A 112,813-nucleotide genomic window follows, 5' to 3' on the forward strand; every position below is an offset into this window, starting at 1 on the left:
GACCCCGCTGTCCCCTGCGCCGAACAGCCGTCCCGGCCTCAGCCGGCGGGCGCTGCTGTCGCGGGGCCTGACGCTCGCCGGCTCGGTCTCCGCCGCCTCCCTGCTCGCCGCCTGCGCGGGTGGCGATGCGCCGCTCTCCGCCAATGGCCCGCAGGGCGCGCCCACCACTGCCGTCACCAGCCAGCCCATGGCCGCCGCCTCCGGCCCGGTGGTGGCGCTGATCCTGCCGCTGGGCGCGCAGGGCAATGCCGCCCTTGCCGGGCAGGCACTGAAGAATGCCGCTGAACTCGCCATGGCCGAGATGGGCCAGGCGCCGTTCCAGCTCGTGATCAAGGATGACGGGGGCACCTCGCAGGGCGCCCGCCAGGCCGCCGAGCAGGCCATCAACGAAGGCGCCCGCATCATCCTCGGCCCGCTGTTCGCCACCTCCGTGGGTGCGGCGGCGCAGGCGGCCCGGCCGCGCGGCGTGCCCGTCGTCGCCTTTTCCACCGACACCAACGTCGCCGGCAACGGCGTCTTCCTGCTGAGCTTCCTGCCGCAGTCGGATGTGGACCGCATCATTCGCTACACGGCGGGGGAGGGCAAAAAGTCCTTCGCCGGCCTGCTGCCGGAAAATGCCTATGGCACGGTGGTGCAGGGCGCCTTCCAGCAGACGGTGAGCGCCGTCGGCGGCCGGGTGATGGCGCTGGAGCGCTACACCCCCGCGCGTCTCGCCGACGCCGTGCGCCGGATCGCCGACGTGCAGAGCCAGACCGACGCCATCCTGATCCCCGACAGCGCCGAGAGCGTGATCAGCGTGGTGCCGCAGCTGGTCAGCGCGGGCATCGATCTCAAGCGCGTGCGCCTGCTGGGCACCGGCCTGTGGGACGAGCCGCGCCTGTTCAGCGTGCCGCAGATGGAAGGCGCGCAGTTCGCCGCCCCCGAGGCCACCGGCTGGCGCTCCTTCTCCGAGCGCTACCGCGCCCGCTATGGCAACGAGCCGGTGCGCACGGCGACGCTGGCCTATGACGCGGTGTCGCTGGTGGGCGCCATCGTGCGCACGCAGGGCGCGGACGGGCTGAACACCACTACGCTCACCAATCCCTCGGGCTTCGCGGGCGTCGATGGCCCGTTCCGCCTGCGCCTCGACGGCACCAACGAGCGCTCTCTGGCGGTGATGGAAATCCGGGGCGGCCAGATCACCATGGTCAGCCCGCCGCCGCGCACGTTTGCCAGCGCGCAGCTTTGATCAACCTTGTCCGCGTCTGACCAACGGTATGTCCTTGCGGCACCGCTTGGTTTGAGCGGAAAATCCGCCTAGTTTCGCGCGCCCGCAGCCGGTCGGGCCACGGTCAATAAGGAAGACGGGTTCATGAAAGTGATTGCTCCTCTGGCGGGTCTGCTGCTCGCCATGTCCAGCGCCGCCGCCTTCGCCCAGACCGCCGCGCCGGCACCTGCCCCGAGCGCGCCCGCTGTGGCCGCGCCCGCCACCCCGGCGCCCGCCGCCGATGCCGCCGCCAAGCCGCGCGAATTCCCGATCCTGCGCCCCATCGAGATGATGCTGACGCTGCAGGCCGGCGCGCTCACCTTCGACGGCAAGATCCTCACCCTCACGGATGTGGCGCCCACCAGCGCCTTCAGCATCGACCGCCCCGAGCGCATCGGCGGCACCATGACGCTGGAGCAGTACGGCAAGCTGTGGAACGCCACGGTGTCCCAGCTGAAGAACGACCCGCCGAACGTCTCGCTGACCACGCTCGGCCCGGTGCCGACGCAGGCCATCGTCGAAGTGGGCACCGTCAACGTCGAGGGCAACAAGCTCACCGCAAATGCGGTGGTGCTCGACGGCGTGCTGCCGCCCAGCGGCCAGCTGGTGAGCGTGACCACCGCCCCCACCATCTTCCGTCCGCTGGCCGAGGTCCGCGAGTTCCTGAAGTGCTGGTGGAGCCCCTACTGGATGCAGCGCGTGTGCCGCGCCGCGTGGTGATCAAGCGGTTCTGACGACCAAAAAAAAACGGCGCCGAAAGGCGCCGTTTCCACAAGAAGCAGGTCTACCCCTCGCAATCCAGCGCGCACGGTGCCATTTTGTTCTCATCCGAGACTCCTGTGCCCGAGAACGAGACGGCGATTGTCCAAGCCCTTTGAGAAGAATGACGGCAACCACCCCGGAAGCGATTCCTGGGACGGGGACAGCCGCGACCTCGCTCCGCGCGAAAACGTTGCGCGCCCGGCCCTGAAGCCCGGCGGCATCGCCGAGCGGGCGCGCGCCGCCATGGGCATCGCGCCGCCGCCCGCGCAGAAATCCTATCTCGATGGCCTCAATCCCGAGCAGCGCGACGCGGTCGAAACCATCGACGGCCCGCTGCTGGTGCTGGCCGGTGCCGGCACCGGCAAGACCCGCGTGCTCACCGCCCGCGTGGCGCACATTCTCTCGCAGGGCCGCGCCTATCCCTCGCAGATCCTCGTCGTGACCTTCACCAACAAGGCCGCGCGCGAGATGAAGGAGCGCATCCACGGCATGGTCGGGGATGCGGTGGAGGGCATGCCGTGGCTCGGCACCTTCCACTCCATCGGCGTGCGCATCCTGCGCCGGCATTACGAGCTGGTGGGGCTGAAAGCCGGCTTCACCATCCTCGACACCGACGACCAGATTCGCCTGCTGAAGCAGTTGCTCACGGCGGAGCAGATCGACGAGAAGCGCTGGCCCGCCCGCATGCTGGCCTCCGCCATCGACGGCTGGAAGAATCGCGGCCTCAGCCCCGAGCATGTGCCCGCAGGGGAGGGCGCCGCCTTCGCCCATGGTCGCGGCCAGCCGCTCTATGCCGCCTATCAGGCCCGCCTGAAGGCGCTCAACGCGGTGGACTTCGGCGACCTGCTGCTGGAAGGCATCCGCCTGTTCCGCGAGAATCCCGATGTGCTCGCCGAATACCACAAGCGGTTCAAATACCTGCTGGTGGACGAGTATCAGGACACCAACGTCGCCCAGTATCTCTGGCTGCGGCTCCTCGCGCAGGGTTCGCGCAACGTCTGCTGCGTGGGTGATGACGACCAGTCGATCTATGGCTGGCGCGGCGCGGAAGTGGACAACATCCTGCGCTTCGAGAGCGACTTTCCCGGCGCCAAGGTGATCCGGCTGGAGCGCAACTACCGCTCCACCGGGCATATTCTGGGCGCCGCCGCCCATCTCATCGCCTTCAACGAGGGCCGGCTCGGCAAGACCCTGTTCTCGGAAGGCGACGCGGGCGAGAAGGTTTCCGTCACCGGCGCCTGGGATTCGGGCGAGGAAGCCCGCGCCATCGGCGATGAGATCGAGGCGCTCCAGCGCGCCAGCCATCCCTTGTCGCAGATCGCCATTCTGGTGCGCGCCTCGTTCCAGATGCGCGAGTTCGAAGACCGCTTCGTCACGCTGGGCCTCAATTATCGCGTCATCGGCGGTCCGCGCTTCTATGAGCGCGCCGAAATCCGCGATGCGCTGGCCTATCTGCGCTGCGTCATCTCTCCGGCCGACGATCTGGCCTTCGAGCGCATCATCAACGTGCCCAAGCGCGGCATTGGCGATGCCAGCATCAAGCAGCTCCGCGACGTGGCCCGCCTCGACGGCGTGCCACTGATGGAAGCCGCCCGCCGGCTCACCGAGAGCGAGGAGCTCAAGCCCAAGCTGCGCAGCACCCTGCGCGGCCTGCTGGAGTCGTTCGACCGCTGGCGCGTGCAGGGCGAGACCACCAAGCACAACGAGCTGGCCGAAATCGTGCTCGACGAGAGCGGCTATACCGACATGTGGCAGAAGGACCGCTCGGCGGAAGCCGCCGGCCGGCTGGAGAACCTGAAGGAACTCGTGCGCTCCATGGAGCCGTTCGAGAGCCTCTCCGGCTTCCTGGAGCACATCTCGCTGGTCATGGACGTGGCCGAGGGCGCCTCCGAGGACGCGGTGCAGATCATGACCCTGCATTCGGCCAAGGGGCTGGAGTTCGACACCGTCTTCCTGCCCGGCTGGGAGGAGGGGCTCTTCCCCCACCAGCGCGCGCTGGACGAGCAGGGCAAGGCCGGCCTCGAAGAGGAACGCCGCCTCGCTTATGTGGGCATCACCCGGGCACGGGCGAGCGCGCGGGTCTATTTCGCCTCCAACCGCCGCATCCACGGCATGTGGAACTCCACCGTGCCGAGCCGCTTCCTCGACGAGCTGCCGGACGGCCATGTGGAAGTGCAGGAGAGCAAGGGCGGTTATGGCTGGGGCGGCTCCACCGGCGGCTATGGCGGCAACAGCTATGGCAACAGCCGGTTCGACAAGGCCGAACCTTTCTCGTCCAGCTACGCCACCCCCGGCTGGCAGCGGGCGCAGAACAACCGCACTGAAAGCCAGAGCCCGCGCGGCGGCTATGGCAGCGCCCGCAAGGGCGGCGCACCCATGATCGAGGGCACGCTGATCGCCTCCTCCACCGGCGGGGCGTCCGCTTATTCAAGGGGCGAGCGCGTGTTCCACATCAAGTTCGGCTATGGCGAGATCACCGGCATCGACGGCAACAAGCTCACCGTCCTGTTCGACAAGGCCGGCGAGAAGCGGGTGGTGGACAGCTTCGTGGAGAAGGTTTGAGCCGGCACTGCGGGACTGGCGCGGGATCGGACATGCGCCGGCAACCCGTCACCCCGCATTGCGGCAAAGGCGAGCGCGCCTGCCACGCACAAGCTTCAGCTTGCATAATTGCCGGGAGACATCTGTCGTAACGCCAACGGGCGAGCTATCATGTTTGTGATCTTGCAGCTGCCTTCGGGCATTCGCGGGCTCTGAAACCGACATCCCGCCCATGTATTTCATCAATTTCCTGACGATCGCCGCTTTCATCGCGGTCTATTTCGGCGCCATGCTGGCGCTCTTCCGTGCCCGCCGGCTGCTCGGCATCGGCGCGTTTTTCTGCGTGCTCAGCGCTACGCAGTTCGTCGAGGCGTATCTCGCCATCGGCTATTATCTGCAATTGCCCTTCGGCCTCGCCATCTCGCCGGGGCCGGCGGCGCTGTTCACCGGCAAGCTCGCCATGCTGCTCGTCACCTATATCAAGGAAGACGCGCCCATGGCCCGGCAGCCGCTCTACGGCATGCTGCTGGGCAACATGCTGGTGTTCCTGCTGGTGGCGGCGCTGGGCTTCGATCTGCCCCGGCTGCCGCTGCCCTATGCCCCTGATCTCGGCATGATGACCAAGGTGACGATGCTCACCTTGTGGGCCAATCTGGCGCTGTTCCTGGAATGCCTCGTCATGTTCGTGGTCTACGAGCGGCTGCGGGCGCGCGGCCTCGGCCTGTGGCCGGTGCTGTTCATCCCGCTGGCGCTGGCGGTGCTGGTGGAGCAGGTGGCCACCTTCGGCGCCCTGCATTTCACCTTCGGCCTGCCGCTCGGCCTCGGCACCGGCAGCTTCCTGGGCAAGCTGGTGGCTGTGGCGCTCTTTGCGCTGGTGCTCACCTGGTACCTGACGAAGGTGGAGCCGCTGCCGCCCGCCCGCCGCCGGCGCATCCGCCGCGGCCCGCGCGAGATCTGGGACGCCATCCGCCCCGGCGAGGCGACCGTGCATCCCGAATCGCGCCGCTATGATCCGCTCACCGGCACCTTCCACGCCTCCCAGTTCGCGCCCATCTGCGGCCATCTGCTGGCCGTCACCACGCTCACCGGACGGCCCATGAGCGTGCTGCTCATGAGCATCGACGCCGAGGACGCCACCGCCACCGATCTCGAAGCCCGCGACGCCGTGGTGCGCCGGGTGGGCGAGGCGCTGGGGGAGGGCATCCGCACCGGCGATTATGTGGTGCGCTACAAGGAGGGCATGTTCGCCGTGCTCACCCCCGGTGCCGCCCATCAGGCGGCGCTGCAGGTGGCCTCGCTGCTGCGGCGGGAGATCGAGAACGTGCTGACCGCCGAGGACGAGCCGCCGCACACCCTGAGCATCGGGGTCGCCACCACGCCGCAGGACGGCACCAGCGTGCCGCAGCTGCTGGAGGCGGCCGAACGCCGCGTGGGCGATGCACGCCGCATGGGACCGAACCAGGTGGCCGGGATGTTCAGCGCCTGACTTTTTCGCGCGCGGGCGCAAGTCGCCGTTTGTGTCCCAGCCGCGTTGCAGAACACCGTCATGGCCGCCGCCTTATGGGCGCAAGTGAGGAAGACACTGGATATTCCCCGCCCGCTCTGGCACTCAGCGGGGATGTCCGGCGCGCCCTGAGGGCGTGCCAGCCGCTTGGCGCGTCTGCGCCTCGCCGCGAAACATCTTGAGGATCCGATGCTGGAAGGCCTGCCGCCCAACGACGCCACCCATGTGATGCGCCTCAGCGCGCCGGAGCGCGAGGCGCGCCGGGTGGCCGACTTCCTGGCCGAGCATTTCGACCCGGCCGAAGTGGCGGTGGCCAATTTCGAGCAGCCCGATGGCAACTGGGCCATCGAGCTTTATGCGGGGGAAGCCTTCGACCCCGACCTGCTGCGTGAACTGGTGACGATCGCCGCCGGCCCGGAGATGGCCGCGCAGGTGTCCTTCCACGAGATCGACAAGACCGACTGGGTGGCCGCCAGCCTCGAGGGCCTCGCCCCGGTGCGGGTCGGCCCCTTCATCGTCCATGGCAGCCATGACCGCGACCGCGTGCCGGTGAACGCCATCGGCATCGAGATCGAGGCGGCGCTGGCCTTCGGCACCGGCCATCACGGCACAACGCAGGGCTGCCTCGCGGCCATCGCCGACATGGCGAAGCTGGGCACGCCGCGGCGCATTCTGGATGTGGGGACGGGGACGGGCGTGCTGGCCATCGCGGCGGCGCGGCAGTTCCGGCGCACGGTGGTGGCGAGCGATCTGGATGCGGTGGCGGTGAAGACGGCGCGGGAGAATGCCCGCTTCAATCACGCCGGGACGCTGACCGAGCTGCATCTGGCCGCGGGCGTGGATTCCATGAGCCTGCGCGCGGGCGGGCCCTATGACCTGATCCTGGCCAATATCCTGCTGCCGCCGCTGAAGCGGCTGGCGAAGCCGGTGCGGCCGCTGTTGGCGCCGGGCGGCTGGCTGGTGCTGTCCGGCCTGCTGCCGAGCCATGCCAATGCGGCGCTGGCGGCCTATCGGGCGCAGGGGCTGAAGCTGGTGCGCCGCCGCGATATCGACGGCTGGACCAGCCTGATCCTCTCGGCCAACGGAGCAGCGCCCCGCAAGCAGTCCTGGTGGTGAGGGCGGGGGCCTCAGTCAGCGGCCCCCCGTCATCACATGAGCGGGTAACGGCCCGGACGCTGGACGTACTTCAGGACTTCACGCTCGGCCTGCTCGGTGCGGGCGGCGATGATGGCGTCCAGCACGCGGGCCCAGAAGCCCTTCTTGGACTCGGCCTTGGCGGCGGGAACGAACTTCGGGGTGGAGTAGCTTACGGCGCTCATGACGGAGCTTCCTTGCAATGCAACCTTCGATGCAGTGCAAGATATGCCGTGTTGCGGCGCAGCGGAATTGATAGGTCAGCATGCCTGTCCTGCACAGCACGCAGACATGCCTCCATAGCATGCAGTCCACATGGTGGACCTTTGATTTGCAAAGGCTTGCGGCGCCTTGCCCGGCGCCATCGGGGCGGTTTGGAACGGCCGGAAATGCCCCCTGGAATCGGGGCGAAATGGCCGTCGAAATGGCAGGAAATGACCGCAAAGCCGGGGTCACGCCGCCCCACGCCTGCAACCTGCGCAGGAATAAGGTATACGAGAAGTTAAGATTTCAGGGTGCCCGGTTGCAGGGCAGTGCAACACGATGCACTGCCGCTGCCGCCGGGAATGCCCCTCAGCAGCGCCCGCCCATGACGACGGAGCGGCCGATGCCCTCGGCGGGGGGCAGGGTGGCGTGGACCTGCCGCATGTCCGAGATGCGCTCCAGAACGCTGTCCGGGATCGCCGCCGCGCGGCGGCTGGCGAGGTCCACATGCAGCGCCACCTGCTCGCAGGTGGCCGCGACCCAGCCCTCGCTGCCGTGATGCAGGGTCTCGAAAATGTGCAGGCGCTTGTCGTCATAGTCTTCAAGGCGCAGCGTCACGCGCACCGGCACGCCGCTGGACAGTTCCCGCAGATAGCGCGTGTGCGTCTCGGCGGTGAAGAATGCCGTCGTCCGGCGCTTGATCGCATGCGGGCCGAAGCCGATCAGGGCCAGCGCCTCATTGAAGGCATTGTCGAAGATCAGGCTATAATAAGCAGCGTTCAAATGCCCGTTGGCATCGGTCCAGTCCCGCTCGACCGCCATGGCGGACGATACAAAGGGCGCAAAGAAGACCGGTTCGAAGTCGGTGACGTCCAGCATGGCAGTGACCTCCTCTCTTCGGCTTCCCCCCGGAAGATGCTCGTTGAACACTCAGTGTGCCGTTCCGTACGGCAACGGTCACTAGGGGAAATGGCGCAAGAGTGGCCGTCCTGCGGCATTGCGATGCACCGCTGCCGCTTGTGGCCCTGCAACGCAGGAATTGTTTTCAGGAGACGGCCAGCCCGATACACTCCGGCCGAAACCGCGTCTGCCACATATCTTAAGGAATTCTAAATGCTTGGTGCGGCTGCGAAGAAGGACTTCGCAAACGGGGAAACGCTCAGCACGGCGCTCGGGGAGCTCAGCGCCAAACTGGGTCAAAAAGTCGTGATGTCCCGCGCGGTTCGCGAGCAGCACGCGAACATTACCACCTTCCTGCCCAATGAACCGGCAGATGCGGTGATCATGGCGACCTGCGTGGAAGATGTGCAGACCACCGTGCGCATCTGCGCGGCCCATAATGTGCCCATCATCCCCTGGGGCGCCGGTACCTCGCTGGAGGGCCATGTGAACGCGCCCTATGGCGGCGTCTGCATCGACCTGTCCGGCATGAACCGCATCCTCAAGATCAACACCGAGGATCTGGACTGCGTGATCGAACCCGGCGTCACCCGCAAGCGCCTCAATGAGGAGCTGCGCGACCAGGGCCTGTTCTTCCCCATCGATCCCGGCGCCGACGCCTCGCTGGGCGGCATGGCCTCCACCCGCGCCTCGGGCACCAATGCGGTGCGCTACGGCACCATGAAGGACAATGTCATCGCCCTGAAGGTGGTGATGCCGAACGGCGAGCTGATCACCACCTCCCGCCGCGCCCGGAAATCCTCCGCCGGCTATGACCTCACCCGCCTGTTCATCGGCGCGGAGGGCACGCTGGGCATCATCGTGGAGATCACGCTCAAGCTCTACGGCATCCCGGAGAGCATCGTCGCCGGCGTCTGCTCCTTCCCCACCATCGCGGATGCCTGCAACACGGTGATCCAGACCATCCAGTGCGGCATTCCGGTGGCCCGCATCGAGCTGCTGGACGAGGTGCAGGTCCGCGCCTCCAACGCCTATGCCAAGCTCACCCTGCCCGAGACGCCGCATCTCTTCCTGGAGTTCCACGGCTCGGAGACGGGCGCGGCGGAGCAGGCGGAAATGTTCGCGGCGCTCGCCGCCGACAATGGCGGCGGCCCCTTCGCCTCCGCCGAGAAGCCGGAAGACCGCACCAAGCTGTGGCAGGCGCGGCATGACGCCTATTGGTCCGTGCTGCCGCTGCGCCCCGGCGCGAAGGCGGTCGCCACCGACGTGTGCGTGCCGATCTCGCGCCTTGCCGAATGCGTGGAGGCCACCAAGACCGACATCATCGAGATGGGCCTCATCGCGCCCATCGTCGGCCATGTGGGCGACGGCAATTTCCACACCACGCTGATGGTGGATGTGACCGACCATTCCGACGTGGCCAAGGCGGAAATCTTCATGAAGCGGCTCGTGGAGCGGGCGCTGGCCATGGAAGGCACCTGCACCGGCGAGCACGGCGTGGGCGAGGGCAAGAAGAAGTATCTTTATGCCGAGCACGGCGCCGGCACGCTGGACGCCATGCACGCCATCAAGACCGCCTTCGACCCGCAGAACATCATGAACCCGGGCAAGATCCTGCCGGGCTGATCCTGCCGGGGCCAAGCCCCCTCCCCCGCCCGGCGCCTCGCGTGCCGGGCGGGCCACGATGACGCTTTGTCGAGTGGCAAAAGTTACAGAGGACCGTCATCCCCGGACTTGATCCCGAAGTCGGATGTTTCCGACTTCGGCTCCAAAGTGCGGAAGTCGGCAAAGGCCGACTTCCGGGGATCCACGTCAGGCCGACGGTTCAGACCTCCACGGACTGTTCGGAGCGGTGCCACGTGGATGACCGGATCAGGTCCGGCCATGACGAATGGTGGGAGGTGCAATCAAATTGATGTATCTCGCAGGATAGAGGCCACCCGGATTTCACCCCGGCCTTCATCATTTTTGACAGACCTGCGGCCTAGTCTGCGCGATATGGTCGGAAACCGGCTTTGTTCCGGTTCCGCACAGGCCCGCCAACGCAGGGGAGACAAAGGCGCGTGCAAGCCATCCTGATCGGCCTCGCCTCGGCCGTCATCCTCGTGATCGGTGCCGCCTTCTCGGCGCCCTTCGTGGTGGACTGGACGCAGTGGCGCAGCACTTTCGAGGCGGAGGCAAGCCGCATCCTCGGGCTGCCGGTGGAGATCCGCGGCACTATCGAGGCCGACATCCTCCCCTCCCCCCATCTGGTGCTGCGCAACGTCGCCATCGGCACGGACGAGGCCCAGAGCGGCGCCACCATGCGCGAGCTGCGCGCCGACCTCTCGCTGGGCGCCCTGCTGCGCGGCGACGTGGAGGCCAGCAATGTCACGCTGGTACGCCCGGCCCTGCGGGTGGTGCTGGACGCCTCCGGCCGCGTCACGCCCCCCAAGGGCACCCGCCCCGCCGCCGGCCTCAGCATCGCCCAGTTCACCATCGATCAGGGCACGCTGGACCTGCGCGACCGCGGCGCCGGCCGCACGGTGCGCCTCACCGATCTGTCGCTGAAGGGCGAGGCCCGCTCCACGCTGGGCCCCTTCCGTCTTGAGGGCGACGGCACCGCCAGCGGCGAGCGCTATGCCCTGCGCGTCACCCTCGGCAAGATCGGCGAGGAGGGCGGCCGCCTGCGCTTCATCGCCGATGGCCGCAGCCGCCCCTTCTCGCTCGATCTCGACGGCACCCTGCGCACCGCCTCCGGCATGCCCCAGTTCGAGGGCAAGGGCACCCTGCTGCGCCGGGGCGAAGGCGCCGGCACCGATGCCTGGCGCCTGTCCGCCACGGTCCGCATGTCGCCCGAGGCGGTGGTCGCCGATACGCTCGACCTCGTCATGGGCGATGACGCCCGCCCGGTGCAGCTCTCCGGCTCGGCGCGGCTCTCGCTCGGCCGCGCCGTCGGCCTTGATGCGGTGCTCAATGCCCGCAGCCTCGATCTCGACGCTTTGCGCGCCCTCCCCGTCGGCACCCAGCAGACGCCGGGCGAGGCGCTGGCCGGCCTTGCCGGCGCGTTCGCCGAACTGCCCGCGCCCGAAGTCACCTCGCGCATCGGCGTGGCGGTGGACCAGCTGACCGTGGGCGGCACCGTCGTGCGCGATGCACGCGCCGACCTCACCGGCAGCAGCGCCGGCTGGCACATGGACACCGCCGAGGCGAAGCTGCCCGGCCAGACTGCTTTGCGCCTCTCCGGCGTGCCCGCCCGCACGGGCGCCGCGAGCGCCGGTCTTGGTGGTGATCTCCTGCTCACTTCGGAAGATCCCGCCGCCTTCCTGCGCTGGGCAGCGCCCCGCGCGGCGCCCGAATATGCGGCCGCCGTGAAGGGCCCGGTGCGCATCGCCGGCCGCATCAATGCGGAGGCCGCGCGCTATGCCGTCACCGGCCTCGATGCCCGTTTCGGCCCGGCCCGTCTCTCCGGCGACGGCACGCTGGACCTGAAGGACATCACCGCCCCCCGGCTCGACCTGAAGCTGGCGCTGGACGGCGCCGATCTCGATCCGCTCATCGCCCTGGGGCGCAAGGGCCTCGGCGACGCAAGCCTGCCGCTGAGCGGCGCCATCGCGCTTGATGGTCAATCGCTCACTCTGTCCGGCCTGCCGCTGCGCCGCCTCGCGCTGGCCGCCGAAGGCCGCGACCGCAACTGGACGCTGACCCGCTTCACGCTGGATGACCTGGTGGGCCTGAAGCTCGCCGGCACCGGCCAGATGCGCACCGGCTCAGCACCCACCGGCCAGCTCGCGCTGACCCTCTCCGGCACCAAGGCGGACGGCCTCGTGCCGGTATCGCGCCTCGTGGCCGGATCGGAAACGGCGGATGTGATCCACCGCCTGCTGCCCGTCGCGGCGCCCGTCGAGCTTACCGCGCAGGCCACATGGGGCGAGAAGGGTGCGCACAGCCTCACCGCCACCGGTACGCTCGGCCAGCTGGAAGGCCGCGCCGCCTTCGCCCGTACCGATGGCGCGGCGCCGAGCAAGGTCAGCCTCGCCGTCACCGCTGCCGATGGCGCCAAGGCGCTGGAGGCTGCCGGCCTGCCCGGCCTGCGCCAGGGGCTAGGGCCGGCCCGCATCGATCTGGCCATCGATCCGCGCAGCGACGGCACCGCCGGCTTCGACGGCCGGGTGGCCCTGGGCGGCGCCACGGCGTCCGGCACTGGCACCGTGCGCCTCAACCCCGAAGGCGCGCTGCTGCCCACCCTCGACATGAGACTGGACGGACCGGACCTCGCCCGCCTGCTGGCCGCCGATCTCTCCACCGATGGCCCGGTGCCCGGCAGCCTCACCTTCGCGCTCAGCCGCGCCGGGGCGCTGTGGCGCTTCGACACGCTCACCGGCACGCTCGGTGGCGCCCCGCTCTCCGGCCAGTTCACGCTGGAAGCCGCCGCCGTGCCGCGCATCGACGGCCGGCTGGAGACGGAAAGCCTCTCGGTGCCCCGGCTCATGGGCCTGTGGAGCGCCCGCAGCGTTGGGCCAGACGTGGGCACGGGCGCATGGTCCAATGCCCGCTTCTCGCCGGCCATCCCCGCCCCCGCCGCCTTTGCCCTGGACCTGAACGCCAAGCGCATCGAGCTTTCCGGCCCCTATCGGCTGACCGACGGCCATCTGCGCATCGTCGCCGACAGCAATGCCTTCGAGCTGCGCGATGTCTCCGGCGGGCTCGGCTCGGGCCATGTGGCGGGCGCCATCACCCTGCGCCGGCGGGGAGATGCCCTGCAGGCGGACGGGCGCATCTCGGTGGACAGCGTGGAGAGCGGCGTGCTGCTCGGGCCGCTGGGCCTGCGCACCCCGCCGCGCGGGCGCGTGTCCTTCTCCCTCGATGCGGTGGGCATGGGCCGCACGCCGCAGGCCATCGTGCAGGCGCTCTCGGGACAGGGCACCGTCTCGGTGCAGGAGCTGGAGATCCCCGGCGTCGATCCCAAAGCCATCGACAGCGTGATGGCCGAGACCGCCATCGGCCAGCCGCCGGATGAGCGGCGCATCACGGCCATGTATGATCGCGCCCTTCAGCGCGGCCCCCTGAAGCTGGAGCAGCTGGAGGGCACATTCGGGCTGGTGAATGGCGTTGCCCGCCTCTCCCCTGCCCGCGCCATCACCGGCAACACCAACATTGCCGTCTCGGGCACGCTGGATCTCGCGCGCCTCCTCATGGATGTGACGCTGGAGCAGGAAGGACGCGAATCCCCCGGCACCCTGCCCGGCGGCACCATCGCATGGCGCGGGCCGCTTGCTGCGCCCGAGCGGCGCGTAACCTCCACCGCGCTGACCGGCGTCATTTCCATGCGCGCCATCGAGCGCGAGACCAGACGGCTGGAAGAGCGCCAGAACGCGCCCTTGCCAGCGGTCGCCCCGCCCCCGCCCGCACAGCCGCAGGCCGCGCCGATGGCGCCCGCACCGGCGACCCCTGCCCCCGCCCCCATCAGCGCCCCGCCGGTTCCCCCAGCGCCGAGCCCCGCGCCCGCCGTACCTGCGCCCACCGTACCCGCGCCGACGACCGCCAGCCCGGTGCCCCCGCCAAATCCCGCGCCGGCAGCGACACCACCCGCCCCGACGCCCCGAGCCGCGACCCCGACGCCCCCGCCCCGCACCGAGCCGCGCGCAGCGGAGATCCAGCCGTCTGCCCCGTTGGGTCCGCAGGCCGCCCCCGCTTTGCCCCCGCCCGTAGACATCGGCCCGGCCATGCGCCCGCGCATGGAGCCGGCCGAGCCCGAGGCGATCCAGCCGCCCATGCCCATCCAGCCCTTCGGCGGCTTCGGCATATTGATGCGCCCGCCGGCCTCCATGCCGGAGTGACCGCGCGGGGCTGTTGCTCTATGCCAAGGGACGGTGGATGACCGCGCGGGTCATGAGCCAAAGTGCCCGCAGGGGACAATCGGCGCGTCCTTTCCCCCTCCCCCCGCAGGCGGGGGAAGTCCGGTGTGGGGGCAGGCGCGGCCGGGTCCTCAGGGACCAGCGGACAATGACCCACTGCGCGCCTGCTGAACTGTTCGAACAGGTTCCGAGATGATCGAGATTTCGCGGCTCATCCGCATTCCGGAAGAGGACATCGAACTGTCCTTCGTGCGCGCCTCCGGGCCGGGCGGGCAGAATGTGAACAAGGTGTCGAGCGCAGTGCAGCTGCGCTTTGATCTGATGGGCTCGCCCTATCTGCCGGAGGGCGTGAAGATGCGCGCCGCCACCGCCGCCGGCAGCCGCCTCACCAAGGAGGGCGTGCTGGTGCTGCATGCCCAGCGCTTCCGCACCCAGGAGCGCAATCGCGAGGATGCCATCGAGCGATTGGTGGAGCTGCTGCGCGCGGCGACCATCGTGGCACCGAAGCGCCGCCCGACCCGCCCCACGCTCGCCTCCAAGGAGCGGCGTCTGTCGGCCAAGGAGCGGCGGGGCTCGGTGAAGAACCTGCGGCGCGGAAAGCCCGATCTCGACTGAGCGGCCGCACCTATCACGCGTCCGTGAAGCCGAATTGTTTCACGTGAAACAGGTGGGGCCGAAAGTCCGTAGCCGGCTTCAGGCCGGGGCACGCACGGCCTTGACCGGGTCCACCTTGACGAGCGGGATGACCACGGCGTCCGTGCGCGCGGTCTCCGGCGGCGGCGGCTCGATACGGTTCCGGCCGCTGCTCTTGGCGCGATAGAGCATGCCATCGGCGGCACGCATCAACGCATCCAGCTCGCCCTCCCCGCCCTCCGACTGCACCAGCCCGGCACTGGCGGTGATCGAGATGGCCGCCTCGCCGAACGGCGTGGTGGTCTCGGCCAGCGTGAGGCGCAGCCGCTCCAGCGGGCCGCGCGCCTCCTCCAGCGAGGTGTGTGTCATCAGCACTGCGAACTCCTCGCCCCCCATGCGGCCGATGATGTCGCTCTCGCGGAGCACCGTGTGGGCCAGAAGGGCGAAATGCTTCAGCACCGCATCGCCGGCCGCATGGCCGTAGGTGTCGTTGACCCGCTTGAAGTGATCGAGGTCGATGAGCGCCAGCGTCAGGACATGTCCGCGCCGCCGGGCCAGCGCCAGCTCGCGCCGGGCCAGCGCCTCGAACTGGCGGCGATTGTGCAGGCCGGTCAGGTCATCGGTGGTGGCGCGGGCCTCCAGCTCGCGCTGCATCTTCTGCCGCTCCACATCCATGTCGAGGGCATGGATGAGCGCGCCCAGCGTCGTCACCAGCGGCTCCAGCAGATCCACCAGATCCTGCTGATAGCCCTCGGTGGCATTGGCGAGGCCGATCATGCCCACCACCTTGCCGCCGAAGCGGATGGGCAGGCCCAGGAAATTGTCCAGATGCGGATGGCCGGCCGGCGTGCCCCGCGCCGCGCCATGCAGGGCCGGTCGATTGGTCAGCACCACCTCGTTGCGCGTCACTACATGGCCGAACAGATTGTCCAGCTTGTGGAACTCAAGCCCGCCCTTCTTCATCTTCTCGCCATGGGCGGCCCGCGCCTCGGCGCTCCAGGAGAGATCCGAAATGGCCGGGATGAGCAGATAGGGATTGCCCTCTGCCGTGTGGCGCATGACGCCGATGAAGCCGAACTGGCTCTCCGCCACCCGCAGCAGCGGCTCGAACAGGCCGTTGCAGGCGGCCTGGATGTCATGGCTGAACATGAAGCTGGCCTGCGCGCTGTTCAGCACCTCCAGCAACTGGCGCTGCTTGGTGCGCTGGAGTTCGTCGCGCTTGTGCTCGGAAATGTCGATCATGGTGCCGACGATGCGCAGCGGCGCCCCATCGGCGAACCGCTCCACCACCTTGCCGAAGGACTGCATCCAGACGAAATGCCGGTCCTTGTGGCGCATGCGGTATTCGAGCTTCACAAAGTCCGGCGCCGGCACCACGCCCCTGATCTTGCGCTCCACGCGGGGGCGGTCGAACGGGTGGATCATGGACAGCCAGGTGTCCACATGCGTGTCGATCTCCACCGCCCGAAAGCCCAGGGTCGCTGCCGTGCGGTCGTCGATGATGCGTTCGTCGGTGGCCAGATTGAGATCGAACACACCGATATTGGCCGCCTCCACCGCCATGGACAGGCGCTCGCGCACCAGCGCATTGGCCTGCTCCAGCCGCTTCTGGTGGGTCTCGTCCAGCAGATAGGCGAAGATCAGCCGCTCGCTGGTGTGGGCGAGCGCGGGGGTCTGGCTGGTCTGGCGGATCCAGCGCATGCCGTGCTGAGTGGGAACGCGGAAGGTGAGATCGATGTTCAGCAGCGAGGCCTCGATATGCCCGTGCATGGCGAGGCGGAAATCCTCCTGATCATCGGGATGGATGATGCGCTCGAACGAGCCGCCCTCCTTCAGCGCCTGCAACTGCTCGGTGCCAATGACCCGGCCGAGATTGTCCGAGGCATAGACCAGCGGCAGACCCCGCTCGGCCTTCCAGATGACGGCGCCGGTGGGCCCGTTGGCCAGCATGGCGCGCTCGTTCAGCACATCCTGCGCCTGCCCGCGCTGCTGGAACAGCTCGCCCAACAGCCGGGCGAAGGTCTCCAGCAGGGCGGTGTCCTTCGGCCGCCAGTCCGGCCGGGGCGCGGGATCGGTGAGGGCAAGGGTGCCGAAGGGAATGGCGCCGCCGGCCCGCAGGGGGGCTGCCGCATAGAAACCGGTGTCGCCCGCCTCGAAGCCGGCAAAGCCCGCCGTATCCGGCAGGATGCGCACCTGCGCCGGATTGGCGGCGCGCTGGCGCAGCCGGTCCTCGCCAAGGGAGACATCCTCCGCATCGCTGGCCGCCAGCACATGGGGGCGTGCCTCGCCGAGGATCGCGATGTGCGCGGCCTTTACCTCGAAGGCATCCGCAACGCGGACGACAAAGTCACGCAAAGCGGTGAGGAAGTCCTCGCCGAGGGCTTCCTCTAGATGCATTCCACGCAGATAGGCGATGCGGCTGGAGACGGAATCCATTGCTTACAATCTTGATTGTATAATTCGTCTTTACACCTATAAATTTTACGTGAGGGCACACGGCAGGCAATGCGCCCATCGTCTGAGTCAGGTCCAAAGCGGCGGGATTCGGCCGAATCCGGCGGTAGCCGGTGGGGAATAGATGCCGTTTGGGATGTTTCACGTGAAACAGGTCGATTTTCGCCATTGGAGGGGTCCGCACCTGTTTCACGTGAAACAGGTCGCCCGCCCGTCCAGCTCCAGCCTGTTGTCCCGCAACGCTTACTTGCCGATGCAGAAGGTACGGAACAGCGCGTCGAGCACGTCCTCCACATCCACCCGCCCCACCACCTGATCGAGCGCCCGCGCCGCGAGGCGCAGATGCTCCGCCAGCAGATCCTCGTCGCCGGAAGCGATGGACAGCGCCAGATCCAGTTCGGCCAGCGCCTCGGCCAGCGCATGCCGCTGCCGCGCCCGCGTCACCAGTGCCGGCTCGCCGCCACCAAGGGAGGCCGCCCGCCGCTCGATCTCCGCGATCAGCTCCTCCAGCCCCTCGCCGGTGATGGCCGAGATGGCGAAGCCGTCGCCCTCCCCCGCCCCGTCTTGTGTCCCGGCATCCACCTTGGTGCGCACCACAAGCGCGCCGGGAAGATCGTCCGGCGGCGGTGCGCCGGTGTCGGAGAGCCAGAGCACCAGATCGGCGGCGGCGGCGCGGGCGCGGGCGCGGCGCACGCCTTCCGCCTCCACCACGTCGTCGGTCTCGCGCAGGCCGGCGGTGTCGATCAGCGTCACAGCTTGGCCGGCCAGCTGGAGATGCACCTCCAGCACGTCGCGCGTGGTGCCGGGGATGGCCGAGACGATCGCCGCTTCGCGCCCCGCCAGCCGGTTCAGCAAGGTGGACTTGCCCGCATTGGGCGGGCCGGCAATGGCGATGGCGAGCCCGTCGCGCACCCGCTCGCCGCGCGCCGCATCGGCGATGGCGGCGGCAAGTTCCGCCCGCAGCAGACGTGTCTCATTAAGTGCCGGGCCGGTGAGGTCTTCCGGCACGTCGGCCTCGTCGGAAAAGTCGATGGTGGCTTCCACCAGCGCCAGAGCCCGGATCAACCGCTCGCGCCAGCCGGCCACGGCGCGGGACAGGGCACCGGCGGATTGGGCCAGCGCCTGCCGGCGCTGTGCCTCACTCTCGGCGGCGATGAGGTCGGCAAGGCCCTCCACTTCGGCCAGATCCATCTTGCCGTTGGCATGGGCGCGCCGGGTGTATTCGCCCGGCAGCGCGGGCCGGAAGCCCGGCAGTTCCCCGAGCGCACCCAGCACAGCCGCCACCACGGCGGGACCGCCATGCAGATGCAGCTCCACCAGATCCTCCCCCGTGGCGCTGCGCGGTCCGGGGAAGAACAGCACCAGCGCCCGATCCAGCAGATCTCCGCTTTCCGGATGCCGGAGCGCCGCATAGCGCGCCACCCGCGCCGGGGGCACCACGCCGGCAAGACTGAGCGCCGCCTGCCTGGCATCGCGGCCAGACACCCGCACCAGCGCCACGCCGGACGGGAGGCGGCCACTGGAAAGGGCGAAAATGGTGTCGGAAGAGCGCGGCATCCCTATATAGCCTTGAACCTGATTTGACGGGCCGACTGGCCCCGCAGCAACGGAGCCGGATGATGAGCGAAAACCGCCTCGCCGCCGAGACGAGCCCCTATCTCATCCAGCATAAGGACAATCCCGTCCACTGGTGGCCGTGGGGTCCGGAGGCTTTCGCGCAGGCGAAGGCGAGCGGAAAGCCCATCCTGCTCTCGGTCGGCTATGCCGCCTGCCACTGGTGCCACGTGATGGCGCACGAGAGCTTCGAGGATCGCGACGTGGCCGCCGTGATGAACGAGCTGTTCGTGAACATCAAGGTGGACCGCGAGGAGCGGCCCGACGTGGACCAGATCTATATGGGCGCCCTCCAGCAGCTGGGCGAACAGGGTGGCTGGCCGCTGACCATGTTCCTCACCCCCGAGGGTGCGCCCTTCTGGGGCGGCACCTATTTCCCCAAGACCGCCAAATATGGTCGCCCCGGCTTCACCGATGTGCTGTTTCAGGTGTCCCGCGCCTATGGCGAGAGCCCGGACAAGGTGGCCCACAATACGGATGCCATCCTCACCCGGCTTCAGGCGGCGGCGCGGCCGGCCGGCAAGACGGTGCTGGCACTGGCCGATCTCGACAAGGCCGCCGGCCAGATCGCCGGCCTGTTCGATCGTGCCCATGGCGGCCTGCGCGGCGCACCGAAATTCCCCCAGAGCGGTCTTCTGGAACTGCTGTGGCGGGCGGGCACGCGCACCGGCGACGAACATCTGAAAGCCGTCACCGCCTTCACGCTGAACCGCATGTGCGAGGGCGGCATCTATGACCATCTGGGCGGTGGTTTCTCCCGCTACAGCGTGGACGAGATGTGGCTCGTCCCCCACTTCGAGAAGATGCTCTACGACAATGCCCAGCTCCTCGAGCTGCTGGCATTGGCCTATGCCGAGACCGGCGACGAGCTGTTCCTCACCCGCGCCCGCGAGACCGTGGGCTGGCTGAAGCGCGAGATGCTCACCCCGGAAGGCGCCTTCGCCGCGAGTCTCGATGCGGACAGCGAGGGCCATGAGGGCAAGTTTTACGTCTGGACGGCGGAGGAGATCGTCTCCGTTCTCGGCCGCGCGGATGCGGAAGAGTTTGCCGCTTTCTACGACGTGTCGGATGAGGGCAATTGGGAAGGCTCCATCATCCTCAACCGCACGAAGTTCGGCGATGTGAGCATGGTGGAGGAAGCCCGCCTCGGCGCCCTGAAGGCGAAGCTGCAGGCGGCCCGTGAAAAGCGGGTGCGGCCCGGCCTCGACGACAAGGTTCTGGCGGACTGGAACGGCCTGATGATCGCGGCCCTCGCCCGCGCCGGTGCCCTGCTGGATGAGCCCGAATGGGTGGAGCTGGCCGCCCGCGCCTTCCGCGCCGTGACGCATCTGATGGTGAAGGACGGCGTGCTCGGGCATTCCTACCGGGCCGGCAAGCTGCTGCTGCCGGGGCTCGCCTCCGACCTTGCCGCCATGGCCCGTGCCGGCATCGCCTTGCATGAAGCGACCGGCGATGCGGACGCGCTGGAGGCCGCGACCGCCTTCGTGGAGACGCTGGAGCGCGACCATCTCGACCCGGAAACGGGCGCCTATTTCCTCACCTCGGCAGCAGCGGATGCGCTGGTGGTGCGGCCCTTCTCCACCCTGGACGAGGCCCTGCCCAACTATAATGCGGTGGCCGCCGACGCCCTGATCCGCCTCGCCGTGCTGACCGGCCGGGACGATCTGCGCAGCCGTGGGGATCGCATCATCGCAGCGCTCTCCGGCGATGCGGCACAGAATCCCCTCGCCCATGCCAGCCTGCTGAATGTGCTCGACACCCGCCTGCGACTGGCCGAGATCGTGGCCGTGGGGCCGGCGCGCGCGACCTTCGCCGACGCGGCGCTGCGCCTGCCCTTCCTCGACCGGGTGGTGGTGCGGGCGGGCGATGCCGCCGCCCTCCCCGCCGGCAGTCTCGCCCGCGCCCGTGCCGAAAGCGCCCCGCCGGAGGGCGCCGCCTTCGTCTGCGTGGCGGAGCGCTGCTCGCTGCCCGTGACCGATCCGGAGGATCTGGCGGGTGTCATCCGGGATATGCGGGGGTGACGGGCGCCGGATGAGGTATTTGCCCGACGAAAAGCGGAGAGCGGCCGGAAACGGCCCTCTCCCACTTTGATAGCTGGCAATTCAGAAGTGATAGCCCCTCAGATCGCTTCAGAGCGTCACTGGCGGGCGTTTTCCTTTTTATGAAGAATGGATCGGACAACACCCTGAAACGCCACCAGAACGCATCTGGCGAGGTCGATTTTTCAGTGGTGTTTTAGAAAATTTCGCAATTTCTGGTTGATTTTCAATACCGGAACGATCGCGTGGTTACGCACCCGCTCCCGCACCGTGCGTTAATCAATCATTAACCACACTGATTTTTCGCTTAAATATACGCTCCCACATTCCGGGGCAGACCTGCTCGTCATGGCCCGTCTTGATCCGGCCATCCACGTCCATCCGTCGGAAGGGTCGGATCGACGAAAAGGCGAACGGCAATTGCGGAGCTGGATATCCTGTCGGCCGCTATCGGCCCGACGTGGATGGCCGGATCAAGTCCGGCCATGACGATGCTCTGTGAGATCGGCGTCAGCGAGCGTCTCGGGAACCTCCGCTGATCACGCCGGGTCCCGCAGCTCCCCATTCTGACCCTCCCCCCTCCCCGTCTCGCTGCCCCCTTCCTCCCCACCCCCCGAAACGAAAAACGCGCCCCCGGTTTCCCGGGAGCGCGTCTGATCATCCGATCATCAACAGCGGAGGCGTGAAGCCCCCGGCGGATCAGGTGTTCATGCTGTCGAAGAAGTCCTGATTGGTCTTCGTCTGGCGCAGCTTGTCCATGAGGAACTCGATGGCATCCACCGTGCCCATCGGGTTGAGGATGCGGCGCAGCACATACATCTTCTTGAGCACATCCGCCGGAACCAGGAGTTCCTCCTTGCGGGTGCCCGAGCGGGTGATGTCGATGGCCGGGAACACGCGCTTGTCGGAGACCTTGCGGTCGAGGATGACTTCCGAGTTACCCGTGCCCTTGAACTCTTCGAAGATCACTTCGTCCATGCGCGAACCGGTGTCGATCAGCGCGGTGGCGATGATGGTGAGCGAGCCACCCTCTTCGATGTTGCGGGCGGCGCCGAAGAAGCGCTTCGGGCGCTGGAGCGCGTTGGCGTCCACACCGCCGGTCAGCACCTTGCCGGAGGACGGAACCACCGTGTTGTAGGCGCGACCGAGGCGGGTGATGCTATCCAGCAGGATGACCACGTCGCGGCCATGCTCGACCAGGCGCTTGGCCTTCTCGATCACCATCTCGGCCACCTGCACATGGCGGGAGGCGGGCTCGTCGAAGGTGGAGGAGACCACCTCACCCTTCACCGAGCGCTGCATGTCGGTGACTTCCTCGGGCCGCTCGTCGATGAGCAGCACGATGAGGAAGCATTCCGGATGGTTGGCGGTGATGGACTTGGCGATGTTCTGGAGCAGAACCGTCTTGCCGGTACGCGGCGGGGCGACGATGAGGCCGCGCTGGCCTTTGCCGATGGGGGAGACGGTATCGATGATGCGGGCCGAGAAGTCCTTCTTCGTGCCCGTGGCGTCCTCGACTTCCAGCTTCAGGCGCTCATCGGGATAGAGCGGCGTCAGGTTGTCGAAATTGATCTTGTGCTTGGTCTTCTCGGGGTCTTCGAAATTGATCGTGTTGACCTTGAGAAGAGCGAAATATCGCTCACCCTCTTTCGGGGAGCGGATCTGGCCTTCGACGGTATCGCCGGTGCGCAGGCCGAAGCGGCGGATCTGCGAGGGCGACACATAGATGTCGTCGGGACCGGGCAGATAATTGGCGTCGGGAGAGCGCAGGAAGCCGAAGCCGTCCTGCAGCACCTCGACCACGCCGGTGCCGATGATGTCGGTCTCGGTCGCCGCCAGCTGCTTGAGAATGGCGAACATCAGCTCCTGCTTGCGCAGCGTGCTGGCGTTCTCAACCTCGTTCTCCTCGGCGAAGGCGAGCAGTTCGACGGGAGTCTTGGACTTGAGGTCCTGGAGTTTCACTTCCCGCATTGGGGAAAGCCTCGAAATATTGGGTGTGCCCTAGGGGATTCCGCGCCGGGAAAAGTCCGAAAAGGCAGAGATGGGAGGGGATCGCAGGTCTTCAGGCAGAAACAGCAGGTTTCAACCTGACGCGCTCAGCCGATCTCATGACGTGATCGGCAATCGGCAGCGCCGCCTGCGTTGTAGGAAGCGATAGCACAATACCGGAACAGGCCAGCCCCGCGCAAGTCCCCCCGCTGGATCGGTTCCAAATGGCGAAACCTGAACGCTCAGAAGGGTTTCACGATCACCAGTATGACGATGCCCACCATCAGCAGCGCCGGCACCTCGTTCATGATGCGATAGTATCGCTCGCTATGCCGGTTCTTGTCGGCCGCGAAGTCCTTCACCCAGCGCACGATCATGCCATGCACGCCGGACAGGATGAAGACCAGCAATAGCTTGCCATGCAACCAGCCGGATTTGATCCAGCCGCCCTCATAGATGAGATAAACGCCCGCCAGCCAGGCCACGATCATGGCCGGATTGCAGATGCCCTTGAGCAGCCGGCGTTCCATGATCTTGAACGTCTCGGACTGCACGGAGCCGACCTCGGCCTTGCAGTGATAGACCATGAGCCGCGGCAGATAGAGCATGGCCGCCATCCAGGAGATGACCGCCATCACATGCAGGGCCTTGATCCACTCGTACATGCCAGCTCCCGTCGCCTCCGCCACCTGCGGATGCGGTCAATCATTGTTCGGCGCAAAGCCGGATCGGCTCGGATTGAGCCAATCCGAACCGTATATGCGCGCCTGAAACGTGCTCCAGCCGCCGGGCCTGCCCATCCGAGGCCGAAACCGAAGCTCGGAACTTAAGGGCAGTGGTCCGCCACCCGGCGGGCCATCAGTCAGCGCAGAAGACCGTCGGCGGCGATAGGGGACTCCGACGCGTCGTCCCCATCGTCCCCGTTATACCCGTTCCAGCCTGTGCGTGCCGTCACCGTGCGACGGCTAAGAGTCACAGCTTTTCCCGCGCCTTTTCCACAAGCTTTTCCACATGCGCGATGGGGGTCTCCGGCTTGATGCCGTGACCCAGATTCATGATGTGGGGAATGCCCTCAAAATCCCTGCGGATATTGAGAATCTGCTCTTCCAGCTGGGGGCCGCCGGCGATCAGCCGCAGGGGGTCCAGATTGCCCTGGATGGCGACCTTATCCCCAAGGCGGGCTTTTGCGGCCTTCCGGTCGACCGTCCAGTCGATGCCGATGCCGTTCAGCTTCAGATCGGCGATCTGTTCGAGGGCTTCCAGCGTGGCGCCGCGCGGAAAAGCGATGATCCGGGCGTTGCGATGGGTCTGGCGCAGACCGTTGACGATCTGGCGCAGCGGCCGGATGCACCAGCGCTCGAACATCTCCGGGTCCAGCACGCCGGCCCAGGTGTCGAAAATCTGCACCGCATCGGCGCCCGCATCGATCTGCGCGCCCAGATGCCGGATGGAGGCTTCCACCAGCCGGTCCATCAGCGCGTCGAACAGATCGGGATCCTTCAGCGCCATCATGCGCGCCGGCCCCTGATCGTCCGTGCCCCGACCGGCCACCATGTAGGTCGCCACCGTCCAGGGCGCGCCGCAGAAGCCGATCAGCGCGGTCTCATCCGGCAATTCGCCGGCCACGCGGGTGATGGCCTCGTAGACCGGCTGCACCTTCGCCGGGTCCAGCAGCTGGCGCAGATTGTCGATGCGATCGCGGGTGGTGATGGTCTCCAACCGAGGCCCTTCGCCGGCTTCGAAGCGCACGTCCACGCCGAGCGCGTGGGGAACCACGAGGATGTCCGAAAAGATGATGGCCGCATCAAAGCCGAAGCGGCGGATCGGCTGGAGCGTTACCTCGGCAGCCATTTCGGGATTGTAGCAGAGGGTGAGGAAATCGCCGGCCTTCGCTCGGACCTCGCGATATTCCGGCAGGTAGCGGCCAGCCTGCCGCATCATCCAGAGCGGGGGCGTCGGCTGTGCGAAGCCATCCAGCGTGTTCAGGAAGGGAGAGGCCTTCGCCCGCGGTTCGCTCATGCCCACACACACCCTTCTTAAAACCAGATTCTTTTAGAAATGAGAGTCTTTAGTGTCTTAAGCGTTGATTAACTATTCGCGCGGCGATCGACAACCGATCCACAGGCAGACACGAAAGCGCACCCCCATTCCAGACGCCGCGAACAGGGCTCTGGAGCCGGTTAACAAAAGGTTAACCATGCGCGTCCGGGCGCTATCCCCACTCGCCCACAGTGGACGGCGGATTCGTGTCCACACGAGTCTCTTTGTGGATGAGAATGCCCGTGATTCACCGGGTCAGCTTGCATGGGGGGTGAGGGCGTGTCTTCCTGCACATGCCGTCCACAGACCGGTGGAGAAGTCGTGACCGCCCCAGGCGCACCCCATCAGAACTACTTTCACCTGCATCTGGTTTCCGACTCGACCGGCGAAACGCTGATCAATGTCGGACGCGCCGCCTGCGCGCAGTATGTGAATGTGCTGCCCATCGAGCATGTCTATCCGCTGGTGCGCTCGCCCAAGCAGCTCGAACGGGTGCTGACCGAGATCGAGGCCTCACCCGGCATCGTGCTCTATACGCTGGTGGACAAGGATATCCGCGACCAGCTCAAGCGCCGCTGCACGGAACTGTCGGTGCCCTTCATGTCGGTGCTGGCGCCCGTGGTGCAGCTGTTCCAGTCCTATCTGGGCGGTGAGCCGCAGCCGCGCGTCGGCGGCCAGCACGCGCTGGATGCCACCTATTTCAAGCGCATCGATGCGCTGAACTACACGGTGGCCCATGACGACGGGCAGCTCTCCGACGATCTGGAAGAGGCGGATGTGATCCTGCTCGGCGTCTCCCGCACGTCGAAGACGCCGACCTCCATCTATCTCGCCAATCGCGGCATCAAGACCGCAAACATCCCGCTGGTGCCCAATGTGCCGGTGCCGCAGGCCATCGAGCGGCTGAGGAAGCCGCTGGTGGTGGGGCTGATCGCTTCTGCCGAGCGCATCGTCGAGATCCGCCAGAACCGGCTTCTGGGGCTGAACGCGCCGACCACCAATTCCTCTTATGTGGACCGCGAGGCGGTGTCGGAGGAACTGGCCAATTCCCGCCGCCTGTTCGCCCGCCACGGCTGGCCGCTGATCGACGTCACCCGCCGCTCCATCGAGGAAACGGCCGCCGCCATCATCGGCCATCTCTCCGAGCGGCGGCGGCAGAAGATCGTCGAGACGTGAGGCGGGCCACGGGGAGGGTTTGCGTATGAGCCTCTGGCGCGCGTCGGATCCGCTCCTGCTCGCCTCGCGCAGCGCTGCCCGGCTGGACATGCTGCGCAATGCCGGCCTCAGGGTGGAGGCGCGTCCGGTGGAGCTGGATGAGCGGGCCGTGGAAGACGAGGCCGTGCGGTCCGGCGCTGCGCCGGACGATGTGGCCCGCGTGCTGGCGCGCGAGAAGGCGCTGGCCGCCTCCCGCCTTGTGCCCGGCCGCGTGGTTTTGGGTGCGGACCAGACGCTGGCGGTGGCCGGCGGTGTTCTGCACAAGCCCGCGGACCTCGATGCCGCCCGCGATCAGCTGCGGAAACTCTCCGGCCGCGCCCATGTGCTGCATTCCGGCGTGGCGGTGGTGCGCGACGAGGAGGTGCTGTTCGAGGATGTGGATAGCGCCCGCCTGGTCATGCGCGATCTGTCCGAGGACTTTCTGGACAGCTACCTCGCCGAGGCCGGCCCACAGGTGATCTCGAGCGTCGGCGCGTACCAGATCGAAGGCCACGGCGTGCAGCTGTTCGAGGCTGTCGAGGGCAGTCATTTCACCATTCTTGGCCTGCCCCTGCTGAAGGTGCTGGCCTATTTCCGCAGCGAGGGCTGGGTAACGTGAAGCGCGTCGTCATCACCGGCCATCCGGTCGTCCATTCCCGTTCGCCCCTCGTGCATGGCTACTGGCTGAAGCAGCACGGCATAGAAGGCGAATACGGGTATCGCGATGTGCCCCCGGAGGAAGCGGCCGATTTCTATGCCCGCTTCGCCGAGCATGGCTTTGCGGGCTGCAACGTCACCATTCCCCACAAGGAGACCGCCTTCGCCGCGCTCGACGAGGCGGACGAGGTGGCCCGCGCGCTGGGCGTCGCCAATACGCTCTGGCTGGAAGACGGCAAGCTCTGCGGCGCGAACACCGACGCTCCCGGCTTCATCGACAATCTGGATGCTTCCGCTCCCGGCTGGGATGTCGACACCTCCACCGCTCTGGTGCTGGGTGCCGGCGGGGCATCGCGCGCGGTGATCTATGGCCTGCTGAAGCGCGGCTTCGACAAGGTGGTGCTGGCCAATCGCACCCTCGCGCGGGCCGAGGCGGTGGCGGCGCATTTCGGGCCGAAGGTGCTGCCCGTGGGCTGGGACCGGGTGCCCGGTTTCCTGCGCGATGCAAATGTGCTGGTGAACACCACCTCGCTCGGCATGAAGGGCCAGCCGCCGCTGGATCTCGACCTCTCCGCGCTGCGCGCCTCGGCGGTTGTGTCGGATGTGGTCTATGTTCCGCTGGAGACGCCGCTCCTGAAGGCCGCGAAGGCACAGGGGCTGCGCACGGTGGATGGGCTCGGCATGCTGCTGCATCAGGCGGTGCCCGGCTTCGAGCGCTGGTTCGGCGTGCGGCCGACCGTTGACGCGGGCCTGCGTGCGCTCATTGTGGAAGACCTGCGCGCCAAGGGCCAACTGGAGGCTTAAGCCATGTGGATCATCGGTCTCACCGGCTCCATCGGCATGGGCAAGTCCGCGACGGCGGGCCTGTTCCGGGAGGCGGGCGTACCGGTGCATGATGCGGACGCCGCCGTCCACGCCATGTATCGCGCCGAGGCCGTGGCCCCCGTGGAAGAGGCCTTTCCCGGCGTGACGCAGGATGGCGTCATCGACCGCGCCGAACTCTCAAAGCGCGTGCTGGATGATCCCGTGGCCATGCACAGGCTGGAGGCCATCGTGCATCCGCTGGTGCGGGCGCGCGAGACTGCCTTTCTGGAGAAGGCCCGTAAGGCCAATGCCCGCCTGGTGGTGCTGGACATCCCCCTGCTGTTCGAGGCGGGACGGGCGGAGGGCATGGATGCGATCTGTGTTGTCTCCGCGCCCGAAGCGGTGCAGAGGGAGCGGGTGCTCGCCCGCCCCGGCATGACCCCGGAGCGGTTCGAGGCCATCCTCAAGCGGCAGATGCCGGATGCGGAGAAGCGCCGCCGGGCGCATTTCATCATCGATACGGGACGGGGTTTTCCGGCCGCGCGGCATCAGGTGGACAGCCTGCTGCGAGGGCTCTCCGGGCCCGGACGCGGGAACAAAGGGTAGGTTTAAAAATGCGCGAGATCGTTCTCGATACCGAAACCACGGGCCTCGAAGCCAGCAAGGGCGACCGGGTGGTGGAAATCGGCTGCGTGGAGATGGTCAACCGCATCCTCACCGGCAACACCTACCACGTCTACATCAACCCCGAGCGCAACATGCCGGCGGAAGCCTTCGCGGTGCATGGGCTCTCGGAGGAGTTTCTCTCCGACAAGCCGAAGTTCGCGGAGGTCGCCGACGGCTTCCTCGACTTCATCGGCGAGGACACGCTGGTCATCCATAATGCGGCGTTCGACATCGGCTTCCTGAATGCCGAACTCGCCCGCATGGAGCGCACGCCCATCGCCCGTGACCGGGTGGTGGATACGGTGGCGCTCGCCCGCCGCAAGCATCCCGGCGCCTCCGCCAAGCTCGACGACCTCATGAAGCGCTACGGCATCGACGCCTCGCGCCGCGTGAAGCACGGCGCGTTGCTGGATTCCGAGCTGCTGGCCGAGGTCTATAGCGAACTGCTCGGCGGCCGGCAGGCCATGCTGGTGGGGCTCGCGGATGATGAGGACGGCGCGCCGCGTCTGGTGGTGGATGTGGTGGCTGCCCGCCAGCGCCCCGTCCCCCTGCCCCCGCGCCTGACGGCGGAAGAGATCGCCGTCAATCGCGAGTTCGTCTCGGGCATGGGCGACAAGGCGATCTGGAACCAGTATCTGGTGGACGAAGTCCGCGCCGCCGAGGCCGAAGCCGCCGGCGGCTGAGCGGGCTCTGGATACTGAGCACCCGATGTATTCCGGCCCGGAAACGCGATAGGCAAAGCCGTCCCGCTGCCGGGCCGTCGAGAGGTGCCTGATGTCCGCGATCCCTGCCGCCAGCCGTCCCGGCTTCTGGATCGTCCCCGGCCTCCTGCTCCTCGCCTCCGGTGCGCTCTATGCCCTCGGCCCCATGCTGGGCCTTGCGCCGCGCACTGCGCTCGGCGCCGCCATGGGCCTTTTGTGCATGGGCCTGTGGGCCAGCGCGGCGCTGCCGGAGATCGTCACCAGCTTCCTGTTCTTCGCGCTCGCAACCCTCACCGCCGTGGTGCCGCCGCCGGTGGTGTTCTCGGGCTTCGCGGCGTCTGCCTTCTGGCTGGTGTTGTCCGGCATGGTGGTGGGTCTTGCCATCGCGCGCACCGGCCTTGCCGCGCGCATCGCCTCCGCGCTGGCGGTGCCGCTCTCGCGCTCCTATCCGCGCCTGATCGCCGGCATCATCGCCATCGCTTATGGCCTGTCCTTCGTGATGCCCTCCAACATGGGCCGCATCGCCCTGCTGGTGCCGATCATGCTGGCCCTGTGCGACCGCATCGGCCTCGGGCCCGGCCGGCCGGGGCGCACGGGCGTCATCCTCGCGGTGGGCTTCGGCACCTTCCTGCTATCGGCGTCCATCCTGCCCGCCAATGTGCCGAACCTGGTCATGACCGGCGCCGCCGAGCAGCTCTACGGCCTGCATTTCGGCTATCTGCCCTATCTCGCTTTGCATGCGCCGGTGGTGGGGCTCGCGAAGGGCCTGCTGCTGATCGTCCTGATCGTGCGCCTGTTTCCCGATCGGCTCGACGGCACGCCGCCGGACGTCGTGGCCTCCAACCCGTGGAGCGCGGCGGAGAAGCGGCTCGCCGGCCTGCTGCTGCTGACGCTGGCGCTGTGGATGAGCGACAGCCTGCACCACATCTCCCCGGCCTGGGTGGGCGTGGCGGGGGCGGCGCTCTGCCTGATGCCTGGCCTCGGCGTGCTGCCGCCCGAGGCGTTCAACCAGATCAACATGCGCACCATCTTCTATGTGGCGGCGCTGCTGGGTCTCGTGGCGACCGTGAATGTCACCGGCGTCGGCGATGTGCTGGGCCATCGGCTGGCGGCGCTCATGCCGTTCGCGCCCGATGCACCGGCGGGCAATTTCGGGTTGCTGGTGGCGCTGGCGAGCGTCGTGTCGCTGGCGGCCACCGCCAATGGCGTGCCCGCTCTGCTCACCCCCATGGCGAAGGAATTATCCGCCGCCACCGGCTTCTCGCTGGAAGCCGTGGTGCTGACGCAGGTGATCGCCTTCTCCACCGTCGTGCTGCCCTATCAGGCGCCGCCGATCATCGTGGCGATGGAACTGGGCAAGGTCCGCCTCGCCGATGCCACCCGGCTCTCACTGGCGAGCGCCGGGCTGACATTTCTGGTGCTGGTGCCGCTGGATTATGGCTGGTGGCGGCTGCTGGGCGTGATCTGACGGGCGTGTGGGGGGAAGTCGCCCCCTCACCCCACCTTCAGCCCGAGCCCGCTCAACAGGTCCGCTGCCTGCGCCTTGGAGATGAGCGCGCCGCGGAAGCGGCCGGCGTCGGCCAGCTTCAGGCCGCCGAGATCGGCGCCGCGCAGGTCCGCCCCCTCGAAGCGGGCGCGGGTGACATTGGCCTCGCGCAGATTGCACCCGGTGAGCACCGCCAGCCGGAAGTCCGCCTCGGACAGATCGGCATCCTGAAAGTCCAGCCCGTCGAGATCCATCTTGCGGAAGGACAGGCCGCGCAATTGCGCATTCACCAGCAGGCAGCGGGCAAAGGTCAGCCCAAGCGTGGAGGCGGCGACGATCTGGATGCCGGTGAGCTTGCTCTCGGTGAAGCTGGCCGAGGCGAGTTTCGCCCGGTGGAAGGACGCATTGTTGAAATCGCAGCCGCGAAACGCCGTCTCGGTGAGATCGCAGGACGAAAAGTCGGCGCCCGGTCCACGGCAGCGCTCGAAGACGCAGCCCGAAAGATCGAGGGCGGACAGGTCCGCGCCGTGCAGCATCCAGCCGGAGAAGGCGACCGGGCCACCGGCGGCTTTGAGCGCCGCTTCCACGGCCTCGCGGTCGGCCCCGCCCGCTGGGGCGGCGGGGGTGGGCAATTGGGCGGATGTCACGATCAGCGCGGCGCGCGCTTGGCGAGGATACGCTGCAGGGTGCGGCGATGCATGGAGAGGCGGCGGGCGGTCTCGGAGACGTTGCGGCCGCAGAGTTCATACACGCGCTGGATATGCTCCCACCGCACGCGGTCGGCGGACATGGGGTTTTCCGGCGGGGTGGGCTTGTGGTCGCCATTGGCCATCAGCGCGGCCATCACGTCGTCCGCGTCGGCCGGCTTGGCCAGATAGTCCACGGCGCCCATCTTCACGGCGGTCACGGCGGTGGCGATGTTGCCATAGCCGGTCAGCACGATGGCGCGGGCATCGGCGCGGTGGCGATGCAGGGCTTCGATCACGTCGAGGCCAGTGCCGTCGCCGAGCCGCATGTCCACCACCGCATAGGCCGGGGCGGCCTGTTCCACCTGGGTCAGGCCCTCGGCCACGCTCTCGGCGGTGCTCACCTGAAAGCCGCGGGTTTCCATGGCGCGGGCGAGGCGCTGGAGGAAGGCGCGGTCGTCGTCGACGATGAGGACGGACCGCTCCACGGCGGCTTCGGGGATCTGCATGTCGGACATGTCACGGGTTCCTGTGGGCTTTTTTCCTGCCGGTCGGGCAGTTTCGAAATGGCTCAGTTCGTTTTTGCGCCTGTAGCAGGCGCCATGCGTTGATGTGACGCAAGGGTTGTATCGATCACCTCCGCGGCAGGGGCCTTGCGGTTCCATGAAATCCGCACTTCCGCCCCATGTTCGGGGGCCGGGCGGTTCTCCACCTGGAGGGTGGCGCCGGTGCGCTCAAGCAGGGTCTTGGCGATGAAGAAGCCGAGGCCGAGCCCGCTTTCACCGTCGCCATCGCCATCGGTCTTGGTGCGGGCTCTGCTGGTCACATAGGGCAGGCCGATGCGGTCGGAGACTTCCGGGGCGAAGCCCGGCCCGTCGTCGCGCACCAGCAGCTCCATGCGGTCCGGCGTCCAGCTGGCGCGGATCTCCACGCGCCCCTGCGCGAAGTCCACCGCATTCTCCACCAGATTGCCGAGGCCGTAGATGACGCCGGGGTTGCGGTCGAGCACCGGCTCGCCGGTGCGGTCCACGGGCAGTTCCACCGCCAGCTCCACGCCGAAATTGCGATGCGGCTCCACCACCTCCTCGATGAGCAGCGACAGCGGCATGCGGTCGAACGGGGCGTCCCCGGAGCCGAGCGAGGTGAGCTTGAGCAGGATATCGCGGCAGCGCCGCACCTGATCGCGCAGCAGCAGGATGTCTTCCGCCTGCGGGTCGTCGGGCTTGGTGGCCAGTTCCAGCTCCTTGACCACCAGGGCGATGGTGGCGAGCGGCGTGCCCAGCTCATGGGCGCAGGCGGCGGCGAGGCCGTCGAGCTGGGAGAGATGCTGCTCGCGGGCCAGCACCAGTTCGGTGGCGGCGAGCGCATCGGCCAGTTCGCGCGCTTCCTCCGCCACCCGCCACGAGTGCATGCCGATGAAGGCCACGGACACCGTCACCGCCACCCAGACGCCGGCCAGATACAGGTCCGGCATGGTGGGGGTGAGCACGCCGGCCCAGGGCAAGGGCAGATGCCAGAGGCCCACGAGGCCCGCGCAGGCCACCACGAAACAGCCGAGCGTCACCGTGGTGCGCCAGGTCAGGCCGGTGGCCGAGATCATCACCGGGGCGAGGTAGAGCAGTGAAAACGGGTTGGAAAGGCCGCCCGTGAGATAAAGCAAGGCGGTGAGCTGGAGCACGTCATAGGCGAGCAGCGGCCCGGCCGCATGGTCGGCCAGCCGGCGGGCGCCGGGAAATCTCAGCCGCAGCACTACGTTAACCAGCACCGACAATCCCACCACTGCGAGGCACCACAGCATGGGAACCGGAAAGCGAAGCAGAACGTAGACAACTACAAGAGCCGCCAACTGACCGGCAACCGCCAGCCAGCGCAGGCGGATGAGGGTGTCCAGCCGAAGTCCCAGTGAACGGGTGGGCGGCGTGAAAGGATGCTGCATGGATGTAATTCTCTCGCCTTATTCACCGCGCCGCCAGCCTTGGGCAAGCCATGACTGTTCACCTTCCTGCTGATACGCGGCCCCGTCTTTGGTCGTAATTGACCTCCCGCAACGCCGGGCTAGTCTTCGGCCCAGGGGGGAGCCATTGCTGGCCATGAAGGCACGCCGCTGCTACCAGCGCATTTGATGATTGCGCATTTGATGGCTGCGCACATGGCCGTGAACGATCGGCACCGCGGACCGGCCCGTGCGTACAGGACAGTGACACGAGACTGAACAGAACAAAGGCAAGGCGCCCCTTTCCGCAATCGCGCGTCCTGCATCCCGTGGGGTCCCCCAATCCGCACGGGGCGCAATTGCGTATCGCGGAAGAGACAAGGAAACCCCATGGCTGTCATTGGTGAATTCGTCGGCTCCGTCCGCCAGGAGGAAGACGACATCGCGCTCCAGTCCTCGCCGCTGTACTGGATGTACGAGATGAGCCATGCGGCGCTGAACCCGTCGCGCGCCATGGCCGGCATGAGCCGCCTGATGTTCCAGAACCCCATGAATCCGGTGGCCCACACCACCATGGGCAAGTCCATGGCCGCCGCGCTGGAGCTGTTCGAGCGCACCACCCGCCGTTACGGCAAGCCGGAATGGGGTCTCGACACCACGCTGGTGGGCGGCACCCGCGTGCCCGTGCACATCAATGAGGTGTGGTCGCGCCCCTTCTGCCGGCTGCTGCATTTCGAGCGCGAATTCACCCATCCGCCGCGCCGGCCGCAGCCGCGCCTGCTGGTGGTGGCGCCCATGTCCGGCCATTACGCCACCCTGCTGCGCGGCACGGTGGAAGCCTTCCTGCCCAATCACGACGTCTATGTCACCGACTGGTCCGACGCCAAGACCGTGCCCCTGAGCGCCGGCAGCTTCGGCCTCGATGATTACGTGGACACCCTCATCTCCATCTTCCACCACCTCGGCGGCGACTGCCACGTGCTGGCGGTGTGCCAGCCGGCGGTTCCGGTGATGATGGCCATGGCGCGCATGGAGATGGAGCAGGATCCCTATACGCCCAAGTCCATGATCCTCATGGGCGGCCCCATCGACACGCGCGAGCATCCCACCGCCGTGAACCAGCTGGCCATGGACAAGGGCATCGACTTCTTCCGCCGCAACGTCATCACCCAGGTGCCGTGGCCGCACGAGGGGGCGATGCGCAATGTCTATCCGGGCTTCCTGCAGCTGACCGGCTTCATGTCCATGAATCTGGATCGGCACCTGAAGGCCCATTACGACCTGTTCCGCCATCTGGTGCAGGGCGATGGCGACAGCGCCGAGAAGCATCGCGAGTTCTATGACGAATATCTCGCGGTCATGGATCTCGACGCGAAATTCTATCTGGAGACGGTGGAGAGCGTCTTCATCACCCATGCCCTGCCCAAGGGCGAGATGCTGCACCATGGCGAGAAGCTGCGCACCGATGCGATCTCGCGCGTGGCGCTGATGACGGTGGAAGGCGAGAAGGACGACATTTCCGGCGTCGGCCAGACGCAGGCGGCCCATCGCCTGTGCCCGCACATCCCGGAGGAGAAACGGGCGCATTATCTCCAGCCGGGCGTGGGCCATTACGGCGTGTTCAACGGCTCGCGCTTCCGCTCCGAGATCCAGCCGCGCATCCAGGATTTCATCCTCTCGCAGGAGCGCCCCCGCAAGGGCTGAGCTGGTGGGGTGTTCCCTGCCACTCTTTAAACAGAACAACCGTCATGGCCGGGCTTGTCCCGGCCATCCACGCCGTGCCGACGGTGCAGACCTCCGAGAACTGATCACAGCGGAACCGCGTGGATACCCGGGACAAGCCCGGGTATGACGTTGCTTTGTGAGGAAGATGTCGTCCTGCTCGAAACAGGCACCGGCCTCCCCCTACGTCATCCTTCGCACCCCTCCCCATCCCCGCATTTCCCCCGCCGGGGCAACAATTGTGAGTGGCGGGGCGGCCGGAAACCGACCAAGATTGCAAGCGAATCTGCGAGGCTCCACCGCCCGGCCTTTTCAACCGGGTGCGTGGAGTTCGTTGCTCTCTTGATGGGCCGGGCGCCATGAGGGCGTCCGAGGGGTTGCCGGACATGCTGTTCCGCCGACGTGACACGCCGCCCCCGCCTCCACCCCGTCCGCCCCGTGGCGGCGAATGGGTGGAACTGGCGCTGGACGCCGAAACGCTGAAAGTCGAAATCCGCCGCCATCCCACAGCGCAGCGCCTGACGCTGCGCGTGCGCGCCGCCTCGCGCGACGTGACGCTCACCGCCCCGCCGCACGTCTCCTATGCCGCCGCCGCCACCTTCGTGCAGCGCCACCGCGAATGGGTGCGCGTGCGCCTCGGGCGGCTGCCGGAGGGCGTGCCCTTCGTGGATGGCGCCATCATTCCGCTACGCGGCGAACCGCACCGCATCTGCCACGTGCCCGAGGCGCGCGGCACGGTTTGGGAAGCCGAGAGCGATGACGGCGAGAAGCTGCTGTGCGTGGCCGGCGACGAGCCGCATGTGGCGCGGCGGGTGGCGGATTATCTCAAGCGCCTCGCCAAGGCGGACTTCACCGAGGCCAGCCGGCGCCATGCCGCCGCGCTGAAGGTGGAGATCGGCCGCATCACGTTGCGCGACACGTCGAGCCGCTGGGGCTCCTGCTCGTCGGACGGCGACCTGTCCTATTCGTGGCGGCTGATCCTCGCGCCCGGCTGGGTGCTGGATTATCTGGCCGCCCATGAATGCTGCCACCGGCTGGAGATGAACCACTCACCGCGCTACTGGCGCCTCGTGGAGAGCATCTATCCCGAGCGCCGTGCGGCGGAGGCGTGGCTGCGGGCCAACGGTGCGGGTCTGCATCGCTACGGGGCGGAATAGGCTCCGGCGGATTCCAACTCATTGATGGAGCCTGTTCGGCTCTGAAACAGAACGGCCCGCCGTGAGGCGGGCCGTTTTCGTATGGGGGCGTCAGTATTTGCCGTTGCCCAGCGAGAAGCGGCCGGAGCCGGAGACGAAGTAGAACATCATGCCACCGGTGATGGCCGCGTTCTTCAGGAACTGCGTGCGCTGGGCGAGCTGGGCCGCCTCATCGGTGAAGGTCCAGAAGTTGTGCGAGATCAGCGCCGCCACGAGGCAGAAGCCACCCACGACCACGGCGGTGATGCGCGGCGCAAGGCCGAGGATCAGCAGGATGGGGCCGACGATCTCGGCGGCGGCGCCCAGGATGGCCAGGATTTCCGGGAAGGGCACGCCCTTGCCGGCCAGCATGCCGGTGAAGCCAGCCAGATTCATCGCCTTGCCGACGCCCGAGGGCAGGAACAGGGCGGCTACCAACAGCCGGCCCACGAGGCGCGCCAGATCGTCCAGAGCTTGCATGATCTTCAACCTTTTCGTTCGAGGCCCCAAGCACCGCTTGGTATGGGTCGCTTGTTGCGGGCCGCATGTTGTTGGGTTTCACGCGATGAGTGGGTCACTGACGGCAGGGCCGGCCTTGAATTGAGCCCATCGGATGTCCGCAACGTCAACTGCCCGGAAAGAGGGAAGCTTCCCCGGCGTCGTGCTGCGGCGCGGCATGTGCCGTGCGTCGCCCCTCCGTGGCAAGCGGTCTTCCCTACACAAAGCGTTGATGCACAAGGACGTGTGGACGCAACCGAGGCTGCCGCTACGTCACTCCCCCGGCTGCTTGATCTCGTCCGTCCGTTCCCGCTCGCCCCGCGTCAGCGAGAACAGCAGGTGCGCGGAGAGCGGCAGGGCGATGGACAGGCCGGTGAATCGGAACAGGTGGTGCGCGCTCATGAAGGCGGGGTCATAGCCCAGCGCGAAGCCGAGCGCGGTCATGGTCTCCAGCGCGCCGGGGGCGAAGGCCGTCACCATCTTGCCGGTGTCCTCGCCGGTCACGGCCGCCGCCGCCACCGCGAAGGCGACCGAGATCGCCATGCCCACGGCGAAGCCGCCCAGAGAGGCGATGACGCTCTCGCGCAGGGTGGCAAACCGCGTGCCCTCGAAGCGGATGCCCACCGTGGTGCCCAGCACCACGAAGGCGGGAATGAGCATCAGCGCCGGAATATGCGCCGTGCTGAGGCCGGTGAGATGGAGCGCCGCGCTGCCGCCCATGGCGCCCAGCAGCAGCCCGCCCGGCACCTTCAGCCACTCGAACACGAGGCCCGCCGCCCCGCTCGCCAGCAGCAGCAAGGCGATGCCGAGCCACGGCCCGTCTTCCGGCGGCACGGGGGTGACGCCGGGCTCAAGGCCCGCCGCATGCAGCAGGTTGGGCAGCGCCGCCACCAGCAGGAACAGCCGCACCCCCTGGGCAAAGGCCACCTTGCGCATGTCGGCGGTGGTGGTCTCGGCCATGGCGATCACGGCGGAGAGCGCGCCGGGGGCGGAGGCATAGAGGGCGGTCGCCATGTCCCAGCCGGCCATGCGGCGGAAATAGAGCGTGCAGCCAGCCACCACCGCCGCCACGCTGAGCGCAAGGAAGGCCATGCTGATGGGCCATGCGGCCGCCTGCTTGAGTGCATCCGGGGTAAGCGCGCCGCCCATGGAGGCACCGAGCACCACGAAGGTAAGACCCCGCAGCGGGTCCGGCACGGCGAGCGGCTTTCCCGCCACCGCCCAGATGGAGGTCGCCACCAGCGCGCCGGACATCCAGGGCGCCGGCAGATCGAGCCAGGCGAACAGCGCCCCGCCCGCTCCACCGAGCACGACGGTGAGGACGGCGGCCTGAAGCCGCCGCAGGTCCAGCCCGGCCGCCATCCCGTCAGTTCTGGCGTTCGAGCCAGGTGACGAGGCGTTTCGTGGCCTCGGTGAGCTGGGCTTCGCCGCGGGCGTAGCACAGGCGCAGGAAGCGCTCGCCGCCGGGGCCGAAGGCGGTGCCGGGCGCAAGGCCGATATTGGCCTCGTCGACAAGCCGCAGCGCCAGCGCCCTCACGTCGTCATAGCCGGGCACGGACATGAACAGATAGAAGGCGCCCTTCGGCTTCACGAGGTCCACCTTGCCGGTGGCGATCAGCGGGTCGGCCACCAGATCGCAGCCCTTGCGGGCGCGGGCGATCTGCTCGGCGACGAAGGGCTCGCCCTGCTCCAGCGCCGCGATGGCGCCGCGCTGCATGAAGGGGGCGACGCCGGAGGTGGAGAACTGCACGAGGTTCTCGATGATCTGGCCCAGCGCGGGCGGGGCCTCGATCCAGCCGATGCGCCAGCCGGTCATGGCCCAGTTCTTCGAGAAGGTCTGCACGAACAGGATGTGGTCGTCCGGCTCCATGATGTCGTGGAAGGACGGCGCCCGGCCCTCCTCGCCATAATAGAAGCGGCCGTAGATCTCGTCGGCCACGATCCACAGCCCCTTGGCGCGGGCGAGGTCCAGCATGGTCTGGAGATCCTCGCGGCTGGCCACGAAGCCGGTGGGATTGGCCGGGGTGTTGAGGAAGATGGCGCGGGTACGCGGGGTGATCGCATCGGCGATGCGGTCGAAATCCAGCGAGAAGCCGGTCTGCTCATCATAGCCGAAGGGCACGAACACCGGCTTGGCGCCGCGCGTCATGGCGGCGGCGGCCGCGTTCGGCCATGCGGGCGTGGGGATGATCACCTCGTCGCCGGCGGCCAGCGCGATGTTGAAGGCGATGTTGATGGCCTGCATGCCCGAGCCGCAGACGAAGAAGCGCTCCGGCGTTTCCGGAATGCCGTAGAGCTTCGACATGTAGCGGGCGATGGACTGGCGCAGCTCCGGGATGCCGCGCTGCCAGGTGTAGAAGGTCTGCCCACCGTGCAGCGCCTCGGCGGCCGCATCGCAGATGAAGGACGGGGTCGGCAGGTCGCCCTCGCCCACCCACATGGGGATCATGCCCTCGCGGGTGCGGCCATAATTGACCACCTCGACGATGCCGCTCTGCGGCAAGGCGGCCACATGGGCGGCCACCTGCCGCAGCATGCGGTCGCTGGAAGCGGCGAGGGCGGGATCGGCGGACGCGGGCGCAAGGCGCGAAACGGCTGTCATGGTCACTCTTCGGCACGGCGACAAATCAGTGCGGGAACCATAGACCGCTTCGCCCCGCAGCGCTCATCAATTGGCGTGGGGAATGATCGCTTCCGGTGATGGAAAGGCGCCTGTTCCGCAAGTTACTTGCAGGAAACCTCTTGTCTCTTTGCATTGATGCATACGAATTTTGCACCGCAGCGGCTTGCCCCAGCCGCCCACGGGTCTACATCCATTGCCCAAGCGGTGTCCTCCCCGGCACCCTTCCCTAAAGTCAATTCCAGAAGGCTTTCCCATGACTTACAAGATCGATCAGGCAGCGCTCGACACGCTGTTCCTGAAGGCGCGCTCGCAGAATGGCTGGACCTCGGAGCCGGTGACGGACGCCGAGCTGAAGGCGCTGTACGACCTCTATGTCTACGGCCCCACCTCGGCCAACACCCAGCCTGCCCGCCTCGTCTTCGTGAAGTCCGAGGAAGCCAAGGCCCGCCTGCAGCCGCTGCTGTCCGAAGGCAACCAGAAGGCCATGGCGGCGCCGGTGATCGCGCTCATCGGCTATGACCTGGAATTCTACGAGAAGATCCCGCAGCTGTTCCCGCACAATCCCGGCTTCAAGGATCTGTTCCTGAAGAACCCCGGCATGGTGGAGCCGCACGCCTTCCGCAATTCCTCGCTTCAGGGCGCCTATCTGATCCTTGCCGCCCGCGCGGTGGGCCTGGATGTGGGCCCCATGTCCGGCTTCAACGCGCCGGCCGTGGACGAGGCATTCTTCGCCGGCACCAAGATCAAGACCAACTTCATCTGCGCGCTCGGCCATGGCGAGCCGTCCAAGGTGTTCGACCGCCTGCCGCGCCTGCCCTTCGAAGAGGGCGCGAAGATCGTCTGATCTTCCCCGCTGCCGAAAGACAAAGCCGTCGCCGGGCACCCCCGGCGGCGGCTTTTTATTGGCGTATGAGGCGACTATCGAGCCAAGAAATAGCTTGTTGGTGATCCAAGCGTCTGAAATCACCTACTCCAGTGATTTCCAAAACGACTATTCCATCATTGTCATCAATCGCACCAACTCCAAGCAGGGCATTGATGACACCCCGAGGGCTCAGGGGTGTCTGGATGATCCAGAATGAGAGCAGCGGCCAGCAGAAATCGACGCCCGATCTAAGCGCATTGTGAATCCGCTGATAGTCAGCCGATGTTTCCGCCGTGCGGAGATCATAACTAACCACGTACCAAGCCATGGCATTTACCTCGGGTTGAAGGATAATCTTACTACTACCCGATTCTCGGCTGCCTCTCAAAGGTTTGTTCACTTTTCGTTCGGTGTGCGATCGCTTGTTGATTGGGCCTCGGCCTATCAGCCCTTTGGCAGTGGGCGCATCCGAACGGTTGATCTTGAGCTTGTCCCCGCCTCGGGCATGATGGCTGATCTGGACTAGGGGGCGAGAGGCGGATGAACGGGTCAGATTGAAATCTGCCCCGATCCGGCTCTCGGGGGAGAAATCGCCGTGACCGATGTTGCCGTTCTCGTGGTGGGCGCAGGCCCCACCGGTCTGCTGCTGGCTGCTGAGCTGAAGCGCCGCAATGTGGATGTCCTGCTCATCGACGCCCATGACGCGCCGCTCGCCTGGGACCGCGCCACCGTGGTGCATCCCCGCTCCATCGAGCTGTTCGATGCCCTCGGCATTTCCGAACCCCTGCTCGCGGCAGGCGTGCCGCAGCGGCTTGCCCGCATCCATTCCCACGGCGCGCTGCTGGGCGACATCGATCTCTCGCTCTCCGGCAGCCGCTATCCGTTCAATCTCGGCCTCTCCGAGGAAGTCACCGAGCGCATTCTCAACGATCATCTGGAAGCGCTCGGTGGCAGCGTCACCCGCGCCACCCGGCTGGTGGATCTGGCCGAGGATGCCGATGGCGTCACCGCCACGCTGGAAAGCGGCGGCGTGCAGCGGCAGGTGCGGGCGCGCTGGGTGGTGGGGTGCGACGGCTTCCGCAGCACCGTGCGCACATTGGCCGGCATCGGGCAGGAGGGCGAGGCCATCGAGGAGCCGTGGGCGGTGTTCGACGCCACTATCCCCGACTGGCCGCACACCCATGAGGCCAACTTCGCCTTCCTTGATGAGCCGCCGGTCATCCTCACCAGCCTGCCCGACAGGCGCTGGCGCGCCTATCTGCGCCCCTCGGCGCAGGATAGCGACCTCGTGGCCGACGTCCTCGCGACGCTCGCCCCCTATCTGCCGGGCATCCGCTTCGCGGACGTCACCAATCCCACCCGCTTCCGCTGCCATTCCAAAGTGGCGCAGGCCTATCGCGCCGGCCGCCTGCTGCTGGCGGGGGATGCCGCCCACACCTGCAGCCCGGTGCAGGGCCACGGCATGAACAGCGGCCTGCAGGATGCCTGGAATCTGGGCTGGAAGCTGGCGCTGGTGGCGAACGGCCTGTGCGCCGACAGCCTGCTGGACAGCTATGAAGCCGAGCGCCGGCCGGTGGCGCAGAAGATCGTCGCCTCCGGCAGCGAAGCCGACAGCGCCATGCTGATGAACGAGGCCGGCCGCCTCGCCCGCAACGCTGCCATCCGCGATGCCTTTTCCGATCCCGCCACGCGCCATCAGGAGGCGGTGGCCGAGGCCGAACTGGACATCGACTATGGCGCCTCACCCATCGTGGTGCCGGGCGGCATCCTGCTGCCCACCGCCGGGCAGGCGCTGCCGGCGCCGCTGGAAATCCGCCCCGCCGACGGCATGCGCGCCGTGCTGCGCGGGCTGTATCATCGCCCCGGACATACAGTGCTGCTGGTGGGCAGCACGACGGTCGCCGTGGCGGACCTCACCACCCTCCAGCAGGCCCTCTCCGCGCAGATGGACGGAACCCTGTTCGAAGCCAGCTTCGCGCTCACCGCCCATGGGCCGGGGGCGCACGGGCATGCGGGCATCGACCCCTCCACCGCCGACCGGCTGGGGATCGGCGGCATCACCCTGTTCGTGGTGCGCCCGGATGGCTATCTGGGGCTGCGGACCGAGGATGACCACGCGGCGGCGCTTCTCGCCTATGCCGCCCGGCTCGGGGCGGGTGCGCCTGCGGCTGCCGCCGTCGAGCTATCCGCCGGGACCGCCGCATGAGCGGTTTCCAGACGAGCGGTTTTGAGATCAGGGATCCGCGCGGGGGCAGGGTCGTCATCGGCCATGCCCAGCTGGAACAGCTGTGGACGGGCGGGCGCTGGCTGGAAGGCCCGGCCTATTTTCCGGCCGGCCGCTATCTCGTTTTCTCCGACATTCCCAACGACCGGATGATGCGCTTCGACGAGACCTCCGGCGCGGTGTCGGAGTTTCGTGCGCCCGCGCTCAACAGCAACGGCAATACGGTGGATCGCGAGGGCCGGCTCGTCACCTGCGAGCATCGCGGCCGGCGCGTCAGCCGCACCGGCTTCGACGGGCGGGTGGTGACGCTGGCCAGCCACTTTCAGGGCCGGCGGCTCAACTCGCCCAATGATGTGGTGGTGCGCTCGGACGGCTCGCTCTGGTTCAGTGATCCCACCTATGGCATCGACAGCGAATATTGGGGCGATGCCGCCTCCTCCGAGATCGGCCGCCAGTGCGTCTATCGCCTCGACCCCCTGACCGGGACGCTGGCGGCGGTCGTCACCGACTGCGTGCAGCCCAACGGGCTCGCCTTCTCGCCGGACGAGAGCATCCTCTATGTGAGCGATACCGGGGCCAGCCACGTGCCCGCCCATCCGCGCGCCATCCACGCCTATGACGTGGGGCCGGACGGCAGCCTCACCAACGGCCGCGTCTTCGCCACCCAGACGGACGGTTTCTACGACGGCGTGCGCTGCGACACCGCCGGCAACGTCTGGTCCACGGCGCTCAGGGCGATCCATTGCTACGCGCCGGACGGGCGCCTGATCGCGGTGCTGCCCCTGCCGGAGCGGGTGGCGAACCTGTGCTTCGGCGGCCTGAAGCGGAACCGCCTGTTCATCACCGCGCAGGCCTCGCTCTTCGCCATCTATGTGAATGTGCAGGGCGCGCTCCGGCCCACGGCCTGAAAGCGCGCCCCGCGCGGAAGAGGCTCAGTCCTGGCCGGGATCGGAGGTGAGGCCGGCGGCGGCGATGCCGGCCACCGCGCAGGCCTCGTCATTGTCCGAGGTGTCGCCGGAGATGCCGACCACGCCCATCACCTTGCCGTCCTTGTCGCGGATCAGCACGCCGCCGGGCACCGGCACGAGGCTGCCGCCGGTGGCGGCGGTGGCGGCGGCGATGAAGAAGGGCTGGTCCTTGGCGCGGCGGAACAGCGAGCGCGAGCCGGTGCCCAGCGCCAGCGCGCCATTGGCCTTGCCGAGCGCGATCTCGCCGCGCTTCAGGCTGGTGCCGTCCTGCGAGGCGAACGCCTTCAGCGCGCCGCGTCCGTCGAGCACGGCGACCGCCAGCGGGCTGAGCTGAAGGGCGGTGGCCTTCTCCAGCGCGGCGGCGAGGATGGTCTGGGCCTGGGCAAGGGAAAGATCGGACATGGGGCCTCCAAGGAGATGAATGCGCGGAGCCGATGGCACGGGCGCCCCGCAAGGCCGATGTAGACCATCGCGCGGCCGGGCGCGACCTTGGGCGTGACTTTCGCGGTCGCGGCGGCTGCCCTCGCGCTTCCCACAGCGAAGACCGCGCCGAAAACGCCGGGGTGCTGTAAAAGGAGCGACTCGGATCGCGCCTGAACAGAGCGGCCGGGCAGATCAGGCACCGCGGAAACCGGCGCCAAGGGTGTTCGAGGGGAAGCGCCGTGAATCACACCAGCAACGTCATGCTTTATGTGCGCGACATGGCAGCGAGCCGGCGCTTCTACTCCGCCTTGCTGGGGCGTGAGCCGGTGGAGGATGCCGGCCACTTCGTGCTGTTCGTGCTGACCTCGGGCCTGCGCCTCGGCCTGTGGAGCCGGGACGTGGTGGAGCCGACGCCGGTGGTGGAGGGTGGCGCCAGCGAGATCGGCTTCCGGTTGCAGGACACGGCCCTCGTGGACGAGACCCATGCCAGCTGGGTGCGCAAGGGCGCGCGGATCGCCTTGCCGCCCACCGACCTTCATTTCGGCCGCAGCTTCGTCGCCCTCGACCCCGACGGCCACCGCCTGCGCGTCTACGCCATGAGCGAGACGCTGGGGGCGTGAGCGAAGCGCGGGGGGCGTGAGGGCCGTCAGTCCTGCGTCCTGCTCCGTCCGCGCACGGCATGGCCGGATGCCACCGCCTTCAGCAGCGCGTCCCAGCTGTCGGGCGGATTGCCGGTGTCGAGCATGCCTTTGAAGACCGCATAAGCGTCGGTCTTCGATCCATAGGTGCGCAGGGAATTCTCGTCGTTCACCCAGGCGAAGATGATGACCTTGGCCCTGCTGTCATAGCGGAAGAACAGCCGGAACCGACCATTGCCGAACTTGACCCGGAACCAGTGCTTTCGCGACGGGCCGAGGGTCGTACCCTGCCGATAGTCCGCTCTGGCGGGATCCTGCGGCACCGTCACGAACATGGCGGTGTGGATGGCCTTGAGCGTCTTTGCGTTTGCCTTTCGCCCGTAGCCTTCGGGATCCTTCGCCTTGTCCGCTTCCACGGCGGCGGTCAGCCTCTCGATCTGCGCGAGAAGCAGCGGATGGGCATAGAGGGCCCAGCCGTTGACGGTCATCATGGTCAAAGGTCGACCGGACCGTCGATGGCCTCATCGAAATCCACGTCGGTGCCCGCAGTCAGCTCCGCCATGCGTTGCGCCAGCGCGGGTGGGAATGCCGCGATGATCTGCGGATTGCGAGCCATGTCCTCGGCGAGCAGGCCGAGGAAGCCGGCCACGACGGGATCGTCCTCCGCCGTCTCCACGCGGCGCACGGTGACGGTGCCCCGAGGAGAGACGACGAAAGCGATCTCGTCGCCCGCATCGACGCCAAGCGCCTGACGCACGGCCTTGGGCACGGTCGTCTGCCCCTTGGCGGTGATCTTGCTGCGTTCCTCGACAAGCGTGCCCATGGCATCCTCCATCCGAGGCTCATGCCGAAAATCTAGGGTGTATCTGGGTCTAAATGTAAGGAATTATCCTTACCCTCGCAAGGGAGATGGATGACTGGTGCGGGCCGGCTGTCCCTGCCGGCCCGCCCGTGCCACCATCGCGCAGCTGACTTGAACCTGTCCCGAGCCCATGCCCATTCAGAAGCGCCTTAGCCACGAGCCGGGCCACCGCCGCAAATTCCTGGTGATGGTGGACGACACGCCGGAATGCGACCGCGCCGTCTATTACGCCGCCCGCCGGGCCGCCCGTACCCGTGGCGGGCTGGTGCTCCTCGCGGTGCTGGAGATGGAGGACGCCCACCAGCAATGGCTCGGCGTCGCCGATCTCATGCGCGCGGAGGCCACCGACGAGGCCCAGCGACGCATCGACGATTACACCGCCCGCGCCCGGCAGGTGGCGGGCATCACGGCGGAGGGCGTCATCCGCGAGGGCGGCCGGGTGCAGGTGCTGCAGCAGATCATCGCCGAGGATCGCGACATCGCCATTCTGGTTCTGGCCGCCGGGCTCCATCGCGAGGGGCCGGGGCCGCTGGTGGCGGCGCTGGGCGGCATGCAATCGGCGGCTTTCCCCATTCCCATCACCATCGTGCCCGGCGCCCTCTCCGATGAGGAACTCGACGCCATGGCGTGACGGCTGGCGCGGCGCAGGGCCATGCGCCAGACTGCCACTGACGTAAAACGCGTGCGGGGAGGCGTTCGGTGAAGCTGTTCGAGGCGGTGCGGCCTGCCACGCTGGAAGAGGTGTCCTGGCTGCGCAAGGCGTTGCGCCGGCAGCTCGCCCAATTGCGCATCGGCACCGACATCGTGGACGAGGTGGTGCTGGCGCTGGTGGAGCTGGCCACCAATGTGGTGCGCCACAGCGACCCCGCCCCCACCGAAATCGGCCTCGAGGTGCGGCTCGACGGCGTCGTCATCACCCTCGTGCTGACCGATGATGGCGGCGCCTTTCCCGCCTTCGAGGACCGCTGGCGCAAGGTGCGCCTCGCCGCCTCCGATCCCGACAGCGCGGGGGGGCGGGGCATCGCCATCGCCCGCATCGCGCTGGATGAGGCCCGCTACGAGGCCGGCCCCCCCAATCGCCTGACCCTGCGCCGCCAGCTCGCCCGCCGCCGCCCCCAGTTGCTGGTGGTGGAAGACGAGCCGGTGCTGCTGGAGGCCTATCTCACGCTGCTGGAGCCCGATTATCGCGTGCTGCCGGCGCAGACCCTGCGCAATGCGCTGGATATCGCCCGCAAGACCAAGGTCGATCTCATCCTCACCGACTTCCACCTCGGCTCGGAGCCCGGCACGGCGCTGCTGGAAGCGCTGGAGAATGACGCGGACCGCCCACCCATTCCCATCGTCATGATCACGGGCGATCCCTCCGTGCGCCTGCGGGTGCTGGAGCTGGGGGTGGACACCTTTCTCACCAAGCCGGTGGTGCCCGAGCGCCTGCTGGAGACGGTGAAGCTGGCGCTGGTTCGCTCGGCCCGCCAGCGCGCCCGACTGTTCCAGTATTTCGCCTCCTCGCTGGACCGGCTGGTGCACCCCGAGCTGCCGCCGCGCCTCGGCGCCTTCGCCACCGCTCTGTGCTGGGAAACGGCGGATATCGGGGGCGGCGATCTCGTCATCCACCTGCGGCGGCCGGAATGCGACCGCATCGTGCTGGTGGACGTGATGGGCCACGGCATCAATGCCAAGGCGGGCGCGGTGGCCCATGCGGCCATGGTGCGGGCGCTGGATGTGGACGGGCGCTTCGACCCCGGCGCCTTCATGGCCCGCTGGTCGCGGCTCGTGTTCAGCGAGGCGGGGCTCGACGGGGTGGTGGCGACCGCGCTGGTGGTGGACCTGTTCCCGGACGGGCGCATCGCCATCGCCTCCGCCGGCCATCCCCGGCCCATGGTGGTCACACGGGATGGCGCGCGGGCGCTGGAGGTGGACGGCCCGCTGCTGGGCTTCACGGATACAGCCGATTACGACACTCTGGAGGTGATGCTCAACCCTGGCGAGCGTCTGCTGCTGGCCACCGACGGGCTCGACCCCACGGAACTGGCCAGCGGCGGCCCCTGCCCGGCTTGGCTCACGGCGGAACTCTCCAGCCGCCAGTCGGCGCCGCTGGAGACCGCCGCCGCCCGCGCCGCCACGCGGGTCGCCGCCCGCCTCGGGCCGGATCCGGAGGACGACTGGATGATGGTGCTGCTGGAACGGGCCGATGCCCGCACCGATGCCGAAGCCCCGGCCCCGCACGAGGGTCTGCCGGCCATGGCCGGACCGCGCGCGGCACCCTCTCCCCAAGTGTCACCCGTCGTTGTGCCACCCGTCGTTGTGCCGCCGGTGCCCGACGTGCCTGTTCCCGACACCCCCATCCCCAACCCGCCCGTTCCGGATCCGCTGATCCCCGATCCGCCGGTGCCCGAGGTGCCGATCATCGTCCTGCGCGACACCGCAGCGGAGGATCTGTCCGGCGATCACGCCATCGGCGCGGGCGATCTGGCGCCCGATTTCCAGCCTTCCGGCATCGGGGCCCTGCGCAAGGCGGTGGGCGAGGAGGCATTCGCGGGCCTTGCCCGGCGCTTCCTTGAGAATGCGGCGCAGAAGATCACCGACTGGGAAAAGGCACACGATCCCGTGGCCGTGGTGGCTGCCGCCCATGCTTTGGCGGGGCTGCTGGGCCAGTTCGGCCTTGCCGCCTCGGCGGCGCGGGCGCGGGCGGTGGAGCATGAGCCGGACCCGCAGACGCGCCTCTTGCTGGCGCGCGGCCTCGCCCCGCTGGCGCGGGCGGAGATCGCCCTGTTCAAGGCCTGGTTCGGCGGCGGGCACGGCTAGAGTGTTTCCGTGTTTCATGGAAACACGGAAACACTCTAAATCATTGATAGAGAATGCTTTCCGGCTTGGATTGCGAAGCAATCAAAACCGGACATGCTCTGAGTGGATTCTCGCCGGGGTGTAGAGGGTGGGTTGCCACAACCGTGCAAGCTGCGGCTGACTGCCGCCCGATGACACGGACGTTCCTCGCCTTTCTCGTGGCGCCGCTCTGGATCCCGCTGCTTGCGGCCGTCTCCGCTCTGCTGTGGCCGGATACGCGAAATCCCCTGGGTCTCGGCGGCATGGAGCTGGTGTGGCGCGTGGCGCTGGTGGCCGCGGTGGTGGGCTATGGCGCCTGCTGGAGTTTCGGCCTCGGCCTGTTCTTCTTCCTGCGGGCGCAGGGCTGGCGGTCGGTGGGCATCACCGCGCTTGCGTGGTTCGTCGCCGGCATGGTGCTGCGGCTGGCCGGCTTCATCCTCGGCTGGGTGCAGTTCCTGAGCATGCACGGGACGCTGCGGGAACTCTCCAACGCGCTGGCGACCCGGCCGCTGTTCTTTGTCTGGGGCGGGGTTCTGGCCATGCTGGTGGGCCTCACCGTGCGCGCCATCGCGGGGCCGGCTCCCGAAGATAATGAGCCGGATAAATAATCTCGCGGATCAGATTTCCCCGGCGTCCCGCATCTCGCCGTAAAGCGCGCCCAGCCCGTCCTCGAAGGTGGGATAGGCGAGCGTCACGCCCAGCTCTTCCTTCAGCCGCGTGTTGCGCACGCGCTTGTTGCCGGCCCAGAAGGACAGCGCCATGGGGCTCATGGTCTGCGCCACCTCGGCGAAAGGCAGCAGCGGCGGCGGCTCCACACCCATGAGGCCGGCAGCGAAGGCGATGGGATCGCCGGGCGGGGCCGGGCGGTCATCGGTGACGTTCAGCAGCCCGGAGAACCCCTGCCCGATCACCGCCGCCATGCTGGTGGCGATGTCGGCCACATGGATGCGGTTGAACACCTGGCCCGGCTTGTCGATGCGCCGCGCCTCACCCGCCTTCAGATTGAGGAAGGCATTGCGTCCCGGCCCGTAGATGCCCGCAAGGCGCAGGCTCGCCACCGGAATGCCCTTGCGCACGCCCAGCGCCAGCAGCCCGGCCTCGGCTTTGAGCCGGCGTTCCAGCCGGGCGCTGCCGGCGCGGGGCGGCGTGGTCTCGTCCACCCAGCCGCCATCATGGTCGCCATAGACGCCCAGCGTCGTCAGATAGAGGATCTGTTGCAGATTGTGCGATGCAGCAATGTCCGCCTCGGCCACGGCGAGCAGCGGGTCTCCGGCCTCGCCGGGCGGGGCGGAGAGGACCAGCACATGGGCCTCCGCGACGGCGGCGCGCAGGGCAGGGCTGGCGGCGAGGCCATCAAACAGCACGCCCTCCACCCCCAGCGCTTCGAGCGCCGCGACGCCTTCCGGCGTGCGCGCGGTGCCGATCACCCGGTCGAACAGATCGGGATGGGTGGCGAGGAGGTGGCGGGTGCAATAGCCGAGGCCGACGGCGAGCAGGGTGGTCATGCCCTCCGATGTGGCGAAGAAGCCGGGCGAGGGCAAGAGCAGGGTGGACAGGAGCGGGATGGGCAGGAGCAGGGTGGGCGGGTGGCTCACACCGCGATGATGTGCGGCACGAAGCGCGACATGTTCATGGTGATGGCGGACGTATCCTCGCGGATGCCCATGCCGCAGGGCTCATCGCCCACCATCCAGCTGCCGATCACCGCATGGCCGTGGCGGGTCTCGAACAGATGGGTGGCCGCCTGCACCACGAACGGCCCGTCGCCATAGTGGCCCGGCACCGTCTCGCTGCGGCCGCGCCGCACCAGCGTGACGTTCTCGCCCTCGCGGGAGAACAGGGGCTTGCGGGCATAGTCGCGCAACTCCCCCGCACGCGGATCATCCTCGAAATAGGCCGGCAGCAGGTTGGGATGGCCGGGGAACATCTCCCACAGCAGAGGCAGGATGGCCTTGGTGGAGAGCATGGCCTTCCACGGCGGCTCCATGAAGGTGCAGCGGGCGTGAGGGAGCTTCTGGCCGAAGGTTTCCGCCAGCATCCATTCCCACGGATGCAGCTTGAACATGCGCTCGATGACCAGATCGTCGAGATCGGTGAAGCGGCCCACCGGATCGATGCCGATGTCCTCCATGGCCAGCATCTTCACCCGGTAGCCGGCCTGAAGCGCGCAATCGGCCAGATAGGAGAGGGTGCCGCCGTCCTCCACATTGTCCACCGCCCCCGCGATATGAAGCATGGCGTTCTGCGGCATCAGGCAGAGCCGCTCCACCAGATGCTCCTGAATGGAGTTGAACTGGTCCGTGCCCGGCGGTAGCGCGCCGCTGCGCAGCAGGTCCTCCAGCCACAGCCACTGGAACACCGCCGCCTCATAGAGGCCGGTGGGGGTGTCGGCGTTATATTCCAGCAGCTTGGCCGGCCCGGTGCCGTCATAGGCGAGGTCGAAGCGGCCGTAGAGCGAGGGCTCCTGCGCCCGGTTGCGCCAGGATGCCGAGACATAGTCATGATGCGCTGCCGGAATACCGAGCCGGCTCAGCAGTCTCGCATCGCCGACCGCGCGCCCGGCCAGCTCAAGGCACATCTGGTGCAGGTCGCGGGAGGGGTCCTCGATCGAGCCCTCGATCTCCTCCAGCGTGAAGGAGAACATGGCGCTCTCGTCCCAATACTTCGCGCCATACATGTCGGCGAAGCGGAAGCCGAAGGTCTCGGCGGTGGCGCGCCAGTGCGGGCGCTCCTCGATCATGTGGCGGCGCATGGGGCTCAGCCGCCGAAACTGCCGAAGCCGTGGCCGCCGAAGCCGCCCCGCGACACGGTGCTGGTGCGCGGATTGCTTGATGGCTTGAGCGTGGCGGGATGGGTTTCGCCGGAACTCTTGCCGCTCTTCCAGCCGCTGCCGCCACCGGAACTTCCGCCCGAGCCGCCCTTGTTCTCCTCGCCCTCCTTCTCGCCGTCAGGCCGGGAGAGATCAGTGAGGGCGCGATAGCTTCCCGCCGTCGCGCGCGAGGCATAGACCGGGGCGCTCACATATGAGCCGCCTTGCCCGGCAAGGCGCGCGAGCATGAAGCCGCCCATCACCGGAGCGAACATGGTGCTGCCGGGTCCGCCGGGGGAGGTCGCCGGCCCCACGCCGGGGCGGGCCTCGCAGGTGCTGTCGGTGGTGCGCTCGCAGTCGGCGGCGGAGGAGAACAGGGGCGCGCGGGCATAATGGGCGCCGAGCGCGCGGCGATAGTCATCGGCGCAGGTCTGCCGCAGCTCGCCGGTCTCAGCGCACTGGGTGATGGCGGAGGTGGTGTCGCCAGCGAACACCATCTCCTCCTGCTCCTGCGGGGCGCTGCCACCGCCGCCGCGCCACATGGACGATACCGCCAGCGCGCCGAACACCGCGCCGATGGTCAGAAAATCCGAGCGCTTCATGCCGCTCTCCCGCGCCGGGGGCTCAAAGGGTGGGGCTCAAAGGGGGAATCAAAGGGGAGTTCAAAGGGTCATGGCGGCGGCATTGAGCATGCCGACCACCACCGCCACCCCGCCGAGCCATGCACCCGCCGCCACATCGCCACTGGTGATGCGGGCCGACACATCCGGCATGGCCATGCGGGCGCCGAAATAGGCGATGACCTGCGCCGCCGCCGCGATCAGCGCCCAGATGAAGAAGTCCACCAGATTGAGGCTGCCGGCCATGGCCGCGCGCAGCGGCAAGGCAAAGCCCACCAGCGCGCCGAGCAGCGCGAACACCGCCGCGCCATTGCCCGCCCGCACGAGGCGGAACTCGTGGTGCGGGGTGATGGCGGAATAAGCGGCGATGAAGGCGCCGATGAGCAGCAGGGACAGGCTGAAATAGCCGACGAACGCCGGGAAGCCGGAGAGATAGATGCGCAGCATGGGGAAAAGGGGCCTTGCCGGACGGGGCCTCGGGTGAGGAACCTCACCCATGGACAGGCATAGCCCGGCCCATGTGCGCCTCAAAGCCCGGCGTGGGCGGATTTCTGCGAAAAGCCCTTTGTTTTCAGGGATTCCAGCCTGACTGGTAGGATGCTAGAGCACGTTCGGCTTTGATTGCTCTGCGATCCAAACCGAAAGACGTTCTCTACCCATAGGCTGGAGCGTTAGGTCGCCCGCGCCGCCATCCATTCCGCCTGCACCTCCGGGTCCGCCTCATCCGGTGCGTGGCGGGCGGCCAGTGCGGCGAAATCCGCTTCCGGCAACAGGCGGGAGAGCGCCCACACGGCGGAGCCCCGCACCAGCGCGTCATCGTCGCTCAGGAGGGTCTGCGCGGAGGGGATGAGGCCGGTATCGCCGGAATTGCCGATGGCTGTCAGCACGTTGCGCAGGAAGCGTCCACGGCCCGAACGCTTGATGGGGCTCTTGGGGAAGCGGGCGCGGAAGGCGGCATCGTCCAGCGTGGCGAGACCGGCCAGATCCGGCGCCCGGTTCTCGTCGCGCGCCGCGAGCTTGGCCTCCCGGCCGAGCGCGGCGAACTTGTTCCACGGGCAGGCGGCAAGGCAATCGTCGCAGCCATAGATGCGGTTGCCCATGAGCGGGCGCAATTCGCGCGGGATCGGCCCCTTGTGCTCGATGGTCAGATACGAGACGCAGCGCCGGGCGTCGATCTGGTAGGGCGCCGGGAAAGCAGCTGTCGGGCAGGCATCGAGGCAGGCACGGCACTGCCCGCAATGATCGCCCATGGGCGCGTCGGGCGGCAGGTCCAGCGTGGTGGCGATGGCGCCGAGGAACATCCACGAGCCGCGCTGCCGCGACACCAGATTGGTGTGCTTGCCCTGCCAGCCCAGCCCCGCCGCCATGGCCAGCGGCTTCTCCATGAGCGGGGCGGTGTCCACGAACACCTTCACGTCGCCCTCGCCGGCCAGCGCGAGCAGGGCGCGGGCGAGGCGCTTGAGCTTGGCCTTGATGATCTCGTGATAGTCCTCGCCTTTGGCGTAGACCGAGATGGCGGCGCGGCTGCGCTCTTCGAGGATGGCGCGGGGGTCTTCGTCGGGGCCGTAATTCATGCCCAGCATGACCACACGCAGCGCTTCCGGCCACATGGCGCGGGCGTGCACGCGGCGCTCCAGCGTGTCGGCCATCCAGCCCATGTCGCCATAACGCTGCTCGGCCACCCAGTGGCGCAGGCGATCTCCGGCCTCCCCGGCCTTGTCGGGATCCGCGACGCCGAAGGCATCGAAGCCTTCCTCCAGCGCGAGATCGCGCAGGCGGTCCTTCAGTTCGGGCAGGGGGAGGGGCTGGGTCTTGCGGGCGGGGGCGTTCATGGTGCGCCTCCCGCTTCGTCAGCGAGGAAGCCGCTCAGAAATCCAGATCCGCATACGTCGCGGAGGGGGGCATGCCCGGAATGGAATCGGCCAGGATGCCGCGGAAGGTCGGGCGGGATTTCACCCGCGCGTACCAGGCCCTCGCATCCTCGTCCACGTCCCACGGCACATCGCCCAGATAGTCGGCGGCCGACAGATGGGCTGCCGCCGCCAGATCCGCATGGCTCAGGCGGTCGCCGGCGAGCCAGTTCCGCGCCTTGGCCAGCCACCCGATATATTTCAGATGATAGCGGATGTTCGCCCGCGCCGCGCGCAGCGCGGTGGCATCCGGCGGGCCGCCGCCCTGATCCGACTTCATGTAGCGCTTGTAGATGCGCTCGCGCACCAAGGGCTCGGTGACGTCGAGGAACATCTTCTCGTGGAACCACTGCACGAGGCGGCGCACCTCGATGCGTTCCAGCGGCGCGTGCGGCAGCAGGCGGCGGTCGCCCAGCGCAAGGCCCCGCGTCTCGTCCAGATATTCCGCGATGATGGCGGCGCCGGGCGCGGACGGCACATGCTCCTCCACCATCACCGGCGTTTCCCCGCTGGGGTTCAGCGCCAGGAATTCCGGCTTGCGCTCCCACACGCGCACCTCCACCAGCTCCGGCTCGATGCCATATTCGGCGAGCAGCAGGCGGACGAAGCGCGAATGCGGACAGAAGGGGTGATGATAGAGCTGCATCGAGGGGGGAAGATCTGGCCGCCGTTAGAAAGGGTGGGCCACTCCTTGGCTTTCGTCTACTGGCCTTCGTGCGGTGCCGCAAGCAGTCAGGCGTCACAACCCTGTGGCAATGCGGCAACATGGTTCATGCCTGTTAACCCTGTTACGTCATGCTGCCATCCCCAGCATCCCCAAGGTTTCCCTTACGGCTCCCCAGCCGTTTCGACTTCCGATTGCAGGAACGATTGCACGGGGGCGGGCAAGTCGACAGGATGCCGGCCGCACTGACCCTCCGCCTGTTCCGGATGTCTTCCCCATGACGATCGCCATTCTGGTCAAAGCCCTGCTTCTCGGCCTGCTGGAAGGAGCCACCGAGTTCCTGCCCGTGTCCTCCACCGGCCATCTGCTGCTGGCGGCGCATTTCCTCGGCTTCGAGAGCACGGGAAAGACCTTCGAGGTGCTGATCCAGCTGGGCGCCGTGCTGGCGATCCTGGTGGTCTATTTCCAGCGCTTCCTGCGGGTGGCCATGCAGCTGCCCACCAATCCCGGCGCCCGGCGCTTCGTGATCGGCATCGTGCTCGCCTTCCTGCCGGCGGCGGTGGCCGGCGTGCTGCTGCACGGCTTCATCAAGCAGGTGCTGTTCGAGAGCCCCATCACCATCTGCGTGGCGCTCATCTTCGGCGGCGTGGTGCTGCTGTTCGTGGACCGCATCGCCTTCAAGCCGCGCTACAACAACGCCATGGGTTTTCCGCTGAAGACCGCGCTCGGCATCGGCTTCTTCCAGTGCCTGGCGCTGATCCCCGGCATGTCGCGCTCGGGCTCCACCATCGTCGGCGGCCTGCTGCTGGGGGCGGACAAGCGCTCGGCGGCGGAATTCTCCTTCTTCCTCGCCTTGCCCACCATGCTGGGCGCCTTCGTCTACGACTTCTGGAAGAATCGCGGCGCCCTGTCAGCGGACGACGGCATCATCATCGCGGTGGGCTTCGTGGCCGCCTTCGTGTCGGCGCTCCTCGTCATCCGCACCCTGCTCGATTTCGTGTCGCGGCACGGCTACGCGGTGTTCGGCTGGTGGCGCATCCTGGTTGGCGGCGGCTGCCTGGCGCTGCTGCTGCTGGGCTACTGAGCGCATTCAAGGACTACGCGGGTCGCCTCGGGCTCAGAAGTCCGAGGCGATGCCGCCCACTTCCCAGTCGCCATAGCGCACCGGCTCCTTGCCGCCGCGCCCGTTATATTCCTTCGGCACATCGTTGGCGGCGTCGATCTCGGCCCGCCGGGCCACCGCCTCCTCCAGCGCGCGTTTTGCGGCCGGCGAGAGCACCTTTCCGGGCGCCGCGCCGAGGGCTTCGGCGGATGTTCCGGCGGGGTCGATCTCGGGGCGGGGCATATCGTCAGCCATATTCATCTTCCTCCAGCACCTCCGGACAGCCGTTGCGGCGATCCGGCCGTGCATGACCGCGTGCCGCGGACCGGGCGTCCTTGCCGCTCGCGTCCGGGCATGGTAGCGACCCCGCGACTCTCGCCGGGGGCGAGGCGGATTCATAGGAGATTAGCATGGCGACGCAAAATGGCAGCCCGACCGACACCCAGGCGCCCGCGCTCAACGTGCTCGTTCAGTATGTGAAGGACTTCTCGTTCGAGAACCCCAACGCGCCCCGTTCGCTCGGCGCGCCGCAGGGCCAGCCCGACGTGAACATCCAGATCAACGTCAACGCCCGCCCGCTGCAGAATGCGGAGTTCGAGGTCGAGCTGAAGATCGAGGGCGGTGCCTCGGTGTCGGGCAACACGCTGTTCGCCTTCGACCTGACCTATGCCGGCATCTTCCGCCTCATGAACGTGCCGGAGCAGAGCCTCCAGCCGGTGGTGCTGATCGAGTGCCCGCGCCTGCTGTTCCCGTTCGCGCGCCAGATCATCGCCGAGGGCGTGCGCGGCGGCGGCTTCCCGCCCCTGATGATCGATCCGGTGGACTTCGCCGCCCTCTACCAGCAGCGCATGACCGCCGAGGCCGAGAAGCTGCAGACCGCCGGTCAGGCCTGAGTGCTTTTAGCCTGAGGATCTTTCGGCCCTGTCGGGTCGGCACCGTCCGACGGCACCAAACCTGAGCGTTTCACGCCCCGCCGGCGCGAGCCGGCGGGGCGTTTTTGTTTGGACCGGCGGATGGGCGTCGCGGGGATCGTGCACACCTTCATGAAGCGTATTTCCGCGATAATATTACCGCCGACTAGCGTTGAGTTCCGTTGAAAAGACGCATCGGGCGCAAAAAATACCGAAACCAGCCGGGTGCTCGTCTCTGGAAAGCCGCCCGAGTTTCTTATCTTTTGTTAGCTTGTACGTGGCAGTTGCGCTGCAATTTCCTTGGATTGTCTTGTTCCCGGTATCTCGCGCCCGCCAGATGGGTTAAGGCTCATATGGGCCGGGAGCGTTCACATGACGGACTTGCACGACATTGCCCGCGACATCGCCATGGGTGATGCGGAAGCCGAGCGTCTGGTCATTGCCCTCTATCAGGGGCTGCTGGAACGCGCGCCGGATAGGGACGAGATCGCCTCATGGGCGGCCGGCCTCACCGCTCCCAATGCGGAACATCGCATCTCGGCGGCGGATATGGCCGAGACATTCCTCAATTCCGAAGAACGCCGCACGCGTCTTGCAGAGCGCGAACGTGAGCGCGAACGTGAGCGCGAGGCGGCGCAGCAGGTGCCGGAGGCGCCCGAGGAACCCGAAGAGCCCCGGGTGCCGGTCTTCGTGCCGCCGGGCCATTTCTATTCGCCCATCGTGGATGTGGAGACGGTGCGGGACCGGATTGCGTGGGCGTGGTCCAACCTGCCGGAACGCCTGCCGGGTCTGGCCATCGACCGTGCGGCCATGGTCGCGGCCTGGGCGGATCTGCTGCCGCACCTGCAGGCCTGCCCGTTCACGGCCGAGCCGGACGCGCGCTTTCGCTATCATTTCGAGAACCCGGCCTATGCCCATGGCGACGGGTCCGTCCTCTACGCCATGATCCGGCGCCACCGGCCCCGGCAGCTGATCGAGATCGGCTGCGGCTGGTCATCCGCCTGCGCGCTGGACGCCATCGAACGTGAGCTTGGCGGGGCCTGCGACGTCACCTTCATCGAGCCCTATCCGCAGCTCGTGCGCGATCTGATGGCGACCAGGCCCTTTCCCCATCGCCTGTTGCCCGTGCCGGTGCAGGAGGTGCCGCTGGCGGAATTCGCCCGGTTGCAGCGGGACGACATCCTGTTCATCGATTCCACCCATGTGCTGAAGACCGGCAGCGACGTCTGGTACGAGCTGTGCGAGATCCTGCCCGCACTGGCGCCGGGCGTGATCGTGCATTTTCACGATGTCTTCTGGCCGTTCGAGTATCCGGAGGAGTGGGTGCTGGAGCAGAACCGCTCGTGGAACGAGCTTTATGGCCTGCGCTGCTTCCTTCAGGATAATGCCGCATGGGAGATTCTTTTCCTCGGCAACTACATGTCGGCTCTGGAGCGCCCGCGGGTGGCGGCGGAATATCCCACCCTGCTGCAAAATCCCGGAGGGGCGCTCTGGCTGCGAAAGCTGGGCTAGAGCATGTCCGGCTTTGATTGCTTCGCCATCCAGGCCACAAGACATTCTCTATCAATGAGTTGGCGTGTTTCTGTGTGTCCATGAAACACGGAAGCGCTCCAGACACCGCCGCCTTGCTCTGGATCCCCGGCACCGGGCCCGACGGGCCGGCCCTCGCGCGGCTGTGCGCGGCCTTTCCGCGTCCCGCCGTCCCCATGGGCGAAGCCTGGTTCATGGGCGAGACGCGGCGGATGTTTCCCGCGCTGATGGGCGATCCGGCCGCCGTGCCGGTGGGGGAGCTGGCGGCTGCGCTGGAGGAGATCGCCTCCGGCACCGCCGCCTTTGGCCCGCGCGAGGAGTGGCGGGACTGGTTGCATTATCTCCTGCCCCGCCTCGTTCCCCGCGCCCATGAGGCGCATGTGGCGGCGCTGGCGGAAACGCTCGTGACCGCCTTCATCTCCCAGCATCCCGGCGGCGCGGTGGACCCTGCCCATCCCGGCTTCCGCGCCGATGTTCTGACGACGCTGGGCCGCTGCCTCATGGCGCCGGCCTGCTGGCCGCAGGGGCGGCTGGATCCCGGCTTCGCACTCGGCAAGCCGGCCCCGGAGCCGGGCGGCTGGGCCTGGGCGCAGGCCGGCGGGCGGCTGTCGGCGCTGCTCTTTCTCTGCGTGAAGTATCTGGAGCCGGCGGAGATCGGCCCCTGGGCCGCTTCCTTCCTCGCCATCGACGATCCTTTGTGGCGGGCGCAGCTGACGGTGTGGCTGGTGGGCGCCCATCCCCTGCTGACCGGGACCATCGCCCAGCCGGCCGACCTGCCCGAGAGCCATCATCCGGCCATCGACTGGGACTGGTCCCACGTCCTGACCGGCCGCATACCGGCGAGCGAGGCCGCGCCCGCGCCCTTCCTCCCGCCCGCCAACGGCGCCGCGCTGGTGGCGGCGGTGCGGGCGAGCCTAACGCCGGAGATGTACGAGGGCTGGCTGACAGCGTTCGCCGCCGATCCCGCGCTGGAAGCGGAACTGGGCGATCTGCCGTTCGGGTTTTACGGGCTCTATCTGCAAGGCGCGGGCTGAGGCGACGTCGCCGCCGCCCGCGCCATCCTCGACCGCACGCCGGATGTGCCCGCCGGAGCCGGGTGACGAGATCGTCGAGACGCCAGCGCAGCCCCGTTCCCGCCGCCGCTGACACGCCCTTTGCCTTGACGCCGCCGCGAAACTGCCGTTCCTGAGCGCCGCCGGGCCTCGCGGGGCCGGGCGGACCAACGAACAATCGGCAGGCGGACAATGGCGGAGGCCGAAACCTTCGACGTGATGGTGGTGGGCGGCGGGCATGCGGGCTGCGAGGCGGCCGCAGCGGCCGCACGGCTCGGCGCGCGCACGGCGCTGGTCACGCATCGGGCCGATACGCTCGGCGCCATGTCCTGCAATCCGGCCATCGGCGGGCTCGGCAAGGGCCATCTGGTGCGCGAGATCGATGCGCTGGACGGCCTCATGGGCCGGGTGGCGGATCAGGGCGGCATCCAGTTCCGCCTGCTCAACCGCCGCAAGGGCCCCGCCGTGCGCGGTCCCCGCGCGCAGGCCGACCGCAAGCTCTATGCCCGCGCCATGCAGGACGCCCTCGCCGCGCAGGACAACCTCACCATCGTGGAAGGGGAGGCGGACGACCTCATCCTCACCGAAGGCCGTGTCACCGGCCTCAGGATGGCGGACGGGCGCCAGTTCTCCTGCGGCGCCGTGGTGCTGACCACCGGCACCTTCCTCAACGGCCTGATCCATATGGGCGAGGTGCAGATCCCCGCCGGCCGCATCGGGGAAGCGCCCGCGCGCGGCCTGTCCGGCACGCTGGCGCGGCTCGGCGTGACGCTCGGCCGCCTGAAGACCGGCACGCCGCCGCGCCTCGATGGCCGCACCATCGACTGGGCGAGCCTTGAGATGCAGCCGGGCGATGAGGAGCCGGAGGCGTTCTCGGCGCTCACCACCCGCCTGCCCAATCCTCAGGTGGCCTGCGGCATCACCCGCACCACGCAGGCGACGCACGAGGTGATCCGCGCCAATCTCTCGCGCTCGGCCATGTATTCCGGCCGCATCGAGAGCACCGGCCCGCGCTATTGCCCCTCCATCGAGGACAAGGTGGTGCGCTTCGGCGATCGCGACGGCCACCAGATTTTCCTGGAGCCGGAAGGTCTGGACGACCCCACCGTCTATCCCAACGGCATCTCCACCTCGCTGCCCGAGGACGTGCAGCTCAAGGTGCTCGCCACCATTCCGGGGCTGGAGCGCGTGGTGATGTCGCGCCCCGGCTATGCCATCGAATACGACCATGTGGACCCGCGCGAGCTGGACCCCACGCTGGAAGTGAAGAAGGCGAAGGGCCTGTTCCTCGCCGGTCAGATCAACGGCACCACCGGCTATGAGGAGGCCGCTGCGCAGGGGTTGCTCGCCGGGCTGAACGCCGCCCGCCGCGCGTCCGGTACGGAAGGCGCGGTGATCGACCGCGCCGAGGGCTATCTGGGCGTGATGGTGGATGATCTCGTCACGCGCGGCGTGAGCGAGCCCTACCGCATGTTCACCTCGCGCGCCGAATATCGCCTGACGCTGCGCGCCGACAATGCCGACCAGCGCCTCACCCCGCGTGGTCTGGCGCTGGGTCTGGTGGGGGCTGAGCGGGCGCGGGTGTTTTCCGCCCGTATGGAGGCGCTGGATGCGGCGCGGGAGCGCGCGCGGTCCGTCAGCCTCACCCCCAACGAGGCGGCCAAGTATGGGCTGGCCCTCAACAAGGACGGCCAGCGTCGCACCGCCTTCGATCTGCTGGCCTATCCGGACATCACGCTCGAACAGCTCGCCGGCATCTGGCCGGAGTTCGGCGCCCTCCAGCCGGCGATTGCCGCCCAGCTTGAGATCGACGCCAAATATGCCGTCTATCTGGACCGGCAGGCGGCCGACATCGCGACGCTCCGCCGCGACGAGGACCTGCGGCTGCCGGAGGACATGGCCTATGAGGGCCTGCCGGGTCTCTCCAACGAGCTGAAGGCGAAGCTCGGCCGCGTGCGCCCGCGCACCATCGGGCAGGCCGGCCGCATGGAGGGCATGACGCCGGCGGCGCTGGCCCTGCTCGTCACCTACGCCCGCCGTCAGGGCGGCACGCGGGACACGGGCCAGACGGACGCGCAGCAGGCGGGGTGAGGGCAGGGGCTTCCGACCGGGAGCGACCGGGACTCACCTGCTGGCAGCGCGGGTGCATGTGATGCGGAACATCCCGACCGGCCACGACATATCCCCTCTCCCGCTTGCGGGGGAGGGCTAGGGAGGGGGGCGCGCGACCGCGCGGAGGACCGCACGGAACAAAGGAAGCACCTCGGCGCGACAGCGATTCGGACCGGCTTTGTCCTTGCGCTGTTCCCCCCTCCGATAATGCGCGTCCCGATCCGGGACAGGCGGTGCGCGGTGCCCCCTCCTCATCCCTCCCCGCAAGCGGGAGAGGGAGCCTGTTGTCCGGGCGGGGAGGCGATGTCAGACGACGGAGCGCCGGTATTGCCATCACCCTCCCTGTCTCGCGAAGGGACTGGCACTTTGATCCACATATAGGCGAACACCCCCACCAATCCCCCCATATCTTGGGTTTTCCTTGACTCCCGGCGGGACTCAGCGGAATCCTCCCGCTCGGGTTCCGGGCGCGGCACAGCGGTCCGTGTGCCATCCGTCTGTCCGTCCGTTTTGTCCAAAGCCGTGCCATCCGGTACCGTCACGCGCACGCAGGAGTGCGGTCATGGCGGATAGGTCCAATGTCCTATCGCCCGAATGGCATTCCCCTGAGCCGGCTCACGATCCGGGCAAGCCCTTGATCGTGACGGCCGTGGGATGCGAGAGAAAGCGGCGCGGCGGGACGCGCATCGTGTGAATATTGGGGATGGCACACGCCATCCCGGCAGTTGAGATGTCCAAAGGGCCAAAACGGGGAACTCCGTGGCCATGAGGCACTGTCCCTGTGACAGTCTGGAGGTAATCAGTGGCGCGCAAGATGGGGCGGGAGGCGGTCGAAAGTACCGTTTCACGTGAAACATTCAGCCGGCTGGAAATCCTCAGCGATCTGCTAACGCGTTGGCAGAAAACGATTAATCTCGTTGCCCCGAACACCATTCCCGAGCTGTGGGATCGCCACATCGCCGATTCCCTCCAGCTCGTCGCCCATGCCCCCGATACCGTCACCGAATGGGCTGATCTCGGTTCCGGCGGCGGATTCCCCGGACTTGTGGTGGCCGCAGTTCTGGCCGAGCGGCCCGGCGCCCGCGTCACGCTTGTAGAAAGCGACACCCGAAAAGCCGCCTTCCTGCGCGAGGCGAGCCGTGCGGCGAACCTGCCCACCCGCATCGTGCCGGAGCGGATCGAGCAGGCTTCCCAAAAGCTTGCGGAGGGCACACAGGTGGTTTCTGCCCGTGCGCTGGCGCCGCTGCCGAAGCTTCTGGAGCTGGCTGAGCCCTTCCTCGCCGCCGGTGCGCTGGGCCTGTTTCCCAAGGGCCGCGACTGGGAGCGCGAATTGACCGACGCCCGCAAAGGCTGGACACTCGATCTCAACCTCCACCGCAGCCTCGGTGATCCGCAGGGACGCATCCTCGCGGTCACATCGGCCCACCGGCTCGCGCCCGACGCGGGACCGGCCGCAGGTGGTGCCATTCCCAGCGGACCCGGCATTAAGCCGCCCGCGGACGTGTAAGGGGAAGACCCCATGACGATGCCTGACGACCAGGCCGACACCCGCACCGACGACACGCTGGCGCTGTCCCCGCGCTCGGGCGCTCCCGGTGCGCCGCGCATTCTCGCGCTCGCCAACCAGAAGGGCGGCGTGGGCAAGACCACCACGGCCATCAATCTCGGCACCGCGCTCGCCGCCATCGGTGAAACCGTTCTGGTGATTGATCTGGACCCGCAGGGCAATGCCTCCACCGGCCTCGGCATCGACCGCCGCGCCCGCAAGCTCTCCACCTATGACGTGTTGTGCGGCGAAGCGACCTTGCGCGATGCCATTCAGGAAAGCGGCGTGCCGCAGCTCCATGTGGCGCCCTCGACGCTGGATCTTTCCGGCCTTGAGCTGGAGATCGCCAACGAGCGCGACCGCGCCTTCCGTTTGCGCAATGCCGTCAAGGCTTTGACCGAGGACGAGAGCGGCCCGCGCTACTCTTACATCCTCATCGATTGCCCGCCCTCGCTGTCGCTGATCACGGTCAACGCCATGGCGGCGGCCCATGCCATCGTGGTGCCGCTGCAATGCGAGTTCTTCGCGCTGGAGGGCCTCTCCCAGCTGCTGAAGACGGTGGAGCAGGTGCGCACGGGCCTCAATCCCGGCCTCTCCATCCACGGCATCGTGCTGACCATGTTCGATGCCCGTAACAATCTGTCCGAGCAGGTGGTGGCGGATGTGCGCCAGTTCATGGGCGACAAGGTCTATGAGACGGTGATCCCGCGCAATGTGCGCGTCTCCGAGGCGCCGTCCTACGGCAAGCCGGTTCTGCTCTACGATCTGAAATGCGCCGGCTCGCAGGCCTATCTGCGGCTGGCCTCCGAAGTGATCCAGCGCGAGCGGGCGGCCCGCGCCGCCGCCGCGGCCTGACGTGATATAAGGAAAATAATCCCATGGCGGAAGAAGGTCGCTCGCGCCTGGGGCGCGGGCTCGCGGCCCTGATCGGCGACATGGGCGAGGCGGATACGCCGCCGAAGCCCGGCGCGGCGCCCGCGCGCGCCGGCAGTGGCGGCGTGCGGAAACTGCCCATCGAGCAGGTGAAACCCAGCGCCCGCAATCCGCGCCGTACCTTCGTGGAAGAGGGGCTGGAGGAACTGGCCGCCTCCATCCGCGAGAAGGGCATCATCCAACCCATCGTGGTGCGTCCCGTGGGCGGCGCCTTCGAGATCGTGGCCGGTGAGCGCCGCTGGCGGGCGGCCCAGCGCGCCAGCCTGCACGAAGTGCCGGTGGTCGTGATCGAATTGAACGATCGCGAGGCGCTGGAGATCGCCATCATCGAGAACGTCCAGCGCTCGGACCTGAACGCGCTGGAAGAGGCCATGGGCTATGAGGCCCTGATGGCTCAGTTCGATTATTCGCAGGGCGATCTCGCAAAGGTCATCGGCAAGAGCCGTCCGCACATCGCCAACACCATCCGCCTGCTGAAGCTGCCGGAGAGCGTGAAGGCCTATCTGGCCGACGGCCGCCTCACCGCCGGCCACGCCCGCGCGCTGCTGGCCCATGAGGATCCCGAGCGCCTCGTGCGGGCGGTGGTGGAGAAGCGCCTCTCCGTGCGCGACGTGGAGGCGCTGACCAAGACCAAGCAGGCCCTGACCGGCAAGGACGCGGGCAAGGCGGAGGCGGGCAAGGCGGAAGCCGCCGCCCCGGCCAAGGATGCCGACACGCGGGCGCTGGAGAAGCGCCTTACGGAAACGCTGGGCCTTGTGGTCAACCTGCAGGCCAAGAGCGGCGGGAATGGCGAGGCGGGCGAACTGCGCATCCGCTATTCCGACCTCGACCAGCTCGACCAGCTCTGCCGCCGGCTGGGGCTGGATAGCTAAGGGTTTTCGGGGGGGCCGCGCGGAGTGTTCCGCCCGGTCTGCCCCCTCCCCAACCCTCCCCCGCAAGCGGGAGAGGGGGCGCGTTACGCAAAAGGGGTGAGCGGTCCCGGAAAGCCGGGGCCGTAAGACACCTTCCTCCGTCGGCGCCGACCTAACCGATTTCACCCTCTCCCGCTTGCGGGGGAGGGCAGGGAGGGGGCCGGAGCGCAGCTCCGGAAACCCTCGCCGCCGGGCGCCTCTCCCGCGAGGGAAGAGCCGCCACCTTCCGTATCCTCGCCGCCCGCCGGCCTTCAGTCTTGGCACCGATTTGGCACCCATGATGGACGACACCGCATTGCCCGCCCGCGCCGACGCCGACGTGGAAGATCTCTCCCCGGCCGAGGACGCAGGCGCCAAGACCGCCAGCGCCAAGACCGCCGGCACGGACAAATCCAGCGCCGACAAGGACAATCGCGTCTCGCCCATGATGGCGCAGTATGTGGAGATCAAGGCCGCCAATCCGGGCAGCCTGCTGTTCTACCGCATGGGCGACTTCTACGAGCTGTTCTTCGAGGACGCCGAGATCGCCGCGCAGGCGCTGGGCATCGTGCTCACCAAGCGCGGGAAGCATCTGGGCGAGGACATCCCCATGTGCGGCGTGCCGCTGGTGCGCGCCGAGGAATATCTGCACAAGCTGATCGCGCTGGGCCATCGCGTCGCCGTCTGCGACCAGCTGGAAGACCCGGCCGAGGCCAAGAAGCGCGGCTCGAAAAGCGTGGTCCGCCGCGATGTCACCCGCCTCGTCACCCCCGGCACCATCACCGAGGATTCGCTGCTCGACGCCAAGCGCGAGAACGTGCTGCTGGCGGTCGCCCGCACCCGCGCCACCGGCGATGGCGCCTATGACTATGCGCTGGCCTTCACCGACGTCTCCACCGGCTCGTTCCGGGTGGTGGCGAGCGACCACGAGATGCTGGCGGCGGACCTTGCCCGCATCGACGCCGCCGAAATCCTGATCTCCGATGCCGTCTATGACGACGAGGAGATGCGCGACTTCTGGCGCGATCTGGAAACCCCCGTCACCCCGCTGCCCAAGCAGAGCTTTGATGGTCCGCAGGCGGAAAAGCGCCTCGCCGGTTTCTTCGGCGTCGCGACCGCAGATGCCTTCGGCAGCTTCTCACGGGCCGAGCTGATCGCCGCCGCCGCCATCGTCGCTTACATCGAGCGCACCCAGCTCGGCGCCCGCCCGGCCCTTGCTCCGCCCCAGCGCGAGGCGGACGGCGGCTCGATGCTGATCGACGCCGGCACGCGGGTGAATCTGGAACTCATCCGCACCACCTCCGGCGAGCGGCGCGGCTCTTTGCTCGCCGCCGTGGATCGCACCGTCACCGCCGCCGGTGCGCGCCTGCTCTCCCGCCGCCTGTCCGAGCCGCTCACCGACATCGCCGCCATCCGCGCCCGGCATGATGCGGTGGGCTTCCTGGTGGAGGAGACCGAGCTGCGCGATGGCTTGCGCAAGCGCCTCGCTGCCGCCCCTGATCTGGCCCGCGCCCTCTCCCGCCTCTCGCTCCAGCGCGGCTCCCCGCGTGATCTGGGGGCCATTGCGGCCGGCCTGAAGGAAGGTCTAGCCATCTCCTCGCTGTTCGGCGTCGAGCCGCCCCGTGATCTGGCCCGCTGCGCCCGCCGCCTCGCCGCCGTGGAGCCGTGGCTGGCCGAGGAGCTGACCGCCGCACTGGCCGACGACCTCCCGCACAACCGCCGCGACGGCGGCTTCGTGCGGCAGGGCTACGACCTCGACCTCGATTCCACCCGCTCGCTGCGTGACGAGAGCCGCCGCGTGGTGGCGGCGCTGGAGCAGCGCTATATCGAGGAGACCGGGGTCCGGTCTCTGAAGATCAAGCACAACGGCGTGCTGGGCTATTTCGTGGAAGTGACGGCGCAGAATGCCGATCGCCTGCGTGAAGAGCCGTTCAACGCCACCTTCGTGCACCGCCAGACCATGGCGGGCGCGGTGCGCTTCACCTCCGTGGAGCTGGGCGAGCTGGAAAGCCGCATCGCCAGTGCCGGCGAGCGCGCGCTGGCGCTGGAACAGGCCATCTTCGACAAGCTGGCGGCCGCCGTGGTCGCCGCCTCCGGCCCCATCCGCGACGCCGCCGAGGCGCTGGCCGAGCTGGACGTGCTCTCCGGCCTCGCCCGCCTTGCGGTGGATGAGCGCTACGTGCGCCCGGAGATGACCGAGGGCGTGGACTTCGCCATTTCCGGCGGCCGCCATCCGGTGGTGGAGCAGGCGCTGGCGCGCGGCTCCGGCGGCCCGTTCGTCGCCAATGACTGCGATCTCTCCGCCCCGGAGAGCATGAAGGACGCCCGCATCTGGCTGGTGACGGGTCCGAACATGGCCGGTAAGTCCACCTTCCTGCGGCAGAACGCGCTGATCGCCGTGCTGGCGCAGGCGGGCGGCTTCGTGCCGGTCACGTCCGCGAAGCTCGGCATCGTCGACCGTCTGTTCTCCCGCGTGGGTGCGGCGGACGATCTGGCGCGCGGGCGCTCCACCTTCATGGTGGAGATGGTGGAAACCGCCGCCATCCTCAATCAGGCCACCCCGAAGTCGCTGGTGATCCTCGACGAGATCGGGCGCGGCACCTCCACCTTCGACGGCATGTCCATCGCGTGGGCGAGCCTCGAGCATCTGCACGAGATGAACCGCTGCCGGGCGCTGTTCGCCACCCATTTCCACGAGCTGACCGCGCTGACCCAGCGCTGCAACCGCCTCGCCAACGCCACCGTGAAGGTGACGGAATGGCAGGGCGACGTGGTGTTCCTGCACGAGGTGGTGCCGGGGGCTGCGGATCGCTCCTACGGCATTCAGGTGGCCAAGCTCGCCGGCCTGCCCAAGGCGGTGATCGCGCGCGCCAAGGCGGTGCTGGCGGAGCTGGAGGCGGCCGAGCGGGTGTCGCCGGCGCAGCGTCTGCTGGACGAACTGCCGCTGTTCGCGGCGGCGGCGCGGCCGGTGTCGTCGGGCAGTGCGGTGTCGGCGGAGCCCCTGCCGCCCGAGCCGGCACTGATGGAGCTGGAAGCGCTCGATCCGGACAGCCTCACCCCGAGGGCGGCGCTCGATGCGCTCTATCGCCTGAAGGCGCTGCTGGCGGAGTCCAAGGGCGAGTATTGAGGCGAAGCGGAGGGGGGGGGGGCGCAGGTCGAAGCGCGCTTGTCCCTCCCGCACCCTCTCCCCGCAGGTGGGAGAGAGCTTTTTGGGCAGGCATGAGCGAGCCGCCCGCATTCATTGCAACAGGTCCCCTCTCCCGCTTGCGGGGGAGGGATAGGGAGGGGGCACTGGCGGGCCGGTTAAGCCCGGATTGTGCCCCCCCAAACCCTCAGTGCTTGAAGTGGCGCACGCCGGTGAAGACCATGGCGAGGCCAGCCGCATCCGCAGCGGCGATCACCTCGGCATCGCGCATGGAGCCGCCCGGCTGGATCACCGCCGTGGCGCCCGCCTCCACCGCCGCCAGCAGGCCGTCGGCGAAGGGGAAGAAGGCGTCGGAGGCCACCACGGAGCCCTTGGTCAGCGGCTCGGCGAGGCCGGCGGCTTCCGCCGCATCAATGGCCTTGCGGGCGGCGATGCGGGCCGAATCCACGCGGCTCATCTGGCCGGCGCCGATGCCCACCGTCGCGCCGTTCTTGGCGTAGATGATGGTGTTGGACTTCACATGCTTCGCCACCCGGAAGGCGAAGCGCAGGTCCGCCAGCTCCTGATCGGTGGGGGCACGCTTGGTGACGACCTTCAGCTCCAGATCGTCCACGCTGGCATTGTCGCGGGTCTGCACCAGCAGCCCGCCGGCCACCGTGCGGACATTGAGGCCGGGAGCGCGCACGTTCGGCAAGGCGCCAGTGAGCAGCAGGCGCAGGTTCTTCTTGGCGCCGATCATGGCGATCGCCTCCTCGGTGGCGTCGGGGGCGACGATCACCTCGGTGAAGATCTCGGTCATCAGGCGGGCCGCGTCCGCATCCAGCGTCTGGTTGACGGCGATGATGCCGCCGAAGGCCGAGACGGGATCACAGGCCAGTGCCTTGGTATAGGCCTCGGCGAGGGATGAGCCTTCCGCCACGCCGCAGGGGTTGGCGTGCTTGACGATCACGACAGCCGGGGTGCGGGCGGGATGGAACTCGGCCACCGCCTCGAAGGCGGCGTCGGTGTCGTTGATGTTGTTGAAGGAGAGCTGCTTGCCCTGCACCTGACGGGCGGTGGCGACGCCGGGGCGGCTCTCGTCGGAGGCGTAGAAGGCTGCCTTCTGGTGCGGGTTCTCGCCATAGCGCAGGCTCTCGATGAGCTTGCCGCCGACCGCGCGGAACAGCGGGGCCTCGGCCTCCACCTGACCGGCGAACCAGTTGGAGATGGCCGCATCATAGGCGGCGGTGCGGGCATAGGCGGTCTGGGCAAGGCGCTTGCGCAGCTTCAGGGTCGTGCCGCCATGGGCCGCCACCTCGGCGAGGATGGCGTCATAGTCGGAAACGTCCACCACCACGGCCACGTCATTGTGGTTCTTGGCGGCGCCACGGATCAGGGCCGGGCCGCCGATGTCGATATTCTCGATCACGTCGTCGAACTCGGCACCGCGGGCGACGGTCGCCTCGAACGGATAGAGGTTCACCACCACGAGGTCGATGGGGGCGATGGCATGCTCGGCCATGGAGGCCTGATGGCCGGCATCGGCGCGGATGGCGAGAATGCCGCCATGCACGTTGGGATGCAGGGTCTTCACCCGGCCGTCCATCATCTCGGGGAAGCCCGTGAGGTCGGAGACGTCCTTCACCGGCAGGCCGGCATCGGCCAGCGCCTTGCGGGTGCCGCCGGTGGAGACCAGTTCCACGCCGCCTTTGGCCAGCGCGGTGGCGAAGGCGACCAGCCCGGTCTTGTCGGAGACCGACAGCAGGGCGCGAGTGATGGGACGGACGTCGGCGGACATGGGGCACTCCGGAAACGGGGGATTTTGCCCGCTCGCCTATCACGGGCGGGCCATGCCGTCATCCGTCGCGCGGCGAGAGCCGGCCCTGCGTGGGGAACAGGGCGGCGCAGCCCGCGGGCCTGCCGCCGCGCGGACATATCTGAAAACGATATTATTATTGACGAGACAACCAATGATTGTAACTTGAGCTGGACCAGATGCAGAGGCGTGCGGGCGCCTGCCGCGCCCGATCCAATGGGGCATCTGGATAGCCGAAGGAGAGTCGACGATGGCTTTTTCCGAGGATGCTCTCACGTCCCTCAGCAGCGCCCTTTCGAAAAAGGGGATCGCGCTGGACAAGGACCATCTGCTTGCCGTCAGCGCGCTGGCGGAAAACCCCGAAGACCTCGGCCTCGAGATCGAACGCACGATCACGATCGACGTCAGGAATGGCCGCGGCCGCTTCGAGGGGACCTACCCCTCGCTCTTTGCCAGCGTCATGGGCACGCTCATCATCGAGAAGCCGGAGACGCCGGACATCTGGCATATCCATGCCAAGGATCATCATAACGACCGCGTCATCTACGATGGCCGTACCAGCTTCAAGGAAGAGGTCAATTTTGCCTACCGCTGCGGCATCCTGATCAAGGTCGATGTGGCGGCGGCAAACATTTCAAATCCGCATTTCAGCGGGCCGTTGCAGGCAAAAATCAAAATCAGACTCTAGAAAATGACGGCAGAAGCAGAAACGCGCCGGTGGGCTCTGGCCCGCCGGCGCGTTGTTCTTCATGCACCCATATGGCCGAGGCGGTTACTGCGCCTGCGTGGAAGGCTGCGCGGGCGCAGGGGCCGGGGTGGTGGTGGCCTGCGGCGCGGGCTCCGGGGCTGGGGCCGGACGGTTCGGGGTGGAGCCCGTCGTCGTCGGATCGGCCTTGGACTCGGTGCTGGTGGCGGACGCCGGGGTCGCCTGACCGGGCTTGGCCTGATCTGCCTTCGCCTGCGAGTTCACCCGCTGCTGCGATTTGCTGGTGGTCTTGCGGCTTTTGTGGGTGCCGGTGTTCTGGGGAATGCCGAGCACGCCCTTCACACCGCCGGCCACGCCACCGGCGACACCGCCAACCACGCCACCGACACCGGCGCCCACGGGGCCGGCCACGTTATTTCCGGTCGCCGCGCCCTGCTGGGCACCGCGCACCACGCCCTGTGCCGATACCGGGGCGGCGGCCAGTGACAGGCCCACGAGGGCGATCACGATCGCGGAAGACTTTTTCGCCTTGGATTTCATGTCTGATCTCCTCTCCTTGGCGACTCAACCGGAACAGCGAAGCTCGGTTCCCAGGAAGAGGCCAAAAGGCGCACCGGCGTATCATTTCGGGACAGGACTACCGGGGAAAGCGAACAGCACCGGAACAGACCCGGCCCGAATCGGATGGCCGGGGATGTGCGGGGTTCGTTCCCCCTGCCTTCAGCCGAAACGGGCGGCGACCGCATCCACCATGCGCTGGGCCAGTTCCTTTTCGCCGCCCTGCACAATGGCATAGGCGAGGCCCTTCTCTGCGGTGCGGGTGCGCAGGGCATCGTCGGTCCAGGCGCGCCGGATGACGGCGGCGAGCGCGGCCGGGTCTTCCGGCGGCGCGGTCAGCACCTCGTCGGTGAAGATGTCCGACATGCCCGGCCCCTCGGAGCCGATCACGCATTTGCCGAGCCGCATGGCGTTGAGCGCGGTGGAGATGCCGGAGGCGACGATGGAGGATTTCAGCACCGGGATCACCACCAGCTTCGCCCGCGCCAGCATGCGCACCTGCGCCATCTGGCTGCCGTCGTCATCCAGCTGGGCGACATTGCGCGGCAACTGGTCCAGCGTCCGGGTGAAGCGGGCGCCGTGGGCCTGAAGGTCGGCCGGGTTCACGCGGGCGATGGCACCGGGCAGGTCAAGCTGTTCCATGGCGGCGAAGAAGGTGTCGAAGTCGCGTAGCGAGCGGCCGAAGCAGAGCACATAGTCCTCCGCCGTCTCGGCGGCGGCGACCTCAGCGGCGTTGATGTTCACCTTGAACGGCACGAAGGCGCAGCGCTCGGGGGGAATGCCGAACACCTCGGTGAGACCCCGCACATCGCTGAACAGGTTGAGATAGAGGTCCGCCCGCGAGATCAGCGCCCGCTTGAAGGGGTGCAGCAGCTTCGCCTTGGAGGTGGTGGGCCGGCGCAGCACGATGTCGGAGACCACCAGCGGCCGCCGCGCGGGCGGCCAGAGATTGGCGAGCGCCATGCCCATGGTCAGCTCGGGATCGCAATTGACGAGGCAGACGCTGTCCTTCGGCTCGGCGGCGGCGCGCATCTCCGCCGCCGTGCGGGCCAGCACCCGCACGCCGCTCTTGCCGTCGCTGGCCCGCCAGTGCTCGGGAACGGCGGGCCAGTTGGTGACGATGCGCATGGGTCGCTCCCCGCTTCCGGCCTATCTGCCCTTCGCCTCGTCCAGCCATTCCGGCAAGCTGGCCTTCAGCGGCGGGGCCGCATCGGGCACGCAGGTGCCGGGCCGCTTCCACAGGCAGGCGGGGCCACGCGTGCCGTTGGCATAGCAGGCCACCTTTGAATAGTCGGTGCCCGTAAAGTCCTCCATGGGCTCGCCCGGAAGCTCGGTGGTGGTGAGGATGAAGTTGAAGGCCTGGCTGCGCGCCTTGAACTCGGGATCGGCGGCAGTGATGCCGTAGAGGCCCTTGTCCGGGTTGAGATAGGCATTGCCGCCCGAGAGCCACCACGATGACCCCGGCGCGATGGCGAGGCCGCAGGCGGCGGGATCGGCATTCACCGCACGGGTGGCGAGGATGGTGCCGCGCCCGAGCGCGAAGGTGGCGGCGAAATAGCCGAAACCGCCCAGCAGCGCCGAGGTGATGGCCACGAACACGAGCCCACCCGCCGCGATGCGCCAGCGCGGCACCGTGTTCTCCCACAGCCGCAGCGCCAGCCACGTGCCGCCGATGCCCGCCAGCACCAAGACGAAGGGCTCGCCGGGATAGAGATAGCGCGGATGCTTGAAGGCGATGGTTTCCAGCACCGCCAGATTGAACACCGGGATGGCGAGCAGCAGCGGCAGGCGCCGGGCGGCGAGCAGTGCCGTGCCGGCGATCAGCACGAAGGCGCCGGACCAGTAGGCGAGGATCCAGCCGGGGTAGTGATACCAGGGCACGAAGCCGAAGCGGCCGTCCCCGGTCTCGCCGATGGCCACCGACTGGTACTTCACATATTTGATGATGGACTGGAACGGCATGCCCCAGGTCGCCCAGTCGAGCGCGCCGAGGAACAGCAGCGGCCAGATGCCGCCGAGCACGAAGGCGGCGTAGGCACGGATATTCAGGCGCGCCACCCAGAGGCCCACCAGCAGCACGATGGGACCGAGCTGGATGCGGAAGGCGAGCGCCGCCGCCATGACGAAACCGGCGAGCACGAGGCGGCGGAAGCTGGTGGCCGGGCCGTCCGGATAGGCCAGATAGACGCCGGGTACGAGCAGGAAGGTGGCGATGGTGTCCTGCAGCGGCTGACCGGCGTAATAGACGGTCTCGAACCAGTAGGCGGCAAGTGCGCCGCAGATCACCGCGCCCACCGAGCCGGCGGCCCGCCAGCCCCACAGGAAGGCGGGCGGGATGACCAGCAACGAGACGAGGCTGCACATGGCGGCGGCGCCGAAGATCTGAGCCTGCGCGAGGCCGCCCAGGGCGCGTGCGGCTTCCATGCCGGGCAGGATCAGGCCGGGCACCAGCCATGGCCGGGCGCCGGAGACGAACTCCCACGGCAAAAGGCCGCGCCCGTACATGAGGCGGTGGGCCTGCTCCAGATACTGGAAGGTGGTGTCCGCATAACTCATGTTCGGGAACAGCTGGAACACCACCAGCTTCACCGCATAGGACGAGATCAGCAGCAGGATCAGCATCAGCCACATGCTGCCGGGCAATGGCGCCCGCTGCTCGCTGGTCGCCGTTGCTTGCGTGTGCCCCGTACTCATGCCGCCGTCCCCGAATAGTCCTTCGGATGAGAGGAGACGCATCTTATTCATCCGGCGCAACCCCAAAGACGTAAAAGAGAAAGACAGCACACGGAGAGGTGTGGGGGGTGGTCGCAAATTGACCGCGTTTGGGCGAGAGTGGCTGGAGGACGAGCGGACGTGAAGAGGGCGCGTGACATGGCGACAGATGAGGCCGCCGGCCACGGAAGCGTTGCCAGCCTTGGGATTGGATCGGGTCGGAGGCAGCCATTGGCGGGCCTGCGCAAACCGTCTGCGATGGTCCGGCTGATTCGCCTGGCCCCCATGGCGTTGCTGCTCGCCGGCTGCACCACCACCGCGTCGCAGGATCCCACCGCCATGATCCCCGCCAACATCCAGGCGACGGTGATGGCCGAGGACCATCTCCAGCAGGCGCGCGCGGAAGCCAATGCGGGCGATCCCAATGCGCGCTCCGCCAGCGTGCAGGAAATTCTGGCCCGCGCCCGTGCGAGCGAAGGCACGTCCAGCGGCGAAGGTGGAGCAGGTGCGCCAGCGGGTGCCGGAGGCGGGACGAGTGTGAGCGGCGGCAGGACAGCTTCGGCATCTGCGGCCACCCAGCCTGCGGCGCAGCCGCGCCGGGCGAATTCCGGCCGCGAGTTCGACCTCATGTTCGAGGGCAGCGACGATCAGCTGACCGCGAAGGAACAGGCCCAGTTCGCCAAATCGTGGGCGGCCGGAAAGGTGCCCGCTAAGGCTCAGGTAATGATAACCGCAGGTCCTGCCTCCACCACATCAGCTTTTGATCAGGCCGTGGTGGCAAACCGTCGGCTGCGCAATGTAAGATCGCTGCTACCGGCGGATGTGGAGGCGAAACAGCTCTACGACCCCGAGATGCCGCCCGATATGGTGCGGATTGTGGTTGGGGCCGCGAACTGACGCCCTTAGTTTTGACCGACTGACGCAGCATCGCCTGCACGGATTGACGATCATGTTCGAGACCACGTCCGATACCTTCGCCTACGTCGTGCAAGTGGCATGGCGGCGTCGGTTCCTCGCCGTCATCCCGATCCTGCTGCTGCCGCCGCTGGCGCTGGTGGCCGCGAGCCTGGCGCCCGCGCGCTACGAGGCGCGCATGACCCTGCTGGTGCAGGAGCCGGCCAAGCTCAACCCGATCCTGAACGACATCGCCGTCAATCCGAACATCAAGGAGCGCATGTCCGCGCTCATCGCACTCGCCCATTCGGAAGTGGTGCTGGGCAAGGTGCTGGAAGACCTGAAGCGCGTGACCCCCGAGACCTCTCCGAAGGCGCGCGAGGAAATGGTCCGCGCGATCTCCGAGGCGGTCAGCATCCAACTGGTGGGCAGCGACATCATCGAGATGCGCATCCGCAGCCTCGATCCCACGTCCCCGGCCCAGACCCTGCAGGCTCTGTCCCGCCGCTTCATCGAGCGCCTCGTTTCGCCCGAGCGCACCGCCGTGCAGGACAGCGAGCGCTTCCTGAGGGAGCAGATGGGCGAACGTCGCAAGGCGCTGGACGAAGCCGAGCGCGCCAATCTCGACTTCAAGACCGCCAATGCGGACAAGCTGCCGGCACTCTACAACACCACGGTGCAGCGCCTCGCCACGCTGGAGCAGCAGCTCGAGACCAAGCAGATGGAACTCTCCATCGCCGGCGCCACCATGGACGAACTGCGCAAGCGTCTCGCCACCACCAACCCGCTGGTGGGCCGCATCGAGGAGCAGATCGTTTCCGCCTCCAGCGAACTGGCCAGCCTGCGCGCCCGCTACACCGACGAGCATAGCCTCGTGCAGGCGGCCGAATGGCATCTCCAGCGTCTGGAGCAGGAGCGCCAGCACCTGCTCAGCGAGAGCCATGCCATCGGCTCCACCGATCTGGACCGGCTGTGGAACATGGCTTCCGGTCTCGGCGGCACTTCCAGCACGGCGCCGGCCGGTGCCAATACCCAGACCCGCGACAATGACCGCACCGCAACCCCGCTGCTGGTGTCCCAGCTCCAGCGCCTGCAGGAGCAGCAGTCCAAGCGCGTCGGCCTCGAAAACGAGGTGGAGCAGCTGAAGAAGACCATCGCCTCGCTCCAGCGCGACATCGCCGAGTTCGGCCCCATCGAGCAGCAGCAGCAGCAGCTGGAGCGCGCGGTGACTTTCGCCCGTGAGAATTACGAGTCGCTGGCCAAGCGTTACGAGATGGCCCGTGTCACCGGCGCGCTGGGCACCTTCGAGGCGCCCGAGCGCGTGAAGGTTCTGGAAGCCCCGTCCGATCCGGCTTCCAAGGTCACGCCGGGCTACTTCCTCTATCTGCTGGCGGGCCTGTTCGCCGGCTGCGCGGTCGGCGGTGCGCTGGCGGCGGCGAGCGAGCTGCTCGACACCCGCCTGCGTCGTCCCTCGGACTTCGCCCGCGTGCTCGGGGTGCCGGTCATCGCCCGCATCCCCCGCATCGAGGCGCCGAACCGCATGAAGGCGGCCTAGCGCCCCATCCCTGCGTCCGAACAGAAAAAGGCCCCGCCGGCATCCGGCGGGGCCTTTTGCTTTGGATTCAACCCTGGCCAATGCCGAGGGGCGTGAGCACCAGATAGATCAGGGCCAGCGGGACAGCGATGGCGAACAAGACGCTGCCGAGCACCACCAGCGCCAGTTGGCGCGTGCCCAGCCCGAAGCCCCAGCGGCCACCGATGAGGCCCACGGTCAGGATGAAGAGCAGGCCGTTGACGATGGGATTGTCGATCTCCAGCAGCGTGGAGATGCCGAGCTGGAGGGCCATGGCAAGGGCCGCTGTGAGCGCGCCCTTCCAGATGGGCGCGCCGGACAGCCAGGCGGCGAGCGCCGAACCCGCGACCGCGCCTGTCATCGCGGCGATCAGCACGGAGATTTCGAGCATGCGCGCTCCTGATGCCATTTCGGGACCGCCAGCATGCCGGTCCCGCAGGGTTGTCGCCATCGGGCTGCTGCAACCGGAGAGCCTGGGGAACGGAACGCGTACCTGAGCCCCTGCCCGATTCGGACGGCATCTGATCCGGTCCTGTTCCGCGCCGGGCAAGGCGATGTCCCGAAAGGGGACAAAAGTCCGCGCGTGCATGGCACGGCCAAGCTGATAAGAAGCGCCGCCCACTGGCCGCTCATCGACGGACGCACAGGACGCTCATGCCCTCCCCTTCGCCCGCCAGTCTCGATACCCGCCGGACCGCCGCCCGCATCCCCGGCACCGTGTGGGTGCTCGGCGTTGTGAGCCTGCTGATGGATGTCTCCTCGGAGATGATCCAGACCTTGCTGCCCTTCTATCTGGTGGGCACGCTCGGCGCGTCCGCCGCCATGGTCGGCTTCATCGAGGGCCTGTCGGTTGCCATTGCCGCCACCACAAAACTGTTCTCCGGCGTCATCGCGGACTGGACCGGCCGCCGCAAGCCGCTGGCCGTGCTCGGCTATGGCCTCGGCGCAGTGTCGAAGCTCATCTTTCCGCTCGCGGCTTCCGTGGGCTGGATCGTCGCCGCCAAGGCCATCGATCGCGTGGGCAAGGGGATAAGGGGCACGCCCCGTGACGCGCTCATCGCCGATGTCACCCCGCCGGAGCTACGCGGCGCCAGCTTCGGGCTGCGCAAGTCGCTGGACACTGTGGGCGGCTTTGTCGGCCCGCTGGCCGCCATCGGCCTCATGCTGTTGTTCGCCAGCGACGTGCTTGCGGTCTATTGGGTCGCGGTGGTGCCGGCGATGCTCGCGGTGGCCCTGCTCGCCTTCGGCGTGCGCGAACCGGAGGTCGGCCGCCCGCAGGAACGGAAGGAACGTCCCCGTCTGGCTGACGCGATGCTGCTGAACCGGGCGGTGTGGCTCGCCATCGGCATCGCCTGCCTGCTGACGGCGGCCCGCTTCAGCGAGGCGTTCCTGCTGCTGAAGGCGCAGGACGCGGGCTTCGCCGTCGCCTGGGTGCCGATCACCATGGTGGTGATGCACGCCGTCTATGGTCTCACCGCCTATCCGGTGGGGCGCCTGTCCGATGCCATCGGGCGCAGCGGCCTGCTGTTCGTCAGCCTCGTCCTGCTGGTGCTGGCTTATGGCGCGCTGGCGTTCGCCGGCTCTATCGCCACGTTCCTTGCCGGCATCATTCTATGGGGGCTGCACATGGGCTTCTCGCAGGGCCTGCTGGCGACGCTCATCGCCGATGCGGCGCCGAAGGCTCTGCGCGGCACCGCCTTCGGTGTCTTCAACCTGCTGACCGGCGTGGTGGTGCTGGCTGGCAATGTGGCTGCCGGCCTGATCTGGGATGCCCATGGTGCGACGGCCACCTTCCTGACCGGGGCCGGCGTGACCGTGTGCGCCATGGCGGCTCTGGCGCTGATACGCCTTACCGCCCGTCCGTCCGCCTGACCTGCGTCGGGGGGCTCAGAGCTTGGTGTTCAGGAGGCGGCTGTTGCGCACCGCATTGATGATGCGCTCCACCAGTCCCGGCGCCACGTTGGAGAAACGCTCGGCCTCGTCGGCGATCTCCTCGCCGGGGGTCGGGTTGAAGCGGTCGTTCACCACGATGCCCTGCAACGGCGCATTGGCCTGACGCAGGGCGGTGGCGGCGCGGTTCAGCGAGCCCTTGGTCACGCGGCCGGCAAGGCAAACGATGATCACGCTCTCGCAGGCCGAGGCGATGGCAGTGACAGGAATGGCCACGCGCTCGCGCGGTTCCACGGGCGCCAGATCGAGCACGATGGCGTCATAGGTGCGCAGCAGGCCGTCCAGCATGTTGCGGATGGCGGAGGCGTTGCGGAAGGCGAAGCTCATCTCCGGCGTCGGCGCCGCCGTCAGGCGGTCGAAACCGCGGGCGTCGGTGATGACGTGGTCGGCGAGATCGGGATCCTCGGGCCCCCAGGTGGTGGCCTGCGCCGGTACGGCGGCGGTGGGATCGGCGAGACCCACCAGCAATGTGCGGCTCTGACGCTGGGAGCGCTCGGCGAGCGCCCCGGCCATGGTGGAGACGCCGCTGTCGCTGAGCACGCCGGTCACACCGACCACCCGGGCGCCTTGCCCGAACGTGGCCAGAAAGACCGTCTCAACTTCGCGAAGACCTCTGCCCCACATGTTCTCTCTCCAGCCGCGGCGCGCGCGGGCGCGCGCCCCTGACTTCCTCGACGTCACAATGGAGGTTGCCGCTATGAAAGCAACCCTCGCTGGTGCCGGCCTTGCGGCCGATCCGCGCGCAGATATTACGCTGCGCGCGGGCTTTGGGATCAGCTGCCGCCCAGGAAGGCGATCAGCGAGACGATGGGCAGGATGTTCTGGACCCCGTCCATGAAGATCTTCCAGCCGCTCTGGGCCGTTGTCGGCACATAGACCGTGTCGCCCTGCTGCACCACCGGGAGTTCCCGAATGTCGCCGGTCTTGGCGAACTGGATCAGGTCGAAGATCCGGGCCTGTTCGCGGCAGCAGCCGAGATTCACCACCACGATCTTCTGCTGATAGGCCTCGTTGGTTGGGCCACCGGCCTCGGCGAGGAGGTCGAGCAGGGTCATGTTGTTGTCGAACCGGTAGCGGCCGGGCTTGGCGACGGCGCCGAGAACACGAACCGTGGTCTCCTTGCTGTCGTCGAACCAGTCCTTGTTGGTCCGGTCGGGCACGAAGATCACGTCACCGGTCCGCACCCTGGGCAGCAGCTTCTCGTCGCCGGTGGCAAAATACTGGGCGAGGTTGAGCTGCGTCACCTTGGAACCGGGCAGGCCACGGTGCGAGATGCGCACGTTGCGCAGGTCCGCGGTGCTGGTCGGGCCGTTGGCGGCGGTCAGGATGTCCAGGAACGTCATGTTCTTGTTGAAGGCATAACGACCGGGGATCTGCACCTGGCCCATGATGTAGATGACGTCTTCCTTCGCCATCTGCACCCACTTCGCCTTGTTGTCGATGGGCGAGTCCGGCAGCGAGGGCATGCGGATGACGTAGCCGGCGCGGATCTTCGGAAGCTGCGCGAGCGGCCCACCCTTGGCGAGGAAGTCCTGCAGGTCGAAGACCAGCGGTTTGGCGGTGTCGTTCTCCGACCGCATGATCTGGAGGTGGGCGATGTCGGCGCGCTGATTGGGGCCACCGGCCTCACCCAGCATGTCGAGCAGGCTCATCTCGTCCGACCATTCGTAGCGGCCGGGCTTGTTCATCTCGCCGATCACCTGCACGGCGCGGGTGGGCGGGATCTTCAGCCAGGACGGACGGTCCGGGGACTCGGTCTTCTCCGGCACGTAGATGGCATCGCCCGGCAGGATCGGGGGCAGATACGGAGACTTGCCCTCGGTGTAGTTCACCAGGTCGAAGGGCTGCGAGGTGCCGTCCGACTTGAGGATGCGGATCTGGCGGGTGTCGGCATAGCGGGTGGGGCCGCCGGCATTGGCCAGGATCTCGATGAACTTGGCATCCGGCGGGGATTCGAGGCCGCCGGGGCGGTTCACCTCGCCGATCACATAGACCGTGCGCACCGAGCGGCGGATCTCTTCTTCCTGCTTGGGCACGAAGATGGTGGCGCCCGGCCGCAGCGGCGGCAGCAGCTTGTCGTCGCCGGTGTCGAGATAGCGGCGCAGGTTGAACACCACCGGATCGTTGTTGCCGTTGATGATCCGCACCTGCTCGATGGAGGCATAGCGGGTGACGCCGCCGGCCCGCATGATCATGTCGACGGCGGAGAGATTGTCCTTGTAGCCGAAGGAGCCGGGGCGGTTCACTTCGCCGAACACCTTCACCGCGCTGGCGGCGTCCGAGGCGTCGCCCTGCTCGGCCAGCGTGCGGCCGTCGAAGTTGATCTGCACGTTGCCGGTGGAGGGCGAGGACGGCACGAAGATGACGTCCAGCGGCTGTAGCTGAGGGATCAGGCTGGCATCGCCGGTGTCGAGGTATTTCTTGTAGTCGAACACCGTGGTCTGGGTGCCGCGACGCAGTTGCAGCTTGTCCAGCTGGGCGCCCTGCAGCAGGCCGCCGGCGGCCGTGATGGCCTGCTGGATGCCCGCATCGATGGGCAGGTTCACCTCACTGGGGGTCGCCACATAACCGAGCACAGTGACCAGCAGCCGCTGCTCCTTGAGCGCCACCTGCAGGCGGCCGAGATCGCGATACACGCGCGACAGCGCCGTGCGGATGACCTGCGAGGCTTCCACCACGGTGCGGCCGGCCACTTCCACGTCGCCCACTTCCGGCAGCGTCACGCGTCCGGAACGGTCGATGAGGAAGTCCTTGTTGAAGGCTGCTTCGCCCGGCAGCACGATGCTGAGCACGTCACCCACCCGCAGGCGCTGGTTGGTGACGTTGGGTGCGGGCTGCTGGGCGGCGGCCAGCACCGGGAACAACAGCATCATCGCCGCGCAGAAGGCGGCGAGGAGCTGGAGCGGAGATGGCAGCCGGCGCGGAGAGGTCGGTGCGGCGAGGGCGTCCATTGTCACCGGCTCCCCATGTTGACGGTGCGGCGCGGAAGCTGCCGCTCGATGGCGGCGAACTTCTGCTTGAGGTGAGCGATGTCGATTTCGGCGTCTTCGCCGAAGGCGCCTTCCGACTGGCGGCGGATCTTGATCAGCAGCTTTTCGGCGTCGTCCGTGTCCGCCGCGGCATAATAGCGGGCGTTGCGGGCGATCAGCACGATGAGCTGGTCGGAGAGTTGGTCGATGCGCACGTCCGTGGAGGGCCGCCGCTCGGCGAGGCCTCCGGTGCCGTTGGGCGGCCATTGCGTGTAGGTGCTCGCATCGCAGCCGGCCAGAGCCAGTGCGGCGGCGAGAAGCAGGAACGGCATCGCCCGGCGGGGCAGGCGAGAGATCATGGCGTACCCCCGTCGATCAAATCGGACAGCCGCAGATGGGTCAGCAGCTGGAGGACTTGCCCTTGGGCTCCTGACAGACGGAGCTTGAAGCCATTCACGCGCAGGCGCTTGTAGAGGAAGACGATCCCACCGACGCCGGATGAATCCATGAAATCCACTTCGGACAGGTCCAGGACGACGTCCTGTGAACTGCTTCCGAGATTTTCGAACATGGTCTTCAGGTCGGCCATGGACGCTGCGTCCATGTCCCCCGGGATCTTGACCACTTTCGGCATGGAAGCCTCGCATGAATGGCCCAAAACGGGCGCAGCCGCACGGTTTGGGGCTCCCACCGGGAGGCGAGGCGCGAAACAACCATGGGGCGAATCGCGTTGTGTCGGGTAGAAGCCTTAACCATCGCCAGATCAGCGGATTTACCTTAATAACCGGTAAAGCGTAGGCTTCGTGGTGGGTGAAACGGGGTTCAGGGTGGCAGTTTTGCCGAACGGCATCGTACAGATCGTCCAACGTCTGACCCCAGGCGGGCTTGAGGTCTTGGCTATAGACCTGTCGAGCCGCCTCGGCGGCGACAATGCCATCTTCAGCCTCGAGATGAGCGAGGCTGAGATGGCCGAGCGCTGGCCATGGCTCGCCACGCAGCCTTTGAACCTTGTCGGCTTTTCAAAGAAATCCGGGATCGAGCCCACCCTGATCCTTCGGCTGGCGAAGCAGCTGAAGGCGTGGGCGCCCTATGCGGTACTGACCCATCACATCGGCCCCATGTTCTACGGCTGCATCGCTGCCCGCCTCGCCGGCGTGCCGGTTATCGCCCATGTGGAACATGACGTCTGGCACTATGGCGAGCGCAACGATCGTCGCATCGCCCGGCTGATGGACACCTTCGTGCATCCGCACGTGGTCGCCGTATCCGATACGGTGGCAGAGGCCATGCGCAAGCTGATGCCGAGCTCGCAGGTGTCTGTGATCCGCAATGCGGTGGATACCGAACGCTTCTCCCCCTCCGACCGGACAGCGGCCCGTGCGCGCCTTGGCCTGCCGCAGGACGCGCGGATCGTCGGTGCGGCCGGGCGGCTGGAGGACGTGAAGGGGCAGGACGTCCTGCTTGAGGCCATGGCGCAGGTGCCGGACGCACTGCTGGTGCTGGCCGGCGACGGCTCCAAGCGCGGCGCGCTGGAAGCCCAGGCGGCCCGGCTCGGGCTGGCCGATCGCGTCATCTTCCTCGGTTATCGCAGCGACATGGAGACGGTGTACCCCGCCTTCGATCTGGCGGTGCTGCCGTCGCGCAACGAGGGCCTGCCGCTGTCGGTGCTGGAAGCGCAAGCCTGCGACATTCCCATGGTGGCGACCGACGTGGGCTCGGTGCGCGAGGGGCTGGCGCCGGGGGCGAGCCGGCTGGTGCCGTCGCTCGATCCCGCGGCCATGGCTGCGGCCATCACCGACCTTCTGGCCCATCCCCCCGGCACGCGTCCGCGCGCCTTCGTCACCGAACACTTTTCCTGGGAGCGGATGGTGACGGCCTATCGGCGTCTGCTCACGCCGCCTGTGTCATGATCCTGCTGCAGACCCTGTTCTGGCTGAGCCTGCTCGGCATCGCCTATCACCATGCGGTGTTCCCGGTGCTGTTGCAGGTGCTCGCCCGCCGCAAGGGGCCACGCCCGCCGCCCGGCCGCCTGCCGGAGGCGCTGCTGCCGCGCATCACGCTGGTGATCCCGGCCTATCAGGAGGCCGCTTTCATCGCCGAGAAGGTCAAGGACTGCGCCCGGCTCGACTATCCCCGGCATCTGCTGAAGGTGATCGTCGCCTGCGACGGCTGCACCGACGGCACGGCAGAGCAGGCCCGCGCGGCATTGGCGGCGCCGGAGTGCGCTGGCCTTGATTGCGAGGTGCGGGACTATCAGCCCAATCGCGGCAAGGTGGCGGTGCTGAACGAGGTGATCGCCGGCCTGCCGCCGGGCATCGTCGGGTTGACCGACGTGTCGGCGAGCCTTTCGGCCGACTGCCTGCGCCGCGCCGCCGCCCATTTCGACCGCGGCCATGGGGGCGCGGTCGGACAGGTGGGCGTGGTGGCGGCCACCTACGCCCTGCGCAAGGCGGGCAGCGACGGCGAGGCCGGCTACTGGCGCTACCAGACCGCCATCAAGGCCGATGAGGCCGCGCTCGCCGCTCCCGTGGGCGTGCATGGCGCCTTCTATCTGTTCCGCCGCGAACTGTGGGAACCGCTCCCCACCGACACCATCAATGACGACGTCATTCTGCCCATGCGTATCGTCGCCAACGGGGCAGAGGCGGTCTATGACCGCGAGATGGTGGCGACCGAGGAGGAGCATACCGAGCGCGGACAGGAGTTCCGCCGCCGGGTACGCATCGCCTCGGGCAACGTGCAGCAGGCGATCCGGCTCTGGAAACTGGGCGATCCGCGCCGGCCAGGGCTCGCCTTCGTGTTCCTGTCGGGCAAGGCGCTGCGGGCATTCGCCCCGATCCTGCTGGTGGTGATGCTCCTCTCCAACCTGCTGCTGGCCTTTTCCGGCAGGGGCTTCTACGTCCTGCTTCTGATGGGGCAGGTGGTCTTCTATGCGGTGGCTCTCTTCTCGATCGCGAATCCAGCTTCGCAACTGCCACGGGTGATACGCTTTGCGGGTTACTTCGTAGAAGGCCATGCGGCTGGGCTGGTGGGCGCAATGCGCCAGCTCTCCGGCCGCGATAAAGGGCGATGGAGCCGGGCGAACGTGAGTACGAAAAGCATGTCGCTGACAGCGGATGTGGATGACGACTACGTGCACCCCATGGTGCGGGTCGGCAAGCGGGCGTTCGACATCGTTGTGGGGCTCGTCGCCTTCCTGGTGCTGGCGATCGCCTTCATTCCGGTGGCCATCGGCATCCGGCTGACCTCCAAGGGGCCGATCTTCTACAAGCAGATCCGTGTCGGCCTCTCCACGGCCACCCGCACGGACCTGTTCTATCTGTACAAGTTCCGCACGATGCGTGTGGATGCGGAGGCTGGCACCGGGCCGGTCTGGGCGACGGCCAATGATCCGCGCATCACCCCCATCGGCCGCTTCATGCGCAAGACTCGCATCGACGAGCTGCCGCAGGCCATCAACGTGCTGCGCGGCGACATGTCCATCGTCGGCCCGCGCCCGGAACGCCCCGCCTTCCTCCAGAAGCTGGAGAAGGAGATCCCCTTCTATGTGGAGCGCACCCATGGCCTGCGCCCCGGCATCACCGGCCTTGCGCAGGTGAACCAGGGCTACGACGGCTCCATTGAGGACGTGCGCTCGAAGGTCGGCTACGACCACGCCTATGCCATGCGCCTGCTGGACCCGTGGGACTGGTTCAAGACCGACGTCTGGATCATCTTCCGCACGGTGTCGGTGATGGTGCTGGGCAAGGGGCAGTAGGGGCGCCATAGCCCTCCCTCCCCCTTCGGGCCGCCACCGGTGCGACATCCCTCGCGGCAAGCGGTCCGACGCATACGTTCCGCAACCTGCTCAACCGGGGCTCGGCGGCCTGAGGCGGTCCCGTCACGCTTCCGCGGCGGCGCGGAAGGGATTTCCCGCCCGCGACCGGTCATAGACACAGCGCCCGGCCACATAGGTGGCGGTGATCGCCCGGTCGTCGCCGAGCGTCATCAGCGCGAACAACTGGTCGGCGATGTCGTCCGAGCGCCCGGTGCGCAGGGCCAGCAGGTCGGTGGCCTTCAGGTCGAGCACGCAGACATCCGCGTCATAGCCCGGTGCCAATTGCCCCAGCCGGTGGTCGAGATGCAGGGCGTGGGCGCTGCCCAGCGTCGCCAGATAGAAGGCGCGCAGGGCATCGAGCTTGTGGCCGCTGAGGGCTGCCACCTTGTAGGCCCCGCCCATGGTGGCAAGCGGGGAAAAACTGGTGCCGGCGCCGATATCGGTGCCAAGGCCCACCCGTACCGGCCGGCGGGGTTCCATCGCCTCGAACAGGCGGAACAGGCCGGAGCCGAGGAACAGGTTCGAGGTCGGGCAATGGGCCAGCGCCGCGCCCGTCTCGTGGCAGGCGCAGAAATGGCGCTCCCTCAGATGCACCCCATGGCCGAACACGGCGCGGGGCCGCACCAGCCCGGCATGGGCATAGATGTCGAGATAGTCGGCGCGCTGCGGGAACAGGCCCTCGATCCAATCGACCTCGCGCAGGCTTTCCGCCAGATGGGTCTGGAGGAACAGGCCCTCATGCCGGTCGAGCAGATGGCCGGCGGCTTCCAATTGAGCCTCGGTGCAACTACCGGCAAAGCGGGGCGTGACCGCATAGAGCTGCCGGCCCTTGCCGTGCCAGCGGGCGATGAGGGCTTCGCTCTGGTCGATGCTCTCCGTCACGCTCTTGTCGAGAAGGGTCGGGGGCGCGTGGCGGTCCATGAGCACCTTGCCGGCGATCATCAGCGTGTCGAAGCGTGCGCTCTCCGCGAAGAAGGCCTCCACCGATTGCGGATGCACGGTGCAATAGACCATGGCCGTGGTGGTGCCGGCCTTCAGCAGTTCGCGCAGGAAAAGCTTCGCGATCCGCGCCGCATGGACGGGATCGGCGAACTTCTGTTCGGTCGGGAAGGTGGCTGTTTCCAGCCATTCCAGCAGGTCGCCGGCGAACGAGCCCACCATTTCCGTCTGCGGATAATGCACGTGCGTGTCAATGAAGCCGGCGCAGAGGATGGAGTCGGGAAACGCCCGAACCTCCATGCCCTCGGGCAGCGTCGGACGCAGACGGTCGTGCGGACCGAAGGCGGTGATGCGTCCGCTTTCCATCACCAGCAGAGCGTCGGGCTCATAGGTGAAGCACTCATCCGCCGGGGCGAGGAAGGGATTGCCCCGGAAGGAGATGGCGGCGGCGCGCAGGGCAACCGGGCGGGCTGTGTGCGGGCGCGGTGCCTCGCTCACCCGGCGGAGCCTTCATAGGCATATTTGAACAGGAAGATGGCGGCGATCAGCCAGACGATCCAGTTCACCTCCCGCGCCCGCCCAGTGCAGAGCTTGATGCCGGCATAGGAGATGAAGCCGAAGGCCACGCCATTGGCGATGGAATAGGTGAAGGGCATCATCAGCGCCGTGATGGCCGCCGGCACCACTTCGGTGATGTCGTCCCAATCCAGCTCGGTGAGGTCGCGCAGCATCAGGCAGGCGACGAAGAACAGGGCGGGCGCCGTGGCATAGGCCGGCACCGATCCGGCCAGCGGGGCGAAGAACAGGCAGCACAGGAACAGCACCGCAACCGTCACCGCCACAAGGCCGGTGCGCCCGCCCTCCTGCACGCCGGAGGCGCTTTCGAGATAGGCGGTGGAACTGGAGGTGCCGAGCATGGAGCCGGCGAGGATGGAGGTGCTATCCGCCAGCAGCGCCTTGTTGAGGCGCTCCATCTTGCCGTCCTTCACGAGGCCGGCGCGGCGGGCGACGCCCATGAGCGTGCCGGTGGCGTCGAACAGCTCCACCAGGAAGAAGACCAGCACCACGTTGAGGATGCCGGCATGGAGCGCGCCCGGAATGTCGAGGGCGAACAGCGTCGGCGAGATGGAGGGCGGCAGCGAGACGAGGCTGGTCAGCGCATTGCCGGCGAAGACGAAGCTCAGCGCCGTTACCACCAGAATGCCGATGAGCAGGGCGCCCTTGATGCGCAGCACCGAGAGCACGGCCACCGCGAAGAAGCCCAGCACCGAGAGCACCACCGTGGGCTGGTGCAGATTGCCCAGCGTGACGAAGGTTGCAGGGCTTGCGGCGATGATGCCGGCGCTCTTCAGCGAGATGATCGCCAGAAACAGGCCGATGCCCACCGTGATGGCGATGCGGATGGAGTGGGGGATGCCATTGACGATGGCATCCCGGATGCGCAGCACCGTCACAAGCACGAAGCAGACGCCGGAGATGAAAACCGCGCCCAGCGCAATCTGCCATGTGTAGCCCATGCCGATGACGACCACATAGGCGAAGTAGGCATTCAGCCCCATGCCGGGGGCGATGGCGATGGGATAGTTGGCATAGAGCCCCATGACGAGGCTGCCCAGCGCCGCGATGAGGCAGGTGGCCACGAATACCGAGCCATGGTCCATGCCCGCGTCGGCCAGGATCTTCGGATTGATGAAGATGATGTAGGCCATGGTGAGGAAAGTGGTGATCCCCGCCATGATCTCCGTACGCACGTTGGTGCCGTTTTCGCTTAGCTTGAACAGCCGCTCCAGCATCAGCCCAATCCTCGTCCAGCAAATCCCTTACGCCTTATACACCGGCGCGCGGCGGCGGAAGCGGCCGCCCGCCGCACTATCGAACGGCCATCCCCCATTCTGACGACTCGCGTCCTTCCCCTCCCGATGATACCGTCCCGTCAGCTGAGGGGGTGGGGCCGTGAAGCTATGGGTGGGGATAGGGGCTGCCCTTGTTGTGGCAGGCGTCTTGAGCACGCAATTTGTCTCGGTTTTCGTGGTCAAGCCGGCGGAGGCGACGGCCGGGGGCCGCACGCTGCTAATCGGCCGGCTGAAGACCATGAGCTTCATCGACAGCGCGGATGCCTGGTGTGACCGCCAGCTCGGCCAGGTGAACACACCCTGCCGGGGCATGGTGATGGGGCGCATCAGCAATCAGGCAACGGTGCTCGCCGATCTGCGTTACTCGGCGTCCCTCTACGACTTCAGCACCGGCGGAAAGACCTACGGCAAGTAGGACCGTTCCTTCTCGCCTCTTGCTGCGGTCAGTGCCTTGAACACCTTGTCGCGCGCAAACGGCGTGGCGGTGATACGCACGCCCGTGGCGTTACGAATGGCATTGCCCAGCGCTGCCGCCACCGGGTTGAACGGGCTCTCGCTCATGGACTTGGCGCCGAACGGGCCAAGCCGGTCATAGGTGTCGGCGAACAGCACCTCAGTCTTCGGCACATCGGCGAAAGCGGGGATGTGATAGTGGCGGAAAGCCGGGTTCACCACCGCGCCCGTCGCGTCGATCAGGATCTCCTCGTACAGCGCAGCGCCCAGCGCCTGCGCCACGCCGCCCTCCACCTGCCCGCGGCACTGCATGGGGTTCATCACCCGCCCCGCATCCGCCGCCTGCACGCTCTTCAGGATGCGGACCTCGCCGGTGTCCGTGTTCACCGCCACGGAGAAGCCGTGCACGTTGAAGGCCACCGAGCGCGGCGAGCCATGCGACCAGCCCTCAGTGGAAAGCTCTGTGCCCGCCGCCTCTGCCGCACCGGCGATCTCGGCCAGGGACAGCATGTGCCCGCCGGGCAGGGTGACGCTCTCTGCCATGAGCCGGCAGTCATCAGGCCGAACACCAGCCTCTCCCGCCGCAAGGGCGCGGATGGCGTCCGCCAGCTTTGTCGCCGCGTCGAGGCTTGCCCGGCCCGCCACCACGATGCCGGTGGAGCCATAGGCGCCGGTGTCGTGCTCCACGGCGTCGGTGTCGGAGGTGACGAGGCGGATGGCCTCGGGCCGTGTCCCCAGCGCCTCGGCCGCGATCTGGGCATGCACCGTGTGGCTGCCGTTGCCGAACTCCACCGTGCCCACTGCCAGCTCATAGGCGCCGTCAGGCAGGAGGCGCATGCGGGCATGGGCGTGGTGGCCGCGCGGGGGGATGGTGTCGATCATCGCCAGCGCCATGCCTTGCCCGGTCCGCCAGTGCGGCCCTTCGGGTGGCGGCTCGCCGGGTGCTACCAGCGCTGCTTTCACAAGGTCGAGGCACTGGTCGAGTCCGTAGGAGCCGTACTCCACGTCGTGAGGGTGCGGGCTCCAGGCGATCATGGGATCGCCCGGCACCACCACATTGCGGCGGCGGAGCGTGAAGGGATCGAGCCCGAGCTTCGAAGCCAGACCGTCCATGGCGGTCTCGATGGCGAAGATGGTCTGCGAGAGCCCATAGCCCCGGAAGGCGCCGGAGGGCAGCGTGTGGGTATAGACCGCCGCGCCCGTCACCTTCTTGTTCGGGCAGCGATAGACCTGCACCGACTCGTTGCAGCCGTGGAACAGCGTGCCGCTGCCATGATTGCCATAAGCCCCGGTGTTGGAGAGCACGTCCATCTCGAATGCGGTGAGCGTGCCGTCCGCCTTCGCCCCCAGCCGCACCTTGATGCGCATGGGGTGGCGGGTGGTGGAGACGGCGAACTGCTCTTCCCGCGTCAGCTCCAGTTGCACCGGCCGGCCGGTCTTCAGCACCGCCAGGGCGACGATGTCCTCCACCAGCATTTCCTGCTTGGCGCCGAAGCCGCCGCCCACCCGCCCGGTGAGCACGCGCACCTTCTCGCGCGGCAGGTCGAAGATGCGGGCGAGCGCATCGCGGGTGAGGAAGGGCACCTGCGTGGAAGCGCGCACCACCAGCCGCCCGGCCTCATCCAGCCAGCCGATGGCGCAATGGGTTTCCAGATGGGCGTGTTGGACGCGCTGGGAGGAGACGGTCTCCTCATGCACCACGTCCGCATCGGCAAAGCCGCCGGCCACGCTGCCCACCTCGCCGGAGAAGGCGACGAGGAGGTTGCAGGCGGGATCGGCGATCCGGCTCTCCGGCCCCTTGTCGCCATGGACGCGGGGGGCATCGGGCGTGCGCGCCGCCTCCGGATCCAGCACGGCGGGCAGCACCTCGTAATCGACCACGATCCGCCGGCAGCCCTCCTCGGCGGCGGCGGGCGTCTCGGCGATGACGGCGGCGATGCGCTGGCCCACATGGCGCACCACGGCGTCGAGCACGCGGGTGTCGTCCGCATCGTCGGTGGCGATCTCGTGCCGGGCGGAGGAATAGAGGGTTTCGGGCGCATCGTGATGGGTGAGCACGGCGATGACGCCGGGCACCGCCTGCGCAGCCATGGTGTCGATGGCGCGGATGCGGGCATGGGCGTGGGGGCCGCGCAGCAGCTTCATGTGGGTGAGGCCGGGCACGGCCACGTCCAGCGTGTAGCGCGCCTCCCCCGTCACCACCGCCCGACCAGCGGGAGCGCCGTGGCTGTGGCCGCAGGCACCGCCGTGTTCGGCGTGCGAAACCCCGGCCACGGCGTCCGCAATGGCGCGATAGCCGGTGCAACGGCACAGATTGCCCTTCAGCGCGGCGGGCAGATCCTGCCTCTGCGCCTGATTGAGCGCGGACACGGTGAGGATGGCCCCGGCGGTGCAGAAGCCGCACTGGAACCCCTGCGCATCCAGAAACGCCTGCTGCACCGGGTGCAGCGTGTCGCCGTCCGCCAGCCCCTCGATGGTGGTGATGCTCTTGCCCTCCGCGCGGAAGGCGGGGGTGATGCAGCTATGCACGGGGGTGCCGTCCACCAGCACGGTGCAGGCGCCGCAATCACCCACGTCGCAGCCGCGCTTCACGCCCAGCGCGCCCAACTCCCGCAGCAGAGTGCGCAGGCACTGGCCGGGGCGCGGATCGGCTTCCAGCACTGCGCCGTTGAGGGTCAGGCACAGGCTCATGGCGCGCTCTCCCCCAACAGTTCGCTGCGGATTTGCTGCGCAAAAAGACGGGTCAGATGGCGCCGCCACGCCGGGTCGCCATGGACGTCGTCATAATAGCCGTCGGGTGGGATCGCCTCTTCCAACACGGCATCCAGCGCCGCCGCATCCGGCATGCCGGTGAAGGCCAGATGCACCGGGCGCGGGGTGGCGGCGGTGATGGTGAGCGCGAAGCCGTCCTCCACCAGCGTGCCCACCAGCAGAGCGGCGTTGCGGCCGAGGTCGTTGAGCGCCATGCGCCGCAGCGCCCAGCGGCGGCCAAGGGCTTCCGTGGACAGAAAAATGCTGCGCAGCATTTCGCCCGGCGCCAGCACCGTCTGCTGCGGCCCGAGGATGAAATCCGCCGCCGCCACCTGCCGCTCCCCGCCCTCCGCAGGCCAGAGCGTCAGCGTGGCGTCGAGCGCCACCACCAGCGCCGCCATGGGGGCGGCGGGCAAGGCGGTGCAGAGGTTGCCGCCGATGGTCGCCGCGTTGCGCACCTTGAAGGCGCCATAGAGCGCGTGGCAGCAGGCGGTGATCAGGTCGCCCGCCTGCGCCCCTGCCGGCAGCGGCGCCTCTTCCAGTTGCGCCAGCGTGCAGGTGGCGGCGATCTCCAGCCCCTCGGGGGTGAGCGTCAGGGCCGGCCAGTCGAGGGACGCAAGGTCGATGAGGCGGGTGCGGTCCGGATCCGGTGCCGCGAACAGCACTGTGCCGCCGGCCAGAAACGCATCCCCCGCACGCCATGGCCCGATCTCCGCGCGGGAGCGGGGCCGATGCAGCGCGGTGATGGTGTTGAGATCCATGCCTCTCCCGACGAAACCCGACCGGGGCGAATCTGTCCCCCGGCCTCAGTCTCTAGCGTTTCCATTCCGCTACGAAAGAAGCAAGACGCGCGCCTATCCCAGCTTAAGCCGGCGGCGGAGCGCCGGGGGCAGTTCCTCGGGGTCGATCTTCGGCAGCAGTTTGAGGCGGATCGCGAGGAAACCGATCAGCGGCAGGATTACCACCCCGGCCAGCGGCAGGGCCAGCGGCGGAATGGTGAGCGTCGCGAGCGCGGTCAGCGCAAGCGCGAGGCCGGTGATGATGCCGAGCCGCCCGAAGCGATAGGGAATGCGTGCATAGCGGATGGACACGGCATAGGTGATGAGCACCCGCACCGTCTGGGCGATCAGGGTGGCGGTGATGGCGCCCGCCACGCCGTGCTTCGGGATCAGCGCAAAATAGAGCGCGATGGCGATGCCGGCGCCGATCAGATTGATGATCAGCGGGGCAAACCCGTCCCGGCGCAGATAGAGGCCGATCTCGATGAGGCTGCCGGTTTCCTGAATGGCGTAATTGAGCGCGATGAAGGCGATGAAGACGGTGGCGCCCCAATAGGCCTCCCGCGTCAGCACATGCACCGCGAACGGCCCGCCCAGCGCCACCGTCACCATGGCGCCGAGCACGATGAGATAGCCGAGCGAGATGATGTCGGCGCTGCGCTCCGCGCCATTCTCCTCCTTCAGCACCATGAAGCGCTTGGGGAACCACCACATGTGGAAGGGCTGCAGCAGCACGGCGGTGAGCGCGCCGAGACGCCCGGCCACGCCATAGAGCGCGATGTCCTGGGGCGTCACATTGGCCGCCAGCACCCAGCGGTCATAGGAGCCGAGTACGAAGGCGGCCAGCGCCGAGAGCAGCAGCGGGCCGCAATAGATGATCATTTCCCGCCAGCGCACGAAGCGCAGCGAGATGCCGCAGTCGCGGATCAGATAGAGCACCATGGCCCCGCCCTGCAGCAGGGCCGCCGTGCAGGAGGCGATCAGCACGCCCTCCACGCCGAAGCCGGTCGCCAGCAAAGTGGCGGAGAGCGCGGCCTGAAACAGCGCCCGGCTCAGACTCATGATGAGGAAGGTCTTCGCCGCGCCCCGGATCCGCATCCAGGTGAGGCCGACGCCGAGCACGCCTTCGAGGCAGATGGCGCCCAGCAGAAGCAGGAATTCGGTGCGCGTCACCGGCTCGGGCAGCAGGCCGATCACCGGGGCGGAGAAGATCGCCCCCAGCGCCACCAGCACGCCGCACACGAGAAGGGCGAGGCCGGCATATTCGGCGCACACCGCCTTGCGCGCGTCCCAGCTTTCCACCTCGCCCACGAAGCGGGAGAGGGCGGCGGGCAGGGCGAGGCCGAACAGCAGCGCACCCACGTCGATGAAGGAGAGCAGAACTTCCAGCCGGCCGTATTCGGCGCTGGAGAGGAAGTAGGTGTTCACGGGGAGCATGACGAGGCCGATGGCCCGCAGCACCACCAGTCCCACCGTGTAATAGAGCGTCTCGCGTATGGCGCCGGCCACTCAACTCTCCCGCTGTGCGCCTTTCAGGGATCGCCCATCCGGGGGCCGAAGTCCATGCCGACCCCTCCCATCCCGGACCCATCTGCGCGCCCCGTGCGGCCCTGACGCGCGCAACAAGCCTTTGCGTCGGCGCCCGTCACCCGCTACAGGTCGCGGGTTTTCCGTGGGTTCCCATGACTGACGCACCACAGACCCCATCCCTCGCGGACCTTCGCGCCGAGATCGACCGCATTGATGAGGCGATGCATCGCCTGCTCATGGAGCGGAGCGCGATCATCGACACGCTCGTGCAGGTCAAGCGCAGCGCGGCCAATCCGGAAGGATCGGCCTTCCGGCCCGCCCGCGAGGCCTCGATGATGCGCGACCTGGTGAAGCGCCACGAAGGCCTGCTGCCGCTCGACACGGTGGAGAGCATCTGGCGCGTCATCATCTCCACCTTCACCTATGTGCAGTCGCCCTACGCGGTGCATGCGGACCTCTCCGTGGGCGAGCCGCTGATGCGCGACAGCGCGCGCTTCCACTTCGGCTTCACCACCCCGTTCACGCCGCACATGGGCGCGCGGGCGGTGGTGGATGCGGTGGCCGCCTCCAAGGGCGATCTCGGTCTCCTGCCCGCCGCCATGGTGCCGGGCGCCGATCCGTGGTGGACCGCGCTGGAGCCGGCCAAGGCCCCGAAGATCATCGCCCGCCTGCCGTTCGTGGACCGCGCCGACCATCCCGCCGGCCTGCCGGTGTTCGTGGTGTCCCACCCCATCGCGGACGCCGCCGTCACCGAGGTGTCGGTGTTCAGCGTGCGCGTGTCCGGCTGGAGCGCCCGTTCCGCCGCCGCCGTCTCGGCGCTGGCCGAGGTGCTGGCGGTCTCCGACGGCGCACTGGATGGCGCGGCTTTGCTGGTCTCCGTGCCCGATGCCGGCACGCGGACGGCGGTCGAGGACGCCCTGCGCCAGAGCGGCGCCAGCGTCCGGTCCTTCATTTCCGTGGGGAGCCATGCCGCCCCCTATCGCATCGGCATGGACAGCGCGGGCTGAAGGCCCGTCCTGATGGAGTTAGGTATGTCCACCACCGACAAGCAGCTGTCCCGTCCCGTGCCGCGCCCCGGCGTCATGGCCATCTCGGCCTATGTCCCCGGCAAGAGCCACGCGCCGGGCGTGGAGAAGGTGTTCAAGCTCTCGTCCAACGAGACGCCGCTGGGCGCGAGCCCTGCCGCCATCGCCGCCTTCCAGTCCGCCGGCACCCATCTGCAGGATTATCCGGACGGCGCCTCCACCGCGCTGCGCGAGGCCATCGGCAAGGCGTTCGGCATCGACCCGGCGCGCATCATCTGCGGCGCGGGCTCGGACGAGATCCTCAACCTCGTGGCCCACACCTTCGTGGGCGCGGGCGACGAGGTGGTGTTCAGCGTCCATGGCTTCCTCGTCTACAAGATCGCCACGCTGGCGGCCGGCGGCACCCCCGTCGCCGTGCCGGAGACGGATGATCTCGTGGCCGATGTGGATGCCCTCATCGCCGCCGTCACGCCGCGCACCCGGGTGGTGTTCCTCGCCAATCCGAACAATCCCACCGGCACCTATCTGCCGTTCGCCGAGGTGCGCCGCCTGCACGCGGCCCTGCCGCCGAACGTGCTGCTGGTGCTGGATGCGGCCTACAGCGAATACGTGCGCAAGAACGATTACGAGAACGGCCTCGAACTGGCGCTCACCGCCGACAACGTGCTGATGGCGCGGACCTTCTCCAAGATCCACGGCCTCGCCGCGCTGCGCATCGGCTGGGCGGTGGCCTCCGCCGCCATCATCGACGCGCTGAACCGCGTGCGCGGGCCGTTCAACATGAACGCCCCGGCCATTGCGGCGGGCGCGGCGGCGATCCTCGACACCGCCCATGTGGACCGCTCGGTGGCCCATAACGAGCAGTGGCTGCCGTGGCTCGCCGGCGAATTCACCGCGCTCGGCCTCAAGGTCACGCCCAGCGTCGGCAACTTCCTGCTGATCCACTTCCCCGCCACCCCCGGCCGCACGGCGAAGGAGGCGGATGCCTTCCTGACCAAGCGCGGCATCATTCTGCGCTCGGTGGCCTCCTATGGCCTGCCCGACGCGCTGCGCATGACGGTGGGCACGGAAGAGGCCAACCGCCTGACCGTGAAGGCGATCACCGACTTCCTCGCCGGAGCGGCGCAATGAGCGGGCCGCTCGTCGGCCGACTGGCGATCATCGGGGCGGGCCTGATCGGCTCCTCGGTGGCGCGGGCGGCGAAGGAGAAGGGGCTGGCCGGCACCGTGGTGGTGTCGGACCGGGATGCTGCCGTGCGGGCGCGGGTGCTGGAACTCGGCTTCGCGGACGAGGTGCCGGAGACCGGCGCGCAAGCCGCCGAGGGCGCGGACATCATCGTCGTCTGCGTGCCCGTGGGCGCGTCGGGCGCGGTGGCGGCGGAGATCGCACCGGCGCTGAAGCCCGGCGCCATCGTCTCCGACGTAGGTTCGGTGAAGGGCGCGGTGGTGGAGCAGATGGCGCCCCACATCCCGGCCCATGCCCATCTCGTGCCCGCCCATCCGGTGGCCGGCACGGAATTCTCCGGCCCGGACGCCGGCTTTGCCACGCTGTTCGAGAACCGCTGGTGCATCGTCACCCCCACCGAGGGCGCCGACTCCGAGGCGGTGGCGAAGCTGGAGGGCCTGTGGCGCGGCATGGGGGCGAATGTGGAGACCATGTCGCCGCAGCACCATGATCTGGTGCTGGCGATCACCTCCCATGTGCCGCATCTCATCGCCTACAACATCGTGGGCACCGCCGAGCATCTGGAGCACACGCTGACCTCCGAGGTCATCAAGTTCTCCGCCGGCGGTTTCCGCGACTTCACCCGCATCGCCGCGTCCGATCCGACCATGTGGCGGGACGTGTTCCTCTACAATCGCGAGGCGGTGCTGGAGATGCTGGGCCGCTTCACGGAGGATCTCTCCGCGCTTCAGCGAGCCATCCGCTATGGCGATGGCGATGCGCTGTTCGAGCATTTCACCCGTACCCGCGCCATCCGCCGCTCGATCATCGAGCAGGGTCAGGAGACGGCGGCCCCCGACTTCGGCCGGCGGGTGGTCAAGGACGGTACGGCGGGCTGAGCCGGGATCGGGGCAGATTGGATCTGCCCCGTGAATCCGTCTCAAAAACCAAGGTCCCGCCTGCTGCGTTTCTCAGGCTTTACTGGGCAGGAGCCGGCGTGGCCGGTCCAGGCGTGACCGGAACGGTCGGCGCCGTCATGGCGGCCGGCGGCGGCAGCGGGGCGACGGGTGGCGGGAACAGCGCCGGCACCCGGCCCACGGGAATGCGGCCGAGCTTCAGTGCACCCTTGTCGAAGCCTACGTTGAAGGTGACGCCCGGCCTCCCGGCCACGTCGCCACGCTTGCCGGCCATGGCCAGCGCGCTGACGATGGGCACGTATTCCTGCGACACCAGCCCGGCGCTGGCCAGATTCTTCAGCACATCCTCAATGCCGGAAAAACCCAGCGAGAGCTGGCCGTTGAGCATGCCCTGCGGGTCCACCAGCAATGCGCCGGAAATGTTGGCGGCGGCCTTGGGCGTGGTGAGGGTGAGCGCCTGAAGCTGCATCATACCCCCCGCCATGGCCCAGGCCCGCAGGCGGTCTTCCACCGGCATGGGGCGCATGTCGTCGGCGGCGGTGAGCGTCATCTGAAGCGCGAGATCGAGTGGGCCCGCGCTGCCGGCCGCCGCCATCTGCGGGCTTTCGCCACCGGCGATGGAGAAGGCGAAGTCCACCCCGTCGCGGGCACCATTGGCGCCGGGATTCCGGCGGGCGTGGGTCTCGATCTGTTTGGCGGACAGCATGGGGGTGGCCGAGGCGGTGCCGGGGGCCTGCTCCACCATAGGATTGTTGGCCACGAGGTCGAAGCGCACCGGGCGGCCGGTGTTGTCGCCGATGCCGCTCATCTGCAGCAGCGACCACGACACCGTATAGACCTGCCCCGTGGCCTGATCCTCCACCCGCGCGGGCGAGGCGAACTCGGCGACGATGTGGCTGGGATCCCAGATCTGCGCCACGGCGTGGGCGGCGGCGGCGGAGATGCGGAAGCTGTCGCCGCCCTGCGTGACCAGAACCGGGTCGCGGCACATCAGCTCGAAGCGGAAGGGGAAGCCCTCCAGCGAGCGCTCGGAGCAGCTCCAGGTCCGGCCGAGCTGCTTCTCGCGGGCGATCCAGGCGTCGATCTCGCCATCCGCCGTGCGGGCGGCATAGATCCAGAGGCCGGACCAGCCGATGCCGACGAGTATCAGGAGGATAAGCGGCAGCGCGATGATCCAGGGCCGGCGGCGCCGCGCGGCAGGTTCGGTGACAGACATGCGGTCCCTTCATGTCGTCCGGCCGGCGCGGGGGCGTCGGGCGGGCAAGAGCCTTTCAAGCGCTGTAGAGCAGTTTTGAGACCAGTTGAAGGCCCCGTTCATCGTGCTGGCGCAGCTTTGATGCGGGGAGGGTGTCCATTGGGGCACTGCGTCCTATGCGGAACGGGGGATGGCCGCGATTTTAGGGGCAGGGTGCCGTAATTCCGGCTGTATGCTCGCCGATCGAAGTCACGGCTGCCGCCGTTCCCCGCGTCCGTATCCTTTCGTTGTCCCATGCCCGCTGATAAGCCACCCTTCCGCTTCCAGAAGCCCGGTCCCGTGGATGTACCCGAGCACGACCCGTGGGTGTTCGGCTATGGCTCGCTCATGTGGAAGCCCGGCTTCGACTATGAGGAGCGGGCCGAGGCGACACTGATCGGCGCCCATCGCACGCTGTGCATCTATTCCTTCCATCATCGCGGCACGCCGGAACAGCCGGGGCTGGTGCTGGGGCTGGATCTGGGCGGCTCCTGCCGGGGGATCGCCTTCCGGGTGGCGGCGGCGCGCTGGCCGGAGACCCACGCCTATCTCACTGAGCGCGAGCAGATTTCCGGCGTGTATCGCGAAACGCGGCGGCGTGTGCGCCTGCGGGGCGCGAGCGTGACCGATGCCTCGGCGGTGGCCTATGTGGCCAATCGCGCCCATCCCCAATATGCCTCCGGCCTCAGCCGCGAGGACCAACTGCATCTGGTGCGTCGTTCACACGGCCTCTCCGGCCCCAATACGGATTATGTGCTCGCCACTGTGGATGCGCTGGCGGAGATGGGCATTACCGATCCCGGCCTCGGCTGGATGGCCCAGCGCCTGCGTAGCGGTCACGGCTGAGCAGTCTCTGATCCGGCCCCGGCGCTCTCAGGCGGCGAAGCGGCCGAGGGGATGCCCCATGGCGACGAGTTCGCGCGGCGGCTCCGGATCGCGTTCACGCGGGGCGGGCAGCGCCAGTATGTCACGCGTTCCCACCCGCGGGCGGGTGAGGCTGGAAAGCGTCTCGGGCGCGCCCTCACCCAGCACGTGGATGTGGATTTCTTCCGCCAGATTGCGCCGGGCGGCCTCAGCTGCCGCCGCTCCCGGCACTCCCGCCCAGACGGCGATGGAGCCGGCGGGCGTGCGCCGGACGGCGATGGCGAGGGCATCCGCATAGGCCGGTGCGTCCTGTGCCGGATAGACCGAAAACACATGCCGCACGCCATCCTGATCGCGCCAGAAGCGGTAGCGCGCGCCGAGCGCGTCGTCGCTCAGGCCGCTCAGGCGACCGCCGTCGGACAAGGGGATCAGGAGCGAATCAGTGACGTTCATGAGAACGAAACTAGAACTTTCGCTTGTCCCCAGGCAAGGGTTTTCCACAGGGCATGGTTACGGGGATATCTAAACGGCCTGCGGCGTCGGGTCGGACGGCATGCCCAGTTCCGCCCGCCCCATTGCCACCAGCCTGTCGCTGGCAGTTTCGATATCCCCCTGCAGGCGCTCGAAGAACACTTCCCGCTTCAGGCCCGGCGGGATCACGGGGAGCACCTCCACCCGGATGGTACCGGGGCGGCGGATAAGGGCGTTGCGGGGCCAATAGAGGCCGGAGTTCAGCGCCACCGGCAGGCAGGGCACGCCGAAGGCCGAGTAGAGGTGCGAGACGCCGAACTTGTAGGCCGGCGGTGCACCGGCCGGGCGGCGGGTCCCTTCCGGGAAGATCAGGATCTGCCGGCCCTTGGCCAGTTCCTCGCGCGCCCGCAGCGTCATGGCTTTCAGCGCCTTGGTGCGGGTGCCCCGGTTAATGGGGATCATCTGCGCCTTGGCGGCGTACCAGCCGAAGATGGGCAGCCACATCAGCTCGCGCTTCAGGATGAAGGCGGGGTCCGAGAACAGCGGCAGCAGGGCGATGGTTTCCCACGCCGACTGGTGCTTGGACGCGATCAGCAGCGGGCCTTCGGGGATGTTTTCGCGGCCCTTGATCTCCACTTTGGTGCCGGCGATCACCCGCAGCAGAAAGGACGTTGTCCGCGACCACGGCACCACCAGCCCGCGCCACAGGCCCCTGCGTGACAGGAAGGGCAACAGCGGCAGGTACAGCAGCATGAAAAGAATCGTCATGCAGTAGAAGGCGAGCTGAAACAGCAGAGAACGCAGGAGTGTCACTCGGGCTTCCTGTCCATCCCAGGGAAAGAGCCGGCCGCCGATCCGGCGACGGACGCCTGCGCCCCCGTGGCGGGCACGGGCGGCTGCGCGGCCGGGGCCTTGGGCGCGACCGCCTGGGCCGGGCGGATCTTGGCCTGGGCCATCATGTACTTCAAATATTCCTTCAGGAGGAGCTTTACCGTCTGCGGATCGGTCCACCAGCGGGCGGTCAGCATGCGGTCCGTCACCACCGGATAGGCGACCAGTTCCACCTCGGGCAGCGCCCGGCCCAGTTCCACCAGTGCGCGCGGCATGTGCCAGGCGGACGTCACCACCACCAGCGAGCGGAAATGCTTGTCGCGCGTCCATTCGGCCGCCTCGATGGCGTTGCCGAAGGTGTTCAGCGCCCGGTGGCCGAGGTCTACGCAGCAATCCAGCAGATGGTCGTTGTCCGGCAGGGTGCGGCGGATCTCGTCCTGCGAGGTGGTGCGGTTGACGCCGGTGATCAGCAGACGCTGCCCATGACCGGAGGCCAGCAGCTGGACGCCGTCCGAGATGCGGGAGGCACCGCCGGTCAGCACCACAATACCGTCCGCCGGCTTCAGCTGCACGGGCTCGCGGGGGGCAATGGCCGTGGTGAACACCGCGAACCCGCCCACGAACAGCAGTGCGAGGGTGCCCGCCGTGAAGGCCATCACCACCACAGCCCGTCGGATGAAAAAAGCCGGTCCGCGCCGTGGCATCCTGCCTGTCGACTGTTCGGACCCGGCGCGCCAAGTCTTCTGAGCCAAGGTCATGGCCTTAGAATGCCTGAGAAATACGGCAGACGCGAGGACTTGAAGCGGCGCGCTGGGGTCGCAGGCCGGCTCATGCGATGGTCCTCAGGGTGCGATAGACGGTGATGCGCGAGGTCAGCGCCGTCACCAGAGCGATGATGATGACTGCAATCGCGATACCGCCGAAGCCGAGCCAGCCCGGATCGAGCCAGGTGATGATGCCGGGATTTTCCGGATCGGCAAGGATGCCGAAACGGGGCAGGCTCATGAGGCCCCCGAACAGCGCCGCCGCCGCCACGCCGCCGAGAATGCCGCCCTGCATGCCGATCTTGAGGAAGTGACGCTGGAACTGGGCGGCGATGAAGCCGTCCCGCGCGCCGACGAAATGCAGCACCTCGACAATGGTGCGATTGGTGGCCACCGCGGCGCGGGTGGCGAACACCACGGATAGCACCGTCGCCACGCCCACTAGCGCCAGCAGGCCGAAGCCGGTGATCATGACGCCCTCGGCCATGGCTCCGAGCCGGCGCGACCATGTGCGGTGGTCATCCAGAGCCGCCGTGGGGATGCGGTCGGTCAGCGTCCGGCGCAGGCGGGCAAGATCGGGGCTCGCGGCGGGATCCAGCCGCAGCACCACGATGCGCGGCACCGGCAGGTCCGAATAATCCAGCCCGGCGCCGAGCCAGGGCTCCAGCAGGCGGCCGGTCTCGGTTTCGGTGAGCACATGGGCTTCCAGTATGCCCGGCGTCTGCTGGGCGAGGTCCACGGCGGCGCGCACCTGCGCGTCGGTGACGGCCTTGTCGCCGGCGCGGATCTGGATCGTCACCTCGCGGGTGACGTCGGAGCGCCACGCGCCGGCCGTGGAGCGCACTGCCATGACCGAGCCAATGGTGAGCGCGGCCAGAAACGTCATGATCGCCACCACCGCGATCAGCGCACGGCCGGCGACCGTGGCACCGGGCACGATGGGCGTGACCGGCACGGCCTTGGGCTTTGCCGGCTTCTCGGGCTTGCCGGGGGTGGCCGGCGGCGGGGCCGGGACAGTGGTGTCGTCAGTCGTAGACATAGAGCCGTCCGTCCGCGATCACGAGCCGGCGCGCGTCGAACTGGTCCATGAGCGCGATATCGTGGGTGGCGAGCAGCACCGAAGTGCCGGAGCGGTTCAGTTCCACGAAAAGGCGCAGCAGGCGGCGCGCCAGCGTGGGGTCCACATTGCCGGTGGGTTCGTCGGCCAGCAGGAATTCGGGGCGGCCGATCAGCGCGCGGGCAATCGCCGCGCGCTGCTTCTCACCGCCGGACAGCACCGGGGGCATGACGTGCATGCGGTCGCCGAGGCCGACCCAGTGCAGCAGTTCCGTCACCTCGGCGCGGTAGCTTGCCTCCTCCTTGCCGAGCACGCGCAGCGGCAGGGCCACGTTCTCATACGTGGTGAAATGGTCGAGCAGGCGGAAATCCTGGAACACGATGCCGATGCGGCGGCGGATCACCGCCACCTCGTCGGGATCGAGCGAGGACACGTCGCGACCGAACAGGGAGATGAGCCCGCGCGTGGGCTTCATGTTGAGGAACAGCAGGCGCATGAGGGTGGTCTTGCCCGCGCCGGAGGGGCCGGTGAGGAACTGGAACGAGTTCGGCTCGATGTTGAAGGTCACATCCTTCAGCACCTCCGGCCCCATGCCGTACCTCAGGCCCACATTCTCGAAACGGACCACGCCTTCCCCTTCCTCGAATCGCAAAAGCCTTCGCGCGCCACCATAGAGCGGGAAGGCGAGGGGTTGAATCAAGCGGAAGGCGTCTTCCGCTGCGGCAAGCGGGCCGGCCGGCCCCGGCTGGACGTCAAGGTTCCAGCGGGGCATGCTCGTGCACCACGGAGGAAACATGTCCCACCCACCCGTTAAAGTTCTGTTTGACGAGAACCGTATTGCCGCCCGGAATCGTGAATTGGCCAGCGAGATCGCAGGCGCGGGGCTGGAGAAGCTCCTTGTGGTCGCGGTCCTGAAGGGCTCCTTCATCTTTGCCGCCGACCTCCTGCGCGCCATGCACGCATCCGGCCTGGCGCCGGAGATGGAGTTCGTGCACCTGTCCAGCTATCGCGATGCGCAGGTCTCGTCCGGTCAGGTGCAGATCCTGCGCGACGTGGAGAGCGACGTGCGCGGCCGCGACGTTCTGCTGGTGGACGACATTCTCGAATCCGGCCGCACGCTGGCCTTCGCGAAGGATCTGCTGATGGCGCGCGGCGCCCGCCGGGTGATGGTGGTGGTGCTGCTGGAGAAGCCGGGCAAGCGCGCGGTGCAGATCGACGCCGACCTGGTGGGCTTCGAATGCCCCGACCTGTTCGTGGTGGGTTACGGCATGGACGTCGCCCACGCCTTCCGCCAACTGCCCTTCATCGGCCATATCGAACAGCTGGGCTGAGCGGCTCGCCTGTCCGGAAAAAGCCCGCCCGCGCGTCCCGCCGGCGGGCTTTTTGTTGGGCGGCTGTGGGGGATTGATATGGGTGGGGTGGGTGCCAAAAACCCTTGTGGGGACAGGGTTTCGATGGCTCGAAATGATTCATTTCTGTTGCGAAGTTCTCTTTTTGTTTAAAAATCCCAAATAAGGCGCCGTAGGTTTGGTGTCTGACTTTCTTCAAATCGTACTTTCCCGAAAGGGTATCAGGCCAAGCTTGGGTCCAACTTCCCCGATCCACCTTCACTCTTATCTGGAAAAGGGCACGCACCTCCCGTGCGCTCTTCTCCTTTGCCGACTGATGAAATCAGTTAAAGGACGAAATCGCTATTTCAGACTATCGCGAGTGCCGATGCGCCACTGACACGGGCCTTTGGAGTCGATGGGGCGGACGCAGACATAGGGCAGCATAAACTCCCGATCGATCATGTCATCCTCCACGGTCACTGCGACCCCTGCCCCGGTTGTGTCGCAGCGGCTGTCCAGCATCTCCATCGCAGTCTTCTCGTCGCCGCTCTTTACCGCCTTTGTAATGGCGCGCATGTCGGCCAAAGTCTTGCACGTCATGGCATCCTGCTTCGGCACATAGATATCCGCAGAGAATGCGGGCGTGGCGATAGCCATGGTCATAGGCAGGACGAAAGCAATAAGTCGCGAAAGCACGAGTTCCCCCAACGCAATACTAAGCCGACAGGCGCCGCGTAATTTGCATGGATGGGTCGCGCGCCACTCCACCCCGACAGACCGAAAGTATGAAATCGCTATTTCAGGCTCTCGCGAGCACCGACACGCCACTTACAGGGGCCCTTCGAGTCGATCTCGCGAACGCAGACGAAAGCCTGCGACAGCGCATGGTCGAGGACGTCGTCCTCGACGTACAACGCCTTCCCTGCCCCGGTCATTGCGCAAGGGCCGTTGAGCAGCCGCCCAATCTCTTCCCTATCCGGGACCTTCGCGGCCTTTGCCATAGCCCGAAGATCCGCGAGGTTGGCGCAGGTCGGGGCATTCTTGGTGGGTGTGTAGATGTCCGCTGAAAATGCGGGCGTGGCGATAGCCATGGTCATAGGCAGGACGAAAGCTATAAGTCGAGAAAGCACGATTTCCCCCAACGCAGCACATGCCGACAGGCGCTGCGTAAGTTGCATGGGGGAGGTGCGTCGGTCCACCCGGAAGAGCGAACATGAGCTTTGGCGTGTTTGGTGGTTCGCCCTGCCGACTCTGCGCAGAGCAGCATGCGCGCGAGGCCAAGGTGGTGCCCAATCTCAAGTTCCAGAGTGTGTGGGAACGGGCGCCGTTTCCAATCGAGGTGCCGAAGGCGAGCCGGGCCTGACATCTCGTTGGGGCAAGGAGGCGGCGGGTGACCTCGCACATCCTTCGTGTCCTCTCCCCGGAAGCGCTGTGCGTCAGCGGGAGAGGGCTTTGAAAAGAACGCCGGTCACAGGCGAGGCGGGGGACCGCCTCGCTCAGAAATTCCGCAGCAGGCGCTCGATGTAATCCAGCTCCATCTGCGGGCGATCGGACTGTTCGAGGCGGCGGCGGAGTTCCTCCAGCACGCGGCGGGCGCGCTGGGCGTCCACTTCGTCCGGCACCTTCACCGAGAAGTCGTCGCCATAGTCCTGCGTGCGCATGGGCCGGCCGAGCGGATCGGTGCGCTGGGCCTGCTCGCCGGACGGGCCGCCGGGGCCGGGGCCGTTCTGGTCGCCCTGCTGGCCTTCCGCCAGCGCCTGCCCGCCCTGCCGGAGCGCCTGCAGGGCACGGCCCTGCGCGTCGAGGGCGCCCTGTCCGTCGCCCTGTCCGAGCGCGCTTTCCGCATCGCGCATGGCCTGTTCGGCCCGGCCGAAGGCCTCGCCGGCGCGACCGGCCGAGTCGCCGCCCTGGCCTTCCCCGTCCTGCCCCTGGCCCTGGCCCTGTCCGCGGCCCTGCTGCTGTTGCTGCTGGCGGAACTGCTCCAGCATCTGGCCGAGGCGGCGACGCAGTTCCTGCTGGCCCTGCTGGAGGCCGCCGAAGCCCTCGCCGTCCTGCCCTTCGCCGCCTTGCTGGCCCTCGCCCTGCTGTCCCTGCTGTCCCTGCTGTCCCTGACCGCGCTGACCCTGCTGGCCACGCTGTCCCTGTTGCCCCTGTCCCTGCTGGCCTTGCCCGCGCTGGCCCTGACGGCCCTGCTGATAGGTGCGGTCGCGCAGGCGCTGCTGCTCCTGGATCATGTTGCCCAGTTCGCTCTGTCCCTGCTGGCCCTGTCCGGCCTGACGGTTGCCGGGCTTCATGCCCTCCATCATGGCCTGCAGTTCGTCCAGCAACTGCCGGGCGGCATCGCGGGAGCCGGAGCGGGCGAGATTCTCGATGCGGTCCACCATGCGCTGGAGATCCTGCGGGCGGATCACGCGGGTGTTCTGATCGAGGGGGCGGGCATCGCGGCCGCCGTCGCGCTGCGCCTGCTCGGCGAGCTGGCGCATCATGTTTTCCATGGCCTGCCGCAGATCCTGCGCGAGACGCTGGATCTCCTCGTCACTGGCCCCGCGCTCCAGCGCTTCCCGCAGCGCTTCCTGCGCGGCGCGCAATTCGCGCTCGGCGGCGGAAAGGGTGCCATCCTCGATGAGGGTGGCCACTTCCCACAGATAGTCCACCACGCCGCGCAGGTCGTCGTCGGAGCGGGCGCCCTTCAGGCGGTAGTAGGCAGTGCGCAGGCCGAGATATTCGGCCGGCGGAATGGCGAACTGATCGGGCGCCAGCGTCAGTGCGGCGAGCACGTCCTGCACCCGCACGCGGGCACCGGCATCAAGCGCGAGGCGGCGGCGCTCCTCGATCAGCGCACGGGCGACGGGCTTGGAGAAGGCGCGCGCCGGAAGGCGCATGGTGCGGGCGTCGCTGACGCCCTCGTTGCCGGCTTCGTCCTTGGCCTTCAGCGTGATGGAGACGCGCGCGCCGGCCCAAGGATGGGTGATGAGATCCTTCGACGTCTGCGCGGCACCGCCATTCCTGCCGCCCTGCGGCAGGCTGAGCGGGAATTCCGGCGCCGGCACCAGCGGCCGGGCGGCCACGGGGGCGGAGGAACCGGGGCGGGGGAACAGCCCGCGCTCCGGCGGCAGCGGGGTCAGCTCCGCATGGGCTTCCTTGACGCCGTAATCGTCTTCGATCCGGTAGGCGAGCACGGTGGTGTTGCGCGGGCCGGAGGCGGGATCCTTGGCAAACGAGATCACCGGCGCAGTGTCCGGGGTCGCCGCGATGCGCCAGGAGGCGGTGCGCTGGTCGGGACCGGTGAACAGGGCCACGCCGTTGCCGGCAATGGTGAAGCGCCGCTCGCCGGGGTTGGCGGCGGGGGTGGGGGGGGTGGCCGGATCGGACTTCGCCGTTTCGCTCTTGGCGGTCTCGGTCTTTGTACTGTCCGTCTTCGCACCATCCGCCTTGGCGGCATCGATCTCGGCCGGCTTCTGCTCGGTGAGGCTACCCTCCAGCTTCAGCCCGTCGAGCACGGTTCCGGCGGCGCGCACCACCAGCACGCTGCCCGCCGGCACGGTCACGGCTGCGGCCTGTGCGGTGGTCTGGTCCTCCGAACGCAGGCCGGGCAGAACCAATGGTGGACGTCCCGTATAGGCGGGCGGATCAATCCACGCGTCCACGCGGTAATTCTGCGGCACCACGGCACCGCGCCAGTCGAAGGCGGTGCGGATACGGCTCCAGTGGCTGCCAGAGGCGAGGAAGAAGGCGGCCACCACGGCCAGCAGCGCCAGCGCGCGAATGGCGCGGGGGTCGCGCTCGGCGAGGCGCGGGCTGGGAATGCCGGCGCGCAGGGCGCGGGCGGCGGCGATGGTGCGGGCCACATGGGCGCGCCACAAGGCGGCACCGATGGGATCGTCCGGTTTGGTGGCCAGAACGTCGCCCATGGCGGTGGCGGGGCGATGGGCAAGGCCGCTGGACTTGTCGAGCCGCGACAGCGCTTCCGCGCGCGAGGGCGCACGCACCTTGATCAGCGGCCAGAGCGCTGCGGCGAACGTGAGGGCGAAGAGGACGACGCCGAGGATGCGGGCCACCGGCGGCAGCGCCAGCCAGAGCCCGGCCCATGACAATATGAGGAACAGCGCCACCGGCAGCAGCAGCGTGACGATGGCGGGCCAGAGGCGCTCCCACAACAGCACATGGCGCGCGCGCTGGATGGCGCGATCCAGTGCCTGGGCTGCCTGATTTTCGACGGAGCGCGGCTTGTTGCCTTCCGGTGTCGCGGTCACAGACCCTCCGCTCGACCCACCTGTCCAAGCGGGGAGCTTAGCACGGGTTGGCCTCCTGACCAGCGCGGGCGGTGCAGCACGCGCTCACAAGCCCGTATCCCGACGGCAGCGCCGCGCCCTTTTGGGGGGCGCGGCGTGCGTTCCGTCAGGTCCAGTAATAGGGCGAGCGGTAATAGTCGTGCAGCTTGGTCTCATAGTCCCGGTCGAAGTCCGGCCGGTCCTCGGCGCCGTAATGGGGGGCGCCCTTGAGCTGGTCCTTGGTGACGTTCACCACATAGCCGCCTTGTCCCACGTCGTAGTCGAGCTGGGACCACGGCAGCGGGTGGTAGCTTTCGCCAAGCCCGAGGAAGCCGCCGAACGACATGACCGCATAGGCCACCTTGCCCGAGCGCTTGTCGATCATCACGTCGTGAATGGAGCCGAGCTTCTCGCCGCCGGGATTGTAGACGGTGGTGCCGGCCACACGGTCGCCGGCGATGAGGCTGTTGGTTTCTTCCTTCACATCCATGGCGTTGCTCCTTTTCCTTGGTCGCGGATTCAACGTCCGCGCGTGGGGCGCGTTCCGGCTTCAGACGGCGGCCATGTAGGGCGAGAAGGCCGGTTCGCCGTCTTCGGTGCGCAGTGGCACGCCGAGCACATAGCCGCCCTGGCGGGTATCGTATTTCAGGCTGTTCCACGGCACACGGTGATGGTCGCCGCCGAGCCCGAGCACGCTGCCGAAGGTGATGATGGCGGCGGTGATAAGGCCACTTCGCTTGTCGATCATCACGTCATGCACCACGCCGAGATGCTTGCCCTCGGTGTCGTAGACATCAGTGCCCTTCACTTTGCCGATGGCGATGAGAGAGGTGGTCTCGTCCTTGTGTTCCATGGCCATTTCTCCCTGCCGGAGGATACGGCGCGGCAAGGGAAATCCCCGCTTGCCGCTCTCATGGGGAAAACGCCTTGGGAATGGCGAGGTTCCTGCCGGGGCGGCCCTCAGCCGCGCCGGCGCAGGATTTTCAGGCGGCCCAGCAGTTCCGCTGCCGCCTCACGCGGAAGATGGGCGATCTCCTGCGCCAGCAGGTTGGCAAGCTCTGTGGCTTCCGGCGAGAGGCCGGCGGTGTCCACGGTCACGCGGGGATGGGAGACTTCGGCGAGCCGCTGCAAGTCCTCGGCTTCATCCCAGATCACATTGAAATAGGCGATGATGCGCTGGACCAGCGCCCATGTGGGCTTGCCCCGCTTGCCGTTCTCCAGCGCGGAGAGATAGGTGGCGGAGACGCCAATGGCGGCGGCCATGTCGGTGAGGGTGACTCCGCGCGCCGCCCTGAGATCCCGCACGCGGCGGCCGAAGGGGGTCATGCGCCTAGTCCCGCCCGGAACGGCGGCGGCGGATGCGCACATAGAGCGCACCGTCTCCGCCATGGTGGCGCGCGGCATTCTCGAACCCCACCACATAGGGCCGCAGCATCGGATCTGTGAGCCATTGCGGCACCGCCCGGCGCAGCACGCCGCGCCCGCCGTCGAGCCCGTGAGTGAAGCTGGCGCCGAACGCCTCCTCCTGTCCGCCCTTGCCGGTGATGATGAGCACGAGGCTGTGCCCCTGAGCCTGCGCCTCCACGATGAACAGATGCAGCCGCCGGTGCGCCGCCGCCTGGGTGAGTCCGTGGAGGTCGAGCCGGGCATCGGCATCCGCGCCCCGGTTCAGCTTGCGCCGCACCTTCGGTTCGATGCGCGAGAGCGGCGGTGGGGCGGGCACCACGGGGACCATCGCCTTGCGGGCGATGGCGGGCTTGACGGTGGCGGTCTTAGCCGGAGCTTTCGCGGCCAGCACCTCGTCCGGGGGCAGAGCGTTCTCGGGCAGCGCTTCGGGTACCAGCGGCGGGGGGAGAGCTGCGACCTTGCGCTTGGGGCGCAGCGGCGCGACGGAGCGGATCACATGCTCCCACAGCGCGCGCTCCTCGTCCTTGAGTGGGCGCTTGCGACCCTTGCGGATCACGCCGCGCCTCCCGTGCGGCGCGGCACCAGCAGGAAGAAGTCGCCGCTGTCGCGGATGCGGCCGGCGATGCGCCCCGCCTCATCGCCCGCGCCGAAGAACAGGTCCGCCCGCGCCGGGCCGACGATGGCTGATCCCGTGTCCTGCGCGATCATCAGGCGCTGGAAGGGCGCATCCCGCGCCTCGGTGGTCAGCGGCAGAGGGGCGCTGATGAAGAAGGGGGTGCCGTAGGTGTGCAGATGGCGGTCGATGGCGATGGAGCGGCCGGGGGTGAGGCCCACGCCCTGCGCCCCGAGCGCGCCCTCGCCATCCGCCAGCGGCACCGCCTTGAAGAAAACGTAGGATGGGTTTTCCCGCCGGAGCGCCTTTCCGGCCGCCGGGTCCGATTCCATGAAAATGCGGATGCGGTCCATGGACATCTGCTCGCGCGGTACCTGCCCACGCTGGATCAGCAGGCGACCCACCGGCACATAGGGTTGACCGTTGTGGCCATCATAATTGAGGCGCAGCACCCCGCCGTCGTTGAGCTTCACCCGGGCCGAGCCCTGGATCTGCATAAAGAACAAGTCGATGGGGTCCTTCAGCCAGACCACCTCCAGCCCCTTGCCGCTGAGCGCCCCGTCTTCGATGGCGGCGCGATCCCAATAGGGCACGAGCTGGCCGTCCTGCTTGCGGAAGGCCGGGCCCTTGTTGCTCTGCGGGCCGGGATTGCCGGGGATGAGGTCCGGCGGGCGGGCATAGACAGGCACCTGATGGGCGGCGTCCTCGGTCCGCGACCCGTCCACTTCCGGCTCGTAATAACCGGTGAGGAAGCCTTGTGCGCTGTCCTGCGGGCGGATGGCGAAGGGGCGGAAATTGGCCTCGAAGAACAGCCGGGCGATCAGCGCTGACGGCGTGTCGGTGCCCAGTGCGCGGGCCGCCATGCAGGCCTGATGCAGGCCGGGCAGAAGTCTCGTGTTGGAGGCGGGGCCGATCTCGGCGGGCGGCGTGCGCAGCGCCCGGCAGGAGATGAGGAAGGTGCGGAAGGCGGCGGCCGCGTCGTCCTTGTCCCAACCGGGCAGGTCGCCGAACTCCACCGGCACTGTTACCGCACCGGGAACGGCGGGCTCGGGCACCAGATGGGCGGTGACGAGGCGGGTGGGAACGAGTCGTGCGGAGAGGAACCGGGCCGGCGAAGCCGGTGCCGGTTGAGCATGCAAAGCGGGGACGGTGGCCAAGGCGGGCGCGGCATGGCCCGCCCCGCTGCCGGCAAAACCGGCCAGCAGCAAGCCAAGTGCGGCGGCGGCAGATGCCGCGCGCCGCACTTGCGATCTGCCTGTGATGTCCGCCCCGCCCATGGAACTACTGGGCGGCTTCGGTCGCGACGAGCTTCCAGTTGGGATCGCGCGCACCGAGGTCTCGGGCGAAGGTCCACACGTCGGTCACGTCGGCCACGGTGTCGGGGCTGCCGTCCACCACCTCGCCCTCGCGGCCGCGCGTCACCGAGATGAGCTGCGAGACGAAGCGAAGGGTCAGCTGGGCGGTGCGGTTGCGCACGCCGGCTTCCACCAACTCGGCCTTCTCGATGGCGACGAAGCGCGATTCCATGGTCTCGCCGCGCGCCTCGCGCTGCTTGATGGCTTCCTCGAAGCCTTCATAGACTTCCTTGGAGAGCAGCTCCTTCAGCGTCTTTCGATCGCCGGAGGCGAAGGCGAGCACGATCATCTCATAGGCAGCCTTGGCGCCGACGATGAAGTGCTTGGCGTCGAAATCGCGCTCCACGGCGGCGATCTGGTCCAGCGCGTCGGCCAGCGGGGAGCCTTCCTCCGCCACTCCCTGCCAGCGGAAGGCGCCGGGCACAACCTCGGGGGCACCGGGCAGCGGCGGCGGGGCGGGCACGCGGGGATCGGAGGCGCGCTCGGGCAGGCTGACCACATTTCCGTTATCGGCAGGTCCCGGCTGCCCCTGCGGACGCTGGGCGTCGCGGGAATAGGGATCGTAGGGCGGGCGCTCCTTGCCCGTGCGCTGGCCGAGCACGCTGCGCAGCCGCACGAAGATGAAGACCGCCAGGGCCAGAAAGATGATCGTATAGATATCGAGCACTGCGCTTCGCCATGCTGCGGTGCCCGCCGCCACGGCCGCGACCACCTCTTGTTGTCCTGTCGGGGAGATCGCGCCGTTGAACGGCGCGTGCCTCGCCACCTCTCCCCTTATGTACGCGGCTTGAGGGCGAACGCCAGTCCCCCGGTCGCCGCTCTCTGAGGTTCCTCACCTTACGGGACCATGCGCCGGGACGCCACTCCGGTGGGGTAGGACCGGCAAGCGGGACCTTAAGGGGGCGACCGGGCGTTGTGGACATGGAGCCCTCAGCCTGTAGGGTTCCCTCCCTGCCTCAACCGGAGACCCTTCATGGCCCTGACGGTTCTGCTCGCAGACATTGGCGGCACGTCCACACGCATTGCCCGCGCTGGCCTCGACGGCCAGCCATACGACATCCGGGTCGAGGCAAATGACGCCCATGCGAGCCTTGAGGAGCTGTTCAAGGCCTATCTTGAGGCTACCGGTGGTGAACGTCCGGTGGCCGGTGTGTTCGCCGTGGCTGGGCCGGTGGAGGGCGACAAGGTGCGTCTCACCAACCGCGATTGGGCCTTTTCGCGGCCCGAGATGGCGGCGGCGCTGGGTCTATCCGATCTCAAGGTTTTGAACGATTTCGTCGCTCTGGCCCATGGCGTGCCGGCACTGGGCGTCGCCGATCTGGTGCCGGTGGGCGCGGGACAGGCGGTGCCGGGGGCGCCGATCCTTGTCTGCGGGCCAGGCACCGGGCTTGGCACGGCGGCGCTCATCCCGCAGGGCGACGGCGCGCTGGAAGTGCTGCCCAGCGAGGGCGGCCATGTGCGATTCGGCGCCGTGCAGGCGGATGAAGCCCGCATTCTTGCCCATCTGGTGCGGGAGTTCGGTGGCTCGGTGAGCGTGGAGCGGGTGTTGTCCGGCTCCGGGCTGGTGCGGCTGCACGCCATTCTCAACGGCGCCACGCTGACCTCGCAGGAGATCATTCGTGCCGGTCTGACCGCCTCCGGGCCGGAGCAGGAGACCTGCTTCCTCTTTCTGCGCATTCTCGGCCGGGTGCTGGGCGATTATGCCCTGCTGTTCGATGCGCGCGGCGGCGTCTTCATCCCCGGCGGGGTAGCGGCGGCGCTGGCGCCGCTGTTTGCCGAATCACTCTTCCGGGCGGCGTTCGAGGACCATGATCCGCACCGCGCCCGGCTGGTGGGCATGCCGACGCAGGTGGTGGTGCATCCCACCCCCGGCCTCGTGGGCACGGCGACGCTGGGCCGGCGCCTGCTGGCGCGGATGAACTGAACCGCCGTCAGGCTGCCCGTGCCAGCATCTGCGGATCGGCGCAGAAGGCGGCGACCACATCCGCCAGCGCCTCGGCCACCGGCGGTGCATCGCGGCGCAGGCACAGGGCCAGTTCGGAGGCGGGTACGTGCGGCAGGCCGCTCTCCGGCCCGAGCACGCGTTGGCCGGGCAGGAGCGCGCGCTTTTCCAGCAGGGCCACGCCGAGGCCGCCATCCACCGCCGCCTGAATGCCCACGAGGTTCGGGCATTCATAGGCGATGCGCCATGGCCGGCCGGCCCTTTCCAGCGTGTCGATGGCGCGGTTGCGATAGAGGCAGCCGTGGGGGAAAGCCACCAGCGGCACGGGGTCGTCCGGCGGCGCGGCCGAGGCGGCAGCCACCCAGACCAGATCCTCGCGCCAGCTCGCCCGCGCGCCGCTGCGGCCGGGCTCGCGCTTCATCAGCGCCACGTCGAGATCCCCCCGTTCCAGACCTGCCGCCAGATCGAGGCTGAGGCCGCAGCGCACGGCGAGCCGCACGTCGGGATGGGCAGTGGCGAAGGCTGCCACCGTGCGGGTGAGGGCTGCCACCGCCACGTCATCGGGCATGCCGAGACGAAGCACGACGGCGGGCGCCTCCCGCGCCATGGCCGCCTTGGCCTCCGCCGAAAGGGCGAGGATGCGCCGGGCGTAGCCCAACAGCCGCTCGCCATCCTCGGTGAGCTGCACCTGCCGGCCGGTGCGGGCGAACAGCGGACGTCCGGTGGCGGCCTCCAGCCGACGGATCTGCTGGCTCACAGTGGATTGGGTGCGGTGGACACGCTCGCCGGCGCGGGTGAAGCCGCCGGCATCCACCACGCTGACGAAGGCATGCAGCAGGTCGAGATCAAGCATGGAGGCCTCCGCAGGGGCGGGGTAGGGATCATGCCATTATGATTTCCACTGCGAGGCATGAAAACATCGAATTTCCAAATCTCGCGCGACTGTGGCTTTGTGCTCCTCAAGGGAGACACCCAATGCCCAGCGCCACATCAACGAGCGCGACACAGACGACTGCCGGGGGGCCATCCGCCCGCACGTCCGTGCCGCACGCCACCACGACGCCGTTCGGCACCGGACCGTTGCTGATCGCGGTGTTCTGCCTGTTGTGGAGCTCGGCTTTCGCGGTGGGCAAGATCGCGCTGATGGATTGCCCGCCGCTGCTGCTGCTTGGCATCCGCTTTGTCATCGCTGGCACGTTGATTCTCGGCGCCTGCGCCC

At 68.0% G+C, this 112,813-nt stretch carries 101 protein-coding genes and 1 pseudogene (2 of these 102 running past the window's edge); 49 read left to right on the forward strand and 53 right to left on the reverse strand.

The features are described 5' to 3' along the window. From IEW24_RS19505 to IEW24_RS19525, 5 genes are all read left to right on the forward strand, one after another. Positions 1-1,228, forward strand: partial view of a penicillin-binding protein activator gene (locus IEW24_RS19505; protein WP_244644551.1) — the 3' portion only. Its footprint begins 32 nt before the window's first position; only the last 1,228 of its 1,260 coding nucleotides appear in the window; its start codon lies off the left edge, out of view; it ends in the stop codon at positions 1,226-1,228. 123 nt (positions 1,229-1,351) lie between these two features. Continuing rightward, positions 1,352-1,966 (forward strand): hypothetical protein, encoded by a 615-nt coding sequence (locus IEW24_RS19510; protein ID WP_188581761.1) that lies wholly within the window; start codon positions 1,352-1,354, stop codon positions 1,964-1,966. A 246-nt stretch (positions 1,967-2,212) separates the two neighbouring features. Further along, positions 2,213-4,570, forward strand: coding sequence for an ATP-dependent helicase (locus tag IEW24_RS19515; protein WP_373870103.1), 2,358 nt, complete (start codon positions 2,213-2,215; stop codon positions 4,568-4,570). 211 nt (positions 4,571-4,781) lie between these two features. Further along, a complete protein-coding gene (locus IEW24_RS19520; protein ID WP_188581763.1) occupies positions 4,782-6,035 on the forward strand; it encodes a sensor domain-containing diguanylate cyclase in 1,254 nt (417 codons plus the stop codon). 207 nt (positions 6,036-6,242) lie between these two features. After that, positions 6,243-7,169, forward strand: a complete 927-nt coding sequence (locus IEW24_RS19525) for a 50S ribosomal protein L11 methyltransferase (RefSeq protein ID WP_188581765.1) — start codon at positions 6,243-6,245, stop codon at positions 7,167-7,169. A 32-nt stretch (positions 7,170-7,201) separates the two neighbouring features. Here the strand turns inward: IEW24_RS19525 and IEW24_RS19530 are convergent, their stop codons facing one another. Both IEW24_RS19530 and IEW24_RS19535 read right to left on the reverse strand, forming a co-directional pair. Next, positions 7,202-7,372, reverse strand: a complete 171-nt coding sequence (locus tag IEW24_RS19530) for a hypothetical protein (RefSeq protein WP_188581767.1) — start codon at positions 7,370-7,372, stop codon at positions 7,202-7,204. Positions 7,373-7,760: 388 nt separating this feature from the next. Further along, entirely contained in the window at positions 7,761-8,270 is a 510-nt protein-coding gene (locus IEW24_RS19535; RefSeq protein ID WP_188581768.1) for a thioesterase family protein, read from the reverse strand. Positions 8,271-8,504: 234 nt separating this feature from the next. On the opposite strand from IEW24_RS19535, the gene IEW24_RS19540 reads away from it, so the two are divergent. The 3 genes from IEW24_RS19540 to arfB all read left to right on the forward strand — a co-directional run bounded on the left by IEW24_RS19540 (position 8,505) and on the right by arfB (position 14,743). Then, entirely contained in the window at positions 8,505-9,917 is a 1,413-nt protein-coding gene (locus tag IEW24_RS19540; protein WP_188581770.1) for an FAD-binding oxidoreductase, read from the forward strand. 437 nt (positions 9,918-10,354) lie between these two features. Beyond that, the gene (locus IEW24_RS19545; RefSeq protein WP_188581772.1) at positions 10,355-14,110 is read left to right on the forward strand and encodes an AsmA family protein; all 3,756 of its coding nucleotides are present in this window, start codon (positions 10,355-10,357) and stop codon (positions 14,108-14,110) included. A gap of 210 nt (positions 14,111-14,320) precedes the next feature. Next, positions 14,321-14,743, forward strand: coding sequence for an alternative ribosome rescue aminoacyl-tRNA hydrolase ArfB (gene arfB / locus IEW24_RS19550; protein WP_188581774.1), 423 nt, complete (start codon positions 14,321-14,323; stop codon positions 14,741-14,743). A 78-nt stretch (positions 14,744-14,821) separates the two neighbouring features. Here arfB and IEW24_RS19555 read toward each other — a convergent pair whose 3' ends face one another. Next, positions 14,822-17,197: a sensor domain-containing diguanylate cyclase gene (locus IEW24_RS19555; RefSeq protein ID WP_188581776.1), complete on the reverse strand. Its 2,376-nt coding sequence runs from the start codon at positions 17,195-17,197 to the stop codon at positions 14,822-14,824. A 261-nt stretch (positions 17,198-17,458) separates the two neighbouring features. After that, positions 17,459-18,772: a tRNA uridine-5-carboxymethylaminomethyl(34) synthesis GTPase MnmE gene (gene mnmE / locus IEW24_RS19560; RefSeq protein WP_188581777.1), complete on the reverse strand. Its 1,314-nt coding sequence runs from the start codon at positions 18,770-18,772 to the stop codon at positions 17,459-17,461. A 62-nt stretch (positions 18,773-18,834) separates the two neighbouring features. On the opposite strand from mnmE, the gene IEW24_RS19565 reads away from it, so the two are divergent. Beyond that, positions 18,835-20,850 (forward strand): thioredoxin domain-containing protein, encoded by a 2,016-nt coding sequence (locus IEW24_RS19565; RefSeq protein WP_188581780.1) that lies wholly within the window; start codon positions 18,835-18,837, stop codon positions 20,848-20,850. Positions 20,851-21,567: 717 nt separating this feature from the next. On the opposite strand, the gene rho is transcribed toward IEW24_RS19565, so the two are convergent. The 3 genes from rho to hemE form a co-directional block, all read right to left on the reverse strand. Beyond that, a complete protein-coding gene (rho, locus tag IEW24_RS19570) occupies positions 21,568-22,839 on the reverse strand; it encodes a transcription termination factor Rho (protein ID WP_188581782.1) in 1,272 nt (423 codons plus the stop codon). Positions 22,840-23,099: 260 nt separating this feature from the next. Then, the gene (gene hemJ, locus IEW24_RS19575) at positions 23,100-23,522 is read right to left on the reverse strand and encodes a protoporphyrinogen oxidase HemJ (RefSeq protein ID WP_188581784.1); all 423 of its coding nucleotides are present in this window, start codon (positions 23,520-23,522) and stop codon (positions 23,100-23,102) included. Positions 23,523-23,829: 307 nt separating this feature from the next. Beyond that, positions 23,830-24,876: a uroporphyrinogen decarboxylase gene (gene hemE, locus IEW24_RS19580; RefSeq protein ID WP_188581786.1), complete on the reverse strand. Its 1,047-nt coding sequence runs from the start codon at positions 24,874-24,876 to the stop codon at positions 23,830-23,832. 342 nt (positions 24,877-25,218) lie between these two features. Here hemE and IEW24_RS19585 point away from each other — a divergent pair, with 342 nt between their 5' ends. From IEW24_RS19585 to IEW24_RS19610, 6 genes are all read left to right on the forward strand, one after another. Then, a complete protein-coding gene (locus tag IEW24_RS19585) occupies positions 25,219-26,073 on the forward strand; it encodes a pyruvate, water dikinase regulatory protein (protein ID WP_244644552.1) in 855 nt (284 codons plus the stop codon). Positions 26,074-26,098: 25 nt separating this feature from the next. After that, complete coding sequence (locus IEW24_RS19590) at positions 26,099-26,710, forward strand: Maf family protein (protein ID WP_188581791.1); 612 nt, start codon at positions 26,099-26,101, stop codon at positions 26,708-26,710. Continuing rightward, positions 26,707-27,552: a shikimate dehydrogenase gene (locus tag IEW24_RS19595; protein WP_188581793.1), complete on the forward strand. Its 846-nt coding sequence runs from the start codon at positions 26,707-26,709 to the stop codon at positions 27,550-27,552. Before IEW24_RS19590 ends, IEW24_RS19595 begins: the two co-directional genes overlap by 4 nt. Before the next feature lie 3 nt (positions 27,553-27,555). Beyond that, positions 27,556-28,158 carry a dephospho-CoA kinase gene (gene coaE, locus IEW24_RS19600; protein ID WP_188581795.1) on the forward strand — a complete coding sequence of 201 codons (603 nt, stop codon included), beginning with the start codon at positions 27,556-27,558 and terminating at the stop codon, positions 28,156-28,158. 8 nt (positions 28,159-28,166) lie between these two features. After that, positions 28,167-28,901: a DNA polymerase III subunit epsilon gene (gene dnaQ, locus IEW24_RS19605; RefSeq protein ID WP_188581796.1), complete on the forward strand. Its 735-nt coding sequence runs from the start codon at positions 28,167-28,169 to the stop codon at positions 28,899-28,901. A 184-nt stretch (positions 28,902-29,085) separates the two neighbouring features. Next, positions 29,086-30,387 (forward strand): SLC13 family permease, encoded by a 1,302-nt coding sequence (locus IEW24_RS19610; protein ID WP_188582117.1) that lies wholly within the window; start codon positions 29,086-29,088, stop codon positions 30,385-30,387. A gap of 26 nt (positions 30,388-30,413) precedes the next feature. On the opposite strand, the gene IEW24_RS19615 is transcribed toward IEW24_RS19610, so the two are convergent. Genes IEW24_RS19615 through IEW24_RS19625 form a run of 3 tightly spaced genes read right to left on the reverse strand, consistent with a single transcriptional unit; the run spans position 30,414 to position 33,027 of the window. Further along, on the reverse strand, positions 30,414-31,052 hold the full coding sequence (locus IEW24_RS19615; protein ID WP_210324255.1) for a pentapeptide repeat-containing protein: 639 nt from the start codon (positions 31,050-31,052) through the stop codon (positions 30,414-30,416). A gap of 2 nt (positions 31,053-31,054) precedes the next feature. After that, positions 31,055-31,609 (reverse strand): ActR/PrrA/RegA family redox response regulator transcription factor, encoded by a 555-nt coding sequence (locus IEW24_RS19620; protein ID WP_188581797.1) that lies wholly within the window; start codon positions 31,607-31,609, stop codon positions 31,055-31,057. A gap of 53 nt (positions 31,610-31,662) precedes the next feature. Continuing rightward, positions 31,663-33,027, reverse strand: coding sequence for an ActS/PrrB/RegB family redox-sensitive histidine kinase (locus IEW24_RS19625; protein ID WP_188581799.1), 1,365 nt, complete (start codon positions 33,025-33,027; stop codon positions 31,663-31,665). A gap of 387 nt (positions 33,028-33,414) precedes the next feature. On the opposite strand from IEW24_RS19625, the gene IEW24_RS19630 reads away from it, so the two are divergent. Then, the gene (locus IEW24_RS19630; protein WP_188581801.1) at positions 33,415-34,728 is read left to right on the forward strand and encodes a polyhydroxyalkanoate depolymerase; all 1,314 of its coding nucleotides are present in this window, start codon (positions 33,415-33,417) and stop codon (positions 34,726-34,728) included. A gap of 404 nt (positions 34,729-35,132) precedes the next feature. Beyond that, on the forward strand, positions 35,133-35,903 hold the full coding sequence (locus tag IEW24_RS19635) for a M48 family metallopeptidase (RefSeq protein WP_188581803.1): 771 nt from the start codon (positions 35,133-35,135) through the stop codon (positions 35,901-35,903). Between the two features lie 90 nt (positions 35,904-35,993). Here IEW24_RS19635 and IEW24_RS19640 read toward each other — a convergent pair whose 3' ends face one another. The 3 genes from IEW24_RS19640 to IEW24_RS19650 form a co-directional block, all read right to left on the reverse strand. Beyond that, positions 35,994-36,401 (reverse strand): DoxX family protein, encoded by a 408-nt coding sequence (locus tag IEW24_RS19640; protein ID WP_188581805.1) that lies wholly within the window; start codon positions 36,399-36,401, stop codon positions 35,994-35,996. A 291-nt stretch (positions 36,402-36,692) separates the two neighbouring features. Further along, on the reverse strand, positions 36,693-37,781 hold the full coding sequence (locus tag IEW24_RS19645) for an AbrB family transcriptional regulator (RefSeq protein ID WP_188581807.1): 1,089 nt from the start codon (positions 37,779-37,781) through the stop codon (positions 36,693-36,695). Between the two features lie 4 nt (positions 37,782-37,785). Further along, entirely contained in the window at positions 37,786-38,955 is a 1,170-nt protein-coding gene (locus IEW24_RS19650; RefSeq protein ID WP_188582119.1) for a pyridoxal phosphate-dependent aminotransferase, read from the reverse strand. 340 nt (positions 38,956-39,295) lie between these two features. Here IEW24_RS19650 and IEW24_RS19655 point away from each other — a divergent pair, with 340 nt between their 5' ends. The 3 genes from IEW24_RS19655 to IEW24_RS19665 all read left to right on the forward strand — a co-directional run bounded on the left by IEW24_RS19655 (position 39,296) and on the right by IEW24_RS19665 (position 43,039). Further along, positions 39,296-39,886 carry a malonic semialdehyde reductase gene (locus IEW24_RS19655; RefSeq protein WP_188581809.1) on the forward strand — a complete coding sequence of 197 codons (591 nt, stop codon included), beginning with the start codon at positions 39,296-39,298 and terminating at the stop codon, positions 39,884-39,886. A gap of 616 nt (positions 39,887-40,502) precedes the next feature. After that, a complete protein-coding gene (locus IEW24_RS19660) occupies positions 40,503-42,113 on the forward strand; it encodes an FAD-dependent monooxygenase (protein WP_188581811.1) in 1,611 nt (536 codons plus the stop codon). After that, entirely contained in the window at positions 42,110-43,039 is a 930-nt protein-coding gene (locus IEW24_RS19665) for an SMP-30/gluconolactonase/LRE family protein (RefSeq protein WP_188581813.1), read from the forward strand. Before IEW24_RS19660 ends, IEW24_RS19665 begins: the two co-directional genes overlap by 4 nt. Before the next feature lie 24 nt (positions 43,040-43,063). On the opposite strand, the gene IEW24_RS19670 is transcribed toward IEW24_RS19665, so the two are convergent. Continuing rightward, positions 43,064-43,501 carry a GlcG/HbpS family heme-binding protein gene (locus IEW24_RS19670; RefSeq protein WP_188581815.1) on the reverse strand — a complete coding sequence of 146 codons (438 nt, stop codon included), beginning with the start codon at positions 43,499-43,501 and terminating at the stop codon, positions 43,064-43,066. 260 nt (positions 43,502-43,761) lie between these two features. Between IEW24_RS19670 and IEW24_RS19675 the strand changes: the two genes are divergently transcribed. Continuing rightward, complete coding sequence (locus IEW24_RS19675; RefSeq protein ID WP_188581817.1) at positions 43,762-44,142, forward strand: VOC family protein; 381 nt, start codon at positions 43,762-43,764, stop codon at positions 44,140-44,142. 26 nt (positions 44,143-44,168) lie between these two features. Here IEW24_RS19675 and IEW24_RS19680 read toward each other — a convergent pair whose 3' ends face one another. After that, positions 44,169-44,651 (reverse strand): type II toxin-antitoxin system YhaV family toxin, encoded by a 483-nt coding sequence (locus IEW24_RS19680; protein ID WP_188581819.1) that lies wholly within the window; start codon positions 44,649-44,651, stop codon positions 44,169-44,171. A 2-nt stretch (positions 44,652-44,653) separates the two neighbouring features. After that, complete coding sequence (locus IEW24_RS19685) at positions 44,654-44,983, reverse strand: type II toxin-antitoxin system PrlF family antitoxin (RefSeq protein ID WP_188581821.1); 330 nt, start codon at positions 44,981-44,983, stop codon at positions 44,654-44,656. Positions 44,984-45,152: 169 nt separating this feature from the next. Between IEW24_RS19685 and IEW24_RS19690 the strand changes: the two genes are divergently transcribed. The 3 genes from IEW24_RS19690 (at position 45,153) to IEW24_RS19700 (ending at position 48,453) form a co-directional block, all read left to right on the forward strand. Further along, the gene (locus IEW24_RS19690; RefSeq protein WP_188581823.1) at positions 45,153-45,653 is read left to right on the forward strand and encodes a universal stress protein; all 501 of its coding nucleotides are present in this window, start codon (positions 45,153-45,155) and stop codon (positions 45,651-45,653) included. Between the two features lie 68 nt (positions 45,654-45,721). Further along, entirely contained in the window at positions 45,722-47,827 is a 2,106-nt protein-coding gene (locus IEW24_RS19695; protein WP_188581825.1) for a PP2C family protein-serine/threonine phosphatase, read from the forward strand. Positions 47,828-47,997: 170 nt separating this feature from the next. Further along, the gene (locus IEW24_RS19700; protein ID WP_188581827.1) at positions 47,998-48,453 is read left to right on the forward strand and encodes a hypothetical protein; all 456 of its coding nucleotides are present in this window, start codon (positions 47,998-48,000) and stop codon (positions 48,451-48,453) included. A gap of 9 nt (positions 48,454-48,462) precedes the next feature. On the opposite strand, the gene IEW24_RS19705 is transcribed toward IEW24_RS19700, so the two are convergent. From IEW24_RS19705 to IEW24_RS19730, 6 genes are all read right to left on the reverse strand, one after another. After that, entirely contained in the window at positions 48,463-49,440 is a 978-nt protein-coding gene (locus IEW24_RS19705) for an SDR family oxidoreductase (RefSeq protein WP_308469032.1), read from the reverse strand. Beyond that, positions 49,437-50,597 (reverse strand): glutathionylspermidine synthase family protein, encoded by a 1,161-nt coding sequence (locus tag IEW24_RS19710; RefSeq protein ID WP_188581829.1) that lies wholly within the window; start codon positions 50,595-50,597, stop codon positions 49,437-49,439. Before IEW24_RS19710 ends, IEW24_RS19705 begins: the two co-directional genes overlap by 4 nt. 5 nt (positions 50,598-50,602) lie before the next feature. Next, entirely contained in the window at positions 50,603-51,256 is a 654-nt protein-coding gene (locus IEW24_RS19715; protein ID WP_188581831.1) for a DUF1190 domain-containing protein, read from the reverse strand. A 60-nt stretch (positions 51,257-51,316) separates the two neighbouring features. Further along, complete coding sequence (locus tag IEW24_RS19720; RefSeq protein WP_188581833.1) at positions 51,317-51,721, reverse strand: DUF350 domain-containing protein; 405 nt, start codon at positions 51,719-51,721, stop codon at positions 51,317-51,319. 224 nt (positions 51,722-51,945) lie between these two features. After that, positions 51,946-53,106 carry a tRNA epoxyqueuosine(34) reductase QueG gene (gene queG / locus IEW24_RS19725; RefSeq protein WP_188581835.1) on the reverse strand — a complete coding sequence of 387 codons (1,161 nt, stop codon included), beginning with the start codon at positions 53,104-53,106 and terminating at the stop codon, positions 51,946-51,948. Positions 53,107-53,140: 34 nt separating this feature from the next. Continuing rightward, positions 53,141-53,830: a glutathione S-transferase family protein gene (locus IEW24_RS19730; protein WP_188581837.1), complete on the reverse strand. Its 690-nt coding sequence runs from the start codon at positions 53,828-53,830 to the stop codon at positions 53,141-53,143. Positions 53,831-54,125: 295 nt separating this feature from the next. Here IEW24_RS19730 and IEW24_RS19735 point away from each other — a divergent pair, with 295 nt between their 5' ends. Further along, positions 54,126-54,932: an undecaprenyl-diphosphate phosphatase gene (locus tag IEW24_RS19735; RefSeq protein WP_188581839.1), complete on the forward strand. Its 807-nt coding sequence runs from the start codon at positions 54,126-54,128 to the stop codon at positions 54,930-54,932. A gap of 33 nt (positions 54,933-54,965) precedes the next feature. Here the strand turns inward: IEW24_RS19735 and IEW24_RS19740 are convergent, their stop codons facing one another. Then, positions 54,966-55,211, reverse strand: coding sequence for a DUF1674 domain-containing protein (locus tag IEW24_RS19740; protein WP_188581841.1), 246 nt, complete (start codon positions 55,209-55,211; stop codon positions 54,966-54,968). Positions 55,212-55,360: 149 nt separating this feature from the next. Between IEW24_RS19740 and secB the strand changes: the two genes are divergently transcribed. From secB to IEW24_RS29165, 9 genes and pseudogenes are all read left to right on the forward strand, one after another. Continuing rightward, entirely contained in the window at positions 55,361-55,843 is a 483-nt protein-coding gene (gene secB, locus IEW24_RS19745) for a protein-export chaperone SecB (protein WP_188581843.1), read from the forward strand. 390 nt (positions 55,844-56,233) lie between these two features. After that, positions 56,234-57,373 (forward strand): class I SAM-dependent methyltransferase, encoded by a 1,140-nt coding sequence (locus IEW24_RS19750; protein ID WP_188581845.1) that lies wholly within the window; start codon positions 56,234-56,236, stop codon positions 57,371-57,373. 80 nt (positions 57,374-57,453) lie between these two features. Beyond that, the gene (locus IEW24_RS19755) at positions 57,454-58,425 is read left to right on the forward strand and encodes a hypothetical protein (RefSeq protein WP_188581847.1); all 972 of its coding nucleotides are present in this window, start codon (positions 57,454-57,456) and stop codon (positions 58,423-58,425) included. Between the two features lie 210 nt (positions 58,426-58,635). Continuing rightward, complete coding sequence (gene mnmG / locus IEW24_RS19760) at positions 58,636-60,534, forward strand: tRNA uridine-5-carboxymethylaminomethyl(34) synthesis enzyme MnmG (protein ID WP_188581848.1); 1,899 nt, start codon at positions 58,636-58,638, stop codon at positions 60,532-60,534. 823 nt (positions 60,535-61,357) lie between these two features. After that, positions 61,358-62,062, forward strand: a complete 705-nt coding sequence (gene rsmG / locus IEW24_RS19765) for a 16S rRNA (guanine(527)-N(7))-methyltransferase RsmG (RefSeq protein ID WP_244644554.1) — start codon at positions 61,358-61,360, stop codon at positions 62,060-62,062. A gap of 18 nt (positions 62,063-62,080) precedes the next feature. After that, positions 62,081-62,956, forward strand: a complete 876-nt coding sequence (locus IEW24_RS19770; protein ID WP_373870104.1) for a ParA family protein — start codon at positions 62,081-62,083, stop codon at positions 62,954-62,956. Positions 62,957-62,979: 23 nt separating this feature from the next. After that, the gene (locus IEW24_RS19775) at positions 62,980-63,906 is read left to right on the forward strand and encodes a ParB/RepB/Spo0J family partition protein (protein ID WP_188581853.1); all 927 of its coding nucleotides are present in this window, start codon (positions 62,980-62,982) and stop codon (positions 63,904-63,906) included. A 466-nt stretch (positions 63,907-64,372) separates the two neighbouring features. Further along, positions 64,373-66,958: pseudogene (gene mutS, locus IEW24_RS19780) on the forward strand (DNA mismatch repair protein MutS); the annotation flags it as partial. Beyond that, on the forward strand, positions 66,947-67,051 hold the full coding sequence (locus tag IEW24_RS29165; RefSeq protein WP_507762633.1) for a hypothetical protein: 105 nt from the start codon (positions 66,947-66,949) through the stop codon (positions 67,049-67,051). The pseudogene mutS and the gene IEW24_RS29165, both read left to right, overlap by 12 nt. Before the next feature lie 205 nt (positions 67,052-67,256). Here the strand turns inward: IEW24_RS29165 and purH are convergent, their stop codons facing one another. Then, positions 67,257-68,846 (reverse strand): bifunctional phosphoribosylaminoimidazolecarboxamide formyltransferase/IMP cyclohydrolase, encoded by a 1,590-nt coding sequence (gene purH / locus IEW24_RS19785; RefSeq protein ID WP_188581857.1) that lies wholly within the window; start codon positions 68,844-68,846, stop codon positions 67,257-67,259. Between the two features lie 268 nt (positions 68,847-69,114). On the opposite strand from purH, the gene IEW24_RS19790 reads away from it, so the two are divergent. After that, on the forward strand, positions 69,115-69,552 hold the full coding sequence (locus IEW24_RS19790) for a hypothetical protein (protein ID WP_188581859.1): 438 nt from the start codon (positions 69,115-69,117) through the stop codon (positions 69,550-69,552). 84 nt (positions 69,553-69,636) lie between these two features. Here the strand turns inward: IEW24_RS19790 and IEW24_RS19795 are convergent, their stop codons facing one another. The 3 genes from IEW24_RS19795 to IEW24_RS19805 form a co-directional block, all read right to left on the reverse strand. Then, complete coding sequence (locus tag IEW24_RS19795) at positions 69,637-70,110, reverse strand: hypothetical protein (protein WP_188581860.1); 474 nt, start codon at positions 70,108-70,110, stop codon at positions 69,637-69,639. Between the two features lie 180 nt (positions 70,111-70,290). Then, positions 70,291-71,256: a glycosyltransferase gene (locus IEW24_RS19800; RefSeq protein WP_188581862.1), complete on the reverse strand. Its 966-nt coding sequence runs from the start codon at positions 71,254-71,256 to the stop codon at positions 70,291-70,293. A gap of 21 nt (positions 71,257-71,277) precedes the next feature. Next, positions 71,278-72,822, reverse strand: coding sequence for a glycosyltransferase family protein (locus tag IEW24_RS19805; protein WP_188581864.1), 1,545 nt, complete (start codon positions 72,820-72,822; stop codon positions 71,278-71,280). Positions 72,823-73,071: 249 nt separating this feature from the next. Here IEW24_RS19805 and IEW24_RS19810 point away from each other — a divergent pair, with 249 nt between their 5' ends. Next, positions 73,072-73,737 carry a hypothetical protein gene (locus IEW24_RS19810; protein WP_188581866.1) on the forward strand — a complete coding sequence of 222 codons (666 nt, stop codon included), beginning with the start codon at positions 73,072-73,074 and terminating at the stop codon, positions 73,735-73,737. A 52-nt stretch (positions 73,738-73,789) separates the two neighbouring features. Next, positions 73,790-75,289, forward strand: a complete 1,500-nt coding sequence (locus tag IEW24_RS19815) for a hypothetical protein (RefSeq protein WP_188581868.1) — start codon at positions 73,790-73,792, stop codon at positions 75,287-75,289. Between the two features lie 67 nt (positions 75,290-75,356). Here IEW24_RS19815 and IEW24_RS19820 read toward each other — a convergent pair whose 3' ends face one another. After that, complete coding sequence (locus IEW24_RS19820) at positions 75,357-75,698, reverse strand: hypothetical protein (protein ID WP_188581871.1); 342 nt, start codon at positions 75,696-75,698, stop codon at positions 75,357-75,359. A 263-nt stretch (positions 75,699-75,961) separates the two neighbouring features. On the opposite strand from IEW24_RS19820, the gene IEW24_RS19825 reads away from it, so the two are divergent. After that, positions 75,962-77,179, forward strand: a complete 1,218-nt coding sequence (locus IEW24_RS19825; RefSeq protein ID WP_188581873.1) for an MFS transporter — start codon at positions 75,962-75,964, stop codon at positions 77,177-77,179. 15 nt (positions 77,180-77,194) lie between these two features. On the opposite strand, the gene IEW24_RS19830 is transcribed toward IEW24_RS19825, so the two are convergent. From IEW24_RS19830 to IEW24_RS19845, 4 genes are all read right to left on the reverse strand, one after another. Continuing rightward, on the reverse strand, positions 77,195-77,881 hold the full coding sequence (locus IEW24_RS19830) for a P-loop NTPase family protein (protein ID WP_188581875.1): 687 nt from the start codon (positions 77,879-77,881) through the stop codon (positions 77,195-77,197). Between the two features lie 149 nt (positions 77,882-78,030). After that, complete coding sequence (locus IEW24_RS19835; RefSeq protein WP_188581877.1) at positions 78,031-80,208, reverse strand: SLBB domain-containing protein; 2,178 nt, start codon at positions 80,206-80,208, stop codon at positions 78,031-78,033. Between the two features lie 2 nt (positions 80,209-80,210). Then, positions 80,211-80,585 carry a hypothetical protein gene (locus IEW24_RS19840; protein ID WP_188581879.1) on the reverse strand — a complete coding sequence of 125 codons (375 nt, stop codon included), beginning with the start codon at positions 80,583-80,585 and terminating at the stop codon, positions 80,211-80,213. Beyond that, positions 80,582-80,860: an STAS domain-containing protein gene (locus IEW24_RS19845; protein ID WP_188581881.1), complete on the reverse strand. Its 279-nt coding sequence runs from the start codon at positions 80,858-80,860 to the stop codon at positions 80,582-80,584. The genes IEW24_RS19840 and IEW24_RS19845 overlap by 4 nt, the downstream gene beginning before the upstream one ends. A gap of 193 nt (positions 80,861-81,053) precedes the next feature. On the opposite strand from IEW24_RS19845, the gene IEW24_RS19850 reads away from it, so the two are divergent. Together IEW24_RS19850 and IEW24_RS19855 are read left to right on the forward strand one after the other, a co-directional pair. Then, positions 81,054-82,136, forward strand: coding sequence for a glycosyltransferase (locus IEW24_RS19850; RefSeq protein WP_280514987.1), 1,083 nt, complete (start codon positions 81,054-81,056; stop codon positions 82,134-82,136). Then, positions 82,133-83,983 carry a sugar transferase gene (locus IEW24_RS19855; protein WP_188581885.1) on the forward strand — a complete coding sequence of 617 codons (1,851 nt, stop codon included), beginning with the start codon at positions 82,133-82,135 and terminating at the stop codon, positions 83,981-83,983. Before IEW24_RS19850 ends, IEW24_RS19855 begins: the two co-directional genes overlap by 4 nt. 123 nt (positions 83,984-84,106) lie before the next feature. On the opposite strand, the gene guaD is transcribed toward IEW24_RS19855, so the two are convergent. Both guaD and IEW24_RS19865 read right to left on the reverse strand, forming a co-directional pair. Beyond that, entirely contained in the window at positions 84,107-85,480 is a 1,374-nt protein-coding gene (guaD, locus tag IEW24_RS19860) for a guanine deaminase (RefSeq protein ID WP_188581887.1), read from the reverse strand. Continuing rightward, positions 85,477-86,775, reverse strand: a complete 1,299-nt coding sequence (locus tag IEW24_RS19865; protein ID WP_188581888.1) for an NCS2 family permease — start codon at positions 86,773-86,775, stop codon at positions 85,477-85,479. Before IEW24_RS19865 ends, guaD begins: the two co-directional genes overlap by 4 nt. Before the next feature lie 208 nt (positions 86,776-86,983). Here IEW24_RS19865 and IEW24_RS19870 point away from each other — a divergent pair, with 208 nt between their 5' ends. Further along, positions 86,984-87,250 carry a hypothetical protein gene (locus tag IEW24_RS19870; protein ID WP_244644555.1) on the forward strand — a complete coding sequence of 89 codons (267 nt, stop codon included), beginning with the start codon at positions 86,984-86,986 and terminating at the stop codon, positions 87,248-87,250. On the opposite strand, the gene IEW24_RS19875 is transcribed toward IEW24_RS19870, so the two are convergent. From IEW24_RS19875 to IEW24_RS19885, 3 genes are all read right to left on the reverse strand, one after another. Then, entirely contained in the window at positions 87,238-89,973 is a 2,736-nt protein-coding gene (locus tag IEW24_RS19875; protein ID WP_188582122.1) for a molybdopterin-dependent oxidoreductase, read from the reverse strand. The genes IEW24_RS19870 and IEW24_RS19875 overlap by 13 nt on opposite strands. Positions 89,974-89,975: 2 nt before the next feature. Then, positions 89,976-90,800 carry an FAD binding domain-containing protein gene (locus IEW24_RS19880; protein ID WP_188581892.1) on the reverse strand — a complete coding sequence of 275 codons (825 nt, stop codon included), beginning with the start codon at positions 90,798-90,800 and terminating at the stop codon, positions 89,976-89,978. Between the two features lie 93 nt (positions 90,801-90,893). Further along, positions 90,894-92,327, reverse strand: coding sequence for an oligosaccharide flippase family protein (locus IEW24_RS19885; RefSeq protein ID WP_188581894.1), 1,434 nt, complete (start codon positions 92,325-92,327; stop codon positions 90,894-90,896). A 173-nt stretch (positions 92,328-92,500) separates the two neighbouring features. Between IEW24_RS19885 and IEW24_RS19890 the strand changes: the two genes are divergently transcribed. From IEW24_RS19890 to IEW24_RS19900, 3 genes are read left to right on the forward strand one after another with little or no spacing between them, the layout of a single operon-like run. Further along, positions 92,501-93,355 (forward strand): chorismate mutase, encoded by an 855-nt coding sequence (locus tag IEW24_RS19890; protein WP_188581896.1) that lies wholly within the window; start codon positions 92,501-92,503, stop codon positions 93,353-93,355. Between the two features lie 24 nt (positions 93,356-93,379). Then, a complete protein-coding gene (hisC, locus tag IEW24_RS19895; protein ID WP_188581898.1) occupies positions 93,380-94,504 on the forward strand; it encodes a histidinol-phosphate transaminase in 1,125 nt (374 codons plus the stop codon). Beyond that, positions 94,501-95,436: a prephenate/arogenate dehydrogenase family protein gene (locus tag IEW24_RS19900; protein ID WP_188581900.1), complete on the forward strand. Its 936-nt coding sequence runs from the start codon at positions 94,501-94,503 to the stop codon at positions 95,434-95,436. The genes hisC and IEW24_RS19900 overlap by 4 nt, the downstream gene beginning before the upstream one ends. A gap of 79 nt (positions 95,437-95,515) precedes the next feature. On the opposite strand, the gene IEW24_RS19905 is transcribed toward IEW24_RS19900, so the two are convergent. Continuing rightward, positions 95,516-96,670: a DUF2125 domain-containing protein gene (locus IEW24_RS19905; protein WP_188581903.1), complete on the reverse strand. Its 1,155-nt coding sequence runs from the start codon at positions 96,668-96,670 to the stop codon at positions 95,516-95,518. A 273-nt stretch (positions 96,671-96,943) separates the two neighbouring features. Here IEW24_RS19905 and IEW24_RS19910 point away from each other — a divergent pair, with 273 nt between their 5' ends. Then, the gene (locus IEW24_RS19910) at positions 96,944-97,534 is read left to right on the forward strand and encodes a gamma-glutamylcyclotransferase (RefSeq protein ID WP_188581905.1); all 591 of its coding nucleotides are present in this window, start codon (positions 96,944-96,946) and stop codon (positions 97,532-97,534) included. 27 nt (positions 97,535-97,561) lie between these two features. Here IEW24_RS19910 and IEW24_RS19915 read toward each other — a convergent pair whose 3' ends face one another. The 5 genes from IEW24_RS19915 to ftsE form a co-directional block, all read right to left on the reverse strand. After that, positions 97,562-98,005, reverse strand: coding sequence for a hypothetical protein (locus IEW24_RS19915; protein WP_188581908.1), 444 nt, complete (start codon positions 98,003-98,005; stop codon positions 97,562-97,564). Positions 98,006-98,074: 69 nt separating this feature from the next. Continuing rightward, positions 98,075-98,836 (reverse strand): lysophospholipid acyltransferase family protein, encoded by a 762-nt coding sequence (locus IEW24_RS19920; RefSeq protein WP_188581910.1) that lies wholly within the window; start codon positions 98,834-98,836, stop codon positions 98,075-98,077. Next, entirely contained in the window at positions 98,833-99,510 is a 678-nt protein-coding gene (locus IEW24_RS19925; protein ID WP_244644570.1) for a YdcF family protein, read from the reverse strand. Before IEW24_RS19925 ends, IEW24_RS19920 begins: the two co-directional genes overlap by 4 nt. A 172-nt stretch (positions 99,511-99,682) precedes the next feature. Continuing rightward, positions 99,683-100,657 carry a cell division protein FtsX gene (locus IEW24_RS19930; RefSeq protein ID WP_244644556.1) on the reverse strand — a complete coding sequence of 325 codons (975 nt, stop codon included), beginning with the start codon at positions 100,655-100,657 and terminating at the stop codon, positions 99,683-99,685. Beyond that, positions 100,644-101,303 carry a cell division ATP-binding protein FtsE gene (gene ftsE, locus IEW24_RS19935; RefSeq protein WP_188581913.1) on the reverse strand — a complete coding sequence of 220 codons (660 nt, stop codon included), beginning with the start codon at positions 101,301-101,303 and terminating at the stop codon, positions 100,644-100,646. Before ftsE ends, IEW24_RS19930 begins: the two co-directional genes overlap by 14 nt. Positions 101,304-101,469: 166 nt before the next feature. On the opposite strand from ftsE, the gene hpt reads away from it, so the two are divergent. Next, on the forward strand, positions 101,470-102,006 hold the full coding sequence (hpt, locus tag IEW24_RS19940; protein WP_188581916.1) for a hypoxanthine phosphoribosyltransferase: 537 nt from the start codon (positions 101,470-101,472) through the stop codon (positions 102,004-102,006). Between the two features lie 360 nt (positions 102,007-102,366). Here hpt and IEW24_RS19945 read toward each other — a convergent pair whose 3' ends face one another. Together IEW24_RS19945 and IEW24_RS19950 are read right to left on the reverse strand one after the other, a co-directional pair. Continuing rightward, positions 102,367-102,663, reverse strand: a complete 297-nt coding sequence (locus tag IEW24_RS19945; RefSeq protein ID WP_188581918.1) for a hypothetical protein — start codon at positions 102,661-102,663, stop codon at positions 102,367-102,369. 137 nt (positions 102,664-102,800) lie between these two features. Then, positions 102,801-103,097 carry a hypothetical protein gene (locus IEW24_RS19950; RefSeq protein WP_188581920.1) on the reverse strand — a complete coding sequence of 99 codons (297 nt, stop codon included), beginning with the start codon at positions 103,095-103,097 and terminating at the stop codon, positions 102,801-102,803. A gap of 122 nt (positions 103,098-103,219) precedes the next feature. Between IEW24_RS19950 and IEW24_RS19955 the strand changes: the two genes are divergently transcribed. After that, positions 103,220-103,369: a hypothetical protein gene (locus IEW24_RS19955; protein ID WP_188581922.1), complete on the forward strand. Its 150-nt coding sequence runs from the start codon at positions 103,220-103,222 to the stop codon at positions 103,367-103,369. Between the two features lie 133 nt (positions 103,370-103,502). Here the strand turns inward: IEW24_RS19955 and IEW24_RS19960 are convergent, their stop codons facing one another. From IEW24_RS19960 to IEW24_RS19990, 7 genes are all read right to left on the reverse strand, one after another. Then, positions 103,503-106,259: a TIGR02302 family protein gene (locus IEW24_RS19960; protein WP_188581924.1), complete on the reverse strand. Its 2,757-nt coding sequence runs from the start codon at positions 106,257-106,259 to the stop codon at positions 103,503-103,505. 145 nt (positions 106,260-106,404) lie between these two features. Continuing rightward, positions 106,405-106,767: a PRC-barrel domain-containing protein gene (locus tag IEW24_RS19965; RefSeq protein ID WP_188581926.1), complete on the reverse strand. Its 363-nt coding sequence runs from the start codon at positions 106,765-106,767 to the stop codon at positions 106,405-106,407. Positions 106,768-106,827: 60 nt separating this feature from the next. Beyond that, entirely contained in the window at positions 106,828-107,130 is a 303-nt protein-coding gene (locus IEW24_RS19970; protein WP_188581928.1) for a PRC-barrel domain-containing protein, read from the reverse strand. A 107-nt stretch (positions 107,131-107,237) separates the two neighbouring features. Further along, positions 107,238-107,603: a helix-turn-helix domain-containing protein gene (locus tag IEW24_RS19975; protein WP_188581930.1), complete on the reverse strand. Its 366-nt coding sequence runs from the start codon at positions 107,601-107,603 to the stop codon at positions 107,238-107,240. 4 nt (positions 107,604-107,607) lie between these two features. Next, positions 107,608-108,240, reverse strand: coding sequence for a Smr/MutS family protein (locus tag IEW24_RS19980; RefSeq protein WP_188581932.1), 633 nt, complete (start codon positions 108,238-108,240; stop codon positions 107,608-107,610). After that, positions 108,237-109,541, reverse strand: a complete 1,305-nt coding sequence (mltA, locus tag IEW24_RS19985) for a murein transglycosylase A (protein ID WP_244644557.1) — start codon at positions 109,539-109,541, stop codon at positions 108,237-108,239. Before mltA ends, IEW24_RS19980 begins: the two co-directional genes overlap by 4 nt. Positions 109,542-109,578: 37 nt before the next feature. Next, positions 109,579-110,364: a Tim44/TimA family putative adaptor protein gene (locus tag IEW24_RS19990; protein WP_373870098.1), complete on the reverse strand. Its 786-nt coding sequence runs from the start codon at positions 110,362-110,364 to the stop codon at positions 109,579-109,581. 261 nt (positions 110,365-110,625) lie between these two features. On the opposite strand from IEW24_RS19990, the gene glk reads away from it, so the two are divergent. Next, positions 110,626-111,576, forward strand: coding sequence for a glucokinase (glk, locus tag IEW24_RS19995; protein ID WP_188581936.1), 951 nt, complete (start codon positions 110,626-110,628; stop codon positions 111,574-111,576). A 7-nt stretch (positions 111,577-111,583) separates the two neighbouring features. On the opposite strand, the gene IEW24_RS20000 is transcribed toward glk, so the two are convergent. Beyond that, positions 111,584-112,447, reverse strand: a complete 864-nt coding sequence (locus IEW24_RS20000) for a LysR substrate-binding domain-containing protein (protein ID WP_188581938.1) — start codon at positions 112,445-112,447, stop codon at positions 111,584-111,586. 122 nt (positions 112,448-112,569) lie between these two features. Between IEW24_RS20000 and IEW24_RS20005 the strand changes: the two genes are divergently transcribed. Further along, positions 112,570-112,813: the 5' portion of a DMT family transporter gene (locus IEW24_RS20005; protein ID WP_188581940.1), read on the forward strand. Its footprint extends 704 nt past the window's final position; only the first 244 of its 948 coding nucleotides appear in the window; it begins with the start codon at positions 112,570-112,572; the stop codon falls past the right edge of the window.

The organism is Azorhizobium oxalatiphilum (genome assembly GCF_014635325.1).
Lineage (GTDB): Bacteria > Pseudomonadota > Alphaproteobacteria > Rhizobiales > Xanthobacteraceae > Azorhizobium > Azorhizobium oxalatiphilum.

Bases quoted from the DNA above. Each gene is read 5' to 3' on its own strand.
- IEW24_RS19510 (WP_188581761.1), top strand. From the start codon at position 1,352: ATGAAAGTGATTGCTCCTCTGGCGGGTCTGCTGCTCGCCATGTCCAGC.
- IEW24_RS19520 (WP_188581763.1), top strand. From the start codon at position 4,782: ATGTATTTCATCAATTTCCTGACGATCGCCGCTTTCATCGCGGTCTAT.
- IEW24_RS19525 (WP_188581765.1), top strand. From the start codon at position 6,243: ATGCTGGAAGGCCTGCCGCCCAACGACGCCACCCATGTGATGCGCCTC.
- IEW24_RS19530 (WP_188581767.1), bottom strand. From the start codon at position 7,372: ATGAGCGCCGTAAGCTACTCCACCCCGAAGTTCGTTCCCGCCGCCAAG.
- IEW24_RS19535 (WP_188581768.1), bottom strand. From the start codon at position 8,270: ATGCTGGACGTCACCGACTTCGAACCGGTCTTCTTTGCGCCCTTTGTA.
- IEW24_RS19540 (WP_188581770.1), top strand. From the start codon at position 8,505: ATGCTTGGTGCGGCTGCGAAGAAGGACTTCGCAAACGGGGAAACGCTC.
- arfB (WP_188581774.1), top strand. From the start codon at position 14,321: ATGATCGAGATTTCGCGGCTCATCCGCATTCCGGAAGAGGACATCGAA.
- IEW24_RS19555 (WP_188581776.1), bottom strand. From the start codon at position 17,197: ATGGATTCCGTCTCCAGCCGCATCGCCTATCTGCGTGGAATGCATCTA.
- mnmE (WP_188581777.1), bottom strand. From the start codon at position 18,772: ATGCCGCGCTCTTCCGACACCATTTTCGCCCTTTCCAGTGGCCGCCTC.
- IEW24_RS19565 (WP_188581780.1), top strand. From the start codon at position 18,835: ATGAGCGAAAACCGCCTCGCCGCCGAGACGAGCCCCTATCTCATCCAG.
- rho (WP_188581782.1), bottom strand. From the start codon at position 22,839: ATGCGGGAAGTGAAACTCCAGGACCTCAAGTCCAAGACTCCCGTCGAA.
- hemJ (WP_188581784.1), bottom strand. From the start codon at position 23,522: ATGTACGAGTGGATCAAGGCCCTGCATGTGATGGCGGTCATCTCCTGG.
- hemE (WP_188581786.1), bottom strand. From the start codon at position 24,876: ATGAGCGAACCGCGGGCGAAGGCCTCTCCCTTCCTGAACACGCTGGAT.
- IEW24_RS19590 (WP_188581791.1), top strand. From the start codon at position 26,099: ATGAGCCTCTGGCGCGCGTCGGATCCGCTCCTGCTCGCCTCGCGCAGC.
- coaE (WP_188581795.1), top strand. From the start codon at position 27,556: ATGTGGATCATCGGTCTCACCGGCTCCATCGGCATGGGCAAGTCCGCG.
- dnaQ (WP_188581796.1), top strand. From the start codon at position 28,167: ATGCGCGAGATCGTTCTCGATACCGAAACCACGGGCCTCGAAGCCAGC.
- IEW24_RS19610 (WP_188582117.1), top strand. From the start codon at position 29,086: ATGCTGGGCCTTGCGCCGCGCACTGCGCTCGGCGCCGCCATGGGCCTT.
- IEW24_RS19620 (WP_188581797.1), bottom strand. From the start codon at position 31,609: ATGTCCGACATGCAGATCCCCGAAGCCGCCGTGGAGCGGTCCGTCCTC.
- IEW24_RS19625 (WP_188581799.1), bottom strand. From the start codon at position 33,027: ATGCAGCATCCTTTCACGCCGCCCACCCGTTCACTGGGACTTCGGCTG.
- IEW24_RS19630 (WP_188581801.1), top strand. From the start codon at position 33,415: ATGGCTGTCATTGGTGAATTCGTCGGCTCCGTCCGCCAGGAGGAAGAC.
- IEW24_RS19635 (WP_188581803.1), top strand. From the start codon at position 35,133: ATGCTGTTCCGCCGACGTGACACGCCGCCCCCGCCTCCACCCCGTCCG.
- IEW24_RS19640 (WP_188581805.1), bottom strand. From the start codon at position 36,401: ATGCAAGCTCTGGACGATCTGGCGCGCCTCGTGGGCCGGCTGTTGGTA.
- IEW24_RS19645 (WP_188581807.1), bottom strand. From the start codon at position 37,781: ATGGCGGCCGGGCTGGACCTGCGGCGGCTTCAGGCCGCCGTCCTCACC.
- IEW24_RS19650 (WP_188582119.1), bottom strand. From the start codon at position 38,955: ATGCTGCGGCAGGTGGCCGCCCATGTGGCCGCCTTGCCGCAGAGCGGC.
- IEW24_RS19655 (WP_188581809.1), top strand. From the start codon at position 39,296: ATGACTTACAAGATCGATCAGGCAGCGCTCGACACGCTGTTCCTGAAG.
- IEW24_RS19665 (WP_188581813.1), top strand. From the start codon at position 42,110: ATGAGCGGTTTCCAGACGAGCGGTTTTGAGATCAGGGATCCGCGCGGG.
- IEW24_RS19670 (WP_188581815.1), bottom strand. From the start codon at position 43,501: ATGTCCGATCTTTCCCTTGCCCAGGCCCAGACCATCCTCGCCGCCGCG.
- IEW24_RS19680 (WP_188581819.1), bottom strand. From the start codon at position 44,651: ATGATGACCGTCAACGGCTGGGCCCTCTATGCCCATCCGCTGCTTCTC.
- IEW24_RS19685 (WP_188581821.1), bottom strand. From the start codon at position 44,983: ATGGGCACGCTTGTCGAGGAACGCAGCAAGATCACCGCCAAGGGGCAG.
- IEW24_RS19690 (WP_188581823.1), top strand. From the start codon at position 45,153: ATGCCCATTCAGAAGCGCCTTAGCCACGAGCCGGGCCACCGCCGCAAA.
- IEW24_RS19700 (WP_188581827.1), top strand. From the start codon at position 47,998: ATGACACGGACGTTCCTCGCCTTTCTCGTGGCGCCGCTCTGGATCCCG.
- IEW24_RS19710 (WP_188581829.1), bottom strand. From the start codon at position 50,597: ATGCGCCGCCACATGATCGAGGAGCGCCCGCACTGGCGCGCCACCGCC.
- IEW24_RS19715 (WP_188581831.1), bottom strand. From the start codon at position 51,256: ATGAAGCGCTCGGATTTTCTGACCATCGGCGCGGTGTTCGGCGCGCTG.
- IEW24_RS19720 (WP_188581833.1), bottom strand. From the start codon at position 51,721: ATGCTGCGCATCTATCTCTCCGGCTTCCCGGCGTTCGTCGGCTATTTC.
- queG (WP_188581835.1), bottom strand. From the start codon at position 53,106: ATGAACGCCCCCGCCCGCAAGACCCAGCCCCTCCCCCTGCCCGAACTG.
- IEW24_RS19730 (WP_188581837.1), bottom strand. From the start codon at position 53,830: ATGCAGCTCTATCATCACCCCTTCTGTCCGCATTCGCGCTTCGTCCGC.
- IEW24_RS19735 (WP_188581839.1), top strand. From the start codon at position 54,126: ATGACGATCGCCATTCTGGTCAAAGCCCTGCTTCTCGGCCTGCTGGAA.
- IEW24_RS19740 (WP_188581841.1), bottom strand. From the start codon at position 55,211: ATGAATATGGCTGACGATATGCCCCGCCCCGAGATCGACCCCGCCGGA.
- secB (WP_188581843.1), top strand. From the start codon at position 55,361: ATGGCGACGCAAAATGGCAGCCCGACCGACACCCAGGCGCCCGCGCTC.
- IEW24_RS19750 (WP_188581845.1), top strand. From the start codon at position 56,234: ATGACGGACTTGCACGACATTGCCCGCGACATCGCCATGGGTGATGCG.
- IEW24_RS19755 (WP_188581847.1), top strand. From the start codon at position 57,454: ATGAAACACGGAAGCGCTCCAGACACCGCCGCCTTGCTCTGGATCCCC.
- mnmG (WP_188581848.1), top strand. From the start codon at position 58,636: ATGGCGGAGGCCGAAACCTTCGACGTGATGGTGGTGGGCGGCGGGCAT.
- IEW24_RS19770 (WP_373870104.1), top strand. From the start codon at position 62,081: ATGCCTGACGACCAGGCCGACACCCGCACCGACGACACGCTGGCGCTG.
- IEW24_RS19775 (WP_188581853.1), top strand. From the start codon at position 62,980: ATGGCGGAAGAAGGTCGCTCGCGCCTGGGGCGCGGGCTCGCGGCCCTG.
- IEW24_RS29165 (WP_507762633.1), top strand. From the start codon at position 66,947: ATGGAGCTGGAAGCGCTCGATCCGGACAGCCTCACCCCGAGGGCGGCG.
- purH (WP_188581857.1), bottom strand. From the start codon at position 68,846: ATGTCCGCCGACGTCCGTCCCATCACTCGCGCCCTGCTGTCGGTCTCC.
- IEW24_RS19790 (WP_188581859.1), top strand. From the start codon at position 69,115: ATGGCTTTTTCCGAGGATGCTCTCACGTCCCTCAGCAGCGCCCTTTCG.
- IEW24_RS19795 (WP_188581860.1), bottom strand. From the start codon at position 70,110: ATGAAATCCAAGGCGAAAAAGTCTTCCGCGATCGTGATCGCCCTCGTG.
- IEW24_RS19800 (WP_188581862.1), bottom strand. From the start codon at position 71,256: ATGCGCATCGTCACCAACTGGCCCGCCGTTCCCGAGCACTGGCGGGCC.
- IEW24_RS19805 (WP_188581864.1), bottom strand. From the start codon at position 72,822: ATGAGTACGGGGCACACGCAAGCAACGGCGACCAGCGAGCAGCGGGCG.
- IEW24_RS19815 (WP_188581868.1), top strand. From the start codon at position 73,790: ATGTTCGAGACCACGTCCGATACCTTCGCCTACGTCGTGCAAGTGGCA.
- IEW24_RS19820 (WP_188581871.1), bottom strand. From the start codon at position 75,698: ATGCTCGAAATCTCCGTGCTGATCGCCGCGATGACAGGCGCGGTCGCG.
- IEW24_RS19825 (WP_188581873.1), top strand. From the start codon at position 75,962: ATGCCCTCCCCTTCGCCCGCCAGTCTCGATACCCGCCGGACCGCCGCC.
- IEW24_RS19830 (WP_188581875.1), bottom strand. From the start codon at position 77,881: ATGTGGGGCAGAGGTCTTCGCGAAGTTGAGACGGTCTTTCTGGCCACG.
- IEW24_RS19835 (WP_188581877.1), bottom strand. From the start codon at position 80,208: ATGGACGCCCTCGCCGCACCGACCTCTCCGCGCCGGCTGCCATCTCCG.
- IEW24_RS19840 (WP_188581879.1), bottom strand. From the start codon at position 80,585: ATGATCTCTCGCCTGCCCCGCCGGGCGATGCCGTTCCTGCTTCTCGCC.
- IEW24_RS19845 (WP_188581881.1), bottom strand. From the start codon at position 80,860: ATGCCGAAAGTGGTCAAGATCCCGGGGGACATGGACGCAGCGTCCATG.
- IEW24_RS19855 (WP_188581885.1), top strand. From the start codon at position 82,133: ATGATCCTGCTGCAGACCCTGTTCTGGCTGAGCCTGCTCGGCATCGCC.
- IEW24_RS19865 (WP_188581888.1), bottom strand. From the start codon at position 86,775: ATGCTGGAGCGGCTGTTCAAGCTAAGCGAAAACGGCACCAACGTGCGT.
- IEW24_RS19880 (WP_188581892.1), bottom strand. From the start codon at position 90,800: ATGGATCTCAACACCATCACCGCGCTGCATCGGCCCCGCTCCCGCGCG.
- IEW24_RS19890 (WP_188581896.1), top strand. From the start codon at position 92,501: ATGACTGACGCACCACAGACCCCATCCCTCGCGGACCTTCGCGCCGAG.
- hisC (WP_188581898.1), top strand. From the start codon at position 93,380: ATGTCCACCACCGACAAGCAGCTGTCCCGTCCCGTGCCGCGCCCCGGC.
- IEW24_RS19900 (WP_188581900.1), top strand. From the start codon at position 94,501: ATGAGCGGGCCGCTCGTCGGCCGACTGGCGATCATCGGGGCGGGCCTG.
- IEW24_RS19905 (WP_188581903.1), bottom strand. From the start codon at position 96,670: ATGTCTGTCACCGAACCTGCCGCGCGGCGCCGCCGGCCCTGGATCATC.
- IEW24_RS19910 (WP_188581905.1), top strand. From the start codon at position 96,944: ATGCCCGCTGATAAGCCACCCTTCCGCTTCCAGAAGCCCGGTCCCGTG.
- IEW24_RS19915 (WP_188581908.1), bottom strand. From the start codon at position 98,005: ATGAACGTCACTGATTCGCTCCTGATCCCCTTGTCCGACGGCGGTCGC.
- IEW24_RS19925 (WP_244644570.1), bottom strand. From the start codon at position 99,510: ATGGCCTTCACGGCGGGCACCCTCGCACTGCTGTTCGTGGGCGGGTTC.
- IEW24_RS19930 (WP_244644556.1), bottom strand. From the start codon at position 100,657: ATGTCTACGACTGACGACACCACTGTCCCGGCCCCGCCGCCGGCCACC.
- hpt (WP_188581916.1), top strand. From the start codon at position 101,470: ATGTCCCACCCACCCGTTAAAGTTCTGTTTGACGAGAACCGTATTGCC.
- IEW24_RS19945 (WP_188581918.1), bottom strand. From the start codon at position 102,663: ATGGCTATCGCCACGCCCGCATTCTCTGCGGATATCTATGTGCCGAAG.
- IEW24_RS19950 (WP_188581920.1), bottom strand. From the start codon at position 103,097: ATGGCTATCGCCACGCCCGCATTTTCAGCGGACATCTACACACCCACC.
- IEW24_RS19955 (WP_188581922.1), top strand. From the start codon at position 103,220: ATGAGCTTTGGCGTGTTTGGTGGTTCGCCCTGCCGACTCTGCGCAGAG.
- IEW24_RS19965 (WP_188581926.1), bottom strand. From the start codon at position 106,767: ATGGATGTGAAGGAAGAAACCAACAGCCTCATCGCCGGCGACCGTGTG.
- IEW24_RS19970 (WP_188581928.1), bottom strand. From the start codon at position 107,130: ATGGAACACAAGGACGAGACCACCTCTCTCATCGCCATCGGCAAAGTG.
- IEW24_RS19975 (WP_188581930.1), bottom strand. From the start codon at position 107,603: ATGACCCCCTTCGGCCGCCGCGTGCGGGATCTCAGGGCGGCGCGCGGA.
- glk (WP_188581936.1), top strand. From the start codon at position 110,626: ATGGCCCTGACGGTTCTGCTCGCAGACATTGGCGGCACGTCCACACGC.
- IEW24_RS20000 (WP_188581938.1), bottom strand. From the start codon at position 112,447: ATGCTTGATCTCGACCTGCTGCATGCCTTCGTCAGCGTGGTGGATGCC.